Origin of the sequence: Flavobacterium orientale (assembly GCF_014638005.1) — a bacterium.
GTDB lineage: Bacteria > Bacteroidota > Bacteroidia > Flavobacteriales > Flavobacteriaceae > Flavobacterium > Flavobacterium orientale.
In genome coordinates this window covers 1-115,343 of sequence record NZ_BMFG01000011.1, presented here as the reverse complement: position 1 = coordinate 115,343, position 115,343 = coordinate 1, and the positions used below count along the sequence as shown (strand labels likewise).

General features: G+C 34.4%; 92 protein-coding genes and 1 pseudogene (1 of these 93 running past the window's edge). 67 read left to right on the top strand and 26 right to left on the bottom strand.

Annotated elements, in window-relative coordinates; all coding sequences use genetic code 11:
• The 9 genes from IEV15_RS12960 to IEV15_RS12920 form a co-directional block, all read left to right on the top strand.
• Positions 1 to 331, top strand: partial view of a hypothetical protein gene (locus tag IEV15_RS12960; RefSeq protein WP_188362953.1) — the 3' portion only. 248 nt of this gene lie to the left of the window's left edge; only the last 331 of its 579 coding nucleotides appear in the window; the start codon falls outside the window, past its left edge; it ends in the stop codon at positions 329 to 331.
• Positions 332 to 567: 236 nt separating this feature from the next.
• Positions 568 to 1,497 carry a hypothetical protein gene (locus IEV15_RS12955; protein ID WP_229734159.1) on the top strand — a complete coding sequence of 310 codons (930 nt, stop codon included), beginning with the start codon at positions 568 to 570 and terminating at the stop codon, positions 1,495 to 1,497.
• A gap of 12 nt (positions 1,498 to 1,509) precedes the next feature.
• Positions 1,510 to 2,571: a tetratricopeptide repeat protein gene (locus tag IEV15_RS12950; protein ID WP_188362952.1), complete on the top strand. Its 1,062-nt coding sequence runs from the start codon at positions 1,510 to 1,512 to the stop codon at positions 2,569 to 2,571.
• 184 nt (positions 2,572 to 2,755) lie between these two features.
• On the top strand, positions 2,756 to 3,835 hold the full coding sequence (locus IEV15_RS12945; protein WP_188362951.1) for a hypothetical protein: 1,080 nt from the start codon (positions 2,756 to 2,758) through the stop codon (positions 3,833 to 3,835).
• A 2-nt stretch (positions 3,836 to 3,837) separates the two neighbouring features.
• Entirely contained in the window at positions 3,838 to 4,128 is a 291-nt protein-coding gene (locus IEV15_RS12940; RefSeq protein WP_188362950.1) for a hypothetical protein, read from the top strand.
• A gap of 125 nt (positions 4,129 to 4,253) precedes the next feature.
• The gene (locus IEV15_RS12935) at positions 4,254 to 5,240 is read left to right on the top strand and encodes a hypothetical protein (protein ID WP_188362949.1); all 987 of its coding nucleotides are present in this window, start codon (positions 4,254 to 4,256) and stop codon (positions 5,238 to 5,240) included.
• Between the two features lie 9 nt (positions 5,241 to 5,249).
• Positions 5,250 to 5,690, top strand: coding sequence for an energy transducer TonB (locus IEV15_RS12930; RefSeq protein WP_188362948.1), 441 nt, complete (start codon positions 5,250 to 5,252; stop codon positions 5,688 to 5,690).
• Between the two features lie 214 nt (positions 5,691 to 5,904).
• Positions 5,905 to 6,903, top strand: a complete 999-nt coding sequence (locus IEV15_RS12925) for an RHS repeat-associated core domain-containing protein (protein ID WP_188362947.1) — start codon at positions 5,905 to 5,907, stop codon at positions 6,901 to 6,903.
• Between the two features lie 73 nt (positions 6,904 to 6,976).
• Positions 6,977 to 7,339 carry a hypothetical protein gene (locus IEV15_RS12920; RefSeq protein ID WP_188362946.1) on the top strand — a complete coding sequence of 121 codons (363 nt, stop codon included), beginning with the start codon at positions 6,977 to 6,979 and terminating at the stop codon, positions 7,337 to 7,339.
• Positions 7,340 to 7,607: 268 nt separating this feature from the next.
• Here IEV15_RS12920 and IEV15_RS12915 read toward each other — a convergent pair whose 3' ends face one another.
• The 3 genes and pseudogenes from IEV15_RS12915 to IEV15_RS12905 form a co-directional block, all read right to left on the bottom strand.
• Positions 7,608 to 8,654 carry a tyrosine-type recombinase/integrase gene (locus IEV15_RS12915; RefSeq protein ID WP_188362945.1) on the bottom strand — a complete coding sequence of 349 codons (1,047 nt, stop codon included), beginning with the start codon at positions 8,652 to 8,654 and terminating at the stop codon, positions 7,608 to 7,610.
• A gap of 733 nt (positions 8,655 to 9,387) precedes the next feature.
• The gene (locus tag IEV15_RS12910) at positions 9,388 to 10,095 is read right to left on the bottom strand and encodes a DUF6794 domain-containing protein (RefSeq protein ID WP_188362944.1); all 708 of its coding nucleotides are present in this window, start codon (positions 10,093 to 10,095) and stop codon (positions 9,388 to 9,390) included.
• Positions 10,096 to 10,101: 6 nt separating this feature from the next.
• Positions 10,102 to 11,022: pseudogene (locus IEV15_RS12905) on the bottom strand (hypothetical protein); the annotation flags it as partial.
• Positions 11,023 to 11,375: 353 nt separating this feature from the next.
• Between IEV15_RS12905 and IEV15_RS12900 the strand changes: the two are divergent.
• The 4 genes from IEV15_RS12900 to IEV15_RS12885 all read left to right on the top strand — a co-directional run bounded on the left by IEV15_RS12900 (position 11,376) and on the right by IEV15_RS12885 (position 16,164).
• Positions 11,376 to 11,606, top strand: a complete 231-nt coding sequence (locus IEV15_RS12900; RefSeq protein ID WP_188362942.1) for a hypothetical protein — start codon at positions 11,376 to 11,378, stop codon at positions 11,604 to 11,606.
• 56 nt (positions 11,607 to 11,662) lie between these two features.
• Entirely contained in the window at positions 11,663 to 12,130 is a 468-nt protein-coding gene (locus tag IEV15_RS12895) for an RDD family protein (RefSeq protein WP_188362941.1), read from the top strand.
• The gene (locus tag IEV15_RS12890; RefSeq protein ID WP_188362962.1) at positions 12,130 to 13,473 is read left to right on the top strand and encodes a deoxyguanosinetriphosphate triphosphohydrolase; all 1,344 of its coding nucleotides are present in this window, start codon (positions 12,130 to 12,132) and stop codon (positions 13,471 to 13,473) included. The genes IEV15_RS12895 and IEV15_RS12890 overlap by 1 nt, the downstream gene beginning before the upstream one ends.
• A gap of 75 nt (positions 13,474 to 13,548) precedes the next feature.
• Positions 13,549 to 16,164, top strand: a complete 2,616-nt coding sequence (locus IEV15_RS12885) for a T9SS-dependent M36 family metallopeptidase (RefSeq protein ID WP_188362940.1) — start codon at positions 13,549 to 13,551, stop codon at positions 16,162 to 16,164.
• A 45-nt stretch (positions 16,165 to 16,209) separates the two neighbouring features.
• Here IEV15_RS12885 and IEV15_RS12880 read toward each other — a convergent pair whose 3' ends face one another.
• Positions 16,210 to 17,181 (bottom strand): DUF3078 domain-containing protein, encoded by a 972-nt coding sequence (locus IEV15_RS12880; protein WP_188362939.1) that lies wholly within the window; start codon positions 17,179 to 17,181, stop codon positions 16,210 to 16,212.
• 30 nt (positions 17,182 to 17,211) lie between these two features.
• Positions 17,212 to 18,984 carry a 1-deoxy-D-xylulose-5-phosphate synthase gene (locus IEV15_RS12875; RefSeq protein WP_188362938.1) on the bottom strand — a complete coding sequence of 591 codons (1,773 nt, stop codon included), beginning with the start codon at positions 18,982 to 18,984 and terminating at the stop codon, positions 17,212 to 17,214.
• A 38-nt stretch (positions 18,985 to 19,022) separates the two neighbouring features.
• Between IEV15_RS12875 and IEV15_RS12870 the strand changes: the two genes are divergently transcribed.
• From IEV15_RS12870 to pbpC, 4 genes are all read left to right on the top strand, one after another.
• Positions 19,023 to 19,466 (top strand): nucleoside deaminase, encoded by a 444-nt coding sequence (locus IEV15_RS12870; protein WP_188362937.1) that lies wholly within the window; start codon positions 19,023 to 19,025, stop codon positions 19,464 to 19,466.
• Positions 19,467 to 19,731: 265 nt separating this feature from the next.
• A complete protein-coding gene (locus IEV15_RS12865; protein WP_188362936.1) occupies positions 19,732 to 25,233 on the top strand; it encodes an alpha-2-macroglobulin family protein in 5,502 nt (1,833 codons plus the stop codon).
• Between the two features lie 219 nt (positions 25,234 to 25,452).
• On the top strand, positions 25,453 to 26,082 hold the full coding sequence (locus IEV15_RS12860) for a hypothetical protein (RefSeq protein ID WP_188362935.1): 630 nt from the start codon (positions 25,453 to 25,455) through the stop codon (positions 26,080 to 26,082).
• A gap of 9 nt (positions 26,083 to 26,091) precedes the next feature.
• Positions 26,092 to 28,458 (top strand): penicillin-binding protein 1C, encoded by a 2,367-nt coding sequence (pbpC, locus tag IEV15_RS12855; protein ID WP_229734158.1) that lies wholly within the window; start codon positions 26,092 to 26,094, stop codon positions 28,456 to 28,458.
• A gap of 41 nt (positions 28,459 to 28,499) precedes the next feature.
• Here the strand turns inward: pbpC and IEV15_RS12850 are convergent, their stop codons facing one another.
• Positions 28,500 to 30,044, bottom strand: coding sequence for an Rne/Rng family ribonuclease (locus IEV15_RS12850; RefSeq protein WP_188362934.1), 1,545 nt, complete (start codon positions 30,042 to 30,044; stop codon positions 28,500 to 28,502).
• 405 nt (positions 30,045 to 30,449) lie between these two features.
• Positions 30,450 to 30,743 (bottom strand): HU family DNA-binding protein, encoded by a 294-nt coding sequence (locus tag IEV15_RS12845; RefSeq protein ID WP_188362933.1) that lies wholly within the window; start codon positions 30,741 to 30,743, stop codon positions 30,450 to 30,452.
• A gap of 133 nt (positions 30,744 to 30,876) precedes the next feature.
• On the opposite strand from IEV15_RS12845, the gene mutY reads away from it, so the two are divergent.
• From mutY to gldD, 4 genes are read left to right on the top strand one after another with little or no spacing between them, the layout of a single operon-like run.
• Complete coding sequence (gene mutY, locus IEV15_RS12840; protein ID WP_188362932.1) at positions 30,877 to 31,914, top strand: A/G-specific adenine glycosylase; 1,038 nt, start codon at positions 30,877 to 30,879, stop codon at positions 31,912 to 31,914.
• 50 nt (positions 31,915 to 31,964) lie between these two features.
• Positions 31,965 to 32,411, top strand: a complete 447-nt coding sequence (locus tag IEV15_RS12835) for a single-stranded DNA-binding protein (protein WP_188362931.1) — start codon at positions 31,965 to 31,967, stop codon at positions 32,409 to 32,411.
• Positions 32,412 to 32,436: 25 nt separating this feature from the next.
• Positions 32,437 to 33,732, top strand: a complete 1,296-nt coding sequence (gene gldE, locus IEV15_RS12830; RefSeq protein ID WP_188362930.1) for a gliding motility-associated protein GldE — start codon at positions 32,437 to 32,439, stop codon at positions 33,730 to 33,732.
• Positions 33,725 to 34,282: a gliding motility lipoprotein GldD gene (gldD, locus tag IEV15_RS12825; RefSeq protein WP_188362929.1), complete on the top strand. Its 558-nt coding sequence runs from the start codon at positions 33,725 to 33,727 to the stop codon at positions 34,280 to 34,282. The genes gldE and gldD overlap by 8 nt, the downstream gene beginning before the upstream one ends.
• Positions 34,283 to 34,326: 44 nt before the next feature.
• On the opposite strand, the gene IEV15_RS12820 is transcribed toward gldD, so the two are convergent.
• Positions 34,327 to 34,893: an outer membrane beta-barrel protein gene (locus IEV15_RS12820; protein WP_188362928.1), complete on the bottom strand. Its 567-nt coding sequence runs from the start codon at positions 34,891 to 34,893 to the stop codon at positions 34,327 to 34,329.
• A 376-nt stretch (positions 34,894 to 35,269) separates the two neighbouring features.
• On the opposite strand from IEV15_RS12820, the gene IEV15_RS12815 reads away from it, so the two are divergent.
• Positions 35,270 to 36,601 carry an agmatine deiminase family protein gene (locus tag IEV15_RS12815; protein ID WP_188362927.1) on the top strand — a complete coding sequence of 444 codons (1,332 nt, stop codon included), beginning with the start codon at positions 35,270 to 35,272 and terminating at the stop codon, positions 36,599 to 36,601.
• A 298-nt stretch (positions 36,602 to 36,899) separates the two neighbouring features.
• Here the strand turns inward: IEV15_RS12815 and IEV15_RS12810 are convergent, their stop codons facing one another.
• Together IEV15_RS12810 and IEV15_RS12805 are read right to left on the bottom strand one after the other, a co-directional pair.
• A complete protein-coding gene (locus IEV15_RS12810; RefSeq protein WP_188362926.1) occupies positions 36,900 to 37,211 on the bottom strand; it encodes a hypothetical protein in 312 nt (103 codons plus the stop codon).
• Between the two features lie 518 nt (positions 37,212 to 37,729).
• Positions 37,730 to 38,230 (bottom strand): heavy-metal-associated domain-containing protein, encoded by a 501-nt coding sequence (locus tag IEV15_RS12805; protein WP_188362925.1) that lies wholly within the window; start codon positions 38,228 to 38,230, stop codon positions 37,730 to 37,732.
• Between the two features lie 122 nt (positions 38,231 to 38,352).
• Between IEV15_RS12805 and IEV15_RS12800 the strand changes: the two genes are divergently transcribed.
• The gene (locus IEV15_RS12800; protein WP_188362924.1) at positions 38,353 to 39,219 is read left to right on the top strand and encodes a DMT family transporter; all 867 of its coding nucleotides are present in this window, start codon (positions 38,353 to 38,355) and stop codon (positions 39,217 to 39,219) included.
• 181 nt (positions 39,220 to 39,400) lie between these two features.
• Here IEV15_RS12800 and IEV15_RS12795 read toward each other — a convergent pair whose 3' ends face one another.
• On the bottom strand, positions 39,401 to 41,440 hold the full coding sequence (locus IEV15_RS12795) for an insulinase family protein (protein ID WP_229734157.1): 2,040 nt from the start codon (positions 41,438 to 41,440) through the stop codon (positions 39,401 to 39,403).
• 11 nt (positions 41,441 to 41,451) lie between these two features.
• Positions 41,452 to 42,777, bottom strand: coding sequence for a M16 family metallopeptidase (locus IEV15_RS12790; protein WP_188362923.1), 1,326 nt, complete (start codon positions 42,775 to 42,777; stop codon positions 41,452 to 41,454).
• Positions 42,778 to 42,978: 201 nt separating this feature from the next.
• Between IEV15_RS12790 and rplU the strand changes: the two genes are divergently transcribed.
• A complete protein-coding gene (gene rplU / locus IEV15_RS12785; protein WP_188362922.1) occupies positions 42,979 to 43,338 on the top strand; it encodes a 50S ribosomal protein L21 in 360 nt (119 codons plus the stop codon).
• 23 nt (positions 43,339 to 43,361) lie between these two features.
• Complete coding sequence (gene rpmA, locus IEV15_RS12780; RefSeq protein WP_188362921.1) at positions 43,362 to 43,622, top strand: 50S ribosomal protein L27; 261 nt, start codon at positions 43,362 to 43,364, stop codon at positions 43,620 to 43,622.
• 47 nt (positions 43,623 to 43,669) lie between these two features.
• On the opposite strand, the gene IEV15_RS12775 is transcribed toward rpmA, so the two are convergent.
• From IEV15_RS12775 to IEV15_RS12755, 5 genes are read right to left on the bottom strand one after another with little or no spacing between them, the layout of a single operon-like run.
• Positions 43,670 to 44,206: a hypothetical protein gene (locus tag IEV15_RS12775; RefSeq protein ID WP_188362920.1), complete on the bottom strand. Its 537-nt coding sequence runs from the start codon at positions 44,204 to 44,206 to the stop codon at positions 43,670 to 43,672.
• Between the two features lie 54 nt (positions 44,207 to 44,260).
• Positions 44,261 to 47,731 (bottom strand): efflux RND transporter permease subunit, encoded by a 3,471-nt coding sequence (locus IEV15_RS12770; protein WP_188362919.1) that lies wholly within the window; start codon positions 47,729 to 47,731, stop codon positions 44,261 to 44,263.
• 24 nt (positions 47,732 to 47,755) lie between these two features.
• On the bottom strand, positions 47,756 to 48,922 hold the full coding sequence (locus IEV15_RS12765) for an efflux RND transporter periplasmic adaptor subunit (protein ID WP_188362918.1): 1,167 nt from the start codon (positions 48,920 to 48,922) through the stop codon (positions 47,756 to 47,758).
• Positions 48,923 to 48,948: 26 nt separating this feature from the next.
• Positions 48,949 to 50,295, bottom strand: coding sequence for a TolC family protein (locus tag IEV15_RS12760; RefSeq protein ID WP_188362917.1), 1,347 nt, complete (start codon positions 50,293 to 50,295; stop codon positions 48,949 to 48,951).
• Positions 50,296 to 50,311: 16 nt separating this feature from the next.
• Positions 50,312 to 50,908 (bottom strand): TetR/AcrR family transcriptional regulator, encoded by a 597-nt coding sequence (locus IEV15_RS12755; protein ID WP_188362959.1) that lies wholly within the window; start codon positions 50,906 to 50,908, stop codon positions 50,312 to 50,314.
• A gap of 174 nt (positions 50,909 to 51,082) precedes the next feature.
• On the opposite strand from IEV15_RS12755, the gene IEV15_RS12750 reads away from it, so the two are divergent.
• Both IEV15_RS12750 and IEV15_RS12745 read left to right on the top strand, forming a co-directional pair.
• Complete coding sequence (locus IEV15_RS12750) at positions 51,083 to 52,057, top strand: polyprenyl synthetase family protein (RefSeq protein ID WP_188362916.1); 975 nt, start codon at positions 51,083 to 51,085, stop codon at positions 52,055 to 52,057.
• Positions 52,058 to 52,113: 56 nt separating this feature from the next.
• Entirely contained in the window at positions 52,114 to 52,464 is a 351-nt protein-coding gene (locus tag IEV15_RS12745; protein WP_188362915.1) for a hypothetical protein, read from the top strand.
• On the opposite strand, the gene IEV15_RS12740 is transcribed toward IEV15_RS12745, so the two are convergent.
• Positions 52,448 to 52,993, bottom strand: coding sequence for a hypothetical protein (locus tag IEV15_RS12740; protein WP_188362914.1), 546 nt, complete (start codon positions 52,991 to 52,993; stop codon positions 52,448 to 52,450). The genes IEV15_RS12745 and IEV15_RS12740 overlap by 17 nt on opposite strands.
• 118 nt (positions 52,994 to 53,111) lie before the next feature.
• Here IEV15_RS12740 and IEV15_RS12735 point away from each other — a divergent pair, with 118 nt between their 5' ends.
• Together IEV15_RS12735 and odhB are read left to right on the top strand one after the other, a co-directional pair.
• Entirely contained in the window at positions 53,112 to 55,883 is a 2,772-nt protein-coding gene (locus tag IEV15_RS12735) for a 2-oxoglutarate dehydrogenase E1 component (RefSeq protein ID WP_188362913.1), read from the top strand.
• A gap of 200 nt (positions 55,884 to 56,083) precedes the next feature.
• On the top strand, positions 56,084 to 57,307 hold the full coding sequence (gene odhB, locus IEV15_RS12730; protein ID WP_188362912.1) for a 2-oxoglutarate dehydrogenase complex dihydrolipoyllysine-residue succinyltransferase: 1,224 nt from the start codon (positions 56,084 to 56,086) through the stop codon (positions 57,305 to 57,307).
• A gap of 72 nt (positions 57,308 to 57,379) precedes the next feature.
• Here the strand turns inward: odhB and IEV15_RS12725 are convergent, their stop codons facing one another.
• Positions 57,380 to 58,204 carry a universal stress protein gene (locus tag IEV15_RS12725; RefSeq protein WP_188362911.1) on the bottom strand — a complete coding sequence of 275 codons (825 nt, stop codon included), beginning with the start codon at positions 58,202 to 58,204 and terminating at the stop codon, positions 57,380 to 57,382.
• Between the two features lie 169 nt (positions 58,205 to 58,373).
• On the opposite strand from IEV15_RS12725, the gene rimP reads away from it, so the two are divergent.
• The 3 genes from rimP to infB are packed head-to-tail and all read left to right on the top strand — an operon-like array spanning position 58,374 to position 62,994.
• The gene (gene rimP / locus IEV15_RS12720) at positions 58,374 to 58,838 is read left to right on the top strand and encodes a ribosome assembly cofactor RimP (RefSeq protein WP_188362958.1); all 465 of its coding nucleotides are present in this window, start codon (positions 58,374 to 58,376) and stop codon (positions 58,836 to 58,838) included.
• Between the two features lie 18 nt (positions 58,839 to 58,856).
• Positions 58,857 to 60,098 carry a transcription termination factor NusA gene (gene nusA / locus IEV15_RS12715; RefSeq protein ID WP_188362910.1) on the top strand — a complete coding sequence of 414 codons (1,242 nt, stop codon included), beginning with the start codon at positions 58,857 to 58,859 and terminating at the stop codon, positions 60,096 to 60,098.
• Positions 60,099 to 60,135: 37 nt separating this feature from the next.
• Positions 60,136 to 62,994, top strand: a complete 2,859-nt coding sequence (gene infB, locus IEV15_RS12710) for a translation initiation factor IF-2 (protein WP_188362909.1) — start codon at positions 60,136 to 60,138, stop codon at positions 62,992 to 62,994.
• Between the two features lie 52 nt (positions 62,995 to 63,046).
• Here the strand turns inward: infB and IEV15_RS12705 are convergent, their stop codons facing one another.
• The gene (locus tag IEV15_RS12705; RefSeq protein ID WP_188362908.1) at positions 63,047 to 63,436 is read right to left on the bottom strand and encodes an SPOR domain-containing protein; all 390 of its coding nucleotides are present in this window, start codon (positions 63,434 to 63,436) and stop codon (positions 63,047 to 63,049) included.
• A 222-nt stretch (positions 63,437 to 63,658) separates the two neighbouring features.
• On the opposite strand from IEV15_RS12705, the gene IEV15_RS12700 reads away from it, so the two are divergent.
• From IEV15_RS12700 to IEV15_RS12555, 30 genes are all read left to right on the top strand, one after another.
• Positions 63,659 to 64,924, top strand: a complete 1,266-nt coding sequence (locus IEV15_RS12700; RefSeq protein WP_188362907.1) for a c-type cytochrome — start codon at positions 63,659 to 63,661, stop codon at positions 64,922 to 64,924.
• Between the two features lie 25 nt (positions 64,925 to 64,949).
• Positions 64,950 to 68,012 (top strand): TAT-variant-translocated molybdopterin oxidoreductase, encoded by a 3,063-nt coding sequence (locus tag IEV15_RS12695; protein WP_188362906.1) that lies wholly within the window; start codon positions 64,950 to 64,952, stop codon positions 68,010 to 68,012.
• 36 nt (positions 68,013 to 68,048) lie between these two features.
• Positions 68,049 to 69,449 (top strand): NrfD/PsrC family molybdoenzyme membrane anchor subunit, encoded by a 1,401-nt coding sequence (gene nrfD / locus IEV15_RS12690; protein WP_188362905.1) that lies wholly within the window; start codon positions 68,049 to 68,051, stop codon positions 69,447 to 69,449.
• Positions 69,450 to 69,470: 21 nt separating this feature from the next.
• Positions 69,471 to 69,995: a DUF3341 domain-containing protein gene (locus IEV15_RS12685; RefSeq protein ID WP_188362904.1), complete on the top strand. Its 525-nt coding sequence runs from the start codon at positions 69,471 to 69,473 to the stop codon at positions 69,993 to 69,995.
• Positions 69,996 to 70,004: 9 nt separating this feature from the next.
• Positions 70,005 to 70,568: a c-type cytochrome gene (locus IEV15_RS12680; protein WP_188362903.1), complete on the top strand. Its 564-nt coding sequence runs from the start codon at positions 70,005 to 70,007 to the stop codon at positions 70,566 to 70,568.
• Between the two features lie 26 nt (positions 70,569 to 70,594).
• Positions 70,595 to 71,929: a quinol:cytochrome C oxidoreductase gene (locus IEV15_RS12675; protein ID WP_188362957.1), complete on the top strand. Its 1,335-nt coding sequence runs from the start codon at positions 70,595 to 70,597 to the stop codon at positions 71,927 to 71,929.
• 19 nt (positions 71,930 to 71,948) lie between these two features.
• Positions 71,949 to 73,106, top strand: coding sequence for a cytochrome c oxidase subunit II (locus IEV15_RS12670; RefSeq protein WP_188362902.1), 1,158 nt, complete (start codon positions 71,949 to 71,951; stop codon positions 73,104 to 73,106).
• 31 nt (positions 73,107 to 73,137) lie between these two features.
• Positions 73,138 to 74,940, top strand: coding sequence for a cytochrome c oxidase subunit I (locus IEV15_RS12665; protein WP_188362901.1), 1,803 nt, complete (start codon positions 73,138 to 73,140; stop codon positions 74,938 to 74,940).
• Positions 74,941 to 75,053: 113 nt separating this feature from the next.
• Entirely contained in the window at positions 75,054 to 76,079 is a 1,026-nt protein-coding gene (gene ruvB / locus IEV15_RS12660) for a Holliday junction branch migration DNA helicase RuvB (RefSeq protein ID WP_188362900.1), read from the top strand.
• A gap of 21 nt (positions 76,080 to 76,100) precedes the next feature.
• On the top strand, positions 76,101 to 77,435 hold the full coding sequence (locus IEV15_RS12655) for a cytochrome P450 (protein WP_188362899.1): 1,335 nt from the start codon (positions 76,101 to 76,103) through the stop codon (positions 77,433 to 77,435).
• Positions 77,432 to 78,352 (top strand): tRNA epoxyqueuosine(34) reductase QueG, encoded by a 921-nt coding sequence (queG, locus tag IEV15_RS12650; RefSeq protein WP_188362898.1) that lies wholly within the window; start codon positions 77,432 to 77,434, stop codon positions 78,350 to 78,352. The genes IEV15_RS12655 and queG overlap by 4 nt, the downstream gene beginning before the upstream one ends.
• Positions 78,353 to 78,377: 25 nt before the next feature.
• A complete protein-coding gene (locus IEV15_RS12645) occupies positions 78,378 to 78,788 on the top strand; it encodes an RDD family protein (protein ID WP_188362897.1) in 411 nt (136 codons plus the stop codon).
• Positions 78,789 to 78,869: 81 nt separating this feature from the next.
• Positions 78,870 to 81,167 (top strand): NADP-dependent malic enzyme, encoded by a 2,298-nt coding sequence (locus tag IEV15_RS12640; RefSeq protein ID WP_188362896.1) that lies wholly within the window; start codon positions 78,870 to 78,872, stop codon positions 81,165 to 81,167.
• Between the two features lie 77 nt (positions 81,168 to 81,244).
• A complete protein-coding gene (gene ruvA / locus IEV15_RS12635; RefSeq protein WP_188362895.1) occupies positions 81,245 to 81,826 on the top strand; it encodes a Holliday junction branch migration protein RuvA in 582 nt (193 codons plus the stop codon).
• A gap of 3 nt (positions 81,827 to 81,829) precedes the next feature.
• The gene (gene sov, locus IEV15_RS12630; RefSeq protein WP_229734156.1) at positions 81,830 to 89,086 is read left to right on the top strand and encodes a T9SS outer membrane translocon Sov/SprA; all 7,257 of its coding nucleotides are present in this window, start codon (positions 81,830 to 81,832) and stop codon (positions 89,084 to 89,086) included.
• 69 nt (positions 89,087 to 89,155) lie between these two features.
• Positions 89,156 to 89,536, top strand: coding sequence for a glycine cleavage system protein GcvH (gene gcvH, locus IEV15_RS12625; RefSeq protein ID WP_188362894.1), 381 nt, complete (start codon positions 89,156 to 89,158; stop codon positions 89,534 to 89,536).
• Positions 89,526 to 89,906 (top strand): VanZ family protein, encoded by a 381-nt coding sequence (locus IEV15_RS12620; protein ID WP_188362893.1) that lies wholly within the window; start codon positions 89,526 to 89,528, stop codon positions 89,904 to 89,906. The genes gcvH and IEV15_RS12620 overlap by 11 nt, the downstream gene beginning before the upstream one ends.
• A 52-nt stretch (positions 89,907 to 89,958) precedes the next feature.
• The gene (locus tag IEV15_RS12615; protein WP_188362892.1) at positions 89,959 to 90,675 is read left to right on the top strand and encodes an energy transducer TonB; all 717 of its coding nucleotides are present in this window, start codon (positions 89,959 to 89,961) and stop codon (positions 90,673 to 90,675) included.
• A 94-nt stretch (positions 90,676 to 90,769) separates the two neighbouring features.
• Positions 90,770 to 91,264: a hypothetical protein gene (locus IEV15_RS12610; RefSeq protein WP_188362891.1), complete on the top strand. Its 495-nt coding sequence runs from the start codon at positions 90,770 to 90,772 to the stop codon at positions 91,262 to 91,264.
• A 1-nt stretch (position 91,265) separates the two neighbouring features.
• Positions 91,266 to 91,505 carry an energy transducer TonB gene (locus tag IEV15_RS12605; RefSeq protein ID WP_188362890.1) on the top strand — a complete coding sequence of 80 codons (240 nt, stop codon included), beginning with the start codon at positions 91,266 to 91,268 and terminating at the stop codon, positions 91,503 to 91,505.
• Between the two features lie 55 nt (positions 91,506 to 91,560).
• Positions 91,561 to 92,304, top strand: coding sequence for a deoxyribose-phosphate aldolase (deoC, locus tag IEV15_RS12600; protein WP_188362889.1), 744 nt, complete (start codon positions 91,561 to 91,563; stop codon positions 92,302 to 92,304).
• 15 nt (positions 92,305 to 92,319) lie between these two features.
• On the top strand, positions 92,320 to 94,431 hold the full coding sequence (gene remB, locus IEV15_RS12595) for a gliding motility outer membrane protein RemB (protein WP_188362888.1): 2,112 nt from the start codon (positions 92,320 to 92,322) through the stop codon (positions 94,429 to 94,431).
• Between the two features lie 114 nt (positions 94,432 to 94,545).
• Positions 94,546 to 95,463 (top strand): heme o synthase, encoded by a 918-nt coding sequence (gene cyoE / locus IEV15_RS12590; protein ID WP_188362955.1) that lies wholly within the window; start codon positions 94,546 to 94,548, stop codon positions 95,461 to 95,463.
• A gap of 2 nt (positions 95,464 to 95,465) precedes the next feature.
• Positions 95,466 to 96,044 carry a cytochrome c oxidase subunit 3 gene (locus tag IEV15_RS12585; RefSeq protein WP_188362887.1) on the top strand — a complete coding sequence of 193 codons (579 nt, stop codon included), beginning with the start codon at positions 95,466 to 95,468 and terminating at the stop codon, positions 96,042 to 96,044.
• A gap of 47 nt (positions 96,045 to 96,091) precedes the next feature.
• Positions 96,092 to 97,105 carry a cytochrome c oxidase subunit 3 gene (locus IEV15_RS12580; protein WP_188362886.1) on the top strand — a complete coding sequence of 338 codons (1,014 nt, stop codon included), beginning with the start codon at positions 96,092 to 96,094 and terminating at the stop codon, positions 97,103 to 97,105.
• Positions 97,106 to 97,124: 19 nt separating this feature from the next.
• The gene (locus IEV15_RS12575) at positions 97,125 to 97,565 is read left to right on the top strand and encodes a cytochrome C oxidase subunit IV family protein (protein WP_188362885.1); all 441 of its coding nucleotides are present in this window, start codon (positions 97,125 to 97,127) and stop codon (positions 97,563 to 97,565) included.
• Between the two features lie 77 nt (positions 97,566 to 97,642).
• Entirely contained in the window at positions 97,643 to 98,296 is a 654-nt protein-coding gene (locus IEV15_RS12570; protein ID WP_188362884.1) for a hypothetical protein, read from the top strand.
• A complete protein-coding gene (locus IEV15_RS12565) occupies positions 98,286 to 99,017 on the top strand; it encodes an SCO family protein (RefSeq protein ID WP_188362883.1) in 732 nt (243 codons plus the stop codon). The genes IEV15_RS12570 and IEV15_RS12565 overlap by 11 nt, the downstream gene beginning before the upstream one ends.
• Before the next feature lies 1 nt (position 99,018).
• A complete protein-coding gene (locus tag IEV15_RS12560; RefSeq protein WP_188362882.1) occupies positions 99,019 to 99,561 on the top strand; it encodes a DUF420 domain-containing protein in 543 nt (180 codons plus the stop codon).
• Complete coding sequence (locus tag IEV15_RS12555) at positions 99,554 to 99,787, top strand: CAMCR motif-containing small membrane protein (RefSeq protein WP_188362881.1); 234 nt, start codon at positions 99,554 to 99,556, stop codon at positions 99,785 to 99,787. The genes IEV15_RS12560 and IEV15_RS12555 overlap by 8 nt, the downstream gene beginning before the upstream one ends.
• A 6-nt stretch (positions 99,788 to 99,793) precedes the next feature.
• On the opposite strand, the gene IEV15_RS12550 is transcribed toward IEV15_RS12555, so the two are convergent.
• Positions 99,794 to 101,203 carry a DUF4403 family protein gene (locus tag IEV15_RS12550; RefSeq protein ID WP_188362880.1) on the bottom strand — a complete coding sequence of 470 codons (1,410 nt, stop codon included), beginning with the start codon at positions 101,201 to 101,203 and terminating at the stop codon, positions 99,794 to 99,796.
• 134 nt (positions 101,204 to 101,337) lie between these two features.
• Here IEV15_RS12550 and IEV15_RS12545 point away from each other — a divergent pair, with 134 nt between their 5' ends.
• From IEV15_RS12545 to tsaB, 3 genes are all read left to right on the top strand, one after another.
• The gene (locus IEV15_RS12545; protein WP_188362879.1) at positions 101,338 to 102,777 is read left to right on the top strand and encodes a TolC family protein; all 1,440 of its coding nucleotides are present in this window, start codon (positions 101,338 to 101,340) and stop codon (positions 102,775 to 102,777) included.
• A gap of 3 nt (positions 102,778 to 102,780) precedes the next feature.
• Positions 102,781 to 104,079 (top strand): efflux RND transporter periplasmic adaptor subunit, encoded by a 1,299-nt coding sequence (locus IEV15_RS12540; RefSeq protein ID WP_188362878.1) that lies wholly within the window; start codon positions 102,781 to 102,783, stop codon positions 104,077 to 104,079.
• Between the two features lie 96 nt (positions 104,080 to 104,175).
• Positions 104,176 to 104,835, top strand: coding sequence for a tRNA (adenosine(37)-N6)-threonylcarbamoyltransferase complex dimerization subunit type 1 TsaB (gene tsaB / locus IEV15_RS12535; RefSeq protein ID WP_188362877.1), 660 nt, complete (start codon positions 104,176 to 104,178; stop codon positions 104,833 to 104,835).
• 7 nt (positions 104,836 to 104,842) lie between these two features.
• On the opposite strand, the gene IEV15_RS12530 is transcribed toward tsaB, so the two are convergent.
• The 5 genes from IEV15_RS12530 to IEV15_RS12510 form a co-directional block, all read right to left on the bottom strand.
• Positions 104,843 to 105,532, bottom strand: a complete 690-nt coding sequence (locus IEV15_RS12530; protein WP_188362876.1) for a hypothetical protein — start codon at positions 105,530 to 105,532, stop codon at positions 104,843 to 104,845.
• Between the two features lie 11 nt (positions 105,533 to 105,543).
• Positions 105,544 to 106,380 (bottom strand): mechanosensitive ion channel family protein, encoded by an 837-nt coding sequence (locus IEV15_RS12525; RefSeq protein ID WP_188362875.1) that lies wholly within the window; start codon positions 106,378 to 106,380, stop codon positions 105,544 to 105,546.
• An 81-nt stretch (positions 106,381 to 106,461) separates the two neighbouring features.
• Positions 106,462 to 106,926, bottom strand: a complete 465-nt coding sequence (locus IEV15_RS12520) for a YtxH domain-containing protein (RefSeq protein ID WP_188362874.1) — start codon at positions 106,924 to 106,926, stop codon at positions 106,462 to 106,464.
• A gap of 59 nt (positions 106,927 to 106,985) precedes the next feature.
• Positions 106,986 to 109,007 carry a thioredoxin domain-containing protein gene (locus tag IEV15_RS12515; protein ID WP_188362873.1) on the bottom strand — a complete coding sequence of 674 codons (2,022 nt, stop codon included), beginning with the start codon at positions 109,005 to 109,007 and terminating at the stop codon, positions 106,986 to 106,988.
• 56 nt (positions 109,008 to 109,063) lie between these two features.
• Positions 109,064 to 109,264 (bottom strand): dodecin family protein, encoded by a 201-nt coding sequence (locus tag IEV15_RS12510; RefSeq protein ID WP_188362872.1) that lies wholly within the window; start codon positions 109,262 to 109,264, stop codon positions 109,064 to 109,066.
• 136 nt (positions 109,265 to 109,400) lie between these two features.
• On the opposite strand from IEV15_RS12510, the gene IEV15_RS12505 reads away from it, so the two are divergent.
• Together IEV15_RS12505 and IEV15_RS12500 are read left to right on the top strand one after the other, a co-directional pair.
• The gene (locus IEV15_RS12505) at positions 109,401 to 111,656 is read left to right on the top strand and encodes an inorganic phosphate transporter (protein ID WP_188362871.1); all 2,256 of its coding nucleotides are present in this window, start codon (positions 109,401 to 109,403) and stop codon (positions 111,654 to 111,656) included.
• A 211-nt stretch (positions 111,657 to 111,867) separates the two neighbouring features.
• A partial coding sequence (locus IEV15_RS12500) for a lamin tail domain-containing protein (RefSeq protein ID WP_188362870.1) occupies positions 111,868 to 115,343 on the top strand: 3,476 nt, incomplete at its 3' end.

Genomic DNA, 115,343 nt, shown 5'->3' with positions numbered 1-115,343 from the left:
TGTTTTTGATGAAGAAAATATTCCCCTAAAAGTATTGACAGAATATTATATAAAAGAGTATGATCTAGAAAAAATTAAATCCAATCATGATATTGAAGTATTTAGGAAATATAATTTTCAAGAAAAAAAAGATGAAAATTATATATTAAGAACAAACGAAAAGGAGTTTAAATCTTATTTATATATTTTTATATTTAAGAAATCAAAAAAAAATTTCAGAGTTGAATTCTTTATTAATAATTCGAATAAACGAATTTTAGATGATTTTGAAAAAATTATATATTACATAGAAAATTCTGGTGGTAATGTTTTAATATTAGAAGCTAAATAAGCTGGAACTTATTCTTTTTTCAATCTACTTAGCATAATGTTCTCTTAAAAATAGGGATTATAACATAAATGGATTTACAAATATATAATGGAGTTTAAGTTTTAAGTATTCTCCCAATAGTTTATTACTCTTTGATGATTTCCTGATCTCGAAGCTAAAATCATAACCACGATTTTAAATTGTGGTTTCTTTCATATATTTGAATACGTTCTTAAAAATACGTTTATCCTTTTGGAATGCTGGTGCCAAACCGACACGGTAGTGCTGAATCCTACCGCTATGGGTTTCAGGGTCAGGAGAAAGATGATGAGGTTAAGGGGGAAGGCAATAGCTTGAATTATACGTTTAGGATGCATGATCCGAGAGTGGGGAGGTTTTTTGCAGTGGATCCACTAGCTTCTGAATATCCATGGTATTCTCCATATTCTTTTAGTGGTAATCGTGTCCTTGATATGGTCGAATTAGAAGGATTAGAACCTGCCCATTCAAATGCTAGAGCTAATCGACCATCCAGAATGAGGCCTGCAATTAAAAGAGTAAATAATTATTTGAGAGGCGGAAGTGGTGGCTCATATGCTTCAATGAGGGCAGTTAATCGCGTCTTAGGTTTTAGTCCATCTTTTAGAATTAAAAATACAATTGCACAACGTAATGCAGAAAGAAACATGAATGAATTTATTGCAAAGTATAACTTAAATCCAAGGACTTTTAATTCACAAACGGGCGAGCCAAATCCTAGTGGAGTGGAAACTAAACACTTAGAGAATCTTGGCATTTGGGCAAATTTTATCAACGATTTAAAAGAGAATTACAACTTATCGGTTAAAAAAGTTGAAATTCATGGGAGAATTGAGGAAACAAATACATATATTTCTGTAAGTAGTGAGTATCAATTTGATGGAATAATGCAATTTAAATTAACGATAGCCGAATCAGCTTATCAAAAAGTGTTTAATCAATTAGTTGTTGAAAAACTAAAAGATTATAAGGATGAAGATTTATTTGGTACAAATCTTACATCTGCAAGATTAACGGCAAAAATTGAGCTTGGACCTTCACCTGTCGAGTTAGTAAATAGAATTTTTGAAGAAGCTAAAAAAAATGGAGATAGTAAAGAAATAATGATAGAAGTAAAAGAGTTGCCAGTTTTTAACCAGGGATATTAAATGTCAGTAGTTATGAAAAGAGAAATTTATGAAATAGAGCGGTATATAACTGATAATATAATTATTGATGTAAATTATGTAGAAGAATTTACAAACAAACATGGTGAAATAAAAGAACTTAAGGCCTTTTATATTTATTCATTATATAAAACAAACCAAATAAAAACTGCTAATGATGCATTATTGACCTTAAATATATCTGAAGATTTTGAAAAAAATTCATTTTTTCTAATGGTAAAAAGTTTGGTTCAATTAAGTAATGAAACTGATATAGACCAATTGATTAAGATGTTGGAAAGTTATTTAGTAGTAGATAATCAACGAAATAATAAATGGTTAAGGTTAGAGCTTTTTAAACTTTATGAAAAAAAAGAAATTGACTATTTAGCTTGGGGTTATTTAGAAGACGCAATTTCTATAGATGAGAATTTTTATGAGGCAATTTTATTAAGAGCCCAAAGATTAGATTTAATTACAAATTGTTCCGACATTATAAATCAATTACTACAATTACCTCAGAGTTATGTGGATTCTGATATACTAAATTTTTTAGGAAATGCATTTTTAAACTGTAATGAAATAGATAATGCAATAAAAATTTTTAATGGATCTCTTGAAATTGGAATTACAGAGGAAGCTTATTATTTTATAGGATATATTAATCATTACCATCTAAATAATTATGAAGAGGCAATGTTCTATTACGATAAATCTATTTCAACTAATAATCAATTTGTCGATGTTTTACTTGAAAAAGCATGGTTATTCTTTGACATGAATCTTTATGAGTCTTCAGAAACTTTATTTAAGGAAATAGTAGGTAGTCATGATGAAATCAATTCATATAATCAAATAACTTTATTTTATTTAAAAACAAGAAAATATATTGAAGTAGTCAATTATATCGAAAAATCAAAAATCAGGTTTGGTGAAAACTATATGAATCAAGGTTTTGAACTGGTTTATCTGGAAAAAATCAAAGAAGATTCCTATGTGAAGAAATACCATTTGTATAAGGAAAAATACTCTCAAAATGAATTGACATGGTTTAGAGATTTATTAGCTGAATTATAGAGCCTGTAATATAGATAAAAAGGGGAAATAATTTTCCTAAAAAAATAGTTCAAAGGGATGGTGCGAATCCTTTCGTTTACCAATTAAGTAAAAACCAAAAGCAACTCTTTATAGTTGCATTTGTTATATAAAAATAAAGTTTATTTTTACTTCACGTTCTTTTAAATAATTCCATTCTTTTGGAATGCTAGTGCCAAACCGCCATGGTAGTGCTGAATCCTACCGCTATGGGTTTCAGGGTCAGGAGAAAGATGATGAGGTGAAAGGGGAAGGAAATAGCTTGAATTATACGTTTAGGATGCATGATCCTAGGGTGGGGAGGTTTTTTGCGGTGGATCCGTTAGCTCCTAAATACCCCTTTTATTCGCCATATCAATTTAGTGGTAATCGTGTCATTGATATGGTAGAGTTAGAGGGTCTAGAGCCTGCTGAGCCAGGGTCTAGAGAAAATCAAAAGGGATCTGCATTTGATTATAGTTTGGTTACTGATAATCCAGGTGATGCTTTAAGTTTTTTATTGAGTTATCAAGAATGGAGTTGGCATTCAGGAACTAAAACAACAGCTTCAGGTTGGTACACTAATGACGATTATAAAGAGGTTGTTATGCCGTTTGCACTTGATGCAGCTTATGCGAATGGTTGGTCAACAGGAACTTGCTGGAAATCTGCGAAAAAGTTAATAGGGAATCCGGGACCGGAGAGGATGATTAGTCAAAATCTAAATTATTTTTTGACCTCTAGAGTTTTTGACGGTTCTTCAGGTGATCCTATGGATATACTCTCTCAAATAGGAGCGCACGAGATAAATTCTTTCAATAAGGCCCTTTATTATACAGCAACAGGTCATACAGAATCGATGGATTTCTCTTCTCCAGTTTTTGGAATGGGTTTAGGTTTAAAAGGCTTTGCTTTGAACAGAGGGAAAAGTGTTGATCTGTTTAGAGCAATTTCTGGTGATGAATTAATAGATATTGCGAATATGGGGTTTAGAAATAAAGGAGGATATGAAACAGGAAAATTATTTGCTACATCAGCGGAGGATGCATCAAATTTTGGTCGTTTGTTCTATCAGGCGGACAACAAACCTTTTTTTATTATTAAAACCTCTATTAATACAAAATATGAAACATTACTTTTTAGAACAGAAATGGATTTAATGGAGGGAATTTCTGTACCTAATAATTTATTTAAAAAATTAAATTTAAAAAACACATCTGTTATTGATGCTATGCCACTACCGAATCATCCTTGGATAAAAAATTAAATATGATTGAATTATTTATAATAAAAGCTAAGATTACTTTTTCTGCTAATAGTTTAAGAACTTGGCCTATAGATAATGGCTATAAACCTTTATTTGATTTTGGTAATGATATAAAAACCTCAGGAATTATTAAAGGAAAATTAGAAAAAGGCGAAACATCTGAAGTAGAAATATACTTTTACACAGATGAACCTTTTAAAACTATTAGTAATGGCACAAAATTCAGATTTTATGAGTGGCCTAATTTAATCGGAACTGGAGAGATAAATGAAATTATTGGCTGGAGTTACTAATGGTTATGGATATTTTCATTTATCACCTAAATAACCAAAAAGCAACTTTTTGGAGTTGCTTTTTGTATTTAAAAATAAAGTGTATTTTTACCTTACGTTCTTAATAACACACTCATTCCTTTGGAATGCTGGTGCCTAACCGACATGGAAGTGCTGAATCCTACCGCTATGGGTTTCAGGGTCAGGAGAAAGATGATGAGGTGAAAGGTGAAGGCAATAGTTTGAATTATACGTTTAGGATGCATGATCCTAGGGTGGGGAGGTTTTTTGCGGTGGATCCTTCATTTAAAGCTTTCCCCTGGAATAGTTCATATGCTTTTTCTGAAAATAGAACTATAGACGGTATTGAACTTGAAGGCAGGGAGTGGGATTTGGCAATTAGAGATGACAAAACAGAAGTTAGTGTAAATGTAAGTTTTGATTTTGATAAAGAAACTGTCAATTTTACTAAGGAGCAAATATTAATGTATCAGAATGCAATTAGTGTACAATTTAATCAGACTTTAAATCTTTCTTCAAATGGTTCTATAAGTGGCTCGGTTTCTTTTAACGGTGGAAGTAGTTCAGAAAGATTAATACCATCCATTAGTCTTTTTGGTCAAGAACATAAGGGTACAATGGAGCAGCCCATGATTGCCGGTTTTGCAACATATGGATCTATTTCATTAAATATATTTAATAAAGATGGGTCAGTAAAAACACCAAATGAATTGGCAGAAGATGCTGTTCATGAATTATTCCATACTTTAAGATTTGAACATCCCTTTGAAAAAACACAAGGATTAGATACAAAATTATTAAGTTTGGGTAAAAATAATTATCAGACTACTTCTACAACAGATCCTAATATTTTTTATAATATTATGAATTATGGACTCATCACTATAGATGGTCAAAAGTTGAAAGATTTATGGAGTTCAAAGAGACCAATCTTTATAACACAAGATCAAATAAAGTTAATGAAAAGTGAAATTGAATTACAGATGCAAGGTTACGGTGTTATGCCTGTATATGATAGTAAGTTAAATTCAAATGAGGTACTGTCCAACTATAAAAAATATTTCGAGGATTATTGGTTAAATACTCCAGGAGAAGATGTTGAAAAAAAATAAGATTCATTTATGAGAAAATTTATAATTCCTATTTTGATTTGTACACAATTTATTGGATGTACAATAATTAAAACAAACAATAAAATTGTTGACGATAAGTGTCTAATAGATGTTTCTGAGAATCATAATAAATTGATTTATTATAAGACTGATACTCCTCCAAAATTTAAGGGACATAGTGACTTTACAAAATATTTAATTCAAGAAATTTTAATAAAAAGAAATTTTAATAATGAAGAAGTAAAACTTAAATTCTCATTTGAATTTATAATTGAAAAAGATGGCTTAGTAAGTTCAGCAAATTTTTTAGGTAGTGATAGTAATGAATTAAATAGCTTAGATAAGGATGCCCTTGAAATCATAAAGAACAGTGTTTGGGAACCAGCTAGATGTAATGAAAAAATTGTAGTTTTTAAGAAAAAGATAAACATTTATGTAAGTTTAGATTAGTTAGATGGAATTTTAATGTAGGACAACATGTCTGAAATTTTCTATAAGATTTTTCTAGTTTATTTTTTACCCTTTTATGCTGAGTGAAATATAATCAACTTTTAAGTTACTCCTTGAGTATTTTAAACCTCCTTGAGAAAAACTACAACTTCAATTAGTGGTTTTTTCATATTTTTGATTACGTTCTGATATAAAATGTTTTTATCCTTTTGGAATGCTGGTACCAAACAGGCATGGAAGTGCTGAATCGTATCGCTATGGGTTTCAAGGTCAGGAGAAAGACGATGAAGTGAAAGGTGAAGGTAATAGCTTAAATTATACGTTTAGGATGCATGATCCTAGGGTGGGGAGGTTTTTAAGTTTGGATCCTCTATTCAAAAAATATCCACACAATAGTCCATATGCTTTTAGTGAAAATAGAGTTATTGATGGAGTTGAATTAGAAGGGAGAGAGTTTAAAGTCATAAAAAATGATAAAGGTTTTCATATACATTTAGATTTTAGAGTTGTTAACGAATCTGACATAATATCTAAAGGATTAATTGACAAAATGATTTATCAAATAACAACTGGTATAAAGGGTTTTGATGGTTATGATGCAGATGGACAATATATTTCCTTTTCAGCAACTTATAGTTCTGCGGCTACTATAAATTTATTTATTGTAGATGATTTTCAAAAAGGAGCAAGAAATTTTGGTAAAGAAATATCTAATGAGGAAAAGTCGACTGCTGATATGGTCGCTTTTGGATTAGTACCACAATCTCAAAAAGGCGACGTTATTACGGGCTCAGTTTACTTAAGAGCTGACGGAATATCTTTAAGTTCTGAAACAAAAGATGTAAATAAAACTAATGGAGCATTTACATCATTTCATGAATTTTTAGTTCATCTAATCTCTCAAAACAAAGAATCAGGCGGAGATGATCACCAAAGTTTAGATGTTGGTGCCGAGGCGAATGATTTCACAAGAAAAAAAGGAAGTAAAGTCTTATATGAAAGGAAAAAATTGACACTTAATGATGTAAATGATAATTTGTTCACCCCAGATGCACCTAATAAAGTAAATTTTTCATTAGCATCTAAACAACTAACATTAATTTTAAAAAACATAATAGAAGGAATAAAAAAATATAACTCGGATGATGTTAATAAAATTACACCCGACAAAGATAAAATTCACAACTACAAAAGCCCTTACGACACTAATTAATAATGAAATAATGTTTAAAAAAATTCTTTGGTATTCCTCTTTTATTTTATTGTTAGTTTCTTGTAAGTCAACAATGAAAGTCACCTATCTAAATAATACTTTATCTGATGAGAATAGAGTAAAGTTTGATGAAGGTCCCAATCCTTTTTCAATATGTTTAATTTTCGAAAACTCAATGATAGGAGAGAAAATTCTACTAGAAAATTTCACATCAAAAGAAATATTTTTTAACGATACTCTAATGAGCAGTACAACAAACTTAAACATCTCAAAAATAGTCTACGCTCAAAACACTCATGGCTTAGATTTATTTATCGATAATAAATTGTACTTTGTAGAGGGTAACACTTATCTATATTATAGATTTTTAGTAATTAAAAAAATAAAAGAGGGCAAATACAGTTTGACATATACTAATCAAGTAAGATATTGGTAGAAGCGAAGAATAGGTCTTATAAATATCATCGTCCTACAGAAATTTTTTAAGTGCCAACTAAATATACAAAAAGCAACTGTAAAAAGTTGCTTTTGTTAAAGTCAAAGGGGATTTTTGCTTAAACCATTGGTGCATGAATAATTCCTATAAAAACTATAGAAAAAAAACACAACTTAACAAAATATTCCACACATGTATGTTCTTCGGAATCTACTGCCTTCAAAAAAAACTGATAACATAGATTAATCCATCACAAACCTTTTAATTTTCAATACTCCTCCAAAACCCTATGCACTTTATCAATCTCTCTATCAACATAAGCTTGAGCATAATGTACATAGCGGTTAAAAGAAGAAGAAGCATGACTGTGTCCACTAATTTTGCGAACCAAATGCTCCGGCAACCCTAAAATCAGCAATGTGGTTATGGCGGTTCGCCGCATCATGTGTGAACTCATTTTGTCGCAAAAACGGTCGGGGTGAGCTACGCTGGCTTTTTTAAGAGGTTGAGCTTTACCTTTCTTTTCGCGAGTAACATGTATGGGTAGGATAAAATGGGCTTTCTCACCAATTGCTTTCAAATTTCTATTGAAATTAAATAACGTAATGTTACCAAAAATGGGAGCTTTGCTATTCTTAGATTGGTATCTATTTACGATAGTAACCGCATAACTTGGCAATTTGACAGTGCTGTAGGTTTTGGTCTTTTTTGATTTGATTTTTAAGTACCACTCTCCTTGTAGTTCTTCAATGTTTTTATTTGTTAATAGATAAATATCAGAATACCGCAAACCGGTAGTGCACCCAAATACAAAAATGTCTTTTATTTTGCGTTGTGTTGGCGTGAGTGAAGCGTGAAATTCAAGATCATGAATCAGGAATTTTAATTGGTCCGGGGATAAAACCAAAATATCAATCTCTTCCTTTCGGACATAAAATAACCGCTGAAAATCACCGGTTGCAAAATCTTTGTCATTTTTTAGGTAATTAAAAAATACCCTGAATATTTTCATATTGGCTCCAACATAATTGTCATGACAGCCTTTCTTATAAAAGTAATCCGTAAACTTTTGGTAGAACTTTTTCCAGTAATTCTTTTCGGAAAGTAATTCCCTTTTATTGAGTTTATTGGCTTCGCATATCCTTAATTCAAATTTTTGTTGGGTAGAAAACTCCACTAGGTTATGCAACAAATATCTATAATTATCAATCGACTCCGGTTTGATTTTCTCACCGTTTTTCTTTAAGCGTTTTCCGGTTTCTGTTTCTTTAATAAATTGTTTGAATAAGGGAATAAGTGGGTGTTCTTTCTTCATGGTAAGTTTTTACAATTGTAGAAAGAAATTTTGGGATGGCAAAGGAAATATTTAGAGAAAAAAAACCACAAGTTTTGAGGTTGTGGCTTTCGTTACGAAGTACCAAGATCAAAGTATAAGATATTGCCATTTTATAAGAAAACACTTTATCTGGGCCTAGGACATATTAACAATTATACTTTCTCCTTATGAAACAATTTCTTTCCTGGCCCTTTGAAACAATTAAATGGAGTGATGTAGTCGTACATATAGTCAAAATTATAACACTCTATAACTACCTTGTCATCTACTTTTGTGTAATTTTCATCAAATTTAATTTCTTCTCCTTCTTTGCTGATAATCCTAATCTCAACTAAGGAAACATCAAAACTATTGGTAATCAGCACACTGCTATTTTCTTTATCTACTTTAAAAACTATGTTTTTGTCTTGAATAATAATTTTGAATCTTGATTAATCAAAGCTTTATCAAATGACAAAATTAAATTTGGAAAATTATTATCAAAAAATGTAAAAAAATTTGTCAAATAGGTATGGTGTCAAATTAGTGTCAAATTTTCTTTTTGCCATTAGCTTAATAGTAAATATGAAATTTTTCATTTTCACTATTTGATATGCAATTTGGACTGTCAAGTTTTCAAAAACATTTGGAATATTTGTTCTGTAGTAAATTCATATTGAATTGTTTGGCAAGTAGTTAGCACTAAAATGATTCAATCACTAGCAGCTGGGAACTACTTAATATTTTCAATAATACTATATAATAATTTCAACTCCAATGTATCCCCAATTTGAAGAGGTTTGTTATAAACTTTAATGTTATTTTTATTTTTGGATATAATTTTAACCTTTAAAAATTTATCGTTTTCAATATTGCTATACGTATATTTTTTTTCTATAATTCCTTCTAATAATAAATCTAAATTATTGTTAGGTTTCCAACCCAATATTTTAGGACAATCAACTTGGTATGCATTTTTATTTAATGTATCTACAAACATCCTTATTTGGATTGTATCTCCCTTAATAAACCTTCCATTTTTTATTTGTCTTTTTAAGTTATCTTTTTCACAGTTTTGAATAGGCTCCCAATACTTAATTTTATCTCTTATTTGATTCTCTAAATCTATATTTTTAGAATTTAATTTTCTGTGAAGAGATTTAAAAACAATACTTGACATGTCGTCTAAATGATAAATACCTTTGTAATTAAAGTATTTTACCAATGTAGAATCTTTGCTATCTTTCAAAACCTCATTTCTGAATTTTAAACCATATCCAAAATGAATTTCAGATATAGCTTTACTTTCATCTTTGTTAGAAAACCTAATTAATTCCTCTTTAGTTAGTGTATTCTCAATTTTTGAAATAGCATCAAACAGTTCTTTATTTTCTTCCTTACAACTTGAAAAAAAAATGAGTAGTATAAAAAATTTTTTCATTATATTTTATTTTGGAGGAATTACTTTGTTGGTTTCTTTATTATACCTAAAAATTGGTAATCTTTCATTGACCATAGTTCCATCACCTGCTGGATTGTCTACTTTGTAATCAAATCGTTTCAGCTCAAATTTTTTATTAACTAAATAAATTGGGATTTTATAATCCTTCGAAATTCCTTTATCACCTTCAAATCCTGAAAAATTGTCGTCTCCATTAGCATGACTATGGACAAAAGCAGCTATCGTTCCGGGCATTTTTAAAACTTTATTTCCAAATGATTCTGGTAAACTGTTAAAAATAGCAACAGGATCAACATAGTCTTCACCACCCCAGACTGAGGGAGAAAGAATTGCTACAGTTCCATCTGAGTCGGAGCCTTTAATTTTTAAAGATAACTTAACTTTATATATACCTGCCCCAACTTCTTTTTTTAGCTCTTTTGATTTATCGTTTTCATAAATAGCCCAGTTTTCGGCAGCTTCATCAACTGTTTTGAAAGCATGTGTACTTGCACCAAGTAAAATTTTTTCAGCATTTTCTCTCTCTTTTAAAGATATCTTTGGATTATTTGCTTGATTGATAAGATACGTATCAAGTCCTTTATTTAAAGAACTGTAAAGTATTCTAATTTCTTCACTTTTGCCAACTTGTCCCAGTGAGCTACCATCGGCAGCAAAATATCTTTCTAAACCTTCTAATTCGCCGCTATCAATAACCCTGTTTTCACTAAATGCATAAGAACTATTCCATGGATAGGATTTACTTAATGGATCTACCGCAAAAAACCTCCCCACTCGCGGATCATGCATCCTAAACGTATAATTCAAGCTATTTCCTTCCCCTTTCACCTCATCATCTTTCTCCTGACCCTGAAACCCATAGCGGTAGGATTCAGCACTACCATGTCGGTTTGGCACTAGCATACCAAAAGGATAGTAATTCGTTCTACGTCAAGCTCTATAAAATAAGAACGTACAAGCAAAATTGAAATCCTATTTAGGTCTTCAATTCGTATAAATTGTATTCAAAAATAGCAAAAAAGTAAGACAGTTTTACAAAAAACATAATTAAGGGATACTTAAGGGATACTTCAGGGATACTCCATAGTTGTGGTACCCTTTCACAAACTAAAAATCACTGTAAAAACAGAAAAATTACGGTTTGTATGAACAAATACCACACTCCTAGTAAAACATTGGCGTTAGGCTAGTCAATTTCATGAAACTACTTTTATAATTCAACTTGCAATTCGTACATTTGAAAATCAAATGTAATAATCATGTCAAAAGATAAAAAAGGCGTTTACACAGGAATCATTGAAAAAGACGACAAAGGAAACTATTTCTGTGGTGAATACTTGTTAGACTTTAAATACACAGAAGCCAACTTCAAACTAGGAGATGTAATCAACATCAAATCGGTTATTGAAAACCCGAGCGATATCAGTTACAATCAATATCCTAAGAAATCCAAGAATTTCTTTTTGGCTAATGAAAAGAAAGCAAACTAATAACTAAACTAATGAATTCTGTCGCAACAACAAAAACTAGTCAAATAACAAATGAAATGTTGGCAACCAAAGGTCAGCGACTTGCAAATTATTTGATTGATTTAGTGATACACAATATAATTAATGTAGTTCCGCTTCTATTCGCTTGGATTTTATATGAATTTTTCGGAAATGCTGATTTGTCTATATGGTTGGATAGTCTTGACTCAGTGGTTGATTTTTTCATCAGTTATGTAATAATTGTTATTTATTATATGATAATGGAGTCTATAACCGGACGTTCTTTGGGTAAATATGTAACAAATACTAAAGTCTTAATGGCAGACGGCACACAACCTGAACCTTATGCTATTTTTATCCGCTCCATTTCGAGACTTATTCCCTTTAATGCATTTTCCTTCCTGGGTAATCTGCCTAAAGGATGGCACGATACGCTATCAAAAACGGTTGTTGTTGATATAAAAAAATACAACCAAGAAAGAGAAATGGCTAGTTCAATTAACGAAATAGGTATGGAATCATGATGAAATGGGAACAACTTTTATCCTTAAAACGTCAAGGCGATAAAGGAAAACGACTTAGAGTAGAACAAGACGACACCCGCCTGGGTTTTGAAGTAGATTATGATAGAATCATCTTCTCCGCTGCTTTTAGAAGTTTACAAGATAAAACACAAGTAATTCCCCTCTCTAAAACCGATTTTGTGCACACAAGATTGACGCATAGTTTAGAAGTTTCTGTAGTGGGACGTTCCATCGGTAGGCTAGTCGGAAAAAAAATAATTGAAAAATACCCGCATTTAAAAGAAGTGCACGGCTTTCAAATGAATGATTTTGGAGCTATTGTTGCAGCTGCTTGTTTAGCTCACGATATCGGAAATCCGCCGTTCGGTCATTCAGGCGAAAAAGCCATAGGCGAGTATTTTAAAAACGGAAAAGGACAAAAATTCAAGTCACAACTTACAGCAAAACAATGGCAAGATTTGATTGACTTCGAAGGAAATGCCAATGGGTTTTCTGTACTAACGGGTTCCAGACCCGGCAACGAAGGCGGTTTGCGAATTTCTTATGCTACCTTGGGAGCTTTTATGAAATATCCCAAAGAAAGCCTACCCAAAAAACCAACAAAAAATATTGCTGATAAAAAATATGGCTTTTTTCAACAAGACAAAGATTTTTTTACAGAAGTGGCCTCTGAATTGGGATTAATCTCAAATAAATCAGGTGATGATATTGGCTTTGAACGACATCCTTTGGCATACTTAGTTGAAGCAGCCGATGATATTTGCTATACCATTATCGATTTTGAAGACGGTATCAATTTAGGTTTAGTGGATGAAGATTATGCGTTAGAATTTTTGGTGAAACTGGTAAAAAACACCATCGATACCGCTAAATACAATTCACTAACAACCAAAGAAGACAGAATTAGTTATCTAAGAGCATTAGCCATTGGAAGTTTGATAAATGATGCGGTAGCCGTTTTTGTGGCCAACGAAGAAGCAATCTTGAATGGTCAATTTCCCTTTGCTTTGTCAGACAAAAGTAGCTACAAAGCACAAATGGATGATATCATTCAGTTGAGTGTAAAAAAAATCTACAAAAGCCGCGAAGTGATTGAAAAAGAAATTACCGGCTATACTATTTTAAACAACCTACTCGACAATTTCATTACTGCATATAACAACAAACATGAAGGTATAGAAACCAATTATGATAAACTATTGTTAGAACTATTACCTGAAAAATATCGTATAGATAAAGAAACAGTATACGAACGTTTGTTACACATTTGCCATTTCATTTCCCTGTTAACAGATGGAAATGCGGTTTTGTACAACAAAATTATATCGTCAAACAACAGTTAAAATTGTGTCACTTTCAAACAACTGACGAATAATTACAAATTAAAATCTATTTTTGGCTTAAAATAATAAAGAATAATGAAAAAAAGTATCTTTATCATTGTATCATTTTTTTCGCTTTTTAGTTATTCGCAAGAAGATTTGCAAAGACTACAATCATACATGGATGCAAACCTTGCTAGTCTTGGAATTACTGCTCAAGATGGTTCGGATTGGATTGTTGAAAGTGAAACCTATTCAACAACAACTAAAATTCGTAACTACTATTTGAAACAACGCCATCAAGGTATTGAACTTTTTCATGGGCAATCAAATTTTTCAATCAAAGACGGAGAAGTTTTTCATGTTGGCAATCGTTTTGAAGCCAATATTTCACAACGCATCAATGCCACAACGCCTGTTTATTCCGCTTTTCAGGCTCTGGAATTAGCTTATGCACATTTTTCTATAGAAGCAGTTGAATCTTTTTATATTGAAGAAACGATTCGTCAAAATTATTTTAAGATAAATAATGCTATCCATTTAGACGAATCGGTTTTAGCAAAGTTAGTATATCAATTAAATGAAGATAACATGCTACGTTTAGCTTGGGACTTCACTTTTTATACTCCAAATTACAAAAACCTTTGGAGCATTAGAATTGATGCAATCAATGGAAATGTGTTAGAAGCAATTGATTTAACACGTAATTGTAGTTTTGGAGAAGCATCAAATCACTCAAAACATAACCATTTTGCCGGATTTACAAAACCAATAAGTCACACGGTAGAATCAACTTCGTCGTTAGAAGCTATGTCGGGTGCTTACAGAGTATATCCGTATTATGTTGAAAGTCCAAATCATGGTGCCAGAGAGTTACTTAGTTCACCATTTAATACAACAGCTTCACCTTTTGGATGGCATGACACCAACGGAGTTCCGGGACCTGATTTTACAATAACGAGAGGAAATAATGTTTGGGCAAAAGAAGATATTGCAGGAATTAATAGCAATGGTTCTGCTCCAAATGGTGGAACTACTTTACTATTTGACTATCCTTATGGCGGAAACAATACCCAACCTAGTACATACACCAATGCAGCTATTACTAATTTATTTTACATGACAAACATCATGCATGATGTTTGGTATAACTATGGATTTGATGAACAAAGCGGTAATTTTCAACAAAACAATTATGGATATGGAGCTGCTCAGAATGATTATGTTTTGGCAGATGCTCAAGATGGTTCAGGAATTAATAACGCCAATTTTTCGGCACCTGTAGATGGAATCAGAGGGAGGGTTCAAATGTTTTTGTGGGATGTTGGACCACCAACATTGGCATTAAATGTAAATTCTCCGACAGCAATTGCAGGAACATATGCCATTAGAGATAATAACTTTAATCCCGGAAATGTGCCACTACCAACGGCTCCAAATGGCATTACTTCCAACTTAGTTTTATATGTAGATGGAACACCGGACACTTCTGACGCTTGTTCAGCAGCAGTAAACGCTCAAGCAATTGCAGGTAAAATTTGCGTGATTAGAAGAGGTACTTGTCTTTTTGTTGAAAAGGTAAAAAACGCACAAAATGCAGGAGCTATTGCGGTTATAATTGTCAACAATGTAGATGGCAATATTGTGATGGGTGGAGCAGACGCCACAATAACCATCCCTGCAATTAGTGTAACACAAGCTGTAGGAGAAGCAATTATTGCTCAAATGGCTCAAGGAATCGTGAATGCCACACTTCAAAACCCATTAGATGTTTTTATCAATTCCGATGGTTCATTTGACAATGGAATTATTGCACATGAATACGGTCATGGAATTTCCATTCGTCTGGCAGGTGGAAGAAATAATTCCTCTTGTTTAAATAATGCCGAACAAATGGGTGAGGGTTGGTCGGATTGGTTTGCATTGATGATGCAATTAAAATCCGGTGATGTGGGTACTGCTGCTAGAGGTATTGGCACTTATGCTGTAAACCAACCAACTAATGGAAATGGAATCAGGTCTTTTCCCTATTCAGTAAACACTTCTATAAACCCAATGACTTTTAATTATACAAACACAGAAGCTATCCCACATGGAGTTGGATCGGTTTGGGCTACCATGCTTTGGGATTTAACTTGGGCTTATATAGCTAAATACGGATTTGATTCTAATATTTATTCCGGTTTTGGAGGAAATAATAAAGTAATGCAGTTGGTTATTGATGGTTTAAAAATACAACCTTGTAATCCTTCATTTGTTGACGCAAGAAATGCACTTATTGCAGCCGATCAGGCAACCACTGGTGGCGAAGATTTTTGTATGATATGGAATGTTTTTGCCAATAGAGGTTTAGGGGTAAACGCTTCTTCAGGTTTAGCAAATAATGCTTCCGACCAAGTTGAAGACTTTACAACACCGCCAGCCGGACCAAACTGTACCACATTAACTGTTGGTTCGAATGAAGATAAAAAGACTATAAATTTATTCCCTAATCCAACAACAGGAATTGTAACACTTAGTAATTCAGATTTTAACTTTTCAAAACTTACCATACAAGTTTTTGATTTGAATGGAAGAAAGGTCTACAATGAATCCATCTATAATTTTTCAGGAGAAAAATCAATAAACCTATCTCATTTGTTAACGGGTGTTTATTTGATAAAGGTCAATTCAGATCAAATGCAACAAAGTTTTAAATTGATGAAAAACTAAATTAAAAAAACCCCGAAATAACACAAAATTATTTCGGGGTTTTTTCTAAAATAAATAGGTAATACCAATCCCTAACATTTGTTTTAACTGCACTTTTGGACCTACGGTGATTTGTTCGCCATTAACTTCTTCTTTGGCTTTAATGTCGTCGTCATAAATGGTGTGAATGCCAATATTAGCTCTAACATATTTGTTAACGATCATTTCTATTTGAACTTGCCAATCAACATCTATATTCCCGAAATTGTTGATGTAGTCTGAATATAATGAAAACCGATTTTCAAGCACCATATTTTTATAAAATTCTTTTTTCCAATAATTTGTGATAAGCATACCAAACTCATTTCGTACTTTTTTTCCTCTTCGAAGCAAATTTCCTTCTTCGTCAAAAATCGCTCTCTGGACACCAAAAGAACCTTTGTCAGCTAAGGTTTGATCTAAAACCAATGTTGTTTTGTTGGTTAAAGGAGAAAAATACACGTTTAGATTTAAATCTTTTCTGTTGTATTCGGAACCCACTCCAAGAAAAAGATAAGCAGGTGCAAAAGGTTTAGAAATAGGAATGTCAATATTAGGATAAGCATACCCATTCGTGAACTGCGTGTTAAAGTTAAATCTTGCTGAAGTATACCAATTGGATTTAGGATGTTTTTTATAACCAAAGTTGGAACTTACTGAAAAAGCATCTTCTGTTTTTCTTAACTCTCGGTCTTCTTGCTTGTTAATTCCGTAACGAATTATCATTTCATTATCCCAAATAACATTTTTCTTTCTATATTTTCTGGTGAAATTTCCTTTTAATAATCCGGAAACAGAACTGTTTCCTCCTGCATTCCAGTTCACAAAAGCAATTTGACTAAAATCCAAACCGGCCACATTTTTATGTTCCCAATAGGTAGTGTCTTTTTTTACAACCAAACTGTCTTTATCTTTCAAGGAAATCAATATTTCCTGTGCAGATGAAACAGAACAAACTAATAAAAATAATAGAATTCTAAATTTTGGATATAGACTCATTAAAGGAGATTTTTAAAAATGCAAAAATGACTATTTTGTATAAGCTGACAAAAAACTTAACAAACTTTTTCTATCAATTGAACAAAAAGAATGCAATTCTTCAACAGTACCTTGTTCAATAAATTCATCGGGAATTCCTAAAATTTGTATTTCATTTTTATAATTATTGAAAGCGGCAAATTCAAGTATCGTACTACCAAAACCACCTGATTTTACGCCATCTTCCATAGTAATGATACTTTCATGTTCAGCAAAAATGGAATGTAAAAGTGTTTCATCCAACGGTTTCACAAACGAAAAATCATAATGCGAAAAAAGTTCTGATTTTTCAGTTTCAGCTAAAGCTAATGTTATATTTCGACCTATAAAACCATTTGATAAAATTGCAATGTTAGAACCTTTTTTCAATATAGTTGCTTTTCCGATTTCTATTTTTTGAAACGGTTTTTGCCATTCCACAATCTCGCCTCTTCCTCGTGGATAGCGAATCGCAATTGGATGATTCAGTCCTAATTGAGCAGTGTAAAGTATATTTCGCAATTCAATTTCATTCCTAGGCGAAAAAATAATCATATTCGGGATGCATCGCAAATAGGCCAAATCAAAAACTCCGTGATGTGTTGCTCCGTCTTCGCCAACCAATCCCGCTCTATCCAAACAAAAAATCACAGGAAGATTTTGCAACGCCACATCATGAATCACTTGGTCATACGCTCGTTGCAAAAAAGTGGAATAAATGTTGCAAAAAACAACCATTCCTTGTGTTGCCATTCCGGCTGATAAAGTCACGGCATGTTGTTCGGCAATTCCAACATCAAAAGCTCTATTTGGAAAAGCATCCATCATGAATTTTAAGGAACTTCCGGTTGGCATCGCAGGAGTTATACCAATAATTTTTTCGTTTTGTTGAGCCAATTCAACCAAAGTCAACCCAAAAACATCTTGAAATTTGGGTGGTAAATGACTTTCTTCTTTGAGATGAATTTCGCCTGTAATTTTATCAAATTTTCCGGGAGCATGGTACTTCACTTGATCTTGTTCTGCTTTTTGTAGCCCTTTTCCTTTGGTGGTAATGACGTGTAAAAACTTTGGACCTTTTACTTTTTTCAACCGTTCCAATTCCGAAATAATCGCAAAAATATCATGACCATCAATCGGTCCTGAATAATCAAAGTTCAAGGACTTAATCATATTATTCACTTTCGGATTTTTGCCCTCTTTCACCGCAGTAAGATAATTTTTCAACGCACCAACACTGGGGTCAATTCCAATCGCATTGTCGTTTAAAATCACTAGCAAATTCGCATCGGTAACACCGGCATGATTCAAACCTTCAAACGCCATTCCACTCGCAATCGACGCATCGCCAATTATCGCAATATGATGTTTGTTTTCGCCTTTCAATTGTGACGCAATCGCCATTCCTAATGCTGCAGAAATAGAAGTGGATGAATGTCCAACTCCAAACGTATCAAATTCACTTTCGCTTCGTTTCGGAAATCCGGAAATGCCATTTAATTGCCGATTAGTATGAAAAACAGATTTTCGTCCGGTCAAAATTTTATGACCGTAGGCTTGATGACCTACATCCCAAACCAATAAATCTTCTGGTGTATTAAATACATAATGCAACGCAATCGTCAATTCCACCACACCCAAACTGGCTCCTAAATGACCTTCTTTTACGGATACAATATCTATGATAAAGTCACGTAATTCCTGAGCCAATTGCGGCAATTGATTTACGTTAAGTTTGCGTAAATCGTCAGGTAAATTGATATGTGAAAGTAAATTTTCAGCCATAGGGCAAATGTACGAATTGAAATTGTATTTTTGTTTCTATGGAAAACCCTTTCACCCACGAGTATTTTATGAAAAAAGCCCTGCAAGAAGCCGAAGTCGCTTTTGAACAAGGCGAAATTCCCGTAGGAGCAATCATTGTGGTAGAAAATAGAGTCATCGCCAGAACGCATAATTTGACCGAATTACTCAACGATGTCACTGCTCACGCCGAAATGCAAGCCATCACTTCTGCTGCTAATTTCATTGGTGGGAAATATTTAAAAGGATGCACATTGTATGTTACTTTAGAACCGTGTCAAATGTGTGCCGGTGCTTTATATTGGAGTCAGATTTCCAAAATTGTGTTTGGAGCTCGTGATGATCAAAGAGGTTTTATGTCGATGGGCACAAAATTACATCCCAAAACCGAAGTTGTTTCAGGAGTTTTAGCTCAGGAAGCAGCCGATTTAATGCTACGTTTTTTCGCATCCAAACGGAAATAATTTTCTTTTTTTTACCACGAATTCACTAATAAAATCTTCATTCGTTCATCTTTGATGAAATTCGAATAATCACGAATTTTAAGCAACAATAAAATTTGTGAATTCGTGGTAAAACTTCAAAATGTATTTCTCGAAATCAGGTTAATTTATTCCAAAAATTCTTCTAAAAAATAATTATCTTTAACACAATATTTGGAATACTTTTTGTGTTATTGCAGATAAGTACCCACTCATTTTCCCGTTCCACTTTTAATCATCTTGAACAATGTCAATCAAACGTTTGATGCAACTCCTTGTTGCGGTTGTAGTGCTACACTCTTGTGGCAAAAAAGTAGCTACAGAAGATTTTAATTCTGATTTTTCATTGTTTCACGAATATATACTGAATTTCAGTTCCGGTTTGGTTTCGGCCAATTCCGATATTCGAGTAACATTGGCATTCGACAAACAGGAATGGCAGCCGAATCAGGAAATCGACAAAAGTTTATTTGATATTTCGCCAAGTGTAAAAGGAAAAATGGTCGCGTTAGCCTCCAACACCATTGCTTTTGTGCCTGAAAAAGCATTGGAACAAGATACTGAATACCGCATTGTTTTCAAATTATCCAAACTTATAAAAACTGAAAAAGGATTAGAAGAATTTAAATTCTCTATCAAAACTTTGAAACAAGATTTTATAGTAAATGTGATGGATTTACAATCCTACAGCAGAGAATTGAATTATTTGAACGGAACAATTCAAACCAGCGATTTATTGGATTTTACAACCGCTTCAAAATTAGTGGAAGCCACGCAAGACGGAAAAAAATTAAAAATTAAATTTGATAAATCACTAAGCACCAAAACCGAATTTAAATTCATAATTGATAGTATTCAACGAAAAGTAGAAGATGATAAAATTGAAATTTCATGGAACGGAAAACCCTTCAACATCGACCAAAAAGGAAGCGTAGAATATGAAATTCCCGGTAAAAATAATTTCAAAATTGTTGGAATGGAAGTGGGCGATGAAGACAATCAATCCCTATTAATCAATTTTACTGATCCCATCAAAAAAGGACAAGATTTACAAGGATTAGTTTCCGTTGAAACTGCTCAAACCACCAAATTTTTAATCGAAGGAAATTTACTAAAAGTCTTTTTCAGCGAACCATTAAAAGGCGATTTATTGGTGGAGGTTTTCCAAGGAATTACCAGCGACGAAGGTTATAAAATGAAAGAAACTCATTCGCAACGAGTAGCTTTTAACGAAATGAAACCGAATGTTCGCTTTTCAAAAAACGGATCAATTTTACCAAGTTCAAACAATTTGAAAATCAATTTTGAATCGGCAAATTTAAAAGCGGTTGATGTAAAAGTGTATAAAATTTACCAAAATAATGTTCTCCAATTTTTACAAGATAATAACCTAAACGGAAACCGAAATTTAAGAAAAGTAGCTTCGCCAATTGCCAAGCAAACCATCAATTTATTAAATAAAAAACTGCCTAATTACAGCAAATGGAATACGTTTGCTCTTGATTTATCAAAAATAATTACACCCGAACCGGGAGCGATTTATCGTGTGGAAATGTCGTTCAAAAAGAGTTATTCGTTATTCAAATGTTCCGAATCTACAACTGACTCTGAATACAATAGAGAAGATGTTGATGAAGAAGTGCGTTCCAATGATGACGATTACTACGATTATTATTGGTATGATGATTATGATTGGTACGACAGCAAAGATGCCTGCCAAGACGATTATTTCCGCCGTGGCCCGATTGGTATGAATGTGTTGGCTTCTGATTTAGGAGTAATTGCCAAACGTGGTGAAAACGGTTCCTATACCATTGCCGTAACCAACATTGTCAACACGCAACCCATTTCGGGAGCAACGATTGAATTGTATGATTTTCAACAGCAAAAAATTGCTTCAGGAACTTCTGATGCAGAAGGAATAGCTTCATTTGAAGTAAGTAAATATGCCTATTTTGCACTTGTTTCCAAAGATAAACAAACCACTTACGTGAAATTAGACGAAGGCTATTCGCAGTCCGTAAGTAATTTTGATGTTTCCGGAGAAAAATTACAAAAAGGACTCAAAGGCTATATTTATGGCGAAAGAGGCGTTTGGCGTCCGGGTGACACGTTGTTTTTAAGTTTTATGTTGAATGATGCCGCGAGCAAATTAGATAAATCGCATCCCATCCAATTCAAATTGAATGATCCAACAGGAAAATTGACGTTTCAGTCGATGCAAAAATACAATGAACTCAATCATTATAAATTCATCATTCCAACTCGTGATTCTCATCCTACGGGAAGTTGGGAAGCAGTAATTAGCGTTGGAGGTGCTCGATTTTATAAAAACATCAAAATTGAAACCATCAAACCAAATCGATTAAAAATTAAAAATAAATTCGATTCCGAAATTTTATCCACATCTAAAATAAATGTCAGCGAAGTAGAAGTCGCTTGGTTGCACGGTGCCGTTGCTAAAGATTTAAAAATGGAAATGCAAGCCAAAATAATGCAGCAAAAAACCGCTTTTAAAGGATTTGCCAATTATAATTTTGATGACCCAATCCGTCAATTTGAAACCGAAGAAACGACAATTTATAACGGAAAAGTAAATTCAGAAGGAAAAGCAACCGTGAGTTTTCAACCGAAAGTAAGCAGTCAATCTCCTGGGATGTTGAAAGCCAGTTTGATGACGAAAGTCTATGAAAACGGTGGCGATTTCAGTACCGATGTGATGGCAACAACACTTTCACCTTATCAAACGTATGTCGGTTTAAAAACTCCTGAAACCAACAAATACGGCTTACTAGAAACCGGAAAAATGAACCGCTACGACATTGTAACCGTCGATGAAAAAGGAAATCCAAAAGCAGTACAAAACCTAAAAGTGCAAGTCTATAAAGTAGAATGGCGTTGGTGGTGGGATGCGAGTTATGACAACCTCTCCAGTTATGTTTCTTCCAGTTCAACAACAGCATTTAAGAATTTCAACGTAAGCACCAATTCTACCGGAAAAGCCAGTGTTCAATTTAAAAATGATGAAAACGAATGGGGTCGTTATTTAATAAGAGTCACCGATGAACAAGGCGGTCACGCCACCGGTTCAACCGTAATGATTGATTGGCCATATTGGTCAGGAAAAACCAGAAATACCGACGCTTCCAATGCGTCGATGTTGATGTTTTCCACCGATAAAAAGAATTACGCTGTGGGCGAAAAAGCCAAAATTTCCTTCCCATCCAGTGCAGGAGGAAGAGCGTTAATTTCGTTGGAAAATGGTTCTCGTGTGGTAAAAACCTTCTGGGCAAACACGCAAAAAGGCGAAACCAAAGTCGAAATTCCAATTACCGGCGAAATGGCTCCGAATGTGTTCGTTCACATTACCTTATTGCAACCGCACGCTTCCACGTTAAACGATTCACCGATTCGTTTATATGGAATTGTGCCAATTGAAGTCATCGACAAAAACACCATTCTCGAACCACAAATCACAATGCCGGAAGTTTTGCAACCGGAAGGAAAAACGAGTATCCGCGTAAGCGAAAAATCAGGAAAAGCAATGACATACACGTTGGCCATTGTGGATGATGGTTTACTCGATTTAACCCGATTTAAAACACCAAATGCTTGGAACAGTTTCTACACTCGTGAAGCGTTAGGCGTAAAAACCTGGGATATTTTTGATGAAGTAATTGGAGCTTACGGCGGAAGAATCAACCAAGTGTTCAGCATCGGTGGTGACGAAGATTTAGGAGGAAGCAAAGCCAAAAAAGCCAATCGATTTAAACCGGTGGTGATGTATTTTGGTCCATACAAACTAGAAAAAGGAAAATCGCAGACGCATAAAATTACAATGCCAAACTATGTCGGTTCGGTTCGTACAATGGTCGTAGCCGGAGATGTAAATTCAAGTGCGTACGGTGCAGCTGAAAAAACAACTCCGGTTAGAAAACCGTTGATGGTATTGGCATCGTTACCAAGAAAAATTTCTCCAACCGAAAAAGTAACGTTACCAGTGACGATTTTTGCGATGGAACCACAAGTAAAAAATGTTTCTCTACAAATCAAAACCAACAACGGAATTCGAGTAATTGGAAAAACTTCGCAAAGTTTATCTTTCGCTCAACCGGACGAAAAAATGGCGTATTTTGAGTTGGAAGTAGGCGAATTAACCGGATTGGCTAAAGTGCAAGTCATCGCCACTTCCGGAAATGAAAAAGCCACGTACGAAGTCGAACTCGATATCACGAATCCAAACCCGATTACGAATGAATTCACCGACATTGTCTTAGAACCCAATAGTTCAAAAACAATCGAAGTTGCAACGTTTGGTGTCGCCGGAAGCAACAAAGCTCAATTGGAGGTTTCATCCTTCCCAACCATTGATTTTAGCAGAAGATTGCAGTATTTAATTCAATATCCGCACGGTTGTTTGGAGCAAACCACGTCGAGTGTTTTCCCGCAATTGTATTTGGCTGATATTTTCGATTTAGATCAAAATCGCAAAAACGAAATTCAGAAAAACATCAAAATCGGAATCCAAAAATTAGGCGGTTTCCAAATTTCAAATGGCGGATTCTCGTATTGGAGCGGACAAAATTATGCCGACGATTGGAGTTCATCCTACGTGGGTCATTTCCTCATTGAAGCCGAGAAAAAAGGCTATGTTTTACCCATCAATTTTAAATCAAAATGGATTGCCTATCAACAAAAAGCGTCCAAAGAATGGCGATTGAACAAAGGCTATCACAACGATTTTGCTCAAGCCTATCGTTTGTACACCTTGGCTTTGGCTGGTTCGCCCGATATGGCTTCAATGAACCGTTTGCGTGAAACCACCGGAATTTCTAACGAAAGTAAATTGCGTTTGGCTGCTGCCTATGCGTTGGCCGGACAAAAACAAGCCGCTCAAACACTATTCAATCAAAGCAAAATTGATGAAACGAACCAAAACCATTACTACTATTACGGTTCACCTGAACGAAATAAAGCAATGGCTTTGGAAACGTTATTGCTAACCGGAAACAAACAAAGAGCCTTTAAAATGGCGATCGATTTGGCGAAAAATATGGCTTCCGACCAATGGATGAGCACCCAAACCACAGCCTATTGCTTGTATGCGATGTCAAAATTTGCTCAACAAAACGGCGGAAAAGGCGTAGAAGTAACTTATTCGTTAAACGGAAAATCGCAAACCATCACGACCGCAAAATCATTAGCTAATCGCAATTTGGATATCAAAAACGGAAGCAATTCCATCACCATCAAAAACACCAAATCCAACACCTTGTATGTGCGAGTGCTCACGAGCGGAATTTTGCCAATCGGTCAAGAAAAAGCGATGCAAAGTAAATTATACACCAATCTCGTCTTTAAAAACCGAAGCGGAGCACAAGTCAACGTGTCAAAAATCGCTCAAGGAACCGAGTTTATTGCCGAAATCACCATCCGAAACCAAACCAATGAACGCGTGGAAAATCTAGCATTAACCCAAATTATCCCATCCGGATTTGAAATCGTGAACACGCGTTTCACCGATTTTGGCAGTTTTGGCAACAACGTAGCCGACCACATCGACATTCGCGACGACCGCACCAATTTCTATTTTGGACTCAAAGCCAACGAGTCCAGAACGTTCCGAGTGCTGTTAAACGCGTCCTATTTGGGCAACTATTATCTACCCGGTATGCAAGCAGAAGCAATGTATGACAACACGTATGCGGCACGAACATTGGGTCAATGGGTGGAAGTGGTGAAGGAGTAGTTTCATTAGAAGCCAATCCCGCTTCCTGCCTGCCTGCACGGTTCATTACAAGCTTGTTTGCCAAAGCTGTTTTTTCTAAGCCGCCCCTAAGAGCTTCCCCTGGTCGCTTTGGATCTGCAAGAAAAAATCAGCTTTGCCTGCACAAGGTTTTCCATTGCAATCTGGGCTTGGGGGTTGGTGCAAAAAAGAAAATTTAAAATTATAATTAATTAATGAAAAATGAAAAACCTAGCTATTTTATTCTTCGCTTTACTATTGATTTCTTGCAAAGAACCACTAGTTCAATTTTCTGAAGTTCAACCTGAAAATTTCAAAAACCTAAATTCATTTCCAAAAAAAATGATTGGTAACTATTATGATTCTGAAAATGAAATAGATTTAGAAATCAGTAAATATATGATTGTGAAAAAATCAATCTTAAAAGATACTTTTAATGTGAAAGGATTATCCGAAGTTGAGATTTTAAAAGGAGACACATTGGTTAACACAAGAACTTTTGAAAAAACTTTTGTCAAAAAAATTAATGATACACTTTTTACAAATATCCTATTTAAAGACACAATTTTTTCTATTAATAACGACAATATTTTAAGAAAAATGAAGGGCTATTACTTTTTAAATACAAAGTATTCGGATAATAATTGGGTTGTAAAAAAGCTTTTCCTAAAAAATGGCTTGTTAAATATGAATGATATTTCAACTACTGAAGAAATTCAAATGTTAGAAGAAATAATGGAGACCAAAAAAGATACTGCCTTAGCTTTTGTTATAAAACCAACCAAAAATCAATTTAGAGAATTTGTGAAAAAAAATGGTTTTTCAAATGGTGAAATGTATATAAAAATATAAAGTATCCCCGTGCTCAAACCCCTCCTCCATAAAGCCAAAACCAAAATCCTTCAACACAAAATCAAATCCATTTTGATTTTGCTCTTGTTGCTTGGTTATTATTTTTGTTTACCACGAACATTTTTTAACGAACCGTATTCTACCGTTATCGAAAGCAAAGAAGGTAATTTATTAGGAGCCAAAATTGCCCGTGACGGGCAATGGAGGTTTCCGGCAGCGGATAGTGTGCCGGAGAAATTTCAACAATGTATTATCACTTTTGAAGACCAACATTTTAACTATCATCCCGGTTTTAACCCGATTTCGATGTGGAATGCGTTTCGGCAAAACAGCAAAGCCAACAGAGTAGTTCGTGGCGGAAGTACATTAACCCAACAAGTCATTCGCCTTTCCCGAAAAGGCAAAAACAGAACCTATTTTGAAAAAATCATCGAAGTGCTTTTGGCAACGCGTTTGGAACTTCGTCATTCAAAAAATAACATCCTAAAATTGTACGCCGCTCACGCTCCGTTTGGCAGTAATGTCGTTGGATTAGAAATGGCTTCGTGGCGGTATTTTGGTGTGCAATCGCATCAGTTATCGTGGGCAGAAACAGCTACTTTGGCGGTTTTACCGAATGCTCCAAGCTTAATTTATCCCGGAAAAAACCAAGAACGGTTACTCGAAAAACGCAATCGTTTATTGGCAAAATTATACGAAAATGAAGTGCTAGATCAACTTTCATACGAAATGGCGTTGCAAGAACCGTTACCTCAAAAACCGTTTGACTTACCGCAATTGGCTTCGCATTTATTACAAAAAACCGCTAAAAAACAAGAAGGTCAAAAAGTGAAAACAACCATTGATTTTGCATTGCAAGAACGATTGAACCAAATTGCTCAAAATTATTATTACCAATACAAACAAAACGAAGTGTACAACTTAGCCATTTTGGTCGTAGAAGTTGAAACCCGAAATATTGTAGGTTATATTGGCAATGCTCCCACCGACAAAAACCATCAAAAAGATGTGGATATTATTTCGGCACCACGAAGTTCAGGAAGTATTTTGAAACCGTTGCTTTTTGCAGGAATGTTAGACGAAGGCGAATTGTTACCAAATACTTTAGTTCCTGATATTCCAACACAAATTTCAGGGTATAGTCCGCAAAATTTTAATCTAACATATGACGGTGCGGTTCCGGCAAGACGAGCTTTATCACGATCATTAAATATTCCATCCGTGTTGATGTTGCAAGATTTTGGCGTGTATCGTTTCTACGAACAATTGCAACAATATGGTTTTACCACGATGAAAAAACATCCAAATCACTACGGATTATCACTCATTTTGGGTGGAGCAGAAACCAATTTATGGGATTTGTGTAAAACCTATTCCGGTCTGACAGGAACATTAAATCAATACCAAAAAAACAAATTTCAATACCGAAAAAACGAATTTACAGAGTTGAATTACGTCGCTGAAAACAAAATTGACTTCGGAAAATTATCCTATCAAAAAAATATTGTGGGAGCAGGGTCAATTTATTTAACCTACGAAGCAATGAAGGAAGTCAACCGTCCCGAAGGCGATGAAGCTTGGCGTTTTTATGATTCTTCGCTTCCCATTGCTTGGAAAACAGGAACTAGTTTTGGGAATCGTGATGCGTGGGCTGTCGGAACAAGTTCAAAATACGTAGTCGGAATTTGGGTCGGAAATGCTACAGGAGAAGGTCGACCATCATTAACCGGCGTCAGTCACGCAGCTCCGATTTTGTTTGATGTGTTCAATTTATTGCCACGAAGTAATTGGTTTGAAAAACCATTGAACAATATGCAAGAAGCTGATGTTTGTGTCAAAAGCGGATTTTTAGCCTCAGAAAATTGTCCGAAAAACAAACAATGGATTCCGGTTTCGGCTAAGCAAACAGAACAATGCAACTATCATAAATTAGTTCATTTGGATAAAACGGAGCAATTTCGGGTAAACAGCAATTGTGAAAATGTGGATGAAATGGTCACTAAATCGTGGTTTATTTTGCCTCCGGTGATGGAATGGTATTACAAAAGCAAAAATATGGATTATTGGGTTTTGCCACCTTTTCGTCAAGATTGTGAGGATAATCAAACCCCTTTTATGGATTTTATTTATCCAAAAACAAACAGCAAAATCTATCTCACCAAAAATTTTGACAGTGAAGTGCAACCGGTTATTTTAAAAGTGGCTCATTCGCAACCTAACATCAAATTGTATTGGTATGTGAACAATAAGTATTTGGGAATTACACAGAATTTCCATGAAATGCCTTTAAAGGCTACGTCCGGAATTCATTTTATCACGGTGGTGGATGAAAATGGTGGCGAAATAAAACGGAAAGTAGAAGTGATAAGTGAATAGCAAAAAAAAACGCTCATCTTTTACAAGACAAGCGTTGATTTTTATTCTTTAATAACATTTCCATTTTGATCACTGAAATGATATTCTAAAAACGTGTAAGCATCACGAGGTATAATTTTCACCCATTTTTTATGTTCAAAAAACCATTTTGAACGTAATGATGGAAAACCTTTGGTTAGGTATGCGGCCACAAAAGGATGTGCACTTAAGACAATTCTTTTGTGATTTTTTAATCGTTCAACTTCCAGAGAAATCTTGTCGATAACTTGAATTGGAGCATCTATTTCTCCAAATCCGTTGTTCGGATCTTCTTCTCTAGTTTTTATGTTGACTTCTGGTCTTACACGTTGTCTTGTAATTTGGATTAAACCAAATTTACTAGGCGGTAAGATTTTGTGTTTGGCTTTGTCGTCGCTCATTTCTTCTCTCAAGAAATCAAAGAGGATTCTTCTATTTTCAGGATTTTGCATATCAATAAAATCGACAACAATAATTCCACCCATGTCTCTTAGTCGTAATTGACGGGCCACTTCGGCAGCGGCAATCATATTAACTTCAAGGGCTGTGTCTTCTTGGTTTTGGGCTTTATTGGATCGATTTCCACTGTTTACATCAATAACATGAAGTGCTTCAGTGTGTTCGATAATCAAATAAGCACCTTTACTCATAGAGACTGTTCGGCCAAAAGAGGTTTTAATCTGTCTTTCGATATGGTACTTTTCAAAAATAGGTAGTTCTCTTGATTGATAAAGTTTCACAATAGAAACTTTTTCCGGAGCAATTTCTTCGAGTGACTCCTTGGTTTGTTCAAACAATTCTTCATCATCAATGTGAATTCCTGTAAAAGAATCATTGAAAACATCTCTTAAAATTGAGGAAGCTCTATTGAGTTCGCTTAAAATTTTGGACGGATGATGAGCTGTTGGTAATTTTTTACACATGCCATTCCATCTGCTAAGCAGATTTTGCATGTCTTTGTCTAGGTCGGCTATTTTTTTGCCTTCTGCTACTGTACGGACAATAACACCGAATCCTTTTGGTTTGATGGATTGTACTAATTTCTTTAATCGGTCTTTTTCTTGTTTGGATTCTATTTTTTGTGAAACAGAAACGCGATCAGAAAATGGGACCAAAACGATATATCTTCCTGCCAAAGATAGCTCTGAACTAATTCTTGGACCTTTGGTCGATATAGGTTCTTTAACGATTTGTACTAAAACCGACTGGTTGGCACTTAACACATCGGTGATGGTGCCGTCTTTGTCAATTTCACTCTCAAACTGAAAGTTTTTAAGGGAGAAATCTTTTAGTTTACCTGTGCTTACAAGTTTAGTGAATTTCAACATCGAAGCTAAGTTTGGGCCTAAATCGTGGTAGTGTAAAAAGGCATCTTTTTCAAAGCCTAAATTTACAAAAGCCGCGTTGAGTCCCGGAACCGGTTTTCTGATTTTGGCAATAAAAATATCGCCCACCTGAAAGCCGCTCTTTTGCTCTTCCTCTTTGTGTAATTCTACTAGTTTTCCATCTTTTAATAAGGCAAAATCTACTGCTTCAGAACCTGACCTGATGATCAATTCTTTATTCACGTTGTAAATTTTTATCTATACCTTTTAGTTTGGTGATGGGTGATGGGTGATGGGTGATGGGTTGGGGATGATTAGTGAAAAAAGAATTGCAAAACACAATTAATTCAACTCCAATTTACCTTTTACCAATTACCTTTTACCAATTACCATCTTAAAAAACCGAATTGTACAGATGGATTAAACAATATTTTAAACAGGTAGTTTTGTACCCGGTGAAACAGCAATTGTTTCTAGCTGTTTCATTTCAAAGAACTTTTTGTAAAAGAAAAAAGTAGTTTTACACTACTTTTTCTTTTTGTGACGGTTAGCTCTCGCACGTTTTTTACGTTTGTGAGTAGCTACTTTATGTCTTTTACGCTTTTTTCCACTTGGCATAGTGTGATTTTTTTGGTATTAATAAATAAGTTATACAGCCACTTCAGTATTTGCTTTTACACCTTCTACAAAAACTTTTGCAGGTTTGAAAGCCGGTATGTTGTGAGCTGGGATTTTAATGGTTGTGTTTTTTGAAATGTTTCTTCCTGTTTTTTCTGCTCTTGTCTTAACAATAAAGCTTCCGAAACCTCTTAAGTAAACGTTATCACCAGTCTCTAGTGAGTTTTTTACTTCTTCCATAAAAGATTCAACAGTGGCTTGAACATCACCTTTCTCAAGGCCTAATTTCTCTGAAATCTTTGCTACGATATCTGCTTTCGTCATTTTAATTCTTTTTAATTATTTATGTGTAAAATTTTGAGAGTGCAAATATATGAATTAAAAAAACAATAATTCAAGCATAATCGATTAAAATTTAATTACATAATACTTTACTTTTGTCAACCAATTTAAATTTATGGGTTTTTCTAATTACTTAATTCAATGGTATTTACAAAACAAACGTGAACTTCCGTGGCGAAATTCGCAAAATCCCTACGAAATTTGGCTCTCAGAAATCATATTACAACAAACTCGAGTGGCTCAAGGATTGCCTTATTTTGAGTCTTTTTTAGCTCATTTTCCAACCGTTTTTGATTTGGCTAAAGCCTCTGAAGAACAAGTTTTAAAACTTTGGCAAGGATTGGGTTATTATTCCAGAGCCAGAAACTTACATCAAACTGCAAAGATTATTGCTTTTGAAAAAAAAGGCCAATTTCCTAAAACATACAATGAATTATTAGGTCTAAAAGGAATTGGTACTTATACGGCGGCTGCTATTGCTTCATTTGCTTATGATGAAGCTGTTCCTGTGGTGGATGGAAATGTATATCGGGTGTTGTCGCGTTATTTTAATGTGGATACAGATATTTCTTCGTCTAAAGCTAAAAATGAGTTTACGGCTTTGGCAAATGAAGTTATGGACTCTAAACAACCGGCCTTGTTTAACCAAGCTATTATGGAATTTGGTGCATTGCAATGCGTACCAAAAAATCCCGATTGTTCCGTTTGTGTTTTTAATGCTGGTTGTGCGGCTCTACAAATGAAAAAAGTGCAATCGCTTCCCGTAAAATTGAAAAAAACCAAGATTACAAATCGGTTTTTCAATTATTTAGTTTTTCAAGATACTAACAATTATAGTTTGGTAAATCAAAGAACTTCCAAAGGGATTTGGCATAACTTGTATGAGTTTCCATTGATAGAAACAGAAAAAATAAGTTCTGAAAAAGAAGTAGTGCAATTGGTAAGGAAACAAAATAATTTGAATTATAAAATAAACGCAATAGTGGCTTTTGATAATTTTGATGTGATTCACAAACTGTCTCATCAACACATTACTATACGTTTTTGGAGGATTGAAATTGAAGGAGAATTGAAAAACGGACTGTCGTTTGACACCATAAAAAAATTACCTTTTCCAATTGTGATTTATAATTTTATTGAAAAGAATTTTTAATCCGTATTAAAATTTGTAATTTTATACATTCCTAAAACAAAATACATATTATGAACGGTACTTTAAATAAAGTGATGCTAATTGGTCACCTTGGCGATGATGTTAAAATGCACTATTTCGATGGAGGTAATTGCATAGGCAGATTCCCATTGGCAACAAACGAGATTTATATCAACAAAACAACAAACGAAAAAATCACTTCTACAGAATGGCACAATTTGGTTGTGCGAAATAAAGCAGCTGAAATTTGTGAAAAATATTTATCAAAAGGCGATAAAATATATGTTGAAGGACGAATTAAATCCCGCCAATGGCAAAATGAGGAAGGTGTAACAAAATATACCACAGAAATTCAAGTGACCGAGTTTACTTTTTTAACCACAAAAAAAGATACAGAACTTAATAAATCTAATACATCAGGTGTTCCTGATTCGATAAAAAACAGTAATTTTGAGGCACAAAACGACAGTCATTCTGATGATGGTATGCCGTTTTAGTATTGTTTAACCAATTTACCATTATTTGGACCCAGAACATTCCGGTATTCTAGAAAATTTAGACGCAAATTTGCTTATAGGATTAGTAAGCATTTTTGTGTTACTAATTTGCTCTGCTTTAATTTCAGGAGCAGAAGTGGCTTTGTTTTCATTGTCTCAAAAAGATATAGATGATGTAACAGAAGAATCGGAAGGGAAAGATCAAACCATTTCACATTTACTTCAAAAACCAAGAAAGTTATTTGCTACGCTATTAATAGTTAATAATTTTATCAATATTGCTATCATAATTGTTTTCTTTTCTATTAAAGATAGGCTTTTTGGTGGCATAGATTCCATTCTGCTCAAATGGATTGTTGAAATAGGGGTAGTTACTTTTTTAATTTTATTGTTTGGTGAGGTTTTGCCAAAAATATATGCCAACAAAAACAATGTGAAGTTTGCCAAAATTATTGCCAAACCCATTGCATTTTTCAATTTTTTGTTGACGCCTTTCAACATGCCAATGCGACGACTAATTCTATTTCTTGAAAATAAATTGGTGAAGCAAAAATCAAATTTATCAGTCAATCAACTGTCACAAGCATTAGAACTTACATCTTCTGAAGAAACATCTGATGAAGAGCAAAAAATTTTGGAGGGCATTGTTTCTTTCGGAAATACGGATGCTAGACAAGTTATGAGTCCGAGAATTGATGTTTTTGCTTTGGAGGATGACGAAACTTTTGAAGAAATTATACCAAAGATTGTAAATAATGGATTTTCTCGTATTCCCGTTTATCGTGAAAATATTGATCAAATTGAAGGCGTTTTGTATGTGAAAGACTTACTGCCCTATATCGAAATCGCTAATTTTGATTGGAAAAGTTTATTGCGAGAGCCGCTTTTTGTGCCTGAAAACAAAAAATTAGATGACTTATTGAAAGACTTTCAAAATAAAAAGAGTCATTTAGCAGTTGTAGTAGATGAATATGGTGGGACTTCAGGAGTGATTACATTGGAAGATATTATTGAAGAAATAGTGGGCGATATTAGTGATGAGTTTGATGATGTAAATAGTAGTTATTCACAGATTGACGATAAGAATTTTTTATTTGAAGGTAAAATCAACTTGAAAGATTTTTATCGAATTGTGGACGTTGACGATGAGATTTTTGAATCCAACAAAGGAGAAGCCGAAACATTAGCCGGATTCATACTCGAGATAATTGGAAGTTTTCCAAAGAAAGGACAAAAAATTGCTTTTCAAAAAGTGGTGTTCACCATCGAAGCGGTTGACAAAAAAAGAGTGAAACAAATCAAAGTTACTTTAGATGTTTAAAAGAAAGGTGTTATTTCTGTTTGGATTAGTGCTGCTTGTAAGTTGTAAAGACGACGCGATGCCAAAACCTTTTGCTCATTTGCGATTGGATTATGAAGAAGCTAGTTATATGGGCTTTGACAGTCCGTGTCCGTTTGTTTTTGATCATAATACGGATACGCAAGTAAAAGTGAAAGAAGATTGCAATGTTACCATTAGTTATCCAAGAATGAAGGCTTCGGTGTTTTTAACCTATAAACCAGTTGGTTCTAATTTGGAAACCTTGTTGCGTGATGCTCAAAAACTTACTTACGAGCACGTGATTAAAGCAGATGACATTATTGAATTGCCTTTTATCAATACCAAAGATAAAGTGTATGGTATGTTTTATCAAGTTGGAGGTAATGCGGCAACCAATACCCAGTTTTATTTAACAGACAGTCTCAATCATTTTGTTACCGGCTCGGTTTACTTCTACACCAAACCGAATTTTGATTCTATTATGCCTGCTGCAAGTTACATCAAAGATGATATGCAAACGTTAATGGAAACGTTGCGTTGGAAGAACTGATGGGATTACTATTAGATTTGCTTATTAAATAGTTTTTGAAAATATCAAATCCTATACCCCACCCCAAGTTTGACCAAGTTGATGTTTTGCAAATAAGGGTTTGTGAAATTCCCTGAATTGGAAAGTTTAATAAAATCATAACTGGCATGAAAGTACCACTGCTTGCTCACATCAAGTGAAAAACCTGCTGCAACATTTACGCCATATCGGGTTTCGTTGCCTTGCGGGAAGAAAGTCATAACGTTACCATTGGTGAAAAAGGTTACCGCACTATAGCCTATTCCAATAATTGGGTGGAATTGCGGTAGGGTTGGTAAAAATAACTCCCCGTAAATACGCGGTTGTAGCGTCCAAATGAGTAAATCAAAATCGGTGGTAGGATCTTGAATACCATCTTTGTCTTTGAACAACCCGGTATGCAAAGAAACTCCGGTTTTAAAAGAAAGGTTTTCCCAAAATTGGTATTTTGTTCCCGCCTCTACGATCCCGTTAAAATTGGCTCCAACAAAATTTTGATCTACTAAAGCAGGATAGCTCAGTTCAACACTCCACGAAGATGTTTGAGCTTGTGCTCCAAACAAACCTAAAAATAAGAAAAAAAAATTCCGCATATAATTTCTTTTTTAGTAGTAACGAGAGTTTTAAGATGTAATTGTGATAATTGTGAGAAATGTGTTTGTTAAATAAAAAAACCGCTGAGAACTTATGCTCTTCGGAATATCTCCCCACTTATAAGCATATAATCATTTCTTCAATAAACAATAACTTCCAATAAATCAGAGAAAACTACTTTCAAATCAAAGGAAAAAAGGATATATTTGAATTAAGGAAAGCACAGCAAACTTTTGACAACCAAACTGTAACGAGATGTTTATGCAACTTTTGTTGTGGATAGTTTCAAGTTATAGAGTAGTTTTTGCCTGTTTATTTTGTTCTTAATGGTGTGTTGATGACTTATAATAGTATTAACATAAAAAATTTGAAGTAATGAAAGGAACCCATTTTTTAAGTTTGCTTTTTAGCTTATTAGTTATGAGCTTGGTTGTTTTTTCATGCAAATCGGAAGACGCAACAGATCCTACTGCTTTTTATATGCCGGGAGAATTTGAGCCCCAAGAAGCCGTGTGGTTTGGTACCTGGTATATGGGTGATAGGGAGAACGATTACAAAAAGGTGATTACTGATGTAATGAAGGCCATTGAAGGCCATGTTAAGATTAAAATGGCATCGCCCTCCGATAGCATCATGCAAATTGCAAAAAGACAATTGGACAGCCTAGGCGTGGATACTACAAAGATTCAGTTTTTTGTGATGCCTGGTGAAGCACATTGGATCAGGGATCATGGTGCTACATTTGTAATCAACAGGCTAGGGGAGCTTGGTGCTGTTGATTTTGAGTGGAATTTTTACGGCTATTTGGATTGGCAAATAAATCGAGACTCTACCATTGCTGACAGTTTGAAAATATGGGATAAAAAAATACGACAAGGTAAACGTGCTAAGGTAGATAGCCTGATGGCAGTAGCAACCGGTGCTAAATGGATAAAAGGGAACCTTACCATAGAGGGTGGATCCATTGAGGTCAATGGCAAAGGGGTGCTAATCCAATGTGAAGCTGTAACGCTAAAGCGAAATCCCGGCTGGACTAAAGAAGCATTGGAGGAAGAATACAAAAGAACGCTGGGAGTCAAAAAAGTAATCTGGCTACCTCAAGGATTGGCAGAAGACGAACATATGACCCAATTTCAATTAGGCAAATACATTACACTGGGCACTGGTGGACATACTGATGAATTTGTTCGGTTTGCAGATGACAGAACCATTCTTTTAGCATGGGTAGATGAAAATGAGGTAGAGGCACACCCTCTTAATAAGCTCAATTATGAGCGGATGAAAAAAAACTACGAGATACTGAAAAAGGCATCCGATCATAATGGCAAGCCTTTTAGAATCATCAAAATCCCATTGCCTTATATTCAGGAAAGGCCTATCGTAGTTTCTGATTCAATCAGAGATAATCACCACATTTCCTTAAAATCTTTCACCTATAAAGACCGGAATAAAGTGAAAAAAGGAGATGAGTTGGTGAGTGTAGCTGCTGCCAGTTACATGAATTTTTTGGTAACCAATGGTGTGGTTGTGACTTCCTCATACGCTAACAACAAAGCCTCGATTAAAAGAGAGAAAGAAGTAGAGCGGCTATTACAAAGAGCCTTCCCCGGACGAAAGATTGTCTTTATCGATGCTATGGTATTAAATTGGGGAGGTGGCGGCATTCATTGCAGTACACAGCAGGAACCTAAAATCAGAAAATTATGAAATCATATTTAAGCTTAAGTATGTACTAGTTCCACGTAATTCTATGACTTCGAAGACACCCAATTCCAATTGAAAACCAGTTAAGCACACACGCCCTGATTTTGCTTCTGCCGAGGCAGACCGGACTTACCTACCGTTAGGTCGGGAAAACAAAATCAGGCAACAGCCAACAATCAAAATCCGTCGTAATCCGCATCAATCCGTGGCATCCCTAGCTAAAAAAATTCATCTCTATCTTCATAGTTGCTGCTTTATATTTCAGAGTACACACTTCAAATACTTTTATTTTTGAGGAGAATTACCTTTCTTTCCATACCCTACGTTTTTTATCTCCCGGTAATAACGTAAAAAGCGAATGATCTTCCCGCACCACAAACTTTAATGTGGGTATATAAGCCGATATCTTATTCAGTTGTTCAGCCATTTGTTTATCTAATACCGTCACCAAAATAAGCTCCCAATCCAACATTTTTTCCAAATCAGAAGCACTTGGCTTAATACTCAGCAAATCAAATAACAACTTAATCTTCCCCTCATTCAACTCCTGTATAGCCTCATCAAGAGCAGCGAATTCATCAAGATACTTTTTGGGTACAATAATTTTTGCCATAAATAGATAAAATCAACCAGTGAATTAAATTATAATTTACATCATACAATCCTATTCTAAAAACTATTTTATAACAAATAGGTTTGTCTTAAGCAAGCTACAAAAAAAAGTATATGGTTCCAATAGCACTTTTTCAAAATCTATTAATGTCTTGTATAACTATAATAGGATTTATTTAATAATATGTATAGTTGTTTTAGGACGGGTCAAAAGTTATTTCAGGACGGTCATTTATATAGATACTATATGGATGCTATATAGCAACTCCCTATTAACTCCCTAGATAAGCCATCAATGGTGACAGTTTATGTCTACTATTCCAAGGTGAAGATATAAGCATATAACCTAAATACATACCGACTCGTCGGAGTGTTCAATACATAAATTAACACAAAACACGTCATTTATCAACCTAGCTACACAAAATCAATTCAAAGTAGGAGTAGCTCAAATGAAAAAACCTTTGATAAAGAGTTACTTTAGCAAAGGTTTTGAGGTATTTTCAGTGTGTTATCAGATTACAACGTCTCCGCTTTTTTTGAGGCACAACAAGCTTTTTTGTCTTTGCTGCATTCTTTTTTAGCTTCTGTAGTTTCTTCGCTTTTTGAAGCTTCTTTTTTGTTTTTCTTCTTTTTGTCTTTTTCAGAATAGAAGGCTTTATCGGCAGAAGAAGTTACATCAGAAATAATGTAGTCTTTTGAAATGTTTTCAACGGTTTGTACCAAAATTTCAGGAGTTTGTTTGTTTGCATCATAAGTGATGGTTGCTTTTTTGTTGTCAAAATCAACATCCACTTCTTCAACACCTTCTAATTTTGCTAATTTCTTTTGGATGGTTCCGGCACATCCAACAGCACAATGCATGCCTTCAATGGTAAAACTTGCCGTTGCTAATTGAGCCGGTGTTTCGTCTAAAATTTCAACGGTAGCCGTGTCATTTTCGTCTTTTGCATTTTCTTTACAGCTTGTAAATAAAACTCCACAAATTGCTAATGCCAGTAAAGATTGTGTGATTTTCATAGGATATATTTTAAAATTAGTATTTAGGTAAACGTTTTAATTGCTAACGTAGTACAAAAATAACAAATTTTTCACGTTTGATTTGGGAAATTTAACGCAGATTTGTGACGCAATACTTAGTCATGGAAAACAAGAATTTAAAATTTGTATTTTTAATTATTTTGGCCCTTGTTTGGGGTAGTTCGTTTATTTTGATTAAAAGAGGTTTGGTGGGGTTAAATCCCTTTCAGTTGGGTTCACTTCGAATGGTTTTTGCCGCTCTTTTTCTCTTAATCATCGGGTTTAACAGTATTAAACACATTCAATTACGCCATTGGAAATATATTGCTTTCACAGCTATTATGGGCACTTTTATTCCGGTTTTTTTATTTTCTGTGGCTCAAACGCAAATAAGCAGTTCCGTTAGTGCTATTCTGAATTCGCTAACACCATTGAATACCTTAGTTTTAGGAATTATTCTTTTTAAAATCGATTTTCAACGACGTCAAATTTTTGGTGTTTTTATCGGATTAACCGGAAGTGCGTTGCTCATTATGAACGGTGCCTTGAATAACCCGGATCAAAACTATTATTACGCTATTTTGTTGGTCATTGCATCCATTTGTTATGCTTTAAACGTGAACATCATCAAGACGTATTTGTCTGATTTGAACCCGTTGAGTATTACTGCGGGGAATTTTGTGGTGATTTTATTTCCGGCTTTGGCGGTACTTTATTTTTCTGATTTTTTTACTGCTGTACAAACGGAAGCTACTCAAAATGTGCTAGTTTACATTCTTATTTTAGGAGTAGTTGGAACCGCATTGGCCAATATTTTGTTTTTTAAATTGATTAAAATATCGTCGCCTGTTTTTGCTTCATCGGTTACCTATTTAATTCCTGTTGTTGCTTTTTTATGGGGTATGGTGGATCATGAAACCCTTACTTTTGTGCAGTTAATTGGAGCTTCAATTATTTTATTGGGGGTTTATCTTTCTGCTAAGAAATAGGTTTTTCTTTTTTTGCCACAAAGCCCCAAAGTTGCCAAGTTTTATATTTGCGATTAAGCCACAAAGCCTGTAAAGAATCAATTCTTTGTGTCTTACTTTCTTTGTGTCAAAATTTTATTATTGTAATAGCAAAAAAAAGACTGCCATTGCTGACAGTCTTTTTCATCAAAAAATAAACTACTTATTTAAAATCTTCTTCTGTTACTCCTTCATTGATTTTTACATCTGAAGTAATTAACTCTAATTCCATTCCGATATTCAAAGTCGTTTTGTGTGGGAATTTAATTCCTTTCACTTCTTTGTAATCAGCGTAATAGGTGGTTTGGGTCATTTTTTGACCCATTTGCTCCATTTCTTTCGCTTCACCTACTTTTAATCCTGATTTTACATCAAAGTAATAGGTTGTTTTTCCGTTTTTAACCGCATATGCATCAGCACCATTAATGTTTTCAACAGCACCTAAAGTCAAGTCGGATTTATTTAAAAGATTTAATTCTTCAAACGGTACGGCACTTGATTTCATTTCGGCCAATTCTTCACCGGTTAAATCTTTACGTTGCCCTTGTTGCACCATATAACCACCATTCTCATTAACTACTTGTTTCATTAAAGACATCCCCATAGCTTTCATTTCAACAGCCATTTTGTTGCTTGAAGAAACTTTTGCAGTCATTTCAAGAGCTGTTCCTTGAATAGTACCCGAAGAAGTAGTCATGATAGTTTTCACTTCAGACAATGCTTTTTGGCCACCAATTGCATTAATGTATTTCTCTAAAACAGATTTAGCACTTACATCAGCACTAACTGCTTTTGCAACAGGTTTATCTACTTTGTTACCATATTTATCAAAATAGAAAATAGGTATGTTTAGTTTTTCCAGTCCAGGTAGTACATCAGCAGCTTTACTAACTACCAATATACGTAGGTTGTCTTCTAGGAAATATTTTTTAGAAACTCTTAAAATGTCATCAGCAGTCACAGCATTGATATTTTTGATGTAGTTTTCAAAGAAATCAGCCGGAAGACCTTGTGTTTTTGTTTGAAGAGCATAACGAGCTACAGTTGCTGGTTTTTCAATTTGCATTACAAAATTTCCAACATATCCTGCTTTTACATTTTTCAACACATCGTCAGACACTTTTTCAGTTCTGATTCGTTTGATTTCTTTAAGGATTTCAACTACAGCACTGTCTGTAACAGCATTTCTAACTTGTGTAGTAGCAGCAAAGTTATTTACATATTTGTTTCCTCTTAAAATAGAACGAGCACCATACGTCCAGCCATGAGCTTCTCTCAAGTTCATGTTTAAATAACTGTTGAAATCACCACCTAAGATTTGATTAGCTAAAAGAGCTGCAAAATAATCTTTGTCCGTCATTTTTAAATTGGTGATGTGCACTGCTGCAATTTCTGATTGCACCGCATTTGGAGCATCTACAAAGTTAATTTGTGTGTATTGAACATCTTTTGGGTTTGTATAAGAAGCCGCAGGAGCCGTTCCTTTTTTCCAAGAGGTAAATAATTTTTCAACCGAACTTTTAACTTCATTGAATTTTACATCACCAACAATTACCAAATAAGCATTTGACGGCGTAAAATAAGTAATATAGTTTTGTTTTACGTCTTCAAGCGAAATGGCATTAACGGTTTCTTCAGAAACATATTCACCTCTTGGGTGGTTTTTTCCATACGCCAAAACGTTTTCCACTCTTCTTGCAATAGCAGGTACGCTTTTTTCCTGTGATTTTAAACCTTCAATAAGTTTTGCTTTTTCTTTATCAAATTGGTCTTGTGTAAACAATGGATTCAAAGCTCCATCAGCCATTAATTCCAAAATACGTTGTGAATATTTAGATAAGCCGCTGGCAAAAGCACCGTTAGAACTAAAGTTAATTGAAGCACCTAAAAAATCAACTTCTTCATTGAAATCATCTTTAGAAACGGTTTTAGTTCCGTTACCCATTAAAGCTCCTGTTAAATCGGAAACTCCTTTTTTAGCACCTTCAGCATATGGAGGTGTGTCGATGGTTAAACTATATGAAACTCTTGGAAGTTTGTTGTTTTCGACTACCAAAACTTTTAAGCCATTAGGTAATTCAAACGTTTGTGGTTTTCCGATATTAATTTTTGGTGCAGGTCCCGGTTTGGGTTGCGGTCTATCTTGTGCTTGCATAGTAAAAGTTAATAACAAGCTCGTTACAATAATTAGTGTTTTTTTCATGATTCTTTGTCTTAGTTTTGAGCTTTATCTGATTTTGGAACGTAATCCATTATTAAGCGTTGGTTAGGATTTAAATACTTTTTGGCCACGTCTCTAATTTCTTCTTTAGTAATAGAGCGGTAAATTTCAATTTCAGTATTAATTAAATTCACATCACCATAAAGCATGTGGAATGTTGCTAAATTACCAGCAATACCTTCAACTGATGAATTGCTATCTACATATTGGCTCTCGTAGATGTTTTGTAGTTTTTGGTATTCTTTTTCAGAGATTAGTTCAGTTTGAAGCTTTACAATTTCTTTGTCAAATTCAGCAATCATGTCATTCGGTGTGTTGCTTCCCATTGGTAAGCCGTATAAAATATACAAGCCATAATCTTCTTGGCTGAAATTGAATGCTCCAATTTGAAGGGCCATTTTCATTTCGTCTACCATTTTTTTGTAAAGTCTAGAGCTTTTTCCATCTGATAAAATTGTAGAAATCATATCTAAAACACGAGCATCTCTAGTTTTCATAGAAGGGGTTCTATAGGAAACCATTGCCATTGGAATTTGGATGTTTGGGTCTTCATATCTAGCTCTTAAAGGTTGTGTGATTGGATCTTCCACAAATTTTTCACGAGTGATAGGAGCTCCTTTTGGAATGGATCCGAAATATTGGTCAATCCATTTTTTGGCTTGAGCAGGATCAAACTGACCTGCCACTACCAAAGTAGCGTTGTTGGGTACATAAAACTTTTTGTTGAATGCTTGAAATTCTTCCAAAGTTGCTGCGTCTAAATGTTCCATAGAACCGATAGTTGCCCAACGATAAGGGTGTTTGAAAAACATGTTTCGTTTTACTTCCGCTAAAATGTTTCCGTACGGTTGGTTGTCAACGCGTAAACGTTTTTCTTCTTTCACTACTTCGTTTTGCGTATCCACACCAATTTGGTTGATAACCGGGTGAAGTAAACGTTCAGATTCCATCCATAAACCTAATTCTAAATTATTAGATGGGAAGATTTCATAATAATACGTTCTGTCATCAGAAGTATTTGCGTTATTTGTACCACCGTTTCCGGTTACAATTTTAAACCATTCGCCACGCTCGATATTTTTAGTTCCTTCAAACAAAAGGTGTTCAAAAAAGTGGGCAAAACCTGTTCTCTCAGGATTTTCGTCTTTTGCTCCAACATGATACATTACAGAAGTGATCACAACAGGAGCAGAATTGTCTTGATGTAAAATCACGTGCATACCGTTATTTAGGGTGTAATGTTCAAACTCAACTTTTTGAGCAGAAACAGTACTTCCTAGCATAAGAACTGAACTTAAGGCCATTAAAGATTTTTTCATAAAAATTAGTGATTTATTTTTTGATTCTAATAAGAGTGCAATTTCGGTATTTTGTTACAGATTTACTAAGTTTTTTTTTAAATATTAAAAATGACCTCTTAATTTTTTCTCTAGATTCATTTATTTTTTGATTTACAGTTGTGTGAATCATAAATAGTTGTATATTTGCAACCTTAAAAAAATCAATTAAAACATATTGTTATGTACGCAATCGTAGAGATAGCAGGGCAACAATTTAAAGTAAGCAAAGACCAAAAAGTATTTGTTCACCGTTTAGCAACTGAAGAAGGAAGCAAAGTTTCTTTTGACAAAGTGATGTTGTTAGATGATAATGGAACAGTTACCATTGGCGCCCCCGCTATAGAAGGTGCTTCAGTAGAAGCCAAAGTGATTCAACACTTAAAAGGTGATAAAGTAATTGTCTTCAAAAAGAAAAGAAGAAAAGGTTACAAAAAGAAAAATGGTCACAGACAATCATTTTCTCAAATTGTTATTGAGGGAATTAATGCTAGTGCACCAAAAAAGAAAACTGCTAAAAAAGCGGAAACCACAGAAGAATAATTAACATTTAAAACTTAAACATCATGGCTCACAAGAAAGGTGTCGGTAGTTCCAAGAATGGTAGAGAATCAGAATCGAAACGTTTAGGCGTTAAGATATATGGTGGTCAAGCAGCTATTGCAGGAAATATCATTGTAAGACAAAGAGGTTCTAAACATAACCCAGGTGACAACGTTTACATGGGTAAAGATCACACGTTACACGCAAGAGTTGACGGTGTGGTTAAGTTTCAGAAAAAAGGAGACAACAAGTCGTTTGTATCTGTTGTTCCTTTTGAAGCATAAGAACCACTCATAGAGAATAAGAAATCCCACTTTTAAGGTGGGATTTTTTATTTTACAGTTTCCTTAAATGAGTGCACTATTTGTTCCATGTTTTTGAAGTTTGCCTTTTTTTGTTTTGAACTGGTCCAGCTCACAATTTGGTAATAGTGTTTTTTACCTTCTATAAAGCCGAGATGGTATATAATTTCGTGTGAATCAACGGTGCCTTCAATCGTGAAGAGCTTGGCTTTTTTATCGTCAATAGTGACGTCTTTAATTTCAGAAAAATTATTTTTCTCAACCATCAGTTTTAAATTATCCGTAATCAAATTGGTATATCCAGTAAAATTACTTTCATATTGATTGTCTAATGCCACCATCATTTCATTAAATTCTGCTTGAGGTTCATCAATCACTACCGTAAAAAACTCTTTTGCTTCATTTTGAACTTGAAGTGAAGCATCTCTATTTAAAATAGCGGTTTGACTCATGAAGTTTGGAACTTCAATTGTGTATTGGTTTTTAATTTTGATTGATTGGATTTCTTCTTTGGCACAGCCTATTAATAAAAGGGATAGTAAAAAGAAACTTAAAAATGTTTTCATGTAAAATGTTTTACGCAAGATAAAAAAAACCACGCTTGCACGTGGTTTAATTGGTTAAATTGTTTCAGCATTTAAATCTAATTTTTTCTTCTTTTTCTTTTTTACTTTAATTTTTCCTTTGTGAAGTAAAAAGAACATCACCGGAACAATTACTAAAGTAAGGAAAGTGGCAAAAATTAATCCGTAGATAACGGTTTTAGCCAATGGTCCCCAAAAAATTACGTTATCTCCACCCACATATATGTTGGGGTTATAATTGATGAATAGACCAAAAAAGTCAACGTTCAATCCCATTGCTAACGGGACTAACCCTAAAACGGTGGTAATTGCGGTTAACAAAACCGGTCTTAAACGCGAACGACCCCCTTCTACAATTACATCTAAATATTCTTGTTTGTTTAATAAACCGTCTTCATCCAACCCTTTTTCATGTAACTTTCTGTCAATGAGCAATTGTGTGTAATCAATTAATACAATGGCATTGTTTACTACGATTCCTGCCAAGGAAATTATTCCCATCATGGTCATTATAATTACGAAGTCATTTTTGAAAATGACCATTCCGAAAAATACACCGGCAAAACTCAGTAGGACCGAAACCATAATAATAATTGGTTTGGAAACTGAATTAAATTGAGCAACCAAGATTAAAATAATTCCTCCCAACGCAATTAATAAAGCTTTAACCAAGAAACTCATGTTTTTAGATTGCTCTTCTTGCTCACCTGTAAAAGAGAAATTAATGTCTTTTCCTATTTGATAATCTTCTAATTCTTTTTTAATTTTTTCAACTATTTCATTTCCATTATAACCAGTTACAACATTGGAGTAAACGGTTATCACTCGCTTTAAATTTTTTCTTTTAATAGTGTTGAAAGTCGTAGAATTTTCATTAGAAGTAATCGAAGAAATTGGAACTTGAACCAATTTTCCAGAAGCTTGATCTCTAAACGTTATTGGTTGATTGTAAATGATGTTATTGTCATTCCGTTGAGCTTCCGGTAAACGAACGTTGATTTCAAAATCGTCTTTTCCGTCTTTATAAGTAGAAATTTTTTCGCCAAAAATAGCTCTTCGCAATGTTTGTCCTACTTGACCTGATGTGATTCCAAGTTGACCGGCTTTGTCTAAATCTACCGTTACGTCTACACCCGGTTTTTCTTTGTTTACATCAATTTTAAGCTCTTCAATTCCGCCGATGTTTTTTCCGTCGATAAAACTTTTCATTTTTTTAGCTTCCATCAACATCGCATCATAATCTTCACCCGAAATTTCAATATTTACAGGATATCCTGCAGGCGGACCGTTTTGTTCTTTTTCAACAATTACTGAAACGCCTGCATAACCTTGGACAGCAGAACGGATTTCTTCCATCACATCCAAACTGTTTAACCCTTTTCGGTATTTGAACTCCCTCATGGTTAACGTAACTTTTCCACGGTTAGGCATGTCGTTTTGAGCACCACCTTCGGTTTGCGGATTTCCGGCACCTTGACCTACTTGACCAATGGCACTTTCTACCATATAATTATCGCCGTCTTCCACATATTTATTGGCTATGGCATATACTTTTTTCTCAATCTCTTTTGTAAATTCATTGGTTTTTTTGATGTCTGTTCCTTCGGGGAATTCAATATAAACCATAATTTGATTGGGTTGATTTTCTGGAAAGAACAACACATTTGGTTTTGCAATTCCAACCGCTATGAATGATAAAATCAACAAGCCGAATGTGCCAAGAAAGAATGCCCAAGGTTTTCTTCCGCCAAGAGCAAATTGTAGAAATGTTCGGTATTTGTTTTCAAGCCAAACTAAGATAACTCGTTGAAAATAATCTTGTGCTCCAACTAGAAAATATTTGTAAACCCATAACATTATGGCAAAGAAAAGCATCAGGTTTCCAAGACCTTTTAATCCTCCAGCATTTGAGATGAATCCTGAAACAAGCATGATTAATCCAATCCCACCTACAATCCCGCTTAAATTTATAAGTGATTTTTTACTCATTTTTTCTTCTTTTATTTTCATAAAATCAGATGTTAGCATGGCATTAATAACTAACGCTACAAATAAAGAAGAAAATAGTACTACGGATAATGTCATTGGAAAATAAATCATAAATTTCCCCATCGTTCCAGGCCATAATCCCAATGGGAAAAATGCAGCAAGCGTAGTTGCTGTGGATGCGATAATTGGCCAAGCAATTTCACCAATACCTTCAATGGCGGCTTGTTTTCTGGTTTTTCCTTCACTCATTAAGGTGTAAACGTTTTCCACCACAACGATTCCATTATCCACCAACATTCCTAGTCCCATAACTAATCCAAAAAGCACCATTGTGTTTAAGGTAATTCCGAAAGAAGCCAGAATCATGTATGACATAAACATTGAAAGTGGAATAGCAAAACCAACAAATAATGCATTTCTAAATCCTAAGAAAAACATTAAAACACCGATTACAAGAATTACCCCAAAAATGATATTGTTCACCAAATCATCCACTTGAGCAATCGTTCTTTCTGATTGATCGTTTGCATAAGTAATGGTTAAACCTTCGGGGAAATAATTTTCTTTGGCTTTGTCGATAATAGCTTTTAGACCATCTACAGCTTCCACCATGTTCTTGCCACTTCGTTTTTTGATATCGAGCATCACAACGGGTTTGCCATAATCTCTAGCATATGTTGTACGTTCTTTTTCTTTAAAAGTAATAGTAGCAATATCTTTTAAATATACATTTCCATCTTGTTTTTTTACGATGATGTTTTCTAAATCAGACGGTTTTTCAATTTCGCCTATAACACGAATATTTTTCTTAATTCCGTTGTTTGAAACACCTCCGCCAGAAACTGTTTTGTTTTCATATTTCACCGCATTGATAATGTCGTCAAAACTTACTTTTGCAGAGGACATTTTGTACATATCAACCGCAATTTCAACTTCTTTATCTTCGGCACCACGAATGGCAGCCTCTTTAATTTGTGGAAGTCTTTCGATTTGATCTTCTAAATATTCAGCGTATTCTTTCAGTTTTTCGGATGAAAAATCGCCGGTAATGTTGATGTTCAAAATTGGAACTTCTTCGGCGATATTCAAATCAAAAACGTTTGGTTCTACTTTTCCGCCGCCGTCGATGGTTGGCCATTCAGTATCGGATTTTACAAGGTCGACCTTATCTTTTACCTTTTGTTTGGCATCTTCAACCGAAATATCTTCGTCAAATTCAACCAAAATCATCGAATAATCTTCCAATGTATTGGATGTAATTTTCGTTACACCCGAAATATTGTTGAATTCTTCTTCCAAAGGTTTGGTTATCAGCTTTTCAACATCTTCAGCCGAATTTCCCGGATTTATCGAACTAACATAAATTTTAGTTTCAATAATTTCAGGAAAACTCTCTCTCGGCATCGAATAATACGACATCAATCCACCAATCAATAGTATGGCTGTGATGACATAAACCGTCATTTTATTATTAATTGCCCACGTTGAAATGGCAAATTCTTTATTTATTTTACTCATCAGAGGTTTGTTTTATGAGTTTATTTATTTGATAACTTCAACAGTGATGCCGTCTTTCAATGATTTTGCACCATCAGTAACCACCATTTCTCCCGGTTCTAAGCCTGATTTGATTTCAACAAAAGCACCGGTTGTGTAACCTAATTCCACGGTTTTTTGAACGGCTTTTGCATTGTTTTTGCTGTCAACATTCGCAACAGTATAGACAATTTTCTTTCCTTCGGCATTTTCTTGAATGATGTTTTCAGGGAGCAATAACGCTTTCGGGTTTTTATAATCTTCAATCTTCAACACCGCAACTTGGTTTGGTCTAAGTAAATTATCCGGATTTGGCAATGCGATTTCAATTCCGAATGTACGGTTGTTTGGGTTGATGTAATTGCCCACTTGACGTACTTTTCCTTGATAGGTTTTCCCTAGAGAATTCAAATAAACTTCTACTAAAGCACCTACTTTTAATTGGCTAATGTAATTTTCCGGAACATTTGCGGTAACATACATATTACTTAAATTTACAATTCTAAACAATTCCATCCCTGGAGAAACCACTTTTCCTTTTTCGGTAATCACTTCGTCAATTGTTCCTGAAAAAGGAGCAATAACGTTGGTTTTGTTTAATTGTGATTTAATTTGGGCTACTGCTTTTTGTTGACTTTCCAACGAAGTTTTAGCTTGTAAAAACTGAATTTCTGAACCAATTTTTTGATCCCAAAGATTTTTTTGTCTTTCAAAAGTAGTTTTCGCTAAAGCTAATTGTGTTTCGGCTTGAGCTAATTGAGAACCCATTCCTCCGTCATCAATTCGAGCTAAAATTTGTCCTTTTGAAACTTTTTGACCTGCTTTTACATAAACTTGCGTTAATATCCCTGAATATTCCGGACTGATTACGATGTTTTCTTTCGTATCCACGTTTCCTTGAATTTCGATGTAATGTGTGAACAAAGAGTCTTTTAAAGTAACTGTTTTTACTAACGGATTTTTTTTGTTCGGATCTAATTCGGCGATGGCTTTATCTAATTTTGCTAAATCGGCTACTAATTTTTCATATTCTTTGTGAACGATTTCGCGAGATGATTTGATTTGATTTAAATCTTTTGACTTAACAACATCATCCACATTTACATCACTTTTTTCGCCTGAACAAGCCGAAACTAAAAGTGAAAAAGTAACTAAGTATAGAATTTTTTTCATAATATATTGATTGAATTTTGATTGATTTAATTTGTTTTTCCGATTGCTTTTTCTAAAGCTGCTTTTCTACTGATGACATCTACCATAGACTGAAGATAACTTTGTTGTGCAGAATATAATTGACGTTGAGCGTCTGTAAACTCAAAACTAGTTGAAAGACCTTCAGTAAATTTTACTTGTTGCTTTTTTTCGATGCGTTCTGCCAAGGATAAGTTTTCTTTTGAACTGAAATATTGTTCTACACTGTATTCATAATCACTTTTGGCATTTTGGTATTGTAGTTTCAAACGTTGTTCGGTTTCTGTTAACTGAGTTTGAGCTTGTTCTAATGCAATTTTTGACTGTTGCACTTTTGCGTTTTTACCAAAACTGCTAAAAATGGGAACGTTTAAACCAACGCCTAAATTGGAATAGTTAAACCATCTTTGATTTTGTGTAAAAAATTCAAATTGATCACCAAAAGCATTGTAACCAAAATTCAAATTGGCTGATAGTGAAGGTAGAAATTTGCTTTTTTCTAACTTCATTTCCAACGTTCGTTGTTCTACGAAGTTGGTTGAAAGAGCGTAATCAATACTGTTTTCTACTTCAAACGATGAACCGGTTAAAGCCATGTCTAAATTGGATACAGTAAGGTTTTCTAATTTATCGGTTAGAGAAAGTTCTTCTTCCAGCTCAATTCCCAAATTGATTTTAAGCATGTTGTATGAAATATCTTTTAACCGTTTCGTATAATTCAGGCTACTGTTTATACTTGAAAGCGTGATTTTTAATTGTTCCACATTTTCTTCTTCAATTAGACCGTTTTTGAAGGTTTGTTCAGTGTCAAATAATGTTTTATCTAATGTAGCTTTATTCTTTTCTAAGATTGCAATATTTTCTTCGGCTAATAATACATTTCCATAGGAATTGATAATCATTTCACGTACTTCCAAATCGGTTTTCTTTTTTGAGCTTTCATAATATTGTAAATACGTTTTTGAAGCTTGAAGTGCAACAATATAGGAGCCATCAAAAATCAATTGACTTAAAGTTGAACGGGCTACCATGGAATGCTTGGTGCCAAAAGCAAATGTTGAAATTTGGTTTGGATCGCCATCGGGATCAAATACATTACCTGATACAGCTTGTGTTTGTAGTTTAAAATTATTTTGATAATCCAAGCCGGCGTTAATTTGTGGTAATCCAGATGCTGTGGTTTCCCATTTTTTCTTTTTTGCCGCTTCAATGTCACGACCTGAATTAATTGCAGAGTAATTGTACTGTAAAGCATAATCAATTGCTTGCTGAAGCGAAAACGAATAGCTTTTTTTAGTTTCTTGTGCCTGCATACCTAAACAAGCGAGCAAGAGGAAGATTGATAATTTCTTCATGTTTATTGATTGATGATTATTGATTGAATTTTTCTAACTGATTTTCTAATTCTTTGATGCCTTCTGGTGTGGCAATAGCTCTAGTATGATATTCTAAAGCTTCATATTCCAGTTGTTGTGTTTCTTTTTCTAAAATTGTATTTTCATTGATGCTGAAAATTAAGATATAATAAAATTTAGCATAGGTTTCCACGTTAATTGTGTTTCTGTATAAACCTTGTTGAATTCCTTTTTCGATATTTTGTGTGAAAAACCAATTGCATTCTTCCAATTGTTTACTCATTACATTCTCATAGATGGCGGGATAATGTTTTTTTAATTGATAGATAGGCGATGTGTCTAAATTGACGAACATATCTCGAAACATTTTTCTAACCATAAAATTTTCTTCAATCGCGTTGTGATTGTTTGATGCAATTTTCTCAATTGTACCATGAACTTGTTTGTGAACCGCATCGGTTGATTGTTCGATTAAAATTTCTTTATTGGCAAAAAACTTATAAATGGTTTTCTTTGAAATGCACATTTCGCAAGCAATATCATCCATTGTAATGCTTTTAAAACCCAATTTCAAGAACAAGTCGGTTGCTTTACTAATAATTTTATCTTTCATCATTTTCATTAAAATTCGTGTGCAAATGTAGAGCGGAAACTTTTAACACCAAAATAGTTTCCAAAGTATTTACAATTATTTAACATTTGTTTTGGATGTAATTATTCGTCAGGTTTCTACATTCGGTTTTTTTTGGTTTTCTTTGTATTCCATTAAACTAAAAATCTTTCATCAATGCATTCTATTGCGGTTTATCAAGAACATTTTCTTGTACATTTAGAAAATCAAAAAATTTTAAAAGAACCTAAAAATCTGTATGAACCAATAGATTATATTTTGCGTTTGGGTGGAAAGAGAATGCGTCCGGTTTTGACTTTAATGGCGACTGAGGTTTTTGATGTTGATTTTACAAAAGCACTTTCTGCTGCAACAGCGGTGGAAGTTTTCCATAATTTTTCATTAGTTCATGATGATATTATGGACGATGCTCCATTACGAAGAGGAAAAGAAACTGTTCATGAAAAATGGAATATTAATACCGGAATTTTATCCGGAGATGCGATGTTGATTTTGGCGTATCAATATTTTGAAAGTTATGAACCTGCAATTTTTAGAGCATTAGCGAAATTATTCAGTAAAACGGCTTTGGAAGTTTGTGAAGGTCAGCAATATGATGTTGATTTTGAAACTCGAGACGATGTTACTATTCCTGAATATTTAAAAATGATTGAATATAAAACAGCTGTTTTGGTTGGTGCCGCTATGAAGATGGGAGCGATTATTGCCGAAACATCAGAAGAAAATGCCAATTTAATTTATGATTTTGGTTTGAATTTAGGTATCGCTTTTCAATTGCAAGATGATTATTTAGATTGTTTTGGAAATCCAGAGACTTTTGGCAAACAAGTTGGTGGCGATATTATCGAAAACAAAAAAACGTATCTTTACTTAAAAGCAATGGAATTTGCCAAAGCAGAAGAACGTGAGCAATTGTTACATTTATATTCCATTCAACCCAATGATAATTCAGAAAAAATTGAATCAGTAAAAGAATTTTTTAATCAAACCGGATCCTCAGAAGCAACTCAAATCGCGATTGAAGCGTATACTATAAAAGCCTTTGACACCTTAACCAAAATGCAGATTGGGGAAGATAAAAAAATGGTTTTGAGAGCATTTGGAGAGAAGTTGATGAAAAGAAAGGTATAGAAGGTAATGGGTAAAAGGTAATAGGAAGTAATAGCTATAATAAACAAATAATCTAAATGTATCCCATCCCAACATCAACCGATCATCTTTTGTCTGAAGCAGAGAAAGAAAATTTATATCTTAAATTGATTGAACAGCTCAATAAAGACTTCAATTTTGCCAACGAACCGGTTGATTTTCCGTTAAGCACTTCGCCAAATGAGTTGAAAATTCAATTGCACGAAAAAGTGTATCGACTCATTCAATACAAATTTGCCGAATATTTGAATTTGCTTTACATTATTGATGTTTCTGAAGAAGAAGTCAAAAAACTCAATGGGGATGACATTTCTGAACTAGCAGGTGATGTAGCATTTTTAATATTAAAAAGAGAATGGCAGAAAGTTTGGTTTAGAAATAAACTCTAACAAACGGCATCCAAGCTTCAGAATATACATTTTTATTATTGTTGTGCAGTACATTGTAACGCAATCCCACAGTAACATTATTGTTTTGATAACCGGCACCTAAAAACAAACCGGTATTCCAAAAATTATCTTTAAAAGAACCCAAATTGTTATCATAAGTAGTGTTCACTCGTAATTGTTCTAACTCAGCAGAAAGCTGAACCTCCGGAATAGGATTTCCCAAAACAATCATGCTTGCTCCATAAATATAGGATTCAAAAAAGTTTTTTTGTTTCACATAACTTCCTTGCAAACCAAAACCTAAACTGATGTATTTATTAAAATCATAAATCGCTCCGGGAGCCAACATAACATCGGTATAGTTGTTTCCAATTGCCAGGCCAAATCCACCACCAAAACGCACCTTGGACCAAAACGCACTTTTAGTTTGATGAGTACTTGTTGTATCTGCTTGAGCAAAAGTATTTTCGTTGTATAAAACAGCTACCAATAATACAAAAAGTAATGAAAGTTTTTTGAACCTATTCATATCTATATCTTTTTAGCAATTTAAAACATAAAAGTATGCAAAAATAAATAAAAGATTATGGCAATTATTGTACTTTTGCAAAACTATTTTTAACACATAAGGTTTATTACTACTAATTATGGATAGGTTTTCCTTTTTAAACGCAGCTCACACACAATTTTTTGCCGATTTATATGAACAATATACCGTTAATCCGGATACTGTTGAACCAAGTTGGAGGGCTTTCTTTCAAGGTTTTGATTTTGGTTTAGAATCTGCTTCGGATGGCAATGCTATCAATCAATTGGCCGATTTTTCAGCCGGAAATCAGGACTGTAGTCTCGTTTCCGATAAATTACAAAAAGAATTTAATGTTCTAAAATTAATTGATGCCTACAGAACACGTGGTCATTTATTCACCAAAACCAATCCTGTTCGTGAGCGTAGAGTTTATGCTCCAACCTTGGCTTTAGAAAATTTCGGTTTAGCCTCATCCGATTTAGATACGGTTTTTGATGCCGCAAAAGTATTGGGTCACGAACCTAAGCCATTGCGTGAAATTGTCAAGCATTTAGAAAATGTGTATTGCCAATCCATCGGAATTGAATACATGTACATCCGTAAACCGGAAGTCATCGAGTGGATTCAACGACGATTAAACATCAATGATAATTTACCTAATTTCTCCGGAGATCAGAAAAAACATATTTTAAATAAATTAAACGAAGCCGTTTCTTTCGAAAACTTTTTACATACAAAATATGTAGGTCAAAAACGTTTTTCGTTAGAAGGAGGAGAAAGCATCATCCCAGCTTTAGATGCATTAATTGAAGCAGCAGCCGAAAAAGGCGTTGAGCAATTTGTGATGGGAATGGCTCACCGTGGTCGTTTGAACATCTTAGCCAACATTTTTGGCAAACCAACACAAGATATTTTCTCCGAATTTGACGGAAAAGATTATGATAAAGAATATTTTGACGGCGACGTAAAATACCATTTAGGTTTAACTGCCGACAGAAAAACAAAATCAGGTAAAAACATCAACATCAATTTAGCTCCAAACCCTTCGCATTTAGAAACGGTTGGTGCTGTGATTGAAGGGATTACCAGAGCAAAGCAAGACAAATATTTCCCGAACGATTTCTCAAAAGTGTTGCCAATCGCAGTTCACGGAGATGCCGCAGTGGCCGGACAAGGAATCGTGTATGAAATTGTGCAAATGTCGCAATTGGACGGTTACAAAACCGGAGGAACAATTCATTTGGTGATTAATAACCAAGTCGGGTTTACAACCAATTACCTTGATGCTCGTTCATCTATTTATTGTACGGATGTAGCGAAAGTGACACTTTCACCGGTTTTACACGTCAATGCAGATGATACTGAAGCCGTAGTTCACGCAATGCTTTTTGCGTTAGATTTCAGAATGACTTTTGGTCGTGACGTATTTATCGATTTATTAGGTTATAGAAAATACGGTCATAATGAAGGTGATGAACCTCGTTTTACGCAACCGGTTTTATACAAAATCATCGCAAAACATAGAAATCCAAGAGATATTTATGCTGAAAAGTTAATTGTTGATGGAATTGTTGACCAAACCTACGTCAATAAAATTGAAAGTGATTACAAAGCCAAATTAGATCAAAACTTAGAAGCTTCTCGCAAAAAAGAATTGACCATCATCACACCATTTATGCAAAATGAATGGGAAGGATTTGAGCAAGTTTCAGATGATGAAATGTTGAAAAAAGTAAAAACAACATTCGACAAAAAGAAATTAGATGTTATTGCCGAATCGATTTCTACATTGCCATCCGATAAAAAATTCATCAATAAAATCAGCAAAATTGTTACCGACAGAAAAACAATGTACGATAACGATACAATCGATTGGGGAACTGCCGAAACATTAGCCTACGGAACATTATTAACCGAAGGTTACGACGTTCGAATTTCCGGTCAAGATGTCGAAAGAGGAACTTTCTCGCACCGTCACGCCGTTGTAAAAGTGGAAGACAGCGAAGAAGAAGTAATTTTATTAAACGGATTAAAAGATAAAAAAGGAAAGTTCAGCGTGTTCAACTCGTTCCTTTCAGAATATGGCGTTTTAGGTTTCGACTATGGTTATGCTTTAGCCAATCCAAACGCCTTAACCATTTGGGAGGCCCAGTTTGGCGATTTCTCCAACGGTGCCCAAATTATGATTGACCAATACATTTCGTGTGGCGAAGACAAATGGAACAACCAAAACGGAATCGTTATGCTATTGCCTCACGGTTACGAAGGTCAAGGTGCCGAGCACTCTTCTGCCAGAATGGAACGTTACCTGCAACTTTGTGCCCGTCACAATATGTATGTAGCCGATTGTACAACACCTGCGAACTTTTTCCACTTGTTGAGAAGACAAATGAAAACAAAGTTCCGCAAGCCGTTAGTCGTGTTTTCACCAAAAAGTTTACTGCGTCACCCATTGTGTGTGTCAACCAAAGAAGAACTATACAACGGAAGTTTCCAAGAAACCATCGACGACAATTCAGTTGACAAAAAGAAAGTAAAAACACTCGTATTCTGCACCGGAAAATTCTACTACGATATTTTAGCCGAAAGAGAAAACTTAGGCAGAAATGACGTAGCTTTGGTACGAATCGAGCAATTGTTCCCGTTACCAATCGAGCAATTAAAAGAAATAATAGCCAAATATCCCAACGCAGACGATTACGTTTGGGCACAAGAAGAACCCAAAAATATGGGAGCATACAGTTTTATGTTAATGAATTTTGACTTGGTAAAATGGCGATTAGCGTCGTTAAAAGCCTATGCAGCACCGGCCGCCGGAAGTCACACCAGAGACAGAAGACGACACGCCGATGCAATCAGAATGGTATTTGACAAAAATTTGTTTAGATAAGAAGCTAATCCTGCTATCCGCTTCAATCTTTTACCCTTTTTTGTTGTTTTTGTAAGTCAAAAAAAGAGCTCCCAAGGTCGCTTTTTTTTGCCAACAAAAACTAACAAAAAACGCCAAAAGGATTTCCGCTGCTATCAGGGCTAAAACGAGATAACAACACACAATAAAAAATTAAAATTCATAATTAAAAACATAAAAAGATGATTTTAGAAATGAAAGTTCCCTCTCCGGGAGAATCTATAAAAGAAGTTGAAATTGCAACTTGGTTAGTAAAAGACGGCGATTACGTAGAAAAAGACCAAGCAATCGCTGAGGTCGATTCAGACAAAGCCACGTTAGAATTACCTGCAGAAGCCAGCGGAATCATCACGCTAAAAGCAGAAGAAGGCGATGCAGTGGCCGTTGGAGCCGTAGTTTGTTTAATCGATACATCTGCTGCAAAACCAACCGGTGATGCACCAAAAGCAGAAGCCAAAACAGAAGCACCAAAAGCAGAAGAAAAGAAAGTTGAAGCTCCAAAAGCAGCTCCAGCTCCAGAAAAAACCTATGCAACACAAGCACCTTCACCGGCAGCTCGTAAAATTTTAGACGAAAAAAATATTCAACCTTCCGACATTGTTGGAACCGGAAAAGGCGGAAGAATTACCAAAGATGATGCAGTAAATGCTACACCATCAATGGGAACACCAACTGGTGGAAGTCGTGGTTCAGAACGTACCAAATTATCAATGCTTCGTCGTAAAGTAGCCGAAAGATTAGTTTCTGCAAAAAACGAAACAGCGATGTTAACTACGTTTAACGAAGTAAATTTAACCAATGTAAATAAATTAAGAAGCGAATTCAAAGATGCTTTTAAAGACAAACACGGATTAGGATTAGGCTTTATGTCTTTCTTTACCAAAGCCGTAACCAGAGCTTTACAATTATATCCGGATGTAAATTCAATGATTGATGGCGATCACAAAATTGCTTATGATTTCTGTGATATTTCTGTAGCAGTTTCCGGACCAAAAGGATTAATGGTTCCCGTAGTTAGAAATGCAGAAACATTGTCTTTCCGCGGAATTGAATCAGAAATCAAACGTTTGGCCATTCGTGCTCGTGATGGTCAAATCACGGTTGACGATATGACAGGAGGAACATTTACCATTTCAAACGGTGGTGTTTTCGGGAGTATGCTTTCTACACCAATCATCAACCCGCCACAATCAGGGATTTTAGGAATGCACAATATTATTGAGCGTCCTATTGCTGTAAACGGGCAAGTGGTTATTGCCCCAATGATGTATGTGGCGTTGTCTTATGATCACCGAATCATCGATGGTAGAGAATCAGTAGGATTTTTAGTTGCTGTGAAAGAAGGTTTAGAAAACCCAACAGAGTTGTTGATGGATAACAATCCTAAAAAAGCATTGGAACTATAGATTTCTAAATTCTAGATAAAACAAAAATCCCGTTTAGGTTTCTTAACGGGATTTTGTTTTTTTGAAGCAAAATTATATTTTAAAAGTAACAACAGGTTTTAAGGCATGATTCACTAGATCTTCACTTATACTTCCGTTGAAGAAATGCGATAAGCCCTTTCTTCCGTGCGTACACATTCCAATTAAATCGGCGTCAATACTTTTTGCAAAGTTCAGAATACCTTTTTCAACATTTGCATCGTTAAAAATATGAGTGGCATGTTTTTTTATTGTAAAACCTGTCAAAAATTTATTCATAATATCCTGTGCTACTAAAGTAGATTTGAAACTATTTGGTGTATTAATCATCACCAAGTTCAATTCTGCATCAAAAGCATTAGCGAATGCTACTACTTTTTCAAAAGGGGCTTTTATTTCTTCAGAAAAATCAGAGGCGAATACAAATTTATTTATTTCAAAGTTTTCAATTTCGTTTTTGATGATTAAAACCGGAACGTCAGATGATCTAACCACTTTTTCGGCATTTGAACCAATAAACATTTCTTTAAATCCACTTGCTCCATGTGAACCCATCACAATTAAATCAACATTATTTTTTTTGCTGATATCCATGATGCCATCAAAAGCCAAATCAAACTGAACAATTTCAGATACATTTAGGCCTTCAAAAATTTCGGAATCCATTAAGTCTTCCAGTTTTTGCATGGCGGCTCTTTTAAAGAACATAATTTCCGGGATTTCATGTCCGCTAGAAAGTGCATCACCTGCTTGATGAGGTAATTCTAAAATATGTAATAAATAAATCTCACCATTGTTTTTTCTAGCAATTTGTGCGGCAACTTTTAAAGCATATTCGGCATGTTTTGAAAAGTCGGTGGGGATTAAAATTTTTTTCATAAGTGTCGCTATTCGTTTTTGTAGTTTGTTAATTTGAAATATAAAGGTACAAATATTTTTAAACAAATTACAATGATTTTTATTTAATAAAAAAAACACTATATTTGCACCATTATTTGTTTGATACTGAATAATGAGGCACGCAAAGCGTGCCTCTTTTTATAAAAATATGGTTTTTAAAGACAAAGTTTTCGAATTATTAAAGCAAGGATTAGAAGAAAAACCGGAGTTGTTTTTGATTGATTTTTCTATTTCTGATGCCAATAAAATAAATGTGATTCTCGATGGCGATCACGGTGTTACACTTCAAGATTGTATTGATATAAGCAGAGCTATCGAACATAATTTAGATAGGGAAGAAGTAGATTTTTCTCTTGAAGTGGCGTCTGCCGGGGTTTCAACACCATTGAAATCGATCAGACAATACAAAAAAAATATTGGAAGGGTTTTACAAGTTAAAACCAATTCTGAAATTTATGAAGCAACATTAGACTCCGTTTCTGATGAAGCAATAACTTTAAGTTGGACCGCAAGAGAGCCAAAAAAAGTTGGAAAAGGAAAAGAGACGGTAAAAAAAATGGTTAAGTTACCATTTAGTGAAATTAAAGAAGCATTAGTTATTATTATATTTTAGAAATTTTTACAATTTAGCATGGAAAATTTAGCATTAATTGAATCATTTTCAGAGTTTAAAGACGACAAGTCAATTGATCGTGTAACTTTAATGGCCATTTTAGAAGATGTTTTCAGAAACGCTTTAAAAAAGAAATACGGTTCAGATGACAATTTTGATATCATTATCAATCCTGACAAAGGAGATATGGAAATATGGAGAAATCGTGTAGTTGTTGCCGATGGAGAAGTTGAAGATGAAAATTCAGAAATATCATTATCAGCTGCTCGTAAGATTGAGCCCGATTTTGAAGTTGGAGAAGATGTGTCTGAAGAAGTAAAATTAATAGATTTGGGAAGAAGAGCTATTTTAGCTTTACGTCAAAATCTAATTTCTAAAATTCACGAGCATGACAGCACCAATTTGTATAAACACTTCAAGGATTTAATTGGAGAAATTTATACAGCAGAAGTACACCATGTACGACCAAGAGTTGTAATTTTGGTGGATGATGACGGTAACGAAATTGTTTTGCCAAAAGAGAAACAAATTCCTTCTGATTTTTTCAGAAAAGGAGATAATGTAAAAGGAATCATTGAGGGCGTTGAATTAAAGGGAAACAAACCTCAAATTATAATGTCAAGAACTTCTGAGAAGTTTTTAGAAAAATTATTTGAACAAGAAATTCCTGAAATTTTTGACGGTTTGATTACCATCAGAAAAGTGGTGAGAATACCGGGGGAAAAAGCAAAAGTAGCTGTTGATTCTTATGATGATAGAATTGATCCTGTTGGAGCTTGTGTTGGCATGAAAGGCTCCAGAATTCATGGAATTGTTCGTGAGTTAGGAAACGAAAATATTGATGTAATTAATTATACAAGCAACAATCAGCTTTTTATAACAAGAGCATTAAGTCCTGCAAAGGTTTCTTCGATTAAAATTGATGAAGACAAAAAAAGAGCCGAAGTTTATTTGAAATTAGAAGAAGTTTCTAAAGCAATTGGAAGAGGCGGACACAATATTAAATTAGCCGGTTTATTATCCGGTTATGAATTGGATGTTATCAGAGAAGGAAGTTTTGCAGAAGAAGATGATGTGGAATTAACAGAGTTTTCAGATGAAATTGACGGATGGGTTATAGACGAATTTGCAAAAATTGGTTTAGATACCGCCAGAAGCATTTTGAAACAAAATGTTGAAGATTTAGTAAGAAGAACAGATTTAGAAGAAGAAACAATTTTAGAAGTTATGAGAATTCTTAAGGAAGAGTTCGATAATTAATTTTTAAGCATAAAAAAGAATAAACTAAACAAATTATATGTCTGAAGAGAAGAATATAAGAATTAATAAAGTTTTAAGAGAATTAAATATTTCTTTGGAGCGAGCCGTTGATTATCTAAAGGATAAAGGAGTAGCTATTGAAGCAAGTCCCAACACAAAAATCTCTGAAGATGTTTATTCAATTCTTTGTAATGAATTTGCGGGAGACAAAGGAAAGAAAGAAGCTTCGAAGGAAGTGAGTGAAGAAAAACGCAAAGAAAAAGAAGCATTACGTATTGAGCGTGAAAAAGAAATTGAGTTACAAAGAAAGCAAGATGAAGAAAGACAACGACTTGAAGTTGTTAAAGCTAAAGCAATTGTAGCAGCACCAAAAGCCGTAGGTAAAATTGATTTAGAGCCAAAAAAAGCAGTTGAAAAGCCAATAGAAAAGCCTGCTGAAAAAACGGCAGAAAAACCTGTCGAACAACCTGTCGAAAAGCAAGTTGAAAAACAAGTAGAAAACATGGAAGCTGTTCAAGCTCCTGTTGAAAAAGTGGAAGTTAAGCCCGAGGTGGTCGCTAAAGCTGAAGAACCAAAAGTTGAAAAGGTCGAAGAAGTTAAAGCTCCTATTGAAAAAGTAAAAGCTGAAAACGAAGAGGTGTCAACTGAAGCTTCTGCTGAGGATGACAAAATTACAACAAAATATCATAAACTTTCGGGAACGACTTCAACCGGACAGAAAATTGATTTATCTCAATTTAACAAACCAAAGAAGAAGAAAGAAGAGCCTAAAATTACTCCAAACGCTCAAAAGCCAGCTACAACAGGTGGTGGAAATGATGCCAATAAAAATAAACGCAAAAGAATTGCACCAAAACCAGGATTTGGAGGTAATCAAAATCAAGGTCAAAATACCGGAGGTGGAGCTAAAATAACTCCTAGACCTCAAGGTGGAGGTGGCGGAATATTTAAAAGCGGTAATCGTCCGGCAATTGTTGCTAAAGTTGAGCCAACAGAAGAAGAAGTACAAAAACAAATTCGCGAAACCCTTGAAAAACTTCAAGGAAAAGGGAATAAAAGCAAGGCTTCAAAATATAGAAGAGATAAACGTGACACACACCGTCAAAGAACGGATGATGAACAACGTGCTATTGAAGAAGGAAGCAAAACCCTAAAAGTTACTGAGTTTGTAACTGTAGGTGAAGTTGCAACCATGATGGATGTGCCAATTACAAAAGTAATCGGAACTTGTATGTCATTGGGAATCATGGTGACCATGAACCAAAGATTGGATGCAGAAACACTTTCAATTGTAGCAGATGAGTTTGGCTTTGAAGTTGAGTTTATTACAACCGATATTGAAGAAGCGACTACAGTTGTTGAAGACAATGTAGAAGATTTAGTTCACCGAGCTCCTATTGTTACTGTAATGGGTCACGTAGATCACGGTAAAACTTCGTTATTAGATTATATTCGTAAAACCAATGTAATTGCGGGTGAATCCGGAGGAATTACACAACATATTGGTGCCTATGGAGTAACTTTAGAAAACGGTCAAAAAATTACATTCCTAGATACGCCGGGTCACGAAGCTTTTACGGCGATGCGTGCTCGTGGTGCTCAATTAACAGATATTGCTATTATTGTGGTTGCGGCTGATGATGATATCATGCCACAAACCAAAGAGGCTATTAGCCATGCTCAAGCAGCGGGCGTGCCGATGATATTTGCTATTAATAAAGTGGATAAGCCAACAGCTAACCCAGAAAAAATAAAAGAACGATTAGCAGGTATGAACTTGTTAGTTGAAGATTGGGGAGGAAAAATTCAGTCGCAAGACATTTCTGCTAAAATGGGAATGGGGATTAAAGAGTTATTAGAAAAAATTCTTTTGGAAGCTGAGTTGTTGGAATTAACTGCTAATCCTAAAAAGCCTGCAGTAGGAGTAGTTGTTGAGGCTTTCTTAGATAAAGGAAGAGGTTACATCTCAACTGTGTTAGTGCAAGCAGGAACCTTAAAAATTGGGGACTATGTTTTGGCCGGAAAAAATCATGGAAAAGTGAAAGCGATGCATGATGAACGTGGCAATTCTGTAAAAGAAGCCGGTCCGTCTTCACCTATTTCTATATTAGGATTGGATGGAGCTCCAACTGCCGGTGATAAATTTAATGTATATGAAGATGAGAGAGAAGCGAAACAAATTGCTGTAAAACGAACGCAATTAATGCGTGAGCAATCAGTTCGTACTCAGAAGCACATTACACTTGCCGAAATTGGTCGTCGTATTGCATTGGGTCAATTTAAAGAACTAAACATTATTTTAAAAGGAGATGTTGATGGTTCTGTTGAAGCATTATCTGATTCCTTCTCTAAATTATCTACTGAAGAAATTCAAATAAAGATTATACATAAAGGTGTAGGAGCCATTACAGAATCTGATGTTTTATTAGCTTCTGCTTCAGACGCTATCATTATTGGATTTAATGTGCGTCCTGCCGGAAGTGCAAAACAATTGGCAGATAAAGAAGAGATTGATATCAAAACGTACTCTATTATCTACGACGCTATTGATGATTTGAAAGATGCGATGGAAGGCATGTTGTCACCGGAACTTAAAGAAGAAATTACCGGAACTGCCGAAATTCGAGAAACATTCAAAATTTCAAAAATTGGAACCATTGCCGGATGTATGGTAATTGATGGTAAGATACTTAGAAGTGCTAAAATCAGACTTATCCGTGAAGGTGTTGTTATTTATACCGGAGAATTAACTGCTTTAAAACGTTTCAAAGACGATGTTAAAGAAGTTTCTAAAGGATATGATTGTGGTATTCAAATTAAGAACTACAACGACATTCAAATTGATGACTTGATTGAATGCTTCCAAGAAGTTGAAGTGAAGAAAAAATTGAAATGATCAATCGTACTATAAACTAAAAAATCCCGAATTTCTCGGGATTTTTTTATTTTTATTTATTTGGCTTAATTAAAAAGGCATCAGGATATTTTGATTTTAAATCCAGTAAAGTTCTTTCAGCTTCAATTCGGGTTTTAAAATTTCCTACCCATACTTTATAGGAAGGTGTATGAAATACCACTGTAGCATCGATGGTTTTATAATCCCTTTTAAAATCTTGAAGGGCTTTTCTTGAGTTGGTGTTGTCTCCGGTAAAAATTTGAATTTTCCAACGGTTTGTGACTGTTATTGAAGCATTTATTCGTCTTTTTTCACTTAACAATTGTTCAAACTGAGCGTCTTGTTCGACTGTAACAGTTTGTCCATTGGTAGAATTAATTGCCATAAAAAACACCATTAAAATTGGAGCAATTGCGTTGCATTTTCGATTATATAAATTCATAATTATTTGATTTTAATACAAATGTAGCAGATATAGAATTAAACAAAAAATAAAATATTATTTAGAATAAATATAAATTAGTTATTAAGACTATTTTAAGGTTTTGAGAATAGTTCATAAGTCGTATTTTTGTGCAAGTTTTAAATATAGTGTTGTTTTTTCAAATGGATACATAGAAAAAATCATACCAAAAAACATATACGACAAATTATATTCTATTATATGAAAAAGGTGGGTAACCCTAATTCGATTTCAAGAATTCTACTGTTTAGTTTAGCTTTTATGCTAACTTTTTCTATTCAAATTTTTGCACAAGATGCAGCTGCAGGTAAAGCGTTATTCAACGCTCAATGTGCTGCTTGTCACAAATTAGATGGAAAAATGACCGGACCTGCATTGCGTGGGGTAGGTGACAAGTATGAAAAAGAGTGGCTTTACAAGTGGATTCGCAACAGTGCAGATTTAATTAAATCAGGAGACGACAGAGCAAACAAAATTTTCAATGAGTATGGTCAGTCGCCTATGACTGCATTCCCTCAATTGTCTGATGCGGATATTGATAATATCATTGCTTACACCATGGAACCTAAGGTGGAAATTGCTCCGCCAGGTCCAGATACTGGTGGTAATGTTGTTGTTTCAGGCGGTATTTCTAACGAAGTTATACTAGGAGCTTTAGCTTTGGTATTAGGAATGTTAGTAGTTATGCTTTTCTTGGTAAACAATGTATTGACTAAAATTGCAAAAGCTAACGGAATAGAAGCTGTTGCCAAAGAAAAATCTTTACCAATTTGGAAGGCGTATGCTAAAAATCAATTCTTGGTATTGGTAACTGTTATTTTCTTATTGTTGTCAAGTGCTTATTTCGCTTACGGATGGATGATGCAAATTGGAGTGGACCAAGGATATGAACCGGTTCAGCCTATTCATTACTCACACAGAATTCACGCAGGTGAAAACGGTATTGACTGTAAATATTGTCACTCTTCTGCAAGAGAAAGCAAGCATTCGGGAATTCCTTCGCTAAATGTTTGTATGAACTGTCATAAAAACATTTCAGAAGTTGCAGAAACTACTGCTACGGAAGAATACAGCAAAGACTTTTATGATAAAGAAATCCAAAAACTATATGCTGCTGTTGGTTGGGATCAAGCAGAGCAAAAATATACCGGAAAAACACAGCCTGTTAAGTGGGTTAGAATTCACAACCTTCCTGATTTAGTGTATTTCAACCACGCACAACACGTTACTGTTGCAGGTATTGAATGTCAAACTTGTCACGGTCCTGTTGAAGAAATGGAAATCATGAAACAGCATTCGCCATTAACAATGGGTTGGTGTATCAACTGTCACAGAGAAACAGATGTGAAGTTAAAAGACAACGACTATTATAAAAAAATACATGAAGAACTTTCTAAAAAGTATGGTGTAGATAAACTTACAGCAGCACAAATGGGTGGTTTGGAATGTGGAAAATGTCATTATTAATAATTAAGTAGCTAATATATACAGTATGTCATCAAACAAAAAATACTGGAAAAGTGTTGAAGAACTAAATGAAACTAGTTCTATTGTTGAGACGTTAAAAAATAACGAGTTTGTGGAGCCTATTCCTACAGATGAGTTTTTTGGAGATAAAGAAAGTTTATCGAACTCCTCAACTACAAGACGTGATTTCTTAAAATATGTAGGTTTTAGTACCGCAGCCGCTTCATTAGCCGCTTGCGAAGGACCGGTTATTAAATCAATTCCATATGTAGTTCAACCGGAACAAATTATTCCCGGAGTTGCTGATTATTATGCAACAACTATGTTTGACGGTTTTGATTTCGCTCACTTATTAGTGAAAACAAGAGAAGGTCGTCCTATTAAAATAGAAAATAACACTATTGAAGGTGCTAAATTTTCTGCAAATGCAAGAGTACATGCTTCTGTATTGTCAATGTATGATAACTTGCGTTTGAAACAACCTAAAATTGATAAAAAAGATGCTACTTGGAGTGAGGTTGATGTTAAAGTAAAAGCAGCATTAACAGAAGCTCAAGCAGCAGGAAAGAAAACTGTTCTTTTAACAGGAACTTTGGCTAGTCCATCAGCTGAGAAATTAGTTGCTGAGTTTTTAGCTAAAAATCCGGGAAGTTCTCATGTTATATATGATGCAGTTTCTTCATCCACAGCTTTAGATGCTTTTGAGGCCGTTTATGGTGAAAGAGCTTTAGCAGACTATGATTTTGCAAAAGCTTCAACTATAGTTTCTGTTGGTGCAGATTTCTTGGGAGATTGGCAAGGTGGAGGTTATGATGCGGCTTATGCTCAAGGCAGAGTGCCAAAGCAAGGCAAAATGTCCAAACATGTTCAGTTTGAAGCTAACCTGTCGTTATCAGGAGCTGCTGCAGACAAGCGTGTTCCAATGACTGCAGCTGATCAAAAACAAGCTTTAGTAAAAATTTACAATATAGTTACAGGTGCTTCTGTTGCAACCGGAAAACTTGCTAATGAGGCTGAAGTTGTGAAAGCAGCTGAGCAATTAAAGTCGGCCGGTTCAAAAGGTGTTCTTGTTTCAGGATTAGATGATATCAATGCTCAGTTGTTAGTTTTAGCCATTAATGCTAATTTAAACAGCGAAGCGTTCAATACAAATCAAACCAGACAAATCCGTAAAGGTTCTGTTCAAAAAATGACAGAATTGATAGCAGATATGAAGGCAGGTGCTATCCACACTTTAATCATGAGTGGTGTTAATCCTGTTTACTCATTAGCCAACAGCAAAGACTTTACTGATGGATTGTCGAAAGTTAAGTTTAGTGTTTCTTTTTCTATGAAAGAGGATGAAACCGCTACTTTAACTACTGTAGCTGCTGCAACTCCACATTACCTAGAGAGTTGGGGAGATGTGCAAATTGTAAAAGGCAACTATGGTTTGACTCAACCTACAATTCGTCCTTTATTTAATACCAGACAGTTTGAAGAAGCTTTAATGGTATGGAATGGTGTTGAAGGAACTTATTATGATTATTTAAAACAAAATTGGTCAGGAATTCTTTCGGGTAAAACTTGGAATCAAGCGATACACGATGGTGTTTTTGTATCTGAAACTACTTCTTCCAGCAGTGCTGGTTCGACTGATTTTTCTAGTGCCGCTAATGCATTAGCTCAGGCAAAATCAACAGGTTTAGAATTGCATTTGTATACCAAAACCGGAATGGGTGACGGACAACAAGCAAATAACCCATGGTTACAAGAGTTCCCAGATCCAATCACAAGAGTGTCTTGGGATAACTATGTTACGGTTTCAAAAGCAGATGCTGAACAACTGGAATTAATTAACCGAAATGTTGCTAATGGTGGACTTAACGGAAGTTATGTTACGTTGACGGTTGGTACTACTAAGTTAGAAAATGTGCCGGTAATAATTCAGCCGGGTCAGGCAAAAGGAACTTTTGGTTTGGCTTTAGGTTATGGAAAAAAAGCAGCTTTAAAACAAGAAATGCAAGTAGGTGTTAACGCTTACGCTTTATATACTAATTCTAATTCAGTTCAAACGGTTATTGTTTCAAAGCAAGCCGGTGAACATGAATTTGCAAGTGTTCAGTTGCAAAAAACGTTGATGGGTCGTGGTGATATTATCAAAGAAACGACGCTAACTATTTTCAATGCTGAAGAAGATTCTAGAGTATGGAATCCACCAGCAATGGTTTCAATTGATCACAAACCAATTGAAGCGAGTAAAATTGATTTATGGACAAGCTTTGATAGAACAGTAGGTCATCATTTTAACTTGTCAATTGATTTAAATTCATGTACGGGATGTGGTGCTTGTGTTATAGCATGTCACGCAGAAAATAATGTACCGGTAGTTGGGAAATCTGAAGTAAGAAGAAGTAGAGACATGCACTGGTTGCGTATTGACAGGTATTATTCTTCAGAAGATACTTTTGCTCAAGATAAAGATAAGAAAGAAAATTTTGATGGCTTGTTTGGTGATAAAGGTTCATTAGGAGGATTTGGCGAAATGGAACATCCGGCGGATAATCCACAAGTAGCTTTCCAACCTGTAATGTGTCAGCACTGTAATCATGCACCGTGTGAAACAGTTTGTCCGGTTGCAGCAACTTCTCACAGTCGTCAAGGCCAAAATCACATGGCTTATAACCGATGTGTTGGAACACGTTATTGTGCTAACAACTGTCCGTATAAAGTACGTCGTTTCAACTGGTTCTTGTATAACAAAAACAGTGAATTCGATTATTACATGAATGATGATTTAGGTCGTATGGTTTTAAATCCAGATGTAAATGTTCGTTCAAGAGGAGTTATGGAGAAATGTTCGATGTGTATTCAAATGACACAAGCCACTATCTTAAAAGCTAAAAAAGAAGGACGTCCGGTAAACGATGACGAATTCCAAACAGCTTGTTCAAATGCATGTTCAACAGGAGCTTTAGCTTTTGGAGATGTTAATGACAAAGAAAGTGAAGTTGCGAAATTGGCTGAAGATGATAGAATGTATCATTTATTAGAGCATGTTGGTACAAAACCAAACGTATTCTATCACGTAAAAGTTAGAAATACCTAGTTAAAATTAAATTAATAAGAAATACTATAAAGGATTATGTCGTCTCACTACGAAGCACCCATTAGAAAACCTTTAGTTATAGGTGATAAATCTTATCACGATGTAACAGTAGATGTAGCTGCTCCTGTTGAAGGAAGAGCAAATAAACAATGGTGGATTGTCTTTTCAATCGCATTAGCCGCTTTCCTTTGGGGAGTTGGTTGTATGATTTACACCATTTCTACCGGTATCGGAACATGGGGATTAAACAAAACTGTTGGATGGGCTTGGGATATCACTAACTTCGTTTGGTGGGTTGGTATCGGTCACGCCGGAACTTTGATTTCAGCGGTACTTTTATTATTCCGTCAAAAATGGAGAATGGCCATTAACCGTTCTGCAGAAGCAATGACCATCTTTTCTGTAATGCAAGCGGGTTTATTTCCAATTATTCATATGGGTCGTCCATGGTTAGGATACTGGGTATTACCAATTCCAAACCAATTTGGTTCATTATGGGTAAACTTTAACTCGCCATTGCTTTGGGACGTATTTGCAATTTCAACGTATCTTTCTGTTTCCTTGGTTTTCTGGTGGACAGGTTTACTTCCTGATTTTGCAATGCTTAGAGATAGAGCGATTACTCCTTTTACAAAGAAAATATACTCCACTTTATCTTTCGGATGGAGTGGTAGAGCTAAAGACTGGCAACGTTTTGAAGAAGTGTCTTTGGTTTTAGCAGGTTTGGCAACACCACTTGTACTTTCGGTTCATACCATTGTATCTTTTGACTTTGCTACTTCTGTAATTCCGGGTTGGCATACTACTATTTTCCCACCTTACTTCGTTGCCGGAGCGGTTTTCTCAGGATTCGCCATGGTAAATACGTTGTTGATTATCATGAGAAAAGTATCTAAATTAGAAGCATACATCACAATTCAACATATCGAATTAATGAACATTGTAATTATGATTACAGGCTCTATTGTGGGTGTTGCTTATATTACGGAGTTATTTGTAGCTTGGTATTCGGGAGTAGAATATGAACAATATGCTTTCTTGAATAGAGCAACCGGACCTTATGCTTGGGCTTATTGGGCGATGATGACTTGTAACGTGTTTTCACCTCAGTTCATGTGGTTCAAGAAGTTGAGAACCAGCATCATGTTCTCATTCATTATCTCGATTGTTGTAAATATTGGAATGTGGTTTGAGCGTTTCGTAATTATCGTAACCTCATTACACAGAGATTATCTTCCATCATCATGGACCATGTTCTCTCCAACGTTTGTGGATATCGGAATTTTTATTGGAACAATTGGATTCTTCTTCGTATTATTCCTTTTATATGCGAGATCATTCCCTGTGATTGCTCAAGCGGAAGTAAAAACAATCTTGAAATCTTCAGGAGAGTTTTATAAAAAGAGAAGAGAAGAAGAAGGACATCACAATCATTAAGATAATTAGTAGTAATAAATTATGAGTACTAAAGTAATACATGCACTATATAATGATGATGACATCCTGATGGATGCCGTGAAAGAAACACGCAAAGCTCATCATCATATCGAAGAAGTTTATACTCCTTTCCCGGTTCACGGATTGGATAAAGCAATGGGATTAGCTCCCACTCGGTTAGCCATTGCATCCTTTATGTATGGAGCAGTTGGTTTAGCAGTTGCTACTTGGATGATGAATTTTATTATGATTCAAGATTGGCCGCAAGATATTGGAGGTAAACCAAGTTTTAGTTATATTGAAAACATGCCGGCTTTTGTTCCGATTATGTTTGAGTTAACTGTTTTTTTTGCTGCTCACTTAATGGTTATTACTTTTTACATGAGAAGTAAATTGTGGCCATTCAAACAAGCAGAAAATCCAGATGTTAGAACAACTGATGACCATTTTTTAATGGAAGTTACAGTTAATAATAACGAAGAAGAATTAACTTCATTTTTAAAAAATACAGGTGCAGTTGAAATTAAAGTTGTTGAAAAACACTAATTTATAGATATGAAAAGCGTTTTAAAAATATCACTTTTGTTTGGTTTAGCCGTTTCGGTTACTTCTTGCTTTGATAAGAAGAGTCCAAATTATCAATTTTTCCCTAATATGTATGAGTCAGTTGGTTATGAAACCTATGCTGAATCTGCAGCCTTTAATGGAGATAATCAATTACAAGGTCAAACTGCTCAAGAGCCACCTGTAGGTACCGTAAAAAGAGGTTTCGAGATCTATGATTATGAAAATTCAACAGCAGGTTATGAATTGGCTAAGGCGAATTTAACATCACCTTTAGATTCAATTTCTGAAAAGGAGTTAAATAAGGGTAAAGAATTATATGGAATTTATTGTGCTATTTGCCATGGTGATTCCGGAAATGGCGTTGGTAAATTAGTAGAACGGGAAAAATTCCTTGGCGTACCAAGTTATGCCGATCGTCCGGTTACGGAAGGTAGTGTTTACCATGTTATCACTTATGGATTAAATTCTATGGGTTCACATGCTAATCAACTTTCACAACATGAGCGTTGGTTAGTTACAGATTACGTGCTTCAATTAAAAAGTAAATTATAATATTGACAACTAGATTATATTTAGATATGTATACCTTTTCCAGTAAATTAAAAATAGTATCCTTTGTTCTAATGGCCGTTGGTTTGTTAGGGATTGGTTATGGTTTTTTCGATGCTCCTAAAACAACAGAGCAAGTTGAAAAAATTCTTGAGGCTAAACATCACGGACATGATGCTCATGCTGATGCACATCATTCTAAAGCAGAAGGTCATGATCATGCTGCTCATGAAGCAGAACATCAAGAGCATCTGGAGCATGTTTTGCACCAATTGCAAAATAAACCTTGGGCAGCGGTATATGTTTCTGCATTATTTTTTATGTTGATTTCCCTTGGTGTTTTGGCATTTTATGCCATTCAAAATGTAGCTCAAGCCGGTTGGTCTCCCATCTTGTTTCGAGTTATGCAAGGAATTACGGCTTATTTGCCTGTAGGTTCTGTTATCTTTTTTATCTTATTGGTTTTATCTGCTTTTCATTTCAACCATTTATTTGTTTGGATGGATGCTGATTTAATCAATCCTGAAAGTCCGAAATTTGATAAGCTTATTGCTAATAAATCAGGTTACTTGAACGAGTATGCTTGGTTAATCAGAGCTGCCATTTTCTTAATTGGATGGAATTTATATCGTTATTTTTCAAGAAGAAATTGTTTGGCTCAAGATGAAGCATCTGACAATACTTTCTTTAAAAAGAACTTCAATATTTCTGCAGGATTCTTAGTTTTCTTTATAGTAACAGAATCAATCATGTCATGGGATTGGATCATGTCTGTAGATCCACACTGGTTCTCTACTTTATTTGGATGGTATGTTTTTGCTTCGTTCTTTGTTAGCGGAATTACTGTTATAGCATTAACTACATTGTATTTAAAATCAAGAGGTTATTTAGAGCATGTAAATACAAGTCATATTCATGATTTAGCGAAATTTATGTTCGGGATCAGTATTTTCTGGACGTATTTATGGTTCTCTCAATTTATGTTGATTTGGTATTCAAATATACCAGAAGAGGTGACTTATTTTATCACACGAATCGAACAATATAATTTGCCATTTTTCGGAATGTTAGCCATGAACTTCATTTTCCCATTCTTAATTTTAATCAACACAGATTTCAAGAGAATTACATGGATTTTAGTTATGGCCGGAATTGTTATTTTGTTTGGACATTATATCGATTTCTTCAATATGATTATGCCTGCAACTGTTGGTGATCAATGGTTTATTGGTGCGGCTGAATTAGGAGCGTTAGCTTTCTTCTTAGGGTTGTTTATATTTGTTGTATTCTCAGCTTTAACTAAATCGCCTTTGGTGCCTAAGAGAAATCCATTTATTGAAGAAAGTAAACATTTTCATTATTAATATTTAAAGATTTAAACAGATGACAAGTTTGTTAGTTCTAGTTGTTATAGCCTTAGTTTCAATTGCAATTTGGCAGTTGACCAAAATATTTGATTTAACTCAAGTGGGAAGTAATGTAGATAATTCCCAAGTGGCAAATGACAATGATAATAATGTGAATGGTTATTTGATGTTCGCATTTTTAATTTTCATTTATTTAACTACCATTTTTTGTGTGGTTGAGTATGGTCACTTTCCTTTGATGTCAAACTCTGCGGCAGAACATGGTGCAGAAGTAGATCGTTTGATGTGGATTTCAATGATTTTGATTTTCTTCGTTCAAACCATTACGCAAGCGTTACTTCATTATTTTTCTTTTAAATACAGAGGAAAAAAAGGAACCACCGCCTTATACTTTGCTGACAATAATAAGTTAGAAATGATTTGGAGTATTATCCCTGCTATTACGCTTGCCGGATTGATTCTTTATGGACTTTATGCTTGGACAAATATTATGTTTGTTGATGAAGAAAATGAAGATTTACTGATTGTTGAAGTTTATGCGAAGCAATTTGGTTGGGAAGTGCGTTATGCCGGAGATGATAATGTTTTAGGAAAAGCAAATGTTAGATACATTGAAGGAATTAATACTCTAGGTGTTGATGCTGCTGACCCTAATGCACAAGATGATATTCAAGCTAATGAATTGCATTTACCGAAAGGAAAAAAGGTAATGTTCAAATTCAGATCTCAAGATGTATTACATTCTGCTTATATGCCTCATTTCAGAGCTCAAATGAACTGTGTTCCTGGAATGGTTACACAGTTTGCTTTTACGCCTAATAAAACTACTGAAGAGATGCGAAACTCTAAGGAAATGGTAGAAAAAGTTGCTGAAATCAATAGAATTAGAGCAGAGAAAAGCAAAGCATTAAATGCAAAAGGTGAAGAAGGTTTAGATCCTTACACTTTTGATTATTTGTTGTTATGTAATAAGATTTGTGGAAGTTCACACTACAACATGCAAATGAAAATTGTAGTTTCTGAACCAAATGAATTCAAAGCTTGGTTGAAAGAAAAGCAAACTTTCGGACAAGTTTTAAAAGCTCAACAGCAACCTGTAGAAGTTAAGCAAGAAGTTAACGATACGCTTTCAACGGTGGTAGATACTTCTTCATTAGCACAAGTAATACGTTAAATATTAGACATTAAAAATAAAATTTCAAACTATGTCAGCACACGATCACGCACACGATCACGATCACGGACACGAACATGAGCATCATCACAAAGATACTTTTATAACAAAGTACATCTTTAGTATTGATCATAAAATGATTGCTAAACAATACCTAATCACTGGTTTGATTATGGGTATTATTGGTGTAGGAATGTCTCTTTTGTTCAGAATGCAGTTGGCTTGGCCGGAAGAATCGTTTCAAATATTCAATATACTTTTAGGTGACAATTATGCACCTAATGGAGTAATGCGAAATGATATTTATTTGGCATTGGTTACAATTCACGGAACCATTATGGTTTTCTTTGTATTGACTGCTGGTTTGAGTGGTACTTTTAGTAATTTACTTATTCCATTGCAAATTGGAGCACGTGATATGGCATCCGGATTTCTTAATATGATTTCCTATTGGTTGTTCTTTTTGTCAAGTGTTGTGATGATTTGTTCTTTGTTTGTAGAATCAGGCCCTGCATCAGCAGGTTGGACTATTTATCCTCCTTTAAGTGCGTTGCCACAAGCTATACCAGGTTCAGGAACAGGAATGACTTTATGGTTAGTGTCTATGGCAATATTCATCGCTTCTTCATTAATGGGGTCTTTGAATTATGTAGTAACCGTTATCAACCTTAGAACTAAGGGAATGTCAATGACAAGATTGCCTTTAACTATTTGGGCTTTCTTTATTACAGCTATTATTGGTATTGTATCGTTCCCAGTATTATTATCTGCGGCTCTTTTATTGATTTTTGATAGAAGTTTCGGAACCTCTTTCTTCTTATCGGATATTTTTATTGCAGGTGAAGTTTTACATTATCAAGGTGGTTCACCTGTACTTTTTGAACACTTATTCTGGTTCTTAGGTCACCCTGAAGTATATATTGTATTATTACCTGCACTAGGTATTACCTCAGAAATTATTGCAACAAATGCACGTAAACCAATTTTTGGATACCGTGCGATGATTGCTTCTATTATAGCAATTGCCTTTTTATCTACGATTGTTTGGGGTCACCACATGTTTATCTCAGGAATGAATCCATTCTTAGGTTCTGTGTTCACCTTTACAACGTTATTGATTGCAATTCCTTCGGCAGTAAAAGCATTTAACTATATTACAACTTTGTGGAAAGGTAACTTACAATTGAATCCTGCGATGTTGTTTTCAATTGGATTGGTGTCCACTTTCATCACAGGTGGTTTAACAGGAATCATTTTAGGAGACAGTACGTTAGACATTAACGTTCACGATACGTATTTTGTAGTAGCACATTTCCACTTAGTAATGGGTATTTCTGCTCTTTACGGAATGTTCGCCGGAATTTACCATTGGTATCCAAGAATGTTTGGAAGAATGTTAAATAAAAATTTAGGTTATATTCACTTCTGGGTTACTGCAGTATGTGCTTATGGTGTTTTCTTCCCGATGCACTTTATCGGAATGGCAGGATTACCAAGACGTTATTATACTAATACCGCATTCCCATTGTTTGATGATTTGCAAAATGTAAACGTTATTATTACCATGTTTGCGTTAATTGGTGGTGCTTTCCAATTGGTATTTATTTGGAATTTCTTCCACAGTATGTTCTATGGTAAGAAAGCTGAAATGAACCCATGGAGATCTAACACTTTAGAATGGACCGCTCCTGTAGAACACATACATGGAAACTGGCCTGGAGCTTTACCTGAAGTACACAGATGGCCTTATGATTATAGTAAACCGGGTCATGATGAAGATTTTGTGCCTCAAACTGTACCAATGGGTAAAGATGAAGAGCAATTACATCACTAATATATAAGTATTATTAATTCATTTAAAGAACCTTTCCTTTTAGGAAAGGTTTTTTTATTTTATATCATTTTCTAACCCTATCAAAAGCCAAAACATTTTCTATCTTTGTTTTTATGAATGACTATTTAGATCCTACAAATAAAGGTTACAATCCTGACGAACTTGACTTAGAAAAAAAGTTAAGACCTTTGTCTTTTGATGATTTTTCAGGACAAGATCAAGTGCTTGAAAATTTAAAAGTTTTTGTGGAAGCCGCTAATCAAAGAGAAGAAGCTCTAGATCATACCCTGTTTCATGGACCTCCGGGTTTAGGAAAAACTACTTTGGCAAATATTTTGGCTAATGAATTAGGAGTTGGTATAAAAATCACTTCAGGTCCGGTATTGGATAAACCAGGCGATTTAGCCGGTTTGCTTACTAATCTTGAAGATAGGGATGTGCTTTTTATTGACGAAATTCACCGTCTTAGTCCAATTGTGGAAGAATACCTTTATTCTGCCATGGAAGATTTTAAGATTGATATCATGATTGAATCAGGTCCCAATGCGAGAACAGTTCAACTTAATCTCAATCCATTCACGTTAGTTGGTGCTACTACTCGCTCGGGTTTGTTAACCGCACCCATGAGAGCTCGTTTCGGGATACAAAGTCGTTTGCAATATTATAACACCGAATTGCTAACGACAATTGTCCAGCGAAGTGCTACCATTCTTAAAGTTCCCATTTCAATGGAAGCTGCAATTGAAATTGCGGGTAGAAGTCGCGGAACACCTCGTATTGCTAATGCTTTATTACGTAGAGTTCGAGATTTTGCTCAAATAAAAGGCAATGGAAAAATCGATATTGAAATAGCGAGATATGCTTTAAAAGCCTTGAATGTTGACGCACATGGTTTGGATGAAATGGATAATAAAATCTTAACCACCATCATTGATAAATTCAAAGGAGGTCCGGTAGGGTTGTCAACTTTGGCAACGGCTGTTTCAGAAAGTGGCGAAACTATTGAAGAAGTTTATGAACCGTTTTTGATTCAAGAAGGTTTTATTATGCGAACGCCTAGAGGAAGAGAAGTAACAGACAAAGCATACAAACACTTGGGGAAGATTAGAACAAATATCCAAGGCGGATTGTTCGAATAGCGAAATGCAATAAAAAAAACTATGAGTTTACCCAGTTCAATCCCTGAAGTTTCTTTTTTTAGGTTTCTTAATCATGCCAACAACATTTTAAAAAACCCTTTACCTTTTCATGCTGAAAATTTTAAAAATCTAGGGGATATTTTTCGTTTAAAAGTTGGTTTGGGTAAATCTGTTCTTTTTTGCAGAGATGCCGGATTGTTGCAACATGCACTTCAAAAGAATCAAAAAAATTATACCAAATCCTATATTCAAACAAAAGATTTAGCCAAATATATTGGAAAAGGATTGTTAACAGCAGAAGGAGAACATTGGCAAAAACAACGCAAATTAATCCAACCCGCTTTTCATAAAAGTCAGCTTATTTTGTTGTTGGATACTATTCAACATACGATTTTAGAGGAATTAAAAAACATCAAAACCGGAAAACCAATAGATGTTTTTCCGGTTTTCAATGATTTGGCCTTTCAAACTGTTGTCAAATCTATTTTTAATATTGCTATTTCTGATGCTGATATTGCTTCACTGCAACATACCACCGAAGCAACGCAACAAATGTTAGTGCAGGAACTGCGACAACCTTTTCTGGTTTGGTGGTTTAATTTATCAGGAAAAACTAAAAAGCACTTAGATTTGACTCAAAATTCCAGAACAATTCTAAGACGATTAGTTGAAGAACGAAAGCAAAGCAACACAAAGCATGATGATTTGTTGGATATGCTTTTAAGTGCAAAATACGAAGACGGTTCGAGCATGGAAGAAAATCAGTTGGTAGATGAAATTTTAATTTTATTTGCCGCAGGTCATGAAACCACTTCCAATGCATTAACTTTTACAACGGAACTACTAGCTAGAAACCCTGAAGCTCAAGCCAAAATTTTAGAAGAAATACGTCATATTAAAAGTGAGTCGGATGATATCATGCATTGGATAAAAAATGCTGCTTATACAAAGTTAGTTATCGAAGAGTCCATGCGATTGTATCCGCCAGCCTATTTTATTGACAGAGTGAATGTAGAAGAAGATACTTTTAACGGAATGGTTGTGCCAAAAGGCTCCACATTGTTGTTTTCAGTTTATGAAATTCACCGCCATCCCGACTTTTGGAAAGACCCTGAAGCATTTCTTCCGGAACGTTTTCTGGATGAGAACATCAAGTTTTCAAAAAATTATTTTCCTTTTGGGGCAGGACCACGAATGTGTATTGGGAATAATTTTGCGATGTACGAAATGATTTTAGCCATAATTGCCTTGGTTGAACAATTTGAAATTGTAGAAAAGAAAGACCCCATTCAAATAAAACCCTTAATTACGTTGAAACCTCATAAAGCTATTTTGGAATTTAAGAGCAGAACATGAATGCGAAAGAGAACCATACAAAACTCATAAAACAAGAAGCGATTAGGCTCGGTTTTCTCTCATGCGGTATTTCCAAGGCGGGATTTTTAGAAGAAGAAGCTCCACGTTTAGAAAAATGGCTCAACAACAACATGAACGGTCAAATGAGCTATATGGAAAACCATTTTGACACACGTTTGAATCCGACTTTGTTAGTTGATGGAGCTAAAAGCGTCATTTCATTGTTGCTGAATTACTATCCTTCTGAATTTCAAAACGAAGACAGTTATAAAATTTCCAAATATGCCTACGGACAAGATTATCATTTTGTCATAAAAGAAAAACTGAAAGAATTGTTACATTTTATTCAAACCGAAATTGGCGAAGTTTCCGGACGAGCTTTTGTTGATTCGGCTCCGGTGTTAGACAAAGCTTGGGCTGCCAAAAGTGGTTTGGGTTGGATGGGAAAAAACACCAATTTGATTACTCAAAAAGTGGGTTCTTTTTATTTTATTGCCGAATTGATTGTTGATTTAGCATTAGAATACGACTATCCAACGACGGACCATTGCGGTTCGTGTACTGCTTGTATTGATGCTTGCCCAACTGAAGCGATTGTTGCACCCTATGTTGTTGACGGAAGTAAATGCATCTCCTATTTTACCATTGAGTTAAAAGAAAATATCCCAACAGAAATGAAAGGAAAATTTGATGATTGGGTTTTTGGTTGTGATGTATGCCAAGATGTTTGTCCCTGGAATCGTTTTTCAAAATCGCATAACGAACCGCTTTTTCAAGCAAGTCCTGAATTGCTTTCTTTCACCAAAAAAGATTGGGAAGAGATTACTTCATCGGTTTTTAATGAAGTGTTTAAAAACTCAGCGTTGAAACGAACGAAGTTGGAGGGGTTGAGGAGGAATGTGGGTTTTTTAAAGTAAAAAATAAATTAAATAATTCTTTCTAATGAATGATAAATTAAAATACTTAATTAAAAGAGTACTTTCTGCTTTTTTCGATTTGGTAGTTTTCGCAATTGTCTGTGAACCTTTTGGATTTATATGGAATAATGGAGAAGGAGAAACTAATTTACCTACATATATTTTTTTTGCCTTGTATTATTTTGTTATTTGTACCCAAGAGTTTTTTTTTAACAAAACAATTGGTAAGTTTTTATTTGGATTAAAATTAGAATATGAAAACAATATAGATATATATGGTGTTCAAAAATTTTTTAAGCTTTTTATTCGGAGAGCTTTTGATTTCATTGAGCTGATTTGTCCTTTCTCGTACTTTATTTTTATAATAGTTAATAAGGAAAATAAAAAACTGGGAGATTATCTTACCGGAATTACTATTAAAATTCCCAAAAATTAACACCAAAAGAATTCCGATAAAATTTCCTTATTCCCATAACTCTTTTACCTTTGTAAGTCATTTCGAAGAATACCTTTAACCATGCATAAAGATAGTAAAAGAAGAGAAGCCTTATTGTATCACGCCAAACCGACTCCCGGTAAAATTCAAGTGGTACCCACCAAAAAATATGCTACCCAACGTGACTTGTCGTTAGCTTATTCGCCCGGAGTAGCAGAACCTTGTTTGGAGATTGCCAAAGATGTCAATAACGTTTATAAATATACCGCAAAAGGGAATCTGGTTGCCGTTATTACCAATGGTACGGCAGTTTTAGGGTTAGGCGATATTGGTCCGGAAGCCTCAAAACCTGTGATGGAAGGAAAGGCTTTGTTGTTTAAAATTTTTGCCGATATTGATGTGTTTGATATTGAAGTTGGCACCAAAGATATTGATGCTTTTATCGAAACCGTAAAAAATATTGCTCCCACTTTTGGAGGCATTAATCTTGAAGATATTAAGGCTCCGGAATCGTTTGAAATCGAACGCCGATTGGTAGAAGAATTAAATATCCCTGTGATGCATGACGACCAACACGGTACGGCAATTATTTCTTCGGCGGCATTATTAAATGCTTTAGAATTGGCGGGGAAAAAAGCAGAAGAAATCAAAATAGTGGTTTCCGGTGCCGGTTCAGCGGCTTTGGCTTGTGCGAATTTGTATTTATTGTTAGGCGTTAAAGCAGAAAACATTGTGATGTTTGACAAAGAAGGAGTCCTTCATATAGAAAGAACCGACTTATCGCCCTTACAACGCAACTATACTTTCGGAAAAAAGGGGACTGATTTGAAAACGGCCTTGATTAATGCCGATGTGTTTCTTGGCTTATCAGCCGGAAACATTCTTACGCCCGAAATGCTATTAGGAATGGCCAATGATCCTATTGTTTTTGCCATGGCAAACCCTATACCTGAGATCGATTACAATGTTGCCATTAGTGCCCGAAAAGACATTATCATGGCAACCGGTCGTTCAGATCATCCTAACCAAGTAAATAATGTACTCGGATTTCCTTACATTTTTAGAGGAGCATTGGATGTTAGAGCTACAAAAATTAATGAAGCAATGAAGATGGCTGCCGTTCATGCGTTAGCTGAATTGGCCAAAATGCCTGTTCCTGAGCAAGTGAATATTGCTTATGGCGAAACCAAATTAAATTTTGGTCGTGATTATATCATTCCAAAACCGTTTGATCCAAGGTTGATTACGATTGTGGCTCCTGCTGTTGCAAAAGCAGCAATGGATTCCGGAGTGGCACAACATCCCATCACCGATTGGTACAAATATGAAGAAGAGTTAGCAGAACGTTTAGGTTCAGATAACAAAATTGTTCGTTTGTTGGCCAACCGAGCTAAAACAGATCCAAAACGAATCATTTTTGCCGAAGCCGATCATTTGGATGTATTGAAAGCCGCTCAAATTGTTTTGGAAGAAGGCATTGGGAGACCCATTTTATTGGGAAATAAAGAAATTATTTTAGAGTTAAAAGAAGAAATTGGCTTCTTTGCCGATGTCCCAATTCTAGATCCTAAAACCAGTGAATGCGACGAAAAACGTTTGCAATACGCTGCGACCTTTTGGGAAAGCAGAAAAAGAAGAGGCATCACTTTATTAGATGCTCAAAAGTGGATGAGAGAACGCAATTATTTTGCCGCTATGATGGTGAATGAAGGCGAAGCAGATGCTTTGATAACCGGTTATTCACGAAGTTATCCGTCAGTTGTGAAGCCAATCATGCAGTTGATTGATAAAGCTCCGGGTGTGACTCGAATTGCAACCACTAATTTGATGATGACCAAACGCGGTCCAATGTTTTTATCGGATACGGCCATCAATGTTGATCCCAGTGCGGATGACTTAGCAAAAATTGCTTTGATGACAGCCAGAACTGCTCGCATGTTTGGAGTGGAACCGGTTATCGCTATGGTTTCCTATTCTAATTTTGGCTCGTCACAAAATGCAAGTGCTGTAAAAGTGAGAGAAGCTGTGGCTTATTTACATAAATATTATCCTGATTTAATTGTGGATGGAGAAATTCAAACGGATTTTGCTTTAAATTCTGAAATGCTCAAAGATAAATTCCCCTTTTCAAAATTAGCAGGAAAAAAAGTAAACACGTTAATTTTTCCAAATTTAGAAGCGGCAAATATCAATTATAAGATGCTGAAAGAGCTCTATAATGTAGACTCCATAGGGCCAATTATGTTGGGATTAGACAAACCGGTTCATATATTTCAATTAGGAGCAAGTGTTGAAGAAATGGTCAACATGGCAGCAGTTGCCGTAGTTGATGCACAAGAAAAAGAGAAACGATTTAAGTCCATTAAAGTCAGTTTGTAAAGTTTTTTTGTGTTTCTATTGTTATTTGTTTGTAAATTAAAGTTTTTTGTTACTTTTGAAAGTAACTTAGCCGGTAAATGATAGCGTATATTCAAGGGAGATTAGCAGAAAAAACACCAACTTCTGTAGTCATTGACTGCAATGGGGTTGGCTATGATATCAACATTTCTTTGCATACCTATTCGCTGCTTCCGGATTCCGAAAACATAAAATTATTTACTTTCCTTCAAGTAAAAGAGGATTCCCATACTTTATTTGGATTTGTAGAGAAGTCTGAAAAAGAACTTTTCAAACTTTTGTTGTCTGTTTCCGGAATTGGAGCTTCAATAGCACGAACTATGTTGTCCTCCTTGCATCCCAAACAAATAATACAAGCCATTGCAACTGCTGATGTGAATTCCATACAATCCATTAAGGGAATTGGAGCCAAAACGGCACAAAGAGTCATTTTGGATTTGAAAGAGAAAGTAATAAAAATATACGACTTAGACGAAGTTTCTACTGTTACAAACAATACAAATAAAGATGAAGCGTTATCTGCTTTGGAGGTTTTAGGATTTAACAAAAAATTAGCAGAAAAAGTAGTAGATAGAATGGTCAAAGAAAATCCTGACGCAACAATTGAAACAATTATAAAACAAGCTTTAAAAAACTTATAACTCTTGAAAAAGGTTACTACTAATCGATTACGAATTGTAAAAAGAATCATACTGTTATTGTTGGTTTTTTGTTCTGGTTTTTATGGTTTTTCACAGGAAGATGAAGACACGCAAACCCCACAGGATTCGACAGGTTTTTCTATTGGAAAAATTCTGTTAAACAACCCAAACAGCATCTTGGCTGCTTATACTTATGATCCCATCACTGATCGCTATATTTACAACAATACTATAGGTGAATATAACATTACCTATCCTTTAATTTTGACCCCAAAAGAATATCATGATTTGGTTCAAAAAGAAGCGATGCGTAATTATTTCAAGCAAAAATTAGATGCAATTGAAGGTAAAAAAGCCGGAAGTGAAGCCGCTCAAAAAGATTTATTACCCAGATATTATGTGAATTCCGGTTTTTTTGAAACCATTTTTGGGAGCAACACTATTGATGTGCAGCCGAGAGGTTCTGTTGAAATGGATTTAGGCGTTCGCTATACCAAACAAGACAATCCATCCTTTTCTCCAAGAAACCGAACGAATACTACCTTTGATTTTGACCAACGCATCAGTATGAGTTTGACGGGAAAAGTGGGAACACGATTGGCGGTAAACGCCAATTATGATACGCAATCTACCTTTGCTTTTCAAAATTTAATAAAATTAGAATATACACCAGACGAAGATGCTATTCTTCAAAAGCTGGAAGTTGGTAACGTAAGTATGCCTTTGAACAACACCTTGATTAGAGGTGCACAAAGTTTGTTTGGAGCCAAAGCCCAATTCCAATTTGGAAAAACAACTATTACCGGTATTTTTTCTGAACAAAAATCACAAACACGTTCCGTAACAGCTCAAGGAGGAGGAACGCTTCAGGATTTTGAACTTTTCGCTTTAGATTATGATGCTGACCGACACTTTTTTCTTTCGCAATATTTCAGAAGTCGTTATGATGTTTCGTTGAGGAATTATCCGTTTATAGATAGTAGAGTACAGATAACCCGAATTGAAGTTTGGATTACCAATCGTCAAAATCGTGTTACACCCGGTCAAGAAGGTAATAATTTAAGAAATATTGTGGCTTTACAGGATTTGGGTGAGGCAAGACTTTTGGGCATTCCTGACAATCAAGTTGTTGGATTAGATCCGGCCGTTGTTTTTGATCCGACCGTATTGGCAAATACACCTTCAAGAAACTCAAACAACTTTTTTGACCCTAGATTAATTGGTGACCCACAAGGTTTGTTGAAACCTGAGATTAGAGAAATTGTAACTACAGATTTTGGGTTCAATTTACCGCCAACGACTGTTAGTGAAGGAAGGGATTATTCTAAATTGGAAAATGCCAGAAAATTAACTTCAAACGAATTTACCTATCATCCACAACTGGGTTATATTTCGTTACAGCAACGACTTACCAATGATGAAGTGTTGGCTGTTGCTTACCAATATACTATTGGAGACGAAGTGTATCAAGTAGGTGAGTTTGGAAATGATGGTGTTGAATCTACCGTTGTTGATCCAGATGGTGTGCCTTCCACACAAAGTTTGGTGTTGAAATTATTGAAAAGTAATTTAACCAATGTAAATCAACCTATTTGGAATTTGATGATGAAAAATATCTATCAAATTCAAGGAGCTTTTCAATTGAGTCAAGATGATTTCAGATTTAATATTTTATATACCGATCCTTCTCCTTTAAATTATATTACTCCGGTTCCGGGTAGTGATTTTCCTCCGAGTCCAACTCCGGGAAATGAGGTAGCTGAAACACCACTGTTGAAAGTGTTTAATTTGGATAGGTTGAATTACAACAATGATCCGCAGGTTGGAGGCGATGGTTTTTTTGATTTTATTCCCGGATTAACTGTTGATACACAAAATGGTAGAATCATTTTTACAACAGTAGAGCCTTTCGGAAGAACGTTATTTAATAAGTTGACTGACGGAGCACAAGATTATGATTTTCCTAGTACTTATAATACGAATCAAAATAAATATGTGTTTCAAAACATGTATAGAAGTACACAAGCTGCTGCATTACAAGACAGTGATAAGAATAAATTTCAATTAAAAGGACGTTATAAATCAACCGGTGGTGATGGTATTGCAATTGGAGGATTTAACATTCCACAAGGTTCTGTGGTGGTTACTGCCGGAGGAAGAGTTTTAGTTGAAGGAGTAGATTATACCGTTAATTACCAATTGGGAAGAGTACGAATTTTAGACCCATCGTTGTCAAGTACACCTATTGAAGTTTCCGTAGAAAACAACGCCGTTTTTGGACAACAAACCCGTCGTTTTTTCGGAGTTAATGTAGAACATCAAATTTCTGAAAACTTCCAAGTTGGAGGTACGTTTCTACGTATGACCGAACGACCTTTTACGCAAAAATCAACCTTTGGGCAGGAGTCGGTTAACAATACTATTTATGGCGTTAATGCCAACTATTCTTCGGAATTACCCTTCTTAACCCGAGTGGCAAATAAGCTTCCTTTTGTTGACACCGATGTACCTTCTATGTTATCGCTTCGTGGAGAAATTGCGTTCTTGAAACCGGATTCACCAAGTGCTGATAATTTCAACGGAGAAGCAACACTTTATGTAGATGATTTTGAAGGTTCGCAAACAACAATTGACATGCGTTCCCCTTTCGCTTGGAGTTTAGCGAGTGTACCTGCAAGAAATACCGCCAGTACCTATAACTTTTTAGAAAACTCTGAAATTCCTTTGGAATATGGTTTTAAGCGTGCTAAATTATCTTGGTATAGTATTGATCCAATATTTTACACCTCACAACGTCCTTCTGCGATTTCTGATGCTGATTTAGCAACAAACAAAACAAGACGTGTTTTTATTAACGAATTATTTCCTGTAACAGATATAGTACAAGGTCAAACAACAGTAATTAATACCTTAGATTTAACCTATTATCCAAGAGAAAGAGGGCCTTATAATTTCAATACTGCAGCAAACGGAACCAACAACTTACCAAATCCTGAAACCAATTTTGGAGGTATTATGCGAGCCATTAATTCCACTAACTTTGAACAGGGAAATGTTGAATACATCCAGTTTTGGATTTTGGATCCTTATGTTGGAGCAGGAGCAGTTGATATTTCAAATCAAGGAAAAATATATTTTAATTTAGGAGAAATATCTGAAGACGTTTTGAAAGACGGAAGAAAGATGTATGAAAACGGATTGCCAAATGCGGGTTCATCTCAACCCACTATCCCGACTATTTGGGGTAAAGTTCCTGCATCACAATCACTTATTTATGCTTTTGATGCTGACGGAGGAAACAGAGCTTCACAAGATTTGGGACTTAATGGTTTGACAGATGATGAAGAGGCAGCACAATTTCCTGCCTTTGCAGGATTGCCTGATCCAGCCGGGGATAATTATCAATTTTATCTTAATACTCAAGGTGATATTATTGAACGGTATAAAGAATATAATGGTCTTCAAGGAAATTCACCTGTTACCGTAACCGATAATAACAGAGGAAACACAACACTTCCTGATGTAGAAGATATTAATCGTGATAACACCATGAACACGATTAATGCTTATTATGAATACAGTATTGATGTAAGACCGGGAATGCAAGTGGGTGAAAATTACATTACAGATATTGTTGAAACTACACCCGTTATTCCAGGACCCGGCAATCAAACTACGGATGCTCGTTGGATTCAATTCAAAATTCCGGTAACACAACCTGAAAACATAATTGGAAACATTTCAGATTTTAGATCTATTCGTTTTATGCGTATGTTTTTAACTGAGTTTACAGAAGAAGTAACCCTGCGTTTTGGCGTTCTGGAATTAGTTAGAGGAGAATGGAGACGTTTTGAAAGATCTTTAGATCCTAACGAAACAACTGAAGTAAATGACGATGATGATACAGCTTTAGATGTTTTGTCGGTTAATATTTTAGAAAACAGCAACAGACAACCCATTAATTATGTTTTGCCTCCGGGAGTTGAACGCGAGCAGCTTTACAATCAGAATACAGTAGTAAATCAAAATGAACAATCACTTTCGCTTCGTATTTCTAAAAAAACACCTTCAGAACCGGGATTAGGAGGTTTGGAGCCTGGAGATGCAAGAGCCGTTTTCAAAAATATTGAAATGGATTTCAGACAGTTTAATAAGCTGAGAATGTTTTTACACGCTGAAGCCTTACCAACAGAAGGAAATGACGCTAATGGATTGAAAGATGACGAGATGATTGCTTTTGTTCGTTTCGGAAATGACTTCACAGAAAATTTTTATCAGGTTGAAATACCTTTGAAAGTAACCCAACACTTTAGTGTTTCTCCTGAAGATATTTGGCCTAAAGAAAATGAAATGGAATTGACCATGGCATTACTGACAAAGCTGAAAATATTAAACATTAACGGTACTGCACCAACACCTGATGCTTTTGGAATTAGTTTTGTTGATGAAACAGAATTAGACCCATCAATGGCAAACAAAGAAACGGCAAAACTACGTTTGGGAATAAAAGGGAATCCAAATTTTGGTTTAGTAAGAACTATTATGATAGGTCTAAAAAACGGTACCACCAATCAGGAAGTGCATTCCATGGAAAGAGATATTCGTGGCGAAGTTTGGTTTAATGAGCTCCGCGTTTCAGACATGAATAATCAGGGAGGTATGGCAGCTATTTTGAATATGGATTCCAATATGGCGGATTTAATTTCTGTTTCTGCTGTGGGAAGAATGAGTACTATTGGTTTTGGAGCACTTGAGCAAGGTGCAAATGAGCGAAGTCGTGAAGACATGAAGCAATATGATATTGTGACTAATGTTAATTTTGGAAAATTTTTACCTAATAAATGGGGCTTGAATTTACCATTCAATTATGCAATTGGAGAACAAATAATTACACCTGAATACGATCCGTTTAATCAAGATATTCGTTTAGAACAGTTATTAGATGTTACTCCTGATGCTGCTGAGAGAGAGAATATTAGAAGCAGAGCCATTGATTATACTAAAAGAAAGAGCATCAATTTTATTGGTGTTAGAAAGGATCGTGGTCCTGAACAAAAACCTAGAGTTTATGATGTTGAAAATTTAACGTTATCACATTCATTTAACCAAGTAGAACGTCATGATTTTGAAATTGAAGATTATATAGACAAACAAACACGAACCGGTGTTGATTATGCTTATACTTTTCAAAACAAACCTATTGAGCCGTTGAAAAATAATGCATTTATGAAAAAATCTCAATACTGGAAACTATTGAGTGATTTCAATTTTAATTATTTACCGTCGTCTATTAATTTCAGTTCAAATATTTTAAGACAATACAACAGACAGCAATTTAGACAAGTAGAGGTAGCCGGAATTCCATTGGATGCTTTGTACAGAAGAAATTATTTATTCAATTACCAATATGGATTTAATTTTAACCTTACGAAATCTGTAAAAATAAACTATACCGCTTCAACCAGTAATATTGTTAGAAATTATATGGATGAAGAAAATGTGCCGGATAATACCAATACCATTTGGGATGATTATTGGAGTATAGGTACACCAAACCAACATAACCAACAATTGGTTTTAAATTATGAACTGCCATTAAATAAGTTACCATTTTTGAGTTTCTTAAAATCAACTTATTCTTATACGGGAACTTATAATTGGCAGCGAGCTTCTTTAGCATTGGGGACTTATGTGGCTGAAGATGGTATATCCTACAATTTAGGTAACACCATTCAAAATTCGGGCTCACACCGATTGAACGCCACTTTGAACATGGATATGTTTTATAAATATATCGGATTGACCAAAGGACCAAAAAAACCTGCTCAAACACCAAGACCTGCTCCTCCTAAACCAGGTGAAAAAATTGTAAGTACAAGACAACCGGTAGCCCAAGAGAGCAATGTGTTTTTGGATGGTTTGATTGGATTTGTGACAAGTGTTAAAAATATTCAAGCAAATTATACACATAATACCGGAGCAATGCTGCCGGGCTATTTACCAACAATTGGTTTCTTTGGGTCTTCACGTCCCTCCCTGGCATTTGTTATGGGAGCTCAAGACGAGGTTAGGTATGAAGCAGCTAAAAACGGTTGGTTAACCAACTATCCTGATTTCAACCAAAGTTTCACTCAAGTAGTTAATAAACAACTTAATCTTACTGCCAAAGTTGATTTGTTTCCTGATTTTACAATTGATTTAGTTGCCGATAGAAATTACATGGAAAATTTCTCTGAGCAATATGATGTTACAGATGGTGTTTATAATTCCAGATCGCCTTATACTTTCGGTAATTTTTCTATCAGTACTTCAATGATTAAAACATCATTTAGTAGTAGTGATGAAAACGGCTCTGCTCCGTTCGATGAATTTAGACAAAACCGATTGGAGATTGCTAATCGATTGGCTGTTCAAAGAGGAATAGATATCTCAGATCCTTCGAATTTAGACGCAGAAGGATATCCTATTGGTTATGGTAAAAACAATCAAGCGGTATTAATTCCTGCATTTTTATCAGCTTACACAGGGAAAGATGCCGGAGATGTTTCATTAACTCCTTTCAGAAATGTGCCCATTCCAAACTGGACGGTAAAATATAGTGGCTTAATGCGTTATCAGTTTTTCAAAGATAAATTCAGAAGATTCTCCTTGCAACATGGATACAGAGCTTCTTATACTATAAATTCATTCCGATCTAATTTTGAATATGATTTAAATCCTAACACCATTGATCCGGTTAGTGGTAATTACTACAATCAGACTTTGATTGGAAATATTAACTTAGTTGAACAATTCAATCCTTTGATTCGAGTTGATATGGAGATGAAGAATTCGTTCAAGATTTTGGCCGAAATGAAAAAGGACAGAGCCCTTTCTTTAAGCTTTGACAATAATTTATTGACAGAACAAAGAGGGGTAGAATATATTATAGGTTTAGGATATCGTATTAAAGATGTGATTTTTTCATCCACATTAGCTGATAATCCAACAGGTGTAATCAAAAGTGATATCAACATAAGAACCGATTTGTCTTTTAGAGACAATACAACAATTGTTCGTTATTTGGATTATGATAACAATCAATTAGCAGGCGGACAAAATCTTTGGTCAGCAAAATTAACTGCCGATTATGCTTTTAGTAAAGAATTGACTGTAATTTTTTATTATGACCATATGTTTTCAAAAGCTGTAATATCCACTTCATTTCCAATGACTAATATCAGAACAGGATTTACGCTTCGATATAATTTTGGAAATTAATAGAAATAGTTCAAAAAAGATTTTATAATTAAGTGACTAAAAATTACATTTGCTAAAACAAATTAAGATATGAATATACCTGCTGAATTAAAGTATACTAAAGACCATGAATGGATAAAAATTGATGGTGATATAGCTACTGTTGGAATTACTGATTTTGCTCAAAAAGAACTTGGAGACATTGTTTATGTTGAAGTAGAAACACTAGACCAAACTCTTGATAGAGATGAAGTTTTCGGAACTGTTGAAGCAGTTAAAACCGTTTCCGATTTATTTTTACCTGTTTCGGGTGAAATTGTTGCTTTTAATGAGCTTTTAGAAACAGACCCTGAGAAAGTTAACAACGATCCTTATGGTGATGGTTGGATGATTCAAATGCGTATTACAAACCCATCAGAACTTTCAGATTTGTTGGATAGTGATTCCTATAAAGCATTAATTGGATTATAAACATAAGATATTTCAAGTTGTTTTTGTACTCTGGATTGTTACTATTACTTTGTTAAGTCTAGTAGAATCAGAAAATTTACCTCGTATTGATGTAAAAAATTCAGATAAACTAGGACACTTTGTTTTTTACTTTTTGCTAACCCTTTTTTTGTTTTTAGCACTACCAAAACAAAGATTAAATTTAGGTTCAAAGCTTTTGTTTAGTTTTTTATTTTCAGTTATTTATGGCATAATAATTGAGATATTACAAGGAGTAATCACGGTCAAAAGACAGCCTGAAATACTAGATGTTTTTGCAAACACTTTTGGGAGTTTAGTAGCTATAGTAGTTATCTATTTTTTGCTTCCTAAGGTTAAATTTTTAAAATAATTTAAATTGTTTTCGATAAATACATATATTAGCATCTCAAAAATTATAAATAATGGAACCAAAAAAGAATCCTAATGTTGACCCACGAAGAAATAGTTTTCTCTATTTTAGTTTGGGTTTAATGGCTATGGTAGTTTTATCCTATGTGGCTATTGAATTAAAAACATACGAAAAAGATTTGTCCGGATTGACAAGAGAAGTGGATGATAGTTTTCTAGACGAAGAAGTGCCAATGACGCAACAGTTAAATGTTCCGCCACCGCCACCACCACCGCCACCACCAGCACCGGAAATTATCCAAATAGTTGAAGATAAAAAAGACATTGTAGAAACCGTAATTGAATCTACTGAAACTAATCAACGTGAGGAAGTTGTTAAAGCTGACAAAGTTGTAGTTGCTGAAGTGGAAGAGGACTTAGATGTTCCTTTTGCAATTATTGAAGATGTGCCAATTTTTCCAGGCTGTGAAAACGTGCCTAAAGACAAAAGAAGAGAATGTTTTAATGACAAAATCAACCAACACATTAAAAAGAACTTTCAGTATCCTGAATCTGCTATGGATGCAGGACAATCGGGAAGAGTATTCGTAAACTTTGTGATTGAAAAAGATGGTTCTATTACAATTGCAAATTTAAGAGGACCTTATCCGGTTCTTGAAAAAGAGGCGGCTAGAATTATCAATAAAATTCCTAAGTTGACTCCTGGTAAACAAAGAGGAAAAGCAGTACGTGTTCCTTTTAGTATTCCTATTACATTTAAATTGGATTAATTTTGTTTCTATAAAAAAAAGCTACGCAATTGTGTAGCTTTTTTTTTGGCATGTATTTTGGTTTCAAGTTATTATAACCTTAAAACCACAAGCCATGAATGCAAATGACCAAAAAAGAATTGAAAAGAGTTCACTCTATTTTCAAGTAGGATTAACACTAAGTTTGATATTAGCTTATCTATTTATTGAAATTGAATTTCAAACGGTTACTAAAGATGCTGTGATAAGCAATAAAGAAGTTGATATTTCAGAAGTATACACTCAAAAATTTATTATTGAAAAACCGAAGGTAGTAGAACCAATTGTAGAGAAAAGTAAGCCAAAATTTGTAAACACAGTTAAACCTGTAGAACAAACAAAGCCTGATGAAAAAGAGCCTATAGAGACAACAACGCCAGCTACAGAACCTACAATTGATAAACCTGTGGAGCCTGTTGAAAGTGCTCCATTGCCAACACCAACAAAGCCTGATGTTTTTGAAAGAGGAATGGTAGAAGAATCACCTACTTTCATGATTTGTGCTAAGTTAAAAGGAATTGAACGCGATAAGTGTTTTAACGAGCAATTAAAAAAAGTTTCTTTTAAGTAATTTGAATTATCCAGCTAAAGCTTTAGATAGAGGTATTGAAGGTAGCATTGCGGTTCAATTTGTAATAGATAAAAACGGAACTATAACCAATGTTAAAACTATAAATACCAGTAATAAAGATCTTGAGAAAGAGGCTTTGCGAGTGGTGTCTAAACTTCCAAAAATGGCACCGGGAAAGCAAGGAAATGAAACAGTAAATGTGAGATATACCATTCCTATTTCTTTTAAAATACCCAATTAATAAATATTATTCAGAAACTACCACGCAATGCGTGGTTTTTTTTTATTTTTATACCATGAATATAAAACCTTATCTCGATTCAACCTATTTAAAAACAGCGACTCAGGCAGGTTTGTCTGCAGATGAAAATAAAATAGTTGTACAAAGCTATGTTCAAGAAGCAATACATGAAGGATTCAAATTGATTATGATTCGACCGAATATGGTTGCAATGGCAAAAAAAATGATTGTGGAAGCTCAATCTAAAGTGCTTGTTGGAACCGTGATTGGTTTTCCTGAAGGTACTGCTTCAATTGATGATAAGTTAGTTGAAGCTCAAAAAGCAATTGTTGATGGTGCTGACGATTTGGACTTTGTTTGCAACTATCAAGCTTTTATTGAGGGAAATGCTACTTTATTAAAAAATGAAATTTTACAATGTACGAGCTTAGGCTTACAATACAATAAAACTGTTAAATGGATCATTGAAGTTGCCGCTCTAACTGATCAACAAATTATACAATTAGCAGCCTTAATTAAAAATATAGTTATGTCTAATTTTAAAGAAGATTGTTATTCAAGTGTTTTTGTGAAATCATCAACCGGTTTTTATAAAACCTCAGACGGATTGCCAAATGGAGCTACTGTTCCATCAATAATTTTGATGTTAGAAAATGCGTCACCTTTGCCTATAAAGGCAGCAGGCGGCGTTAAAAACTATGATGAAGCGATTGAAATGATTAAACTTGGAGTAAAACGAATTGGCACTTCTTCCGCCAAAGCGATTGCAGCCGGTGAAAATGCTACTAATTCTTATTAATGCCTTTAACTTCAAATGAACACATTTTTTAAAACCTTTTTTTTACTGTTTTCTTTTGCTTTGTTTGCACAAAGTACAAGTGAAACTTTGGAACAACATCCTGTTTTTCCTAATTGTGTCGGAAAATCAAATAAAGAATTGGAACAATGTTTCAATGACGAGTTACAAAAAGTTGTATACAGTTCGTTCATTGTGCCGGAAAGCAGTAAAAATTCCAATTATAAAGGCATAGTTACTGTTTTGTTTGAAGTCAATCAAGAGGGAAAATTTAAAGTGCAATATGTTGATGCAACAGATTCAGAGTTGGTTTCAGAAAGTAAAAGAGTTATCGAAGAATTGCCGCCTGTTGGACCGCCAACTTATGCCGGAAAACCAACATATTCCAGGTATACCATTAAAATATTTATACCTTTAGATAGTTCTCAAGAAGAAATTTTGGCGAAATCAACTTTAGAAAAAACAAAAGCGGAAAAGGTAATTGCTGAACCAAAAGAGTTAACAGAATTTGATGACATCAAATATGCTACTTTTTCCAATCCTCAATTTAAAAGTAATTTAAATATTCCGTTTTCCCATCAATTCTATTCCCAGTTTGACAGTGAAATGAATCAAGTGGGAACAAATAATCATACTGCTTCCAAACCATTTACTTATGCTGAAGTGGCAAAATATTATGATTTTGAGGCTGCCAATCAAAAGATTCTAAAAAGCAAATCGGGTTGGTGGGGAAAAAAACTTTGGAATGAACACATGGTTGCTATTCAGGGGGAAGATTATTGGTTTACCTTAAATCCGATTGTTGATTTGCGAATTGGGAAAAGTGATCCGAGTACGGCAAGTTATACTTATCAAAATACAAGAGGAGTTCAAATTCAAGGCGGTTTAGGAAGTCAACTTAATTTTACGTCAACGATTTATGAAAGTCAAGGGCGTTTTGCTCCTTATTTTAATCAATATGCTGAGAGTATTCGTCCTTCCGGTGGCAATCCGGCTATCATTCCGGGAGTTGGAATTGCTAAAGAGTTTAAAATAGATTCATATGATTTTCCTTTGGCGGAAGCCAATTTGACTTACACTCCAAGCCAGTTTATCAATTTGCAATTAGGGTATAATCGAAATTTCATTGGTGATGGTTATCGTTCCTTGTTGATGGGTGATGGAGCAAGTCCGTATCCCTATTTCAAGATAAACACCTCGTTTTGGAAAATCAAATATACCAATACTTATATGTGGCTTAAAGATGTAAGAGAAGAGGTGACGGATGAAGGAACTTATGCCACAAAATATATGGCAAACCATTATTTGAGCTGGAATGTTTCCAAACGTTTAAATATTGGATTGTTTGAATCTGTTGTTTGGGCTAATACAAATGACAGGGGATTTGATGTGAATTTTGTAAATCCTATCATTTTTTATAGAGCTGTTGAATTTTCTTCTTCTTCAAAAAGTGGCAATGCTGTAATTGGGTTGACTTCAAAATACAAATGGAACAATCAAATTAATCTTTACGGACAATTTATATTGGATGAATTCGCTCTTGGAGATGTGCAAGAAAACAATAAAAGTTGGCGAAATAAATTTGGCTATCAACTTGGAGCCAAATATTTTAATGCATTCAAAATAGAAAACCTATTACTGCAAGTTGAGTACAATCAAGTGCGACCTTATGTTTATGCACATAGCAGCCCACTAACTAATTATGCTCATAATAACCAAAGTTTAGGCCATCAATGGGGTGGAAATTTTAGAGAATTTATTGCTATTGCCCGATACTTTAAAGGAAGATGGTTTGGTGATGCAAAATTGACTGTTGGAAAAAGAGGTTTTGATTTTGACACGGAAGCAGATGGTTTTAACTATGGCGGTAACATTTATAAAAACTATAATGAAGACCGACCTTTTGATACCGGAGTTGCAATAGGTCAAGGAAATGCAACAACTATTTTTATAGCAGATTTACAAGCCGGATATTTAGTGAATCCAACATCCAATTTAAAACTTTTCGGAAATTTAATTTATCGCAATTTCAATCCGTCTCAAAATACACTAACTGCTTCTAAGGATACTACTACTTGGTTTTCTGTTGGAATTAGAGCCGATTTGTTTAATTGGTATTTTGATTATTAAATTTTTTTAAATCAGAATTTCAAAATTTAATCTTTTTTCTAAATTGTTCAATTCGATTTCAAATTTCTAATTTGTATCTTTGCCGAAGTTTTTAAAAAATTAATGAAAACCGCATTGAACGTAACTCAAAATTCCATTTCTACAAAAGCTCTTTTTACAGATTTTAAAGAAATCACTAAAGCGGGATTGTCCATTAGTGTTGTTTTTTCATCTCTTGCGGGTTATTTGTTGGGAGTTGTTGATTTTTCTTTGGATAGTCTGAAAATTATAGCCTTGTTAGCTATTGGTGGTTATTGTATGGTTGGAGCTTCCAATGCTTACAATCAAATTATTGAGCGAGAATTGGATGCTCTGATGGACCGAACTAAGAACAGGCCATTGCCAGCTGGTAGAATTTCGGTTTCAGCAACATTGGTAATAGCTATCATTTTGACATTAATCGGTTTGGTGGTTTTATATAGCATCAATCCTAAAACCGCCATGTTTGGTGCTATTTCAATTTTTCTTTATACAAGTGTTTATACGCCATTAAAAACCCTAACGCCACTTTCTGTTTTTGTTGGAGCTATTCCCGGAGCAATACCGTTTATGTTAGGTTGGGTTGCAGCAACAAATGATTTTAGTTTAGAAGCCGGAACGCTTTTTTTAATTCAATTTTTTTGGCAATTTCCACATTTTTGGGCAATTGGATGGTTTTTGTTTGAGGATTATAAAAAAGCCGGATTTTTTATGTTGCCCACCGGAAAAAGAGATGCTGCAACAGCACTTCAAACAATTTTATATACGGTTTGGTTGCTTGTAGCGTCTTTGTTGCCAGCTATTTTTCCTCATATAGGAATTGTGGGGAGTCGATTGTATTTGTCGCCGATAGCAGCAGTTTTGGTTTTTGCATTAGGTATTTGGATGTTAGTTTATGCTTTTAAGCTCTATCAAAAGCGTGATGCAAAAGCAGCAAAGAGTTTAATGATAGTAAGTGTATTTTATATCACCTTGTTGCAAATTGTATTTGTAGCAGATAAATTTTTAAGATAAGTATGGAAATGTCAATTCAAGAACACAATTTACGGAAATCACAATCGTATAAATTGTTGTTGTGGTTTGCAATGATAAGTATGGTTATGATGTTTGCCGGATTAACCAGTGCTTATGTAGTAAGTTCATCAAGAGCTGATTGGTTGAAGGATTTCAAAATGCCAACTGCTTTTTTTATCAGCACCTTGGTAATTATTTTAAGTAGCGTGACTTTTTATTTGGCAAAAAAAGCCATTAAAGCTGATGCTCACAAAATAACTTCCATGTGGTTGTTGGCAACATTGTTTTTAAGTGTTACTTTTGTAGTGTTGCAATTTGTTGGTTTCGGTCAAATTATAGCAGATGGTTATTTTTTCACCGGAAGTGAGAGTACAATTACAACTTCATTTTTGTATATTGTAACCATTTTGCATATGGCTCACTTGTTTGGAGGCTTGATTGCATTATTGGTTATAATTTATAATCATTTTAAACAAAAGTACAATGCTTCTCAACCCCTTGGAATTGAACTAGGTGAGATGTTTTGGCATTTTTTAGGAATTTTGTGGATTTTATTGTTTTTATTTTTCTATTTCTATTAATAGAAAAAAAATGTAAATTTGGACACTTTTTAAAATAGACTATATTTATGGGAGCGACAGTTACTACAACTGAAGAAAAAATCTGGGGAGGCGGCAACGAGCCAATGGGTTCTAGTTATGGAAAAATGATGATGTGGTTTTTCATATTATCAGATGCTTTAACTTTTACCGGTTTTCTTGCAGCTTATGGATTTTCAAGATTTAAATTCATTGAGAGTTGGCCAATTGCCGACGAAGTTTTCAATCACTTTCCGTTTATGCATGGAGTAGATGCTCCGATGTATTATGTAGCATTGATGACTTTTATTTTAATTTTTTCTTCGGTAACTATGGTGCTTGCGGTTGATGCAGGACATCATATGAAAAAAGGAAAAGTTGCTTTTTACATGTTTTTAACTATTATTGGAGGTTTGATTTTCGTTGGTTCTCAAGCTTGGGAATGGAAAAACTTTATCAAAGGCGAATATGGAGCTATAGAAACTAGAGGCGGAAGTATCATCCAGTTTGTTGATAAAGACGGAAAACGAATTGCACTTGATAAGTTTGCAGCTTCGATTCCCGGGGATAGAGCTCATCATGAAAGTAGTAAAGGAATTTGGTTTGCAAGCGAAGGTTCACTACCAACTTATTCTATTGCAGAAGTAGTTGAAGGGTTCAAAGCAAATCCTGATTTGTTAATCAGAACAGAAACTTTGTATCATACCAGTCATACCGGTGATGATTTACATCCTAGTTTGAATAAGGAAAAACACAAAACAATTTTAACCAGAGAAGCTTCTTTAGAGCGTTTGAGCCAAGCAGCTCACGTAGTTGAAGGTGCTAGCTTAGTTAGAAATGAATACGGAAATAAACAATTTGCTAACTTTTTCTTCTTCATTACAGGATTCCATGGATTCCACGTTTTTTCAGGAGTAGTAATTAATTTTATTATTTTCCTAAATGTAATTTTAGGAACTTACGAAAAAAGAAGAAGTTATGAAATGGTTGAAAAAGTGGGATTATATTGGCACTTTGTCGACTTAGTTTGGGTATTTGTATTTACTTTCTTCTATCTTGTTTAATCAGTAACGATTTATAATAATGGCACACGATCATAATCTTGCAATATTTAGAGGTAAACTCAAATTTAAATCAAACGAGCATAAAATTTGGGGTGTATTTATCTTTCTTTCTATAGTAACTATAGTAGAAGTTGTTTTAGGAATTATTAAACCGGGATTTTTAATGAAACCTTTCATCACTCCATTTGAAGGAGGTTTGGGAGCTACATTAATGAATATTATATTATCTCCTTTGGTATTTCTTATTCCGTTAAATTTGATTTTCTTAGTGTTAACCATAGTAAAAGCTTATTATATTACTTGGGATTTCATGCACATGAGAGATGAACGTTCAAGCCTGAGAAGAGCAGTAGTTTGGACATTTGTATTTTTAGCCTTGTATATCGCTTTGATATTTTTAATTGAAGGTGATTATATTTATGAAGTTTATAAATCTTCTGCCATCAAGTGGAATTTTTAACATAATATTTTACAGTGATTAAGGGTACGCAATGCGTACCTTTTTTTATTTTTGTAAAACCAAATTGGTTCTGCCTTATGAAAAAAAATATTGTTCTATTTGTGCTGTTTGTTTTACCAATTGTTGCTTATCTTTTTTTTGCAAGTGGCGTGAACAATTTTGTAAAACTGCCTACTATTACTGAAAACATTGCAGAGCTTACCAACATTCAAGATATTGATGGCAATCCAATAACTTTTTCAGAAAAGATAACTGTTTTAGGTTTTCCCGGTACGCAATTGTTACACAACAAGGGTAATGCATTTAATTTGAGTCAAAAAATTTATGATAAAGTAAAAGATTTTAAAGACTTTCAACTAGTGATGTTAATTCCTGAAGGAACCGAAGAACAAGCTCATCAATTAAAAACGGAATTAAGTCAAATTTCTGATTTGTCACGTTGGCATTATGTTGCAATTCATCCTGAAGTTCTAAAAGAATTTCATTATCAATTGCAGTTACAAGAAACTCTTGATGAAAATTTTGGAACACCAAATGTTTATATTATTGATAAAAAGTTGAGCCTAAGAGGCAGAAAAGGTAAAAACAAAAAAGGCGAAGAAGAATATAAAGAAGGTTACAACACCATTTCAGCAGCAGATTTACATAATGAAATGGCAGATGATATTAAAGTAATTTTAGCCGAATATCGTTTGGCATTGAAAAAAAATTCAGCAAACCGTGAAAAATAAGTCCTACATCGGAATATCGTTTATCATTTTAGTTTTTGGGATTATATTCATTCCACGAATTATTGATCGTATTTCCAACAATACCATAAAAGAAAGCGATCGTTTGAATGTTTCCGGTCAAGCTGAAACCTCAAAAGATTTACTTCAGACTATTGCAAGTGTTCCAAAGTTTTCATTGACCAATCAAAATGGTGAAATTATAACCAATGAAACACTTTTAGGGGATGTATATGTGGTAGAATTTTTCTTTTCCACGTGTCCAACCATCTGTCCGGTTATGAATCAAAATATGCTTTTACTTCAAAATCATTTTAAGGATCATCCTAACTTTAGTATTATATCAATTACTATTAATCCAGAATATGATACCAAAGAAGTTTTAAAATCGCATGCTGAACATTTAGGTGTAACTTCTCCAAAGTGGCACTTTTTAACCGGTGAGAAAGATTATATTTATTCCATTGCAAACAAAGGATTCAATTTGTATGCGGCCGAAAACAAAACAATCGAAGGCGGATTTGAACACTCAGGATTTTTTGCGTTAATAGATAAAAACGGGAAAATACGATCCCGAAAAGATAATTCCGGTAATCCGATAATTTATTATTCCGGATTAAATTATTTGGATGCTGAAGGATTTGAAGAGGATTTTTCAGGACCCTATAAACCAGGGATTGAAGCACTAAAACAAGATATCAAAGTAGTATTAGAAGAAAAATAATATGGATCAAAACTATTCAATAGAAAACAAGTTCAATAAATTGATAATTATAGTTTCTATACTTATCCCAATAGTAGTTGCACTTCTTTTTACAGTAAAATTAAAAGATTACGGAATCAATGTAGCCCCTTTGTCATTTTTGCCTCCAATTTATGCTACAATAAACGGCTTTACCGCCTTGTTTTTAATTCTAGGAGTAATTGCTATCAAGAAAGGAAACAGAAAAATACACGAACGTTTTATGAAAGCAGCCCTTATGCTTTCTGTTTTGTTTTTAGTTATGTATGTTGCTTATCATATGACTTCCGACAGTACTCCATATGGTGGTGAGGGAGCAATCAGGTATGTCTATTTTTTTATTTTGCTTTCACACATACTTTTATCTATTGCTGTAATTCCATTGGTTTTGATTACTTATGTAAAAGCTTTGGCAGAACGATTTGATAAACATAAAAAAATTGCAAAAATCACTTTTCCTATATGGCTTTATGTTGCCATAACCGGTGTTGTGGTTTATTTAATGATAGCACCATATTATGTTTAATAAACTTGTAACATACTTACTCGGAATTTCATTGTTCTTTTATTCCACTTCCTCTGTAGCTCAATGTGCTATGTGTCGAGCGGTTTTGGAAAGTGAAGAAGGAGGAGTCAAAGCCGAAGCAGTCAATGACGGAATAGTTTACCTAATGATTTTTCCGTATGTGATGGTAGCCATTGTGTTTTATGTTGTATATAAAATGAAGTACAAAACTAAAAAAGAAGTTTAATTCTCTTTATTCCATCCCATCAATTGTAATATTCAATTGACCTCTTGTTTTCAAATACGCAATAATCGCCTCGTTTGTTAATTGGATTTTTCTAAATTCAAAATCATCTAAATCACCATTTAAAAAGACCCCTTTTATTGGCGAATAGTTATTTAAATAAGTCAAAACATTTTGTTTGCCTTCTTCTAAATTAGGTTTGATGGAATAACGACAACTTTCTTGAATTTTTCTTAAAACATAACCTTGAGCCAGCCAATTTGCTGTTCGAGTCAAAACGCCTTTTGTATCCAAAACATAATCAAGTTGATCAAAGTATATTTCTTTAGTTTCTGCATTGTATTGCGGAAATCCCGATAAATAAATGGTTCCGTTTATGGAGCCGCTCATCTCTAAAGCTATAATCATTTTACCTTTTTTATGCCACAAGTTTACATTTATAACTTTTACTTTTCGACTTCCTTCCCCAAATGTTTGACCGTTAAAGTTTTTAGTCATAATTTTTGAAGCATCAGCATAAGTTGAAACAGCAATTATGTTGGCCGTAATTTTGTCAGGCATTGAGGAAACGGGTTTTAGGATCACTTTATCTTTTTCAAACTTTTTTTCAGGTTTGTTACCAACAAAGGTTTCCATCAAACATTTTAATCCCATTTCAATCTGAATGGCTTGTGCATCAACTGTTGCTTCTTTACTATAGACTTCAATTGGCACCAATCGAAGCCAACTTTCATAGGTTTCGCTTAATTCAAAAGGTGTTGCAAGTTGGTCTAAAGCATCCAACACTTGTGGTTTAAAGTTCAGCGATTCTTTGATTGAAGTGTCTATTGTTTTTTCAATTTTGGATTTGAAAATTCTAATAGTTGGATTAATGATATAAGTAATCGGAACATTTTTTCCAGCAATAACAATGCTTGGACTCTCGCTCCATTCTAAGGATTGAAGCGTTGTGTTAGTTTTTAATTGCCAATTAGTTAATCCTACATCACTCAGAACAGTAACAATTCCGTTAAGATTGAATTCTTTATAATCATAGAGTTGTATTCCCATTTTGTCAAAGCCATATCGATATTTTGCTTGAACTTTTAGCGGTAATACTGTTTTTATTTTAGTAGTTTTACCATCAACAACCGACATAATTCTAATGGGAGCTTGTTTCCAAATTTTCATTTCCAAGTTGTCATCAGATAAAATACTGTCATTGTAAATAAGTCCGGTTAAATACTTATTCATTTGTGATTCAATATCTTTTATTTTTATGGTAACGGGAACATTTATAAACGATGTTTCGCTTTCAACAGCTACAGATTTTGCTTCATCAGGTTCCGGTTTTAAAGTTTCAATTTTTTGTAAAGTAGAGCAACCAATAAACCCAAAAAGAACTAAAAAAAAGATAGCTATAATTAAAAGTAGTTTCATTTGACATCCGTAATTTTGTGTAAATGTAAATTTTATTTGAAATATTTTCCATATATCTGTAACACAAATAATTTTTATGCGTCAAACCAACGTTGACAAGACAATTTTTAAATAGATAATAGAAAAGAATTTACATGAATATAAAAAATATAGTTTTAGCTTTATTTCTGATTTCTTTTTCGATTGTTTCAGCTCAGGAAAATAAAAAATGGACGCTTCAAGAATGTGTTAACTATGCTTTAGAAAACAACATTTCTATAAAAAGTTCTGTTTTAGATACAGATTTGGCTGAAATAGAAAAGAAAGGAGCAATTGGAAACTTTCTGCCTTCGGCCAATGCCTCTTCTTCTCATAGTTGGAACATTGGATTGAATCAAAATATTACAACAGGTTTGTTAGAGAATCAAACCACACAATTTACATCGGCGGGATTTAATGTGGGTGTAGATATTTATAATGGTTTAACAAATCAAAATAGATTGCGAAGAGCAAATCTTTCAAGAATAGCATCTCAGTATCAATTGACCAAAATGCAGGAAGATATTGCATTGAATGTAGCCAATTCTTTTTTGCAAATTTTATTCAATAAAGAGAATCTTAAAGTTCAAAAAGAGCAATTAGCAACCAATCAAAAGCAATTAGAACGTTCTGAACAATTGCTTGATGCAGGTGTTATTCCCAGAGGTGACTTGTTAGATATGAAAGCAACCGTTGCCTCAGATGAACAACGTGTTATTTTGGCTGAAAATGCTTTATTAATTTCAAAGCTTAGTTTGGCTCAACTTTTACAACTTGAAGATTTTAAAACTTTTGATATTATAGATCAGGAATATGATGTAGTACAAAGTCCGTTGTTACTTCAAACACCTGAATCAATTTATGAAAAAGCAAAAGAAAACAGAACCGAATTAAAAATAGCGAAAACAAATCTGGAAATTGCAGAACGTGATTTAGCTATGTCTAGAGGAGCTTATCAACCAAGATTACAGGGTTTTTATAGCTTTAGTACCAGAGCAACCAGTTTAGAGCGAGTTACAGGAATTGCATTAAATCCTACCAATCCAACCAGTGTTATTGGATTTGTTGAAGACACTTCACAAAATGTGGTGCAACCCAATTTTAATCCGGTATTAGGCAGAGCTCTTCCCATATTAGATCAATTTGAAAATAATAAAGGACAAAATTTCGGATTTCAATTAACGATTCCAATTTTAAATGGATTCTCTGTGAGAACAAATGTTCAGCGTTCAAAAGTGGCTTTAGAGCGAAGTAAAATTTTTTATGAACAAGAAGAGTTAACTTTGGAACGAAATGTTTTCACTGCTTTTACTGATGCAAAAGGAGCTTTAAACGCACATGAAGCAGCATTGACCACTTTGGAAGCCAGAGAAGAATCGTTTCTTTATGCAAAAGAACGTTTTGATGTGGGATTAATGAACGCTTTCGATTTTAATCAATCACAAACGTTGTTGGCAAATGCACAGTCAGAAGTTTTACGAACCAAGTATGATTATATTTTCAGAACCAAAATTTTAGAGTTTTACTTCGGAATTCCAATTATTCAAAATAAATAAATTATGTCAAAAAAGGTATTATATAGAGTTATTGCTGTTTTTGTAGTGTTGATTATCCTTTTAATTGTTTTATCAAAAGCCGGTATAATTGGCAAAAAAGACCAAGGGAAAGAAGTGGAAATTAGCAAAGTAACGTCGATTACATTAATTGAAACTGTTTCAGCTACCGGAAAAATTCAACCGGAATCAGAAATCAAAATTTCTTCTGAAGTTTCGGGTGAAATTATTGAATTACCTGTAAAAGAAGGCGATGTGGTTAAAAAAGGTCAGTTGTTAGTGAGAGTAAATCCAGATCTTTACACTTCGGGACTTAATCGTTCTGTTGCGAGTTTATCTAACACAAAAGCCGGATTAAGTCAAGCTGAAGCTCAATTCAGAGAAGCTCAAGCCAATTATTCAAGAAATAAAACTTTGTTTGAAAAAGGCGTAATTTCAAAATCAGAATGGGATCGTTTTGTTGCCGCTTTCGAATCGTCAAAAGCAGCAAAAGATGCCGCTTATTATATGGTTCAAAGTGCTTCTGCAACGGTTACTGAAGCAAGAGAGAACTTAGGAAGAACTACCATTTTTGCACCTGTTGACGGTACAATCTCAAAATTAGATGCAGAACTTGGTGAACGCGTTGTTGGAACCCAACAAATGGCAGGAACTGAGATTCTTCGTGTTGCTAATTTGAACAATATGGAGGTGGAAGTTGATGTGAATGAAAATGATATTGTTAAAATAAACATTGGCGATTCGACCAACATTGAGGTTGATGCTTATTTAAAAAAACAGTTTAAAGGCATTGTTACCAGTATCTCTAATTCAGCCAGTAATGCAGTAACGGCTGATCAGGTGACCAATTTTAAAGTGAAAATTAGAATTTTAAAAGAATCGTATGCTGATTTAACAGAAGGCAAACCTGAAAATTTTTCACCTTTCAGGCCTGGGATGACAGCCACAGTTGATATTATAACCAAACGAAAAGAAAATGTATTGGCAGTTCCAATTAGTTCGGTAGTTGTAAAAACTGATACAACAGGAGGAAAAAAATATGAAATTGCGGACGAAACTAAAGGCACATCAAAATTAGACAAAAAAATGGAATGTGTTTTTGTTAAGGACGGGGATGTTGCTAAAATCAGAGTTATAAAAACGGGTATTCAAGACGATACTTATATCGAAGTTTTAGAAGGTTTGAAAAAGGATGAAGTAATTATTGTGGGTTCTTATACCATGGTTACTAAAGAACTGAACTCTGGCGATCGAGTATTTGTTAAAAACGAAGAGGAAAAGCAAAAGTCTAAGCCAAAAAAATAGCATTCGCAAAGAATTAGCTTTTAAAAGGATTTAAAATTTCAGTTTTAAATCCTTTTTTATTTTATAGTATCTTTGCCGTTCTTCATACAAATTTTTATGTGTTATATATTAAATATTGAAACGTCAACTAAGAATTGTTCAGTTACTTTGGCCTTTAATGGCGAAATAAAAAGCAGTAGAGAGGTAGCTGATTTAGGATATTCACATGCAGAAAAGCTTCATGTATTTATTGAAGAAGTTTTAAATGAAAAGGGTTTAAAAATTTCTGATTTGAATGCTGTTGCAATTAGTATGGGTCCGGGTTCTTATACCGGATTACGGATTGGTGTCGCAGCCGCAAAAGGATTGTGTTATGCTGCCGATATTCCATTGATTGCATTAGATACGTTAGAAATTTTAGCACGTCAAACTAAAGTAGCTGATGGCGTAATTATGCCCATGATAGATGCCAGAAGAATGGAAGTTTATACGGCTACTTTTGATAAAGATTATAACAAAATTACTCCAACACAAGCAATAGTTGTTACTGAAGAATTTTATAAAAGTGCAACTGACAATGTAACACTAATTGGTGATGGAGCGGCTAAATGTATGCCTTTCTTAAAAGAAGCACAATTTATAGTTCAAACAGAAATAATTTACCCATCTGCATTGCAAATGGGTAAGTTAAGTTTTGAAAAGTATACTAATAATGACTTTGTAGACATTGCGTATTTTGAACCTAATTATTTAAAAGAGTTTTACTCAAACAAATAAAAGGTAGTTATAAAATTCCATTAATGTAAGAGAATAATCTATCAAGATTTTCTTCTTTTGTTAGAGAAATATTATTGTCTTTAATGAATTTACTAATTTCTTTCTCTTTAGCAGGGAAAAGTTTGTCTAAATCTTTCTTTTTACGAGAGAAATAAACAGCTTCAGCGTCATTAATTTTCACATAATAATCAGGATCAACCTTTCTGTATTTAGCCGGACTTGCAACTTCATAACTGTTTTTTGGTTCTACAGCAGGGTCAACTACAATTTTTTCTTTTTTGAAAAATTTAACCTTGTCATAATCACTTATGAAGTTTAAATATCCTGATTGGAATTCTCCTTTTTTATCAAAATAATCAGTATAAATATAATTGAAGTTAGCAACAGAAGTAATTAATAGGTTTTTTTCAGGAACCAATATGCTGACTTTATTCCCTTCTATGATCTCGATCTCGTCATCATGTGCGTTGTATTTAAAAAGAATATTTTCAGTAGCATTAGATACTTTACCTGAAATATAATTTTCGAGAACGTAAGGCGAACCAGTAACTATTGGTTTTGACTTTGTATGTCCTCTAGCATTCATATCGTTTTGTAAACGAATTAATTGTTGCGTGTCTTCCATGTAAGTTTGTGAAAAACCTACTGAAAAAAAGCTCAAAATTCCAAGTACAGAAAAAATTAAATTAGTTTTCATGATATTTTTATTTAAGTAGTTATAATATGTAAATCTCTTTGTGGAAAAGGAATCGTAATTCCATTTTCATCGTATTTTAGTTTTATTTGTTCTAATATATCCGAACGCATTTCAAAAAAATCTTCTAGTTTAGCCCATGGACGAACAGCCAAATTTATAGAACTGTCTGCTAAGTCTTTAACTAATACCATTGGTTTTGGGTCTTCTAAAACTTTAGGATGTGCTAACATCACTTCCATCGCCAACTCTTTTGCTTTTTTAATGTTGGAGCTGTAACTGATTCCGATTGTCAAATCAGCTCTTCTTGTTGTTGCAAAAGTGTAATTTATAATTGTTCCGTTTGATAATGCACCATTTGGTACAAATATAGTTTGATTATCAACGGTAGACAACTGTGTTACAAATATTTGAATTTGTTTTACAGTTCCCATAACACTTTGAGCTTCAATGAAATCTCCAACTTTAAAAGGTTTGAACATGATGATTAAAACACCTCCTGCAAAATTAGCTAACGAACCCTGTAATGACAAACCAATTGCCAATCCGGCAGCACCAATAATAGCTACAAACGATGAATTTTCTACACCTAATCGAGAAATTACTGTTACGAACAATAATATTTTTAATGTCCAAATTAAAATATCAGCCAAAAATTTTGAAAGGGTTGGTTCCATTTCACGTTTAATCATGATGCTCATGATTAATTTTTTGATTAATTTAATGGCAGTCCAACCAATAACGAAAATGATTGTTGCCGATATTAATCTCGGCGAATATTCCATCAAAACATTTGTAAAATAATCCCAATATCGGGTAATAAAATCGGCGTTTATTGTAATTAAATCCATAAAAAAACTCTCAAACAACTTTTATTTGAGAGTGCAAGATACTATATTAAAGTTTATTTTATTTTAAAAAAAGATTAAAGTTTAGTCTGCATTTTCGTCAGCAGCTCTTCTAACTTCTTCAATTTTTTCTTCTAAATCTCCTGTTACCTCATCTGTTTTTTCTCTCACTTCTTCGGCAACTTCTTCCGCCTCTTCAGCAAATTTAGAAACAGTATCTTCGGTTTTTTCGGCAGCAGGTGCTGTGTAGTTATGGATTTTTTCTTTAACATCATCTGCTAAATTACCCAACTTTTCTTCTGCTTTTTCAGCAAAATCGGTTACAGATTCTCTTGCTTTTTCAGCAAAATTTTCTACTTTTTCTTTTACTTCAGGATAGGACTCTTTGGCATTTTCTACTGTTTTTTCAATATAATCCTCTGCTTTAGAAGCATATTCTGAAGCTTTTTCTTTAGCTTGGTCTAAAACTGTTTCTGCTTTTTCGGTTACTTCTGACGCCGTTTCTTTGGCAGAACCGAATAAATTCTTAAAAAAATTACCTAATCCCATTTTGTTTATTTTTATTTGGTGAATGTCAAATTTACGAAAAAAAGCTAACGATTTTATTTTTAGTTATTTAAATCTTTATAAACTTGTTTGAGACTTTTTGTTGGAGCTAAACAACTTTTGTTTTGACATACATAGAATGTATTTTTTGGTCCGGAATATCTGTTTTTTAAAAATGGTAATTCACTGTTTTTATCACACCCTGCAAGTAAAACTTTTGGATAGTAACCAGTTTTTATTTCCTTCAAAAATCCAATATGATTTTCACCACATACTGCTACTTCTTTTTGATAATTCGAAAAATGCAATGCAACACTAAGCCAATTTGAAAAAGCGGAAGGATAATCTATAGCCGCAAAAACACTCGCTGCCATTTGACGAGCAATGTCTTCATAAAAAGTATTTTCAAAATAAATACTTAATTTAAATAAGTTTGATGCCATTACTGAATTGGAAGCCGGTATCACGTTATCTTCCAATTCATAGTGATTTGAAATTAAAGCAGCATCTAAATTTGAAGTAAATCGGAAGAACTTTTTATCTACATCATAAAAATGATCCATACAATAATTGGTTAAATTTTTTGCGTGATAAAGCCACATTTCATCAAAAGTGGTTTCATAAAGAGCAATTAAGGTGTCAATCACAAAGGCATAATCTTCTAAAAAACCATTGATTGTAGCTTTTTCATTTTTATAAGTATGAAATAAATTTCCTGATTCTGACATTAGAGTATTCAGGATAAAGTTTGTGTTTTTGACAGCAATGTTCAAATAATTTTCATTTTCTAAAGCTTTACTACTGTCAATAAATCCTTTGGATAAAATGGCATTCCATGAGGTAATGCATTTGTCATCCAATCTGGGTTTTGGTCTTTTTTCTCTTTCTATAAACAAACTGTTTTCCCATTTTTTCTTCTTTTCTTGAAGTTCCACTGTTTTTAAATTGTTTTGATTTGCAATTTCTTCAAGGGTGTCCGTTTGAATTAAAACATAGTTTTCTTTTTCCCAATGACCAAATTCATTGACGTTAAAAACTTGACTAAACAATTCAAAATCGTCTTTCAAAATGTGGTTCAACTCCTCTTTGGTCCAAACATAAAAAGCTCCTTCTTCCAAATGATTTTCTTTATTCAGACTGTCAGCATCTAAAGCGGAATAAAAACCTCCTTTTTTGTTTAGCCATTCTCGTTCAATAAATGAAATTGTTTTTTCTATTACTTCTTTATAGATTATGTTTTTACTAATTTTATAGGCATCGGCATAAAGTGATAACAGCTGGCCGTTGTCATACGCCATTTTTTCAAAGTGTGGTACATGCCATTTTACATCTACCGAATACCTAGAGAAGCCACCGGCCACGGTATCAAAAATACCTCCGAATGCCATTTTTGTGAGTGTCAGATTTACATAATTAAGCAGCTTTTGATTTTTTGTTAAGTAACCATATTGAAGTAGGAATTGATAGTTGGTAGGCATCATGAATTTTGGAGCACGAGTATAACCTCCAAATTCCCAATCAAAACTTTTTTCCCATTTAGCAATAAAGTCTTCAATTTTATCAAGATTAATAACATCTGCATCCAATTGTTGCTCAATTAGTCCGAAGTTTGTAATTCCCGCATGTAATTTTTCGGAGTAGTCCAACATTTTTTCGGGTTGGTTTTTATATAGTTCTTGAAGTTGTTCCAATGTATTTGTCCAATCGTTTTTTCTGAAATAGGTGCCGCCCCAAACCGGTTTTCCATCTGGGAGACAAACTACATTTAATGGCCAGCCACCTCTGCCTGTCATCAATTGAACGGCTTTCATGTAGATGGCATCAACATCCGGACGTTCTTCACGGTCTACTTTTACCGCAATAAAATTTTGATTCATTATTTCTGCCACTTCTTCATTTTCAAAACTTTCATGTTCCATCACATGGCACCAATGACAGGTTGAATAACCAATGCTAACAAGTATAAGTTTCTTTTTTTCTTTGGCCGTTTTGAAAATTTCAGGGCTCCATGCTTTCCAATGCACGGGATTAGTAGCATGTTGGAGTAGGTAAGGACTTGATTCTTTGTGTAGTTCGTTTGACATATTTTTATAAAAAAAGCGTTCCTTTTGAGAACGCTTAAAATTACAATTTTAATTTATTATTCTAATTCAAAAGTGATTTTTAGATTCACTCTAAATTCCAAAGTATTGTCTTCTTTAACAACGGCACTTTGGTCTTGTACATAAGCAGAACGAATGTTTTTTAAGGATTTTGCTGCTTGCGTAATCGCTTTTCGTGTGGCGTCTTCCCAACTTGTTTCTGAACTCGAAAGTACTTCGATAACTTTTAATATGGCCATAATGATTTATTTTAATGTATAAAGATAACGATTTTTCTTAATTTTATCAAATCATTTCAATTTAAATTGATAACATTCACTTAACATTAGATTGAAATAGTTAACGGAATTTTGCAAAACATTTTTAACCATTATAATGGAACAAATTTATATTGTGATGCTTGTTGTATTAGGCATCTTAGCTATTACTGATTTAGTTGTAGGTGTTAGTAATGACGCAGTTAACTTTCTTAATTCTGCGATTGGCTCAAAGGCAGTTTCTTTTAAAACAATTATGATTGTTGCCAGTTTGGGTGTTTTAGTTGGTGCTTTGTTTTCCAGCGGAATGATGGAAATTGCCCGAAGCGGAATTTTTGTACCCTCCATGTTTAGCTTTAATGATGTCATGATCATTTTTTTGGCGGTTATGATATCGGATATTTTGTTGTTGGATGTTTTCAATTCAATGGGATTACCAACATCTACAACCGTATCTATTATTTTCGAATTATTAGGAGCGGCTGTGTGTTTGGCTATTTACAAAATTTATACATCAGACGATAGTTTTGATAATTTAAGTGCTTATATCAATACTAAAAAGGCAACCGAAATTGTCACAAGTATACTTTTGTCAGTTGTGTTGTCGTTTACACTTGGTAGTTTGGTTCAGTATGTTTCAAGATTGATATTTACTTTTCAATATGAAAAAAGAGTAAAATATATTGGTTCTGTTTTTGGAGGTTTAGCAATTACTGCGATTACTTTTTTTATTTTGATTAAAGGTTTAAAAGGTGTTTCTTTTATTTCAAAAGAAAATTACCAAGTGATAGTTGACAATCAGTGGATGATAATTGGCATCAACTTTTTAGTTTTTACCCTTTTGTCTCAACTGTTAATGAGTGTATTTAAAGTGAATATTCTTAAAGTTATTATTGTTATTGGAACATTTGCTCTGGCTTTAGCTTTTGCCGGAAATGATTTGGTCAACTTTATAGGTGTTCCAATTGCTGCTTTTAATTCGTATGAACTTTTTATTGTTTCAGGAGTTTCAGGAGATTCATTCATGATGGGTGGTTTAGCTGATGAGACGATTGTGGCTCCGTTTTATTTTCTATTGTTTGCCGGATTCGTGATGGTTATAACGCTTTGGACCTCTAAAAAAGCAAGAAGTGTTATTGATACCGGGGTTAATTTATCAAGACAGGGTGATGGAGTTGAACGTTTTTCACCCAATATTTTATCTAGATTTATAGTTCGTTCAGGAATTTATTTAGGTCAAGGTATTAACTATTTTTTACCTCAGTCGATTCAATTAAAGATTGACAAACAATTTGAAAAACCTGTTGTTGTTAAAGGTAAAAAGAAGAAAGATGAACCTGCTTTTGATATGGTTCGTGCTTCTGTGAACTTAATGGTTGCCAGTATTTTGATTTCACTCGGGACTTCATTAAAACTGCCATTATCTACAACCTATGTTACTTTTATGGTAGCAATGGGATCTTCTTTTGCTGATAGAGCTTGGGATAGAGAAAGTGCTGTTTATAGAGTTGCAGGAGTTTTTAACGTTATCGGCGGATGGTTTGTCACTGCTTTAGTGGCTTTTGCCTCTGCCTTTATAGTTGCTTATTTCTTAAAAATAGGTGAGGTTTTTGCTTTTATTGCTTTATTAATTACTCTGGCATTATTACTTTATAGAAGTTCAAGAAGACACACTAAGAAAAAGAAAGAAGAGGAAGATTTACTAAAATTAAAGCGTGAAGATATTGTTACTATAAATGAAATTATAAGTGAGTGTTCTGACCAAATTTCTAGAGTTATAGGAACAACGAACAAAATTTATAGTGATGTTATTGATAATTTAGGGTTGCAAGATTTAGGTAAATTAAAAGAAAACAAGAAGGCACTCAAAAAGCTTGAAAAAGAAGTTGATGAACTTAAAAGTAATGTATATTATTTCATCAAAAACTTAGATGAAACTTCGGTTGAAGCCAGTAAGTTTTATATTATGATTTTGGGTTATTTACAGGATATGATTCAATCGTTAGGATTTATAACTCAAAATAGTCATTCTCATGTGAATAATAACCACAAGCAACTCAAGTTTAATCAAATAAGAGATTTAAAAAGTGTCGATATAGAACTACAAAAACTTTTTGATGATATTCAAATCATATTTGATCAAAATTCGTTTGACAAACTTGAAGGAGTAATTAAACAAAAAGCGGAAATTCATTTGCATGTATCCAATTTGATTCAGAAACAAATTGAACGAATTAGAACTGTTGAAACCAGTCCAAAAAACAGTAAGTTATATTTTGCTTTGTTATTAGAATCAAACGATTTAATAAAAGCAACGATGAATTTACTTGAATTGTTCCAAGAGTTTAATTTACATGCAAAGTCTAAAGTTTAGTATTTTTTAAATATATATAAAGAAAAATCTCGGATATAGACCCGAGATTTTTCTTTTCTACAAACTATAAGTTTAGACCTACAAAACTATTCACGAAAACGATTGAGTTAATTTTTAAACTTTCAAATTTGTGCATAATAATGAATTTTTAAAGGTTTTATTTGTAGATTTAATAACTTATTACACTCATAATTCAATATAGTTTAAAATCGTGATTAATTCTACCTTAAAAAAATCTGTCAATAGTATTTTGTTGCTATTGCTTCTTACTTCATTTGTTGGCTTTACTCAAAATTTATTATTCAATGGTGATTTTGAAAGCGGAGGCAATGGAATTGGTTTTAATTTAAATGGGGCCGGTTATACGTTGTTAACTCCACCTTACTCAGGAACAACCATTGCCGGAAATTATGCTTTTACATCAAACCCTCAACCTTTAAATACAGCTTTTTTTATTAACGGTGGTGATCATACCACCGGAGCCGGAAATATGATGGTAATTGACGGTAACACTACAGGTGGTCAACAACGATTTTGGAGAGCCGGAAATACGGGTGGCGGCGTTTGCGGATTAACAGTTGGCGTTACTTACACTTTTAGGTACTGGATAAAATCAGTTGCTACAACTGTTGTAGATAATGCAACTAGAGCAGATATTGGTATTCAGTTTAACAATGTTAGTACTTTTTCATTAATTACCGGTGCGACTTTGGCACCTTTGCCTGCTGCGGGCTGGCAACAAGTGGTTTACAGTTTTGTGCCTTCAAACGCATGTGTAAATATTGAATTGTTCAACAACAATACTAATGCAGTTGGTAATGATTTTGCTGTTGATGACTTTGCGGTGCTAGCACCATTACAGCCGCTTTCAATAACTTATTCTTCTACTAATTCTTCTTGCTTTAATGCAAATGATGCCTCAATAATTGTTTCAGGAAATGGAGGTATACAACCTTATGTTTCCTATTCCATAAGTGGTCCTGTAAATGAAACAAACGGCACGGGAGTTTTCAATAATTTATTACCCGGAACTTATACTTTGTCAGTTACCGACAGTAACAATCCGCCATCAGTAGTCAATTTAACTAATGTTGTCCTTTCTGAACCTAATGGTTTAACTGTTACTCCTGATGCTCAAATTTGTTTAAATAATTCAATAACGCTAAATGTTACCGGTGGAAACGCCTATAATTGGACTGCTTCACCTGCAGATCCTTCTTTACTTACTCCAACTAGTAATGCTCCAACGGTTTCACCGAGTCAAACTACCACATATACGGTTACTTCAAGTGTTTCAACCACCCAAAATTTAATTTTTAATGGTGATTTTTCACAAGGAAATATCGGTTTTACTACAGACTATTTCTATACTCCTGTAAATCCATCAGGAGGACAAAAAATTTATACGGTTGCACCCAATTCTCTAGCCTGGTTTTTTGGTTTTTCAAACTGTTTCGACCATACAACAGGGACGGGGAATATGATGATTGTTGATGGATCAACCTCAAATGGAGGGAATGATAAAGTTTGGTGTCAAACCGTTACAGTTCAACCCGGACAAAATTATACGTTTAGTTATTGGGTACAAACCATTGCATTGCCAAATCCAGCCAATATTGAAGTATTGATAAATGGCGTTTCAGTAGGACAAGCGTTTGCTCCCGGAACTTCTTGTTTGTGGGCTCAACGCTCTTATACTTGGAATTCAGGAGCAAATACCACAGCAGAGATCTGCATTTATGATAGAATAACTACAGTAAACGGGAATGATTTTGCTTTAGATGATATTACTTTTACTTCAACAGTAACCTGTATTTTATCTGAAAATGTAACGGTTACAGTAAACACCGCTGATCCAATTATAGGATTTGATTATGCCACTCCTATATGTACGAGTAATTCAACAACGTTATTGCCAAATCTAGCAACTGATTTTACTGAAGGAGGTCAATTTTCAGCTTCACCTAGTGGATTGGTAATCGATCCTTCGACCGGAGAAATTACGCCGTCATTGAGTACTCCGGGAACTTACGAAATTTTATATTTGATAACTGCCAATGCTTGTTTGAATGGGGCAAGTTCTTCTTTTGTAATAGAAATTAGTCCTATTCCTCCAACGCCTGATGTTATTGTTACCTCGCAACCAAATTGTGTTACCACTGTTGGAGCAATTGAAGTAGTAAGTCCTTTATCTGCAACGCCACCTCCAACTAATTTATTTATTTCAGAAGTTACTGATGAAGATGTTGGTGCCTTAACTTATGTAGAAATTTTTAATGGCACCGGTAACCCAGTTAATTTAGCTAATTATAAAATCAAAATTTATAATAATGGTAATGCATTTTCATCCTGTGAGATTCCTTTATTTGGTACTTTAGCGAATAGTAGTGTGTTTGTGGTTTCGGTAGGTTCTGCTGTGAATCAAGGAGGTGTAGTGCCAAATTTAGTGGTTGCTTCGTGTGCCGGAATTAATAATAATGACAACATTCGATTAACAACCAATACAGATATTGAAATTGATTTGTGGGGAAGAACCGATGGCGTAGCCTTTACTCCTGCAAATTTGCCCGGTTATACGTATAGAAGATTGGCCAATTCTAATCCGCCAAGTTTGGTTTGGAATCCTTCTGATTGGTTGGCAATTGATCCGCAAGATTATTCAAATGTTGGTACCTATGCGTTTTTAACATCCGCTTATGAATACAGTATTGATGGTGTGACTTATCAAACTAGTCCCATTTTTGTAGGATTACCACCTGGAACTTATCCGGTTACGGTACTGGATACCACAACAGGATGTGTTTCCAATAGTACTACGATTGTTATTGACCCAATAGCAGTTGTTCCGGAGGCAACATTTTCAGTGCTTTCTCAACCGAATTGTTTAACACCAACAGGGACAATCGAAGTACTTTCGCCTTTAGGTGTCAACTATCAATATGCATTAGATGGAATTAATTATCAATCTTCTGTCACTTTTGCCGGTCTTCCTTCCGGGAATTATTCTTTAACTGTTTTTGATGCCGTTTCCGGATGCGTTTCAACCGGTGTGAATGTTCTAATAAATTCAATTCCAGCCAATCCAAATACTCCTGTAGTGAGTGCTCAACAGCCTAGTTGTTTTCAGCCTTTGGGTTCCATTCAAGTACAATCTCCAGTTGGAAATACTTTCAACTATGCTTTAAATGGTGGTACTTTTCAAGAAAGCCCTATTTTTTCAGGATTATTACCCGGAAATTATTCCATCCTAGTTCAAGATATCACTACGGGTTGTATTTCCAACCCTACCAATCAAACCATTGGCGATTTACCGGCAAATCCGGCAGTTGCAACATTTCAGTTGTTTCAAGCAGGCTGTCAAAACACTACGGGAGGGATAGCAATAACTTCCCCTTTAGGAAGCCAATTTATTTATAGCGTTACTAGCGGAACTTTTCAAGTAAGTCCCACTTTTACAAATTTACCGGTAGGAAACTATGAAGTTGTGGTTCAAGATGCTGTTACCGGATGTGTTTCAGATCCTGTATCCTTTGAGATTCTGTTGTTGGATTTTGATGTAATTGCCAACACCCCAACGCCGTTAACCTACTGTGATCCGAACAATGACAATGTTGGTATCTTTGATTTAACAAGTGTTGCTAACCAAGTAACGGGAGGAGCAGCGACTTCGACCATTAGCTACCATGA

Excerpts from the sequence above, each read along its gene's own strand:
- IEV15_RS12955 (WP_229734159.1), top strand. The coding sequence starts at position 568 with ATGCTGGTGCCAAACCGACACGGTAGTGCTGAATCCTACCGCTATGGG.
- IEV15_RS12950 (WP_188362952.1), top strand. The coding sequence starts at position 1,510 with ATGAAAAGAGAAATTTATGAAATAGAGCGGTATATAACTGATAATATA.
- IEV15_RS12945 (WP_188362951.1), top strand. The coding sequence starts at position 2,756 with ATGCTAGTGCCAAACCGCCATGGTAGTGCTGAATCCTACCGCTATGGG.
- IEV15_RS12940 (WP_188362950.1), top strand. The coding sequence starts at position 3,838 with ATGATTGAATTATTTATAATAAAAGCTAAGATTACTTTTTCTGCTAAT.
- IEV15_RS12935 (WP_188362949.1), top strand. The coding sequence starts at position 4,254 with ATGCTGGTGCCTAACCGACATGGAAGTGCTGAATCCTACCGCTATGGG.
- IEV15_RS12930 (WP_188362948.1), top strand. The coding sequence starts at position 5,250 with ATGAGAAAATTTATAATTCCTATTTTGATTTGTACACAATTTATTGGA.
- IEV15_RS12925 (WP_188362947.1), top strand. The coding sequence starts at position 5,905 with ATGCTGGTACCAAACAGGCATGGAAGTGCTGAATCGTATCGCTATGGG.
- IEV15_RS12920 (WP_188362946.1), top strand. The coding sequence starts at position 6,977 with ATGAAAGTCACCTATCTAAATAATACTTTATCTGATGAGAATAGAGTA.
- IEV15_RS12915 (WP_188362945.1), bottom strand. The coding sequence starts at position 8,654 with ATGAAGAAAGAACACCCACTTATTCCCTTATTCAAACAATTTATTAAA.
- IEV15_RS12910 (WP_188362944.1), bottom strand. The coding sequence starts at position 10,095 with ATGAAAAAATTTTTTATACTACTCATTTTTTTTTCAAGTTGTAAGGAA.
- IEV15_RS12900 (WP_188362942.1), top strand. The coding sequence starts at position 11,376 with ATGTCAAAAGATAAAAAAGGCGTTTACACAGGAATCATTGAAAAAGAC.
- IEV15_RS12895 (WP_188362941.1), top strand. The coding sequence starts at position 11,663 with ATGTTGGCAACCAAAGGTCAGCGACTTGCAAATTATTTGATTGATTTA.
- IEV15_RS12890 (WP_188362962.1), top strand. The coding sequence starts at position 12,130 with ATGAAATGGGAACAACTTTTATCCTTAAAACGTCAAGGCGATAAAGGA.
- IEV15_RS12885 (WP_188362940.1), top strand. The coding sequence starts at position 13,549 with ATGAAAAAAAGTATCTTTATCATTGTATCATTTTTTTCGCTTTTTAGT.
- IEV15_RS12880 (WP_188362939.1), bottom strand. The coding sequence starts at position 17,181 with ATGAGTCTATATCCAAAATTTAGAATTCTATTATTTTTATTAGTTTGT.
- IEV15_RS12875 (WP_188362938.1), bottom strand. The coding sequence starts at position 18,984 with ATGGCTGAAAATTTACTTTCACATATCAATTTACCTGACGATTTACGC.
- IEV15_RS12870 (WP_188362937.1), top strand. The coding sequence starts at position 19,023 with ATGGAAAACCCTTTCACCCACGAGTATTTTATGAAAAAAGCCCTGCAA.
- IEV15_RS12865 (WP_188362936.1), top strand. The coding sequence starts at position 19,732 with ATGTCAATCAAACGTTTGATGCAACTCCTTGTTGCGGTTGTAGTGCTA.
- IEV15_RS12860 (WP_188362935.1), top strand. The coding sequence starts at position 25,453 with ATGAAAAACCTAGCTATTTTATTCTTCGCTTTACTATTGATTTCTTGC.
- IEV15_RS12845 (WP_188362933.1), bottom strand. The coding sequence starts at position 30,743 with ATGACGAAAGCAGATATCGTAGCAAAGATTTCAGAGAAATTAGGCCTT.
- mutY (WP_188362932.1), top strand. The coding sequence starts at position 30,877 with ATGGGTTTTTCTAATTACTTAATTCAATGGTATTTACAAAACAAACGT.
- IEV15_RS12835 (WP_188362931.1), top strand. The coding sequence starts at position 31,965 with ATGAACGGTACTTTAAATAAAGTGATGCTAATTGGTCACCTTGGCGAT.
- gldD (WP_188362929.1), top strand. The coding sequence starts at position 33,725 with ATGTTTAAAAGAAAGGTGTTATTTCTGTTTGGATTAGTGCTGCTTGTA.
- IEV15_RS12820 (WP_188362928.1), bottom strand. The coding sequence starts at position 34,893 with ATGCGGAATTTTTTTTTCTTATTTTTAGGTTTGTTTGGAGCACAAGCT.
- IEV15_RS12815 (WP_188362927.1), top strand. The coding sequence starts at position 35,270 with ATGAAAGGAACCCATTTTTTAAGTTTGCTTTTTAGCTTATTAGTTATG.
- IEV15_RS12810 (WP_188362926.1), bottom strand. The coding sequence starts at position 37,211 with ATGGCAAAAATTATTGTACCCAAAAAGTATCTTGATGAATTCGCTGCT.
- IEV15_RS12805 (WP_188362925.1), bottom strand. The coding sequence starts at position 38,230 with ATGAAAATCACACAATCTTTACTGGCATTAGCAATTTGTGGAGTTTTA.
- IEV15_RS12800 (WP_188362924.1), top strand. The coding sequence starts at position 38,353 with ATGGAAAACAAGAATTTAAAATTTGTATTTTTAATTATTTTGGCCCTT.
- IEV15_RS12795 (WP_229734157.1), bottom strand. The coding sequence starts at position 41,440 with ATGAAAAAAACACTAATTATTGTAACGAGCTTGTTATTAACTTTTACT.
- IEV15_RS12790 (WP_188362923.1), bottom strand. The coding sequence starts at position 42,777 with ATGAAAAAATCTTTAATGGCCTTAAGTTCAGTTCTTATGCTAGGAAGT.
- rplU (WP_188362922.1), top strand. The coding sequence starts at position 42,979 with ATGTACGCAATCGTAGAGATAGCAGGGCAACAATTTAAAGTAAGCAAA.
- rpmA (WP_188362921.1), top strand. The coding sequence starts at position 43,362 with ATGGCTCACAAGAAAGGTGTCGGTAGTTCCAAGAATGGTAGAGAATCA.
- IEV15_RS12775 (WP_188362920.1), bottom strand. The coding sequence starts at position 44,206 with ATGAAAACATTTTTAAGTTTCTTTTTACTATCCCTTTTATTAATAGGC.
- IEV15_RS12770 (WP_188362919.1), bottom strand. The coding sequence starts at position 47,731 with ATGAGTAAAATAAATAAAGAATTTGCCATTTCAACGTGGGCAATTAAT.
- IEV15_RS12765 (WP_188362918.1), bottom strand. The coding sequence starts at position 48,922 with ATGAAAAAAATTCTATACTTAGTTACTTTTTCACTTTTAGTTTCGGCT.
- IEV15_RS12760 (WP_188362917.1), bottom strand. The coding sequence starts at position 50,295 with ATGAAGAAATTATCAATCTTCCTCTTGCTCGCTTGTTTAGGTATGCAG.
- IEV15_RS12755 (WP_188362959.1), bottom strand. The coding sequence starts at position 50,908 with ATGAAAGATAAAATTATTAGTAAAGCAACCGACTTGTTCTTGAAATTG.
- IEV15_RS12750 (WP_188362916.1), top strand. The coding sequence starts at position 51,083 with ATGCATTCTATTGCGGTTTATCAAGAACATTTTCTTGTACATTTAGAA.
- IEV15_RS12745 (WP_188362915.1), top strand. The coding sequence starts at position 52,114 with ATGTATCCCATCCCAACATCAACCGATCATCTTTTGTCTGAAGCAGAG.
- IEV15_RS12740 (WP_188362914.1), bottom strand. The coding sequence starts at position 52,993 with ATGAATAGGTTCAAAAAACTTTCATTACTTTTTGTATTATTGGTAGCT.
- IEV15_RS12735 (WP_188362913.1), top strand. The coding sequence starts at position 53,112 with ATGGATAGGTTTTCCTTTTTAAACGCAGCTCACACACAATTTTTTGCC.
- odhB (WP_188362912.1), top strand. The coding sequence starts at position 56,084 with ATGATTTTAGAAATGAAAGTTCCCTCTCCGGGAGAATCTATAAAAGAA.
- IEV15_RS12725 (WP_188362911.1), bottom strand. The coding sequence starts at position 58,204 with ATGAAAAAAATTTTAATCCCCACCGACTTTTCAAAACATGCCGAATAT.
- rimP (WP_188362958.1), top strand. The coding sequence starts at position 58,374 with ATGGTTTTTAAAGACAAAGTTTTCGAATTATTAAAGCAAGGATTAGAA.
- nusA (WP_188362910.1), top strand. The coding sequence starts at position 58,857 with ATGGAAAATTTAGCATTAATTGAATCATTTTCAGAGTTTAAAGACGAC.
- infB (WP_188362909.1), top strand. The coding sequence starts at position 60,136 with ATGTCTGAAGAGAAGAATATAAGAATTAATAAAGTTTTAAGAGAATTA.
- IEV15_RS12705 (WP_188362908.1), bottom strand. The coding sequence starts at position 63,436 with ATGAATTTATATAATCGAAAATGCAACGCAATTGCTCCAATTTTAATG.
- IEV15_RS12700 (WP_188362907.1), top strand. The coding sequence starts at position 63,659 with ATGAAAAAGGTGGGTAACCCTAATTCGATTTCAAGAATTCTACTGTTT.
- IEV15_RS12695 (WP_188362906.1), top strand. The coding sequence starts at position 64,950 with ATGTCATCAAACAAAAAATACTGGAAAAGTGTTGAAGAACTAAATGAA.
- nrfD (WP_188362905.1), top strand. The coding sequence starts at position 68,049 with ATGTCGTCTCACTACGAAGCACCCATTAGAAAACCTTTAGTTATAGGT.
- IEV15_RS12685 (WP_188362904.1), top strand. The coding sequence starts at position 69,471 with ATGAGTACTAAAGTAATACATGCACTATATAATGATGATGACATCCTG.
- IEV15_RS12680 (WP_188362903.1), top strand. The coding sequence starts at position 70,005 with ATGAAAAGCGTTTTAAAAATATCACTTTTGTTTGGTTTAGCCGTTTCG.
- IEV15_RS12675 (WP_188362957.1), top strand. The coding sequence starts at position 70,595 with ATGTATACCTTTTCCAGTAAATTAAAAATAGTATCCTTTGTTCTAATG.
- IEV15_RS12670 (WP_188362902.1), top strand. The coding sequence starts at position 71,949 with ATGACAAGTTTGTTAGTTCTAGTTGTTATAGCCTTAGTTTCAATTGCA.
- IEV15_RS12665 (WP_188362901.1), top strand. The coding sequence starts at position 73,138 with ATGTCAGCACACGATCACGCACACGATCACGATCACGGACACGAACAT.
- ruvB (WP_188362900.1), top strand. The coding sequence starts at position 75,054 with ATGAATGACTATTTAGATCCTACAAATAAAGGTTACAATCCTGACGAA.
- IEV15_RS12655 (WP_188362899.1), top strand. The coding sequence starts at position 76,101 with ATGAGTTTACCCAGTTCAATCCCTGAAGTTTCTTTTTTTAGGTTTCTT.
- queG (WP_188362898.1), top strand. The coding sequence starts at position 77,432 with ATGAATGCGAAAGAGAACCATACAAAACTCATAAAACAAGAAGCGATT.
- IEV15_RS12645 (WP_188362897.1), top strand. The coding sequence starts at position 78,378 with ATGAATGATAAATTAAAATACTTAATTAAAAGAGTACTTTCTGCTTTT.
- IEV15_RS12640 (WP_188362896.1), top strand. The coding sequence starts at position 78,870 with ATGCATAAAGATAGTAAAAGAAGAGAAGCCTTATTGTATCACGCCAAA.
- ruvA (WP_188362895.1), top strand. The coding sequence starts at position 81,245 with ATGATAGCGTATATTCAAGGGAGATTAGCAGAAAAAACACCAACTTCT.
- gcvH (WP_188362894.1), top strand. The coding sequence starts at position 89,156 with ATGAATATACCTGCTGAATTAAAGTATACTAAAGACCATGAATGGATA.
- IEV15_RS12615 (WP_188362892.1), top strand. The coding sequence starts at position 89,959 with ATGGAACCAAAAAAGAATCCTAATGTTGACCCACGAAGAAATAGTTTT.
- IEV15_RS12610 (WP_188362891.1), top strand. The coding sequence starts at position 90,770 with ATGAATGCAAATGACCAAAAAAGAATTGAAAAGAGTTCACTCTATTTT.
- deoC (WP_188362889.1), top strand. The coding sequence starts at position 91,561 with ATGAATATAAAACCTTATCTCGATTCAACCTATTTAAAAACAGCGACT.
- remB (WP_188362888.1), top strand. The coding sequence starts at position 92,320 with ATGAACACATTTTTTAAAACCTTTTTTTTACTGTTTTCTTTTGCTTTG.
- IEV15_RS12585 (WP_188362887.1), top strand. The coding sequence starts at position 95,466 with ATGGAAATGTCAATTCAAGAACACAATTTACGGAAATCACAATCGTAT.
- IEV15_RS12580 (WP_188362886.1), top strand. The coding sequence starts at position 96,092 with ATGGGAGCGACAGTTACTACAACTGAAGAAAAAATCTGGGGAGGCGGC.
- IEV15_RS12575 (WP_188362885.1), top strand. The coding sequence starts at position 97,125 with ATGGCACACGATCATAATCTTGCAATATTTAGAGGTAAACTCAAATTT.
- IEV15_RS12570 (WP_188362884.1), top strand. The coding sequence starts at position 97,643 with ATGAAAAAAAATATTGTTCTATTTGTGCTGTTTGTTTTACCAATTGTT.
- IEV15_RS12560 (WP_188362882.1), top strand. The coding sequence starts at position 99,019 with ATGGATCAAAACTATTCAATAGAAAACAAGTTCAATAAATTGATAATT.
- IEV15_RS12555 (WP_188362881.1), top strand. The coding sequence starts at position 99,554 with ATGTTTAATAAACTTGTAACATACTTACTCGGAATTTCATTGTTCTTT.
- IEV15_RS12550 (WP_188362880.1), bottom strand. The coding sequence starts at position 101,203 with ATGAAACTACTTTTAATTATAGCTATCTTTTTTTTAGTTCTTTTTGGG.
- IEV15_RS12545 (WP_188362879.1), top strand. The coding sequence starts at position 101,338 with ATGAATATAAAAAATATAGTTTTAGCTTTATTTCTGATTTCTTTTTCG.
- IEV15_RS12540 (WP_188362878.1), top strand. The coding sequence starts at position 102,781 with ATGTCAAAAAAGGTATTATATAGAGTTATTGCTGTTTTTGTAGTGTTG.
- tsaB (WP_188362877.1), top strand. The coding sequence starts at position 104,176 with ATGTGTTATATATTAAATATTGAAACGTCAACTAAGAATTGTTCAGTT.
- IEV15_RS12530 (WP_188362876.1), bottom strand. The coding sequence starts at position 105,532 with ATGAAAACTAATTTAATTTTTTCTGTACTTGGAATTTTGAGCTTTTTT.
- IEV15_RS12525 (WP_188362875.1), bottom strand. The coding sequence starts at position 106,380 with ATGGATTTAATTACAATAAACGCCGATTTTATTACCCGATATTGGGAT.
- IEV15_RS12520 (WP_188362874.1), bottom strand. The coding sequence starts at position 106,926 with ATGGGATTAGGTAATTTTTTTAAGAATTTATTCGGTTCTGCCAAAGAA.
- IEV15_RS12515 (WP_188362873.1), bottom strand. The coding sequence starts at position 109,007 with ATGTCAAACGAACTACACAAAGAATCAAGTCCTTACCTACTCCAACAT.
- IEV15_RS12510 (WP_188362872.1), bottom strand. The coding sequence starts at position 109,264 with ATGGCCATATTAAAAGTTATCGAAGTACTTTCGAGTTCAGAAACAAGT.
- IEV15_RS12505 (WP_188362871.1), top strand. The coding sequence starts at position 109,401 with ATGGAACAAATTTATATTGTGATGCTTGTTGTATTAGGCATCTTAGCT.